98 protein-coding genes (2 of these 98 only partly in view) are annotated in these 114,017 nt (G+C 68.5%); 60 read left to right on the top strand and 38 right to left on the bottom strand.

The genetic code is table 11. The features are described from left to right. Nucleotides 1-448, top strand: the 3' portion of a protein-coding gene (locus ABL844_RS10145; RefSeq protein WP_418131163.1) for an epoxide hydrolase family protein. Its footprint begins 845 nt before the window's first position; 448 of the gene's 1,293 nt are visible here — the last part of the coding sequence; its start codon lies off the left edge, out of view; its stop codon occupies nt 446-448. A 29-nt stretch (nt 449-477) separates the two neighbouring features. Here the strand turns inward: ABL844_RS10145 and ABL844_RS10140 are convergent, their stop codons facing one another. The 4 genes from ABL844_RS10140 to ABL844_RS10125 all read right to left on the bottom strand — a co-directional run bounded on the left by ABL844_RS10140 (nt 478) and on the right by ABL844_RS10125 (nt 8,093). Continuing rightward, a complete protein-coding gene (locus ABL844_RS10140; protein WP_184636026.1) occupies nt 478-1,548 on the bottom strand; it encodes an ATP-binding protein in 1,071 nt (356 codons plus the stop codon). A gap of 158 nt (nt 1,549-1,706) precedes the next feature. Further along, nucleotides 1,707-2,084: a response regulator transcription factor gene (locus ABL844_RS10135; RefSeq protein ID WP_418131162.1), complete on the bottom strand. Its 378-nt coding sequence runs from the start codon at nt 2,082-2,084 to the stop codon at nt 1,707-1,709. A gap of 137 nt (nt 2,085-2,221) precedes the next feature. After that, nucleotides 2,222-2,869: a response regulator transcription factor gene (locus tag ABL844_RS10130; protein ID WP_184636022.1), complete on the bottom strand. Its 648-nt coding sequence runs from the start codon at nt 2,867-2,869 to the stop codon at nt 2,222-2,224. A 40-nt stretch (nt 2,870-2,909) separates the two neighbouring features. After that, nucleotides 2,910-8,093 carry a trifunctional serine/threonine-protein kinase/ATP-binding protein/sensor histidine kinase gene (locus tag ABL844_RS10125; RefSeq protein ID WP_418131161.1) on the bottom strand — a complete coding sequence of 1,728 codons (5,184 nt, stop codon included), beginning with the start codon at nt 8,091-8,093 and terminating at the stop codon, nt 2,910-2,912. Nucleotides 8,094-8,465: 372 nt separating this feature from the next. Between ABL844_RS10125 and ABL844_RS10120 the strand changes: the two genes are divergently transcribed. Then, entirely contained in the window at nt 8,466-9,278 is an 813-nt protein-coding gene (locus ABL844_RS10120; protein ID WP_418131160.1) for an alpha/beta fold hydrolase, read from the top strand. A gap of 31 nt (nt 9,279-9,309) precedes the next feature. Here the strand turns inward: ABL844_RS10120 and ABL844_RS10115 are convergent, their stop codons facing one another. After that, nucleotides 9,310-10,101 carry a transporter substrate-binding domain-containing protein gene (locus ABL844_RS10115; protein ID WP_126024634.1) on the bottom strand — a complete coding sequence of 264 codons (792 nt, stop codon included), beginning with the start codon at nt 10,099-10,101 and terminating at the stop codon, nt 9,310-9,312. Nucleotides 10,102-10,406: 305 nt separating this feature from the next. On the opposite strand from ABL844_RS10115, the gene ABL844_RS10110 reads away from it, so the two are divergent. Beyond that, complete coding sequence (locus tag ABL844_RS10110; protein ID WP_369658884.1) at nt 10,407-10,631, top strand: hypothetical protein; 225 nt, start codon at nt 10,407-10,409, stop codon at nt 10,629-10,631. Nucleotides 10,632-10,676: 45 nt separating this feature from the next. Here ABL844_RS10110 and ABL844_RS10105 read toward each other — a convergent pair whose 3' ends face one another. Further along, on the bottom strand, nt 10,677-11,597 hold the full coding sequence (locus ABL844_RS10105) for a LysR family transcriptional regulator (protein WP_418131159.1): 921 nt from the start codon (nt 11,595-11,597) through the stop codon (nt 10,677-10,679). Nucleotides 11,598-11,754: 157 nt separating this feature from the next. Between ABL844_RS10105 and ABL844_RS10100 the strand changes: the two genes are divergently transcribed. Then, a complete protein-coding gene (locus tag ABL844_RS10100; protein ID WP_418131158.1) occupies nt 11,755-13,104 on the top strand; it encodes a M20 metallopeptidase family protein in 1,350 nt (449 codons plus the stop codon). A gap of 15 nt (nt 13,105-13,119) precedes the next feature. Here the strand turns inward: ABL844_RS10100 and ABL844_RS10095 are convergent, their stop codons facing one another. Beyond that, nucleotides 13,120-14,610 (bottom strand): FAD-dependent monooxygenase, encoded by a 1,491-nt coding sequence (locus ABL844_RS10095; protein WP_369658887.1) that lies wholly within the window; start codon nt 14,608-14,610, stop codon nt 13,120-13,122. 246 nt (nt 14,611-14,856) lie between these two features. Here ABL844_RS10095 and ABL844_RS10090 point away from each other — a divergent pair, with 246 nt between their 5' ends. Next, complete coding sequence (locus ABL844_RS10090; protein WP_418131157.1) at nt 14,857-17,874, top strand: PAS domain-containing protein; 3,018 nt, start codon at nt 14,857-14,859, stop codon at nt 17,872-17,874. A 33-nt stretch (nt 17,875-17,907) separates the two neighbouring features. Here ABL844_RS10090 and ABL844_RS10085 read toward each other — a convergent pair whose 3' ends face one another. After that, entirely contained in the window at nt 17,908-18,159 is a 252-nt protein-coding gene (locus ABL844_RS10085) for a hypothetical protein (RefSeq protein ID WP_418131156.1), read from the bottom strand. 284 nt (nt 18,160-18,443) lie between these two features. Between ABL844_RS10085 and ABL844_RS10080 the strand changes: the two genes are divergently transcribed. Both ABL844_RS10080 and ABL844_RS10075 read left to right on the top strand, forming a co-directional pair. Continuing rightward, complete coding sequence (locus tag ABL844_RS10080) at nt 18,444-19,283, top strand: phosphate/phosphite/phosphonate ABC transporter substrate-binding protein (RefSeq protein WP_184636003.1); 840 nt, start codon at nt 18,444-18,446, stop codon at nt 19,281-19,283. 108 nt (nt 19,284-19,391) lie between these two features. Further along, a complete protein-coding gene (locus ABL844_RS10075) occupies nt 19,392-20,096 on the top strand; it encodes a glutathione S-transferase N-terminal domain-containing protein (protein ID WP_418131155.1) in 705 nt (234 codons plus the stop codon). A gap of 29 nt (nt 20,097-20,125) precedes the next feature. Here the strand turns inward: ABL844_RS10075 and ABL844_RS10070 are convergent, their stop codons facing one another. The 4 genes from ABL844_RS10070 to nthA all read right to left on the bottom strand — a co-directional run bounded on the left by ABL844_RS10070 (nt 20,126) and on the right by nthA (nt 23,224). Then, the gene (locus ABL844_RS10070; RefSeq protein ID WP_418131896.1) at nt 20,126-21,349 is read right to left on the bottom strand and encodes a glutamate carboxypeptidase; all 1,224 of its coding nucleotides are present in this window, start codon (nt 21,347-21,349) and stop codon (nt 20,126-20,128) included. 170 nt (nt 21,350-21,519) lie between these two features. Beyond that, complete coding sequence (locus tag ABL844_RS10065) at nt 21,520-21,888, bottom strand: nitrile hydratase accessory protein (protein ID WP_418131154.1); 369 nt, start codon at nt 21,886-21,888, stop codon at nt 21,520-21,522. Further along, on the bottom strand, nt 21,885-22,550 hold the full coding sequence (nthB, locus tag ABL844_RS10060; RefSeq protein WP_418125191.1) for a nitrile hydratase subunit beta: 666 nt from the start codon (nt 22,548-22,550) through the stop codon (nt 21,885-21,887). Before nthB ends, ABL844_RS10065 begins: the two co-directional genes overlap by 4 nt. Then, complete coding sequence (nthA, locus tag ABL844_RS10055; RefSeq protein WP_418131153.1) at nt 22,547-23,224, bottom strand: nitrile hydratase subunit alpha; 678 nt, start codon at nt 23,222-23,224, stop codon at nt 22,547-22,549. The genes nthB and nthA overlap by 4 nt, the downstream gene beginning before the upstream one ends. A 70-nt stretch (nt 23,225-23,294) precedes the next feature. Between nthA and ABL844_RS10050 the strand changes: the two genes are divergently transcribed. The 25 genes from ABL844_RS10050 to ABL844_RS09930 all read left to right on the top strand — a co-directional run bounded on the left by ABL844_RS10050 (nt 23,295) and on the right by ABL844_RS09930 (nt 52,357). Continuing rightward, nucleotides 23,295-24,137, top strand: a complete 843-nt coding sequence (locus tag ABL844_RS10050) for a thymidylate synthase (RefSeq protein ID WP_126024622.1) — start codon at nt 23,295-23,297, stop codon at nt 24,135-24,137. After that, a complete protein-coding gene (locus ABL844_RS10045) occupies nt 24,134-24,658 on the top strand; it encodes a dihydrofolate reductase (protein WP_126024621.1) in 525 nt (174 codons plus the stop codon). The genes ABL844_RS10050 and ABL844_RS10045 overlap by 4 nt, the downstream gene beginning before the upstream one ends. Before the next feature lie 10 nt (nt 24,659-24,668). Next, a complete protein-coding gene (locus tag ABL844_RS10040; RefSeq protein WP_418131152.1) occupies nt 24,669-25,811 on the top strand; it encodes a phosphatidate phosphatase App1 family protein in 1,143 nt (380 codons plus the stop codon). Nucleotides 25,812-26,005: 194 nt separating this feature from the next. Beyond that, the gene (locus ABL844_RS10035; protein ID WP_126024619.1) at nt 26,006-26,245 is read left to right on the top strand and encodes a hypothetical protein; all 240 of its coding nucleotides are present in this window, start codon (nt 26,006-26,008) and stop codon (nt 26,243-26,245) included. Nucleotides 26,246-26,705: 460 nt separating this feature from the next. After that, nucleotides 26,706-27,287, top strand: coding sequence for a type VI secretion system contractile sheath small subunit (gene tssB / locus ABL844_RS10030; protein ID WP_126024618.1), 582 nt, complete (start codon nt 26,706-26,708; stop codon nt 27,285-27,287). A 61-nt stretch (nt 27,288-27,348) separates the two neighbouring features. After that, nucleotides 27,349-28,851: a type VI secretion system contractile sheath large subunit gene (gene tssC / locus ABL844_RS10025; protein WP_126024617.1), complete on the top strand. Its 1,503-nt coding sequence runs from the start codon at nt 27,349-27,351 to the stop codon at nt 28,849-28,851. 59 nt (nt 28,852-28,910) lie between these two features. Further along, entirely contained in the window at nt 28,911-29,393 is a 483-nt protein-coding gene (locus ABL844_RS10020; RefSeq protein ID WP_126024616.1) for an Hcp family type VI secretion system effector, read from the top strand. Between the two features lie 32 nt (nt 29,394-29,425). Continuing rightward, on the top strand, nt 29,426-29,887 hold the full coding sequence (gene tssE / locus ABL844_RS10015; protein WP_418131151.1) for a type VI secretion system baseplate subunit TssE: 462 nt from the start codon (nt 29,426-29,428) through the stop codon (nt 29,885-29,887). Nucleotides 29,888-29,897: 10 nt separating this feature from the next. Further along, nucleotides 29,898-31,691, top strand: a complete 1,794-nt coding sequence (gene tssF / locus ABL844_RS10010) for a type VI secretion system baseplate subunit TssF (RefSeq protein ID WP_418131895.1) — start codon at nt 29,898-29,900, stop codon at nt 31,689-31,691. After that, nucleotides 31,655-32,695, top strand: coding sequence for a type VI secretion system baseplate subunit TssG (gene tssG / locus ABL844_RS10005; RefSeq protein ID WP_418131150.1), 1,041 nt, complete (start codon nt 31,655-31,657; stop codon nt 32,693-32,695). The genes tssF and tssG overlap by 37 nt, the downstream gene beginning before the upstream one ends. 13 nt (nt 32,696-32,708) lie before the next feature. Continuing rightward, on the top strand, nt 32,709-35,447 hold the full coding sequence (gene tssH / locus ABL844_RS10000) for a type VI secretion system ATPase TssH (protein WP_184635983.1): 2,739 nt from the start codon (nt 32,709-32,711) through the stop codon (nt 35,445-35,447). A 22-nt stretch (nt 35,448-35,469) separates the two neighbouring features. Then, a complete protein-coding gene (locus ABL844_RS09995) occupies nt 35,470-37,416 on the top strand; it encodes a type VI secretion system Vgr family protein (protein WP_418131149.1) in 1,947 nt (648 codons plus the stop codon). Nucleotides 37,417-37,424: 8 nt separating this feature from the next. Next, nucleotides 37,425-38,165 (top strand): toxin-antitoxin system YwqK family antitoxin, encoded by a 741-nt coding sequence (locus tag ABL844_RS09990; RefSeq protein WP_418131148.1) that lies wholly within the window; start codon nt 37,425-37,427, stop codon nt 38,163-38,165. A gap of 3 nt (nt 38,166-38,168) precedes the next feature. Further along, nucleotides 38,169-38,558, top strand: a complete 390-nt coding sequence (locus ABL844_RS09985; RefSeq protein ID WP_126024611.1) for a DUF4280 domain-containing protein — start codon at nt 38,169-38,171, stop codon at nt 38,556-38,558. Nucleotides 38,559-38,618: 60 nt separating this feature from the next. After that, the gene (locus ABL844_RS09980; RefSeq protein ID WP_418131147.1) at nt 38,619-38,822 is read left to right on the top strand and encodes a hypothetical protein; all 204 of its coding nucleotides are present in this window, start codon (nt 38,619-38,621) and stop codon (nt 38,820-38,822) included. Between the two features lie 17 nt (nt 38,823-38,839). Next, entirely contained in the window at nt 38,840-39,880 is a 1,041-nt protein-coding gene (locus ABL844_RS09975) for an ABC transporter substrate-binding protein (RefSeq protein WP_418131146.1), read from the top strand. A gap of 24 nt (nt 39,881-39,904) precedes the next feature. After that, the gene (locus ABL844_RS09970) at nt 39,905-41,179 is read left to right on the top strand and encodes a dicarboxylate/amino acid:cation symporter (RefSeq protein ID WP_126024608.1); all 1,275 of its coding nucleotides are present in this window, start codon (nt 39,905-39,907) and stop codon (nt 41,177-41,179) included. Nucleotides 41,180-41,192: 13 nt separating this feature from the next. Next, nucleotides 41,193-41,927 carry an aspartate/glutamate racemase family protein gene (locus tag ABL844_RS09965; RefSeq protein WP_418131145.1) on the top strand — a complete coding sequence of 245 codons (735 nt, stop codon included), beginning with the start codon at nt 41,193-41,195 and terminating at the stop codon, nt 41,925-41,927. Then, a complete protein-coding gene (locus tag ABL844_RS09960) occupies nt 41,915-43,381 on the top strand; it encodes a dicarboxylate/amino acid:cation symporter (protein ID WP_418131144.1) in 1,467 nt (488 codons plus the stop codon). Before ABL844_RS09965 ends, ABL844_RS09960 begins: the two co-directional genes overlap by 13 nt. Further along, nucleotides 43,378-43,854 (top strand): hypothetical protein, encoded by a 477-nt coding sequence (locus ABL844_RS09955; protein WP_418131143.1) that lies wholly within the window; start codon nt 43,378-43,380, stop codon nt 43,852-43,854. The genes ABL844_RS09960 and ABL844_RS09955 overlap by 4 nt, the downstream gene beginning before the upstream one ends. A 59-nt stretch (nt 43,855-43,913) precedes the next feature. Beyond that, nucleotides 43,914-45,254 (top strand): type VI secretion system baseplate subunit TssK, encoded by a 1,341-nt coding sequence (gene tssK / locus ABL844_RS09950; RefSeq protein ID WP_418119721.1) that lies wholly within the window; start codon nt 43,914-43,916, stop codon nt 45,252-45,254. 7 nt (nt 45,255-45,261) lie between these two features. Beyond that, nucleotides 45,262-46,023: a DotU family type IV/VI secretion system protein gene (locus ABL844_RS09945; RefSeq protein WP_418131142.1), complete on the top strand. Its 762-nt coding sequence runs from the start codon at nt 45,262-45,264 to the stop codon at nt 46,021-46,023. Between the two features lie 40 nt (nt 46,024-46,063). After that, nucleotides 46,064-50,128, top strand: a complete 4,065-nt coding sequence (locus ABL844_RS09940; protein ID WP_418125176.1) for a type VI secretion system protein — start codon at nt 46,064-46,066, stop codon at nt 50,126-50,128. Continuing rightward, the gene (tssA, locus tag ABL844_RS09935; RefSeq protein ID WP_418131141.1) at nt 50,128-51,354 is read left to right on the top strand and encodes a type VI secretion system protein TssA; all 1,227 of its coding nucleotides are present in this window, start codon (nt 50,128-50,130) and stop codon (nt 51,352-51,354) included. The genes ABL844_RS09940 and tssA overlap by 1 nt, the downstream gene beginning before the upstream one ends. Before the next feature lie 133 nt (nt 51,355-51,487). After that, on the top strand, nt 51,488-52,357 hold the full coding sequence (locus ABL844_RS09930) for a hypothetical protein (RefSeq protein WP_418131140.1): 870 nt from the start codon (nt 51,488-51,490) through the stop codon (nt 52,355-52,357). 50 nt (nt 52,358-52,407) lie between these two features. Here ABL844_RS09930 and ABL844_RS09925 read toward each other — a convergent pair whose 3' ends face one another. The 4 genes from ABL844_RS09925 to araD are packed head-to-tail and all read right to left on the bottom strand — an operon-like array spanning nt 52,408 to nt 57,056. Next, nucleotides 52,408-53,514 carry an SMP-30/gluconolactonase/LRE family protein gene (locus ABL844_RS09925; RefSeq protein WP_418131139.1) on the bottom strand — a complete coding sequence of 369 codons (1,107 nt, stop codon included), beginning with the start codon at nt 53,512-53,514 and terminating at the stop codon, nt 52,408-52,410. A 40-nt stretch (nt 53,515-53,554) separates the two neighbouring features. Then, nucleotides 53,555-54,535 (bottom strand): Bug family tripartite tricarboxylate transporter substrate binding protein, encoded by a 981-nt coding sequence (locus ABL844_RS09920; RefSeq protein ID WP_418131138.1) that lies wholly within the window; start codon nt 54,533-54,535, stop codon nt 53,555-53,557. Nucleotides 54,536-54,571: 36 nt separating this feature from the next. Further along, nucleotides 54,572-55,282, bottom strand: a complete 711-nt coding sequence (locus ABL844_RS09915; RefSeq protein WP_369658913.1) for a ribonuclease activity regulator RraA — start codon at nt 55,280-55,282, stop codon at nt 54,572-54,574. Nucleotides 55,283-55,325: 43 nt separating this feature from the next. Next, nucleotides 55,326-57,056, bottom strand: coding sequence for an L-arabinonate dehydratase (gene araD, locus ABL844_RS09910; RefSeq protein ID WP_418131137.1), 1,731 nt, complete (start codon nt 57,054-57,056; stop codon nt 55,326-55,328). 114 nt (nt 57,057-57,170) lie between these two features. Between araD and ABL844_RS09905 the strand changes: the two genes are divergently transcribed. After that, complete coding sequence (locus ABL844_RS09905; RefSeq protein ID WP_418131136.1) at nt 57,171-57,860, top strand: GntR family transcriptional regulator; 690 nt, start codon at nt 57,171-57,173, stop codon at nt 57,858-57,860. Between the two features lie 18 nt (nt 57,861-57,878). Here the strand turns inward: ABL844_RS09905 and ABL844_RS09900 are convergent, their stop codons facing one another. From ABL844_RS09900 to ABL844_RS09885, 4 genes are read right to left on the bottom strand one after another with little or no spacing between them, the layout of a single operon-like run. Further along, nucleotides 57,879-58,316: a CBS domain-containing protein gene (locus ABL844_RS09900; protein WP_184635955.1), complete on the bottom strand. Its 438-nt coding sequence runs from the start codon at nt 58,314-58,316 to the stop codon at nt 57,879-57,881. A 48-nt stretch (nt 58,317-58,364) separates the two neighbouring features. Beyond that, entirely contained in the window at nt 58,365-59,420 is a 1,056-nt protein-coding gene (locus tag ABL844_RS09895) for a 2-oxoacid:ferredoxin oxidoreductase subunit beta (protein ID WP_126024593.1), read from the bottom strand. Then, complete coding sequence (locus tag ABL844_RS09890; RefSeq protein WP_418131135.1) at nt 59,417-61,267, bottom strand: 2-oxoacid:acceptor oxidoreductase subunit alpha; 1,851 nt, start codon at nt 61,265-61,267, stop codon at nt 59,417-59,419. The genes ABL844_RS09895 and ABL844_RS09890 overlap by 4 nt, the downstream gene beginning before the upstream one ends. Next, nucleotides 61,264-63,087 (bottom strand): FAD-dependent oxidoreductase, encoded by a 1,824-nt coding sequence (locus ABL844_RS09885; protein WP_418131134.1) that lies wholly within the window; start codon nt 63,085-63,087, stop codon nt 61,264-61,266. Before ABL844_RS09885 ends, ABL844_RS09890 begins: the two co-directional genes overlap by 4 nt. Before the next feature lie 222 nt (nt 63,088-63,309). Between ABL844_RS09885 and ABL844_RS09880 the strand changes: the two genes are divergently transcribed. Beyond that, entirely contained in the window at nt 63,310-63,531 is a 222-nt protein-coding gene (locus ABL844_RS09880; protein WP_240650786.1) for a hypothetical protein, read from the top strand. Nucleotides 63,532-63,555: 24 nt separating this feature from the next. Here the strand turns inward: ABL844_RS09880 and ABL844_RS09875 are convergent, their stop codons facing one another. Then, nucleotides 63,556-65,796, bottom strand: coding sequence for an ATP-binding protein (locus ABL844_RS09875; protein WP_418131133.1), 2,241 nt, complete (start codon nt 65,794-65,796; stop codon nt 63,556-63,558). Nucleotides 65,797-65,910: 114 nt separating this feature from the next. Further along, the gene (locus tag ABL844_RS09870) at nt 65,911-66,747 is read right to left on the bottom strand and encodes a helix-turn-helix domain-containing protein (RefSeq protein WP_418131132.1); all 837 of its coding nucleotides are present in this window, start codon (nt 66,745-66,747) and stop codon (nt 65,911-65,913) included. Nucleotides 66,748-67,028: 281 nt separating this feature from the next. On the opposite strand from ABL844_RS09870, the gene ABL844_RS09865 reads away from it, so the two are divergent. The 9 genes from ABL844_RS09865 (at nt 67,029) to ABL844_RS09825 (ending at nt 84,117) form a co-directional block, all read left to right on the top strand. Continuing rightward, nucleotides 67,029-75,044 carry an SdrD B-like domain-containing protein gene (locus ABL844_RS09865; protein ID WP_418131131.1) on the top strand — a complete coding sequence of 2,672 codons (8,016 nt, stop codon included), beginning with the start codon at nt 67,029-67,031 and terminating at the stop codon, nt 75,042-75,044. 65 nt (nt 75,045-75,109) lie between these two features. Then, nucleotides 75,110-78,910, top strand: a complete 3,801-nt coding sequence (locus tag ABL844_RS09860; protein WP_418131130.1) for an OmpA family protein — start codon at nt 75,110-75,112, stop codon at nt 78,908-78,910. An 11-nt stretch (nt 78,911-78,921) separates the two neighbouring features. Next, the gene (locus ABL844_RS09855) at nt 78,922-79,224 is read left to right on the top strand and encodes a hypothetical protein (RefSeq protein ID WP_126024586.1); all 303 of its coding nucleotides are present in this window, start codon (nt 78,922-78,924) and stop codon (nt 79,222-79,224) included. A 1-nt stretch (nt 79,225) separates the two neighbouring features. Beyond that, the gene (locus ABL844_RS09850) at nt 79,226-79,474 is read left to right on the top strand and encodes a hypothetical protein (RefSeq protein WP_184635936.1); all 249 of its coding nucleotides are present in this window, start codon (nt 79,226-79,228) and stop codon (nt 79,472-79,474) included. Nucleotides 79,475-79,546: 72 nt separating this feature from the next. Then, entirely contained in the window at nt 79,547-79,900 is a 354-nt protein-coding gene (locus tag ABL844_RS09845; RefSeq protein WP_418131129.1) for an ArsR/SmtB family transcription factor, read from the top strand. After that, nucleotides 79,897-80,331 carry an ArsI/CadI family heavy metal resistance metalloenzyme gene (locus ABL844_RS09840; protein WP_418131128.1) on the top strand — a complete coding sequence of 145 codons (435 nt, stop codon included), beginning with the start codon at nt 79,897-79,899 and terminating at the stop codon, nt 80,329-80,331. Before ABL844_RS09845 ends, ABL844_RS09840 begins: the two co-directional genes overlap by 4 nt. 23 nt (nt 80,332-80,354) lie before the next feature. Beyond that, nucleotides 80,355-80,864, top strand: a complete 510-nt coding sequence (locus ABL844_RS09835; protein ID WP_369658925.1) for an arsenate reductase ArsC — start codon at nt 80,355-80,357, stop codon at nt 80,862-80,864. Between the two features lie 6 nt (nt 80,865-80,870). After that, nucleotides 80,871-81,953: an ACR3 family arsenite efflux transporter gene (arsB, locus tag ABL844_RS09830; RefSeq protein ID WP_418131127.1), complete on the top strand. Its 1,083-nt coding sequence runs from the start codon at nt 80,871-80,873 to the stop codon at nt 81,951-81,953. A gap of 214 nt (nt 81,954-82,167) precedes the next feature. Then, nucleotides 82,168-84,117 (top strand): PAS domain S-box protein, encoded by a 1,950-nt coding sequence (locus ABL844_RS09825; protein WP_418131126.1) that lies wholly within the window; start codon nt 82,168-82,170, stop codon nt 84,115-84,117. A gap of 38 nt (nt 84,118-84,155) precedes the next feature. Here the strand turns inward: ABL844_RS09825 and ABL844_RS09820 are convergent, their stop codons facing one another. The 4 genes from ABL844_RS09820 to ABL844_RS09805 are packed head-to-tail and all read right to left on the bottom strand — an operon-like array spanning nt 84,156 to nt 87,248. Beyond that, entirely contained in the window at nt 84,156-84,890 is a 735-nt protein-coding gene (locus ABL844_RS09820) for a glycosyltransferase (RefSeq protein WP_418131125.1), read from the bottom strand. Further along, nucleotides 84,887-85,492 carry a class I SAM-dependent DNA methyltransferase gene (locus ABL844_RS09815; protein ID WP_418131124.1) on the bottom strand — a complete coding sequence of 202 codons (606 nt, stop codon included), beginning with the start codon at nt 85,490-85,492 and terminating at the stop codon, nt 84,887-84,889. The genes ABL844_RS09820 and ABL844_RS09815 overlap by 4 nt, the downstream gene beginning before the upstream one ends. After that, a complete protein-coding gene (locus ABL844_RS09810) occupies nt 85,489-86,247 on the bottom strand; it encodes a PIG-L deacetylase family protein (RefSeq protein ID WP_184635922.1) in 759 nt (252 codons plus the stop codon). Before ABL844_RS09810 ends, ABL844_RS09815 begins: the two co-directional genes overlap by 4 nt. Next, on the bottom strand, nt 86,235-87,248 hold the full coding sequence (locus tag ABL844_RS09805) for an acyl-CoA dehydrogenase (protein WP_418131123.1): 1,014 nt from the start codon (nt 87,246-87,248) through the stop codon (nt 86,235-86,237). Before ABL844_RS09805 ends, ABL844_RS09810 begins: the two co-directional genes overlap by 13 nt. A gap of 284 nt (nt 87,249-87,532) precedes the next feature. Here ABL844_RS09805 and ABL844_RS09800 point away from each other — a divergent pair, with 284 nt between their 5' ends. The 4 genes from ABL844_RS09800 to ABL844_RS09785 all read left to right on the top strand — a co-directional run bounded on the left by ABL844_RS09800 (nt 87,533) and on the right by ABL844_RS09785 (nt 91,075). Further along, nucleotides 87,533-87,871 carry a PRC-barrel domain-containing protein gene (locus tag ABL844_RS09800; RefSeq protein ID WP_418131122.1) on the top strand — a complete coding sequence of 113 codons (339 nt, stop codon included), beginning with the start codon at nt 87,533-87,535 and terminating at the stop codon, nt 87,869-87,871. A gap of 36 nt (nt 87,872-87,907) precedes the next feature. Continuing rightward, on the top strand, nt 87,908-88,306 hold the full coding sequence (locus ABL844_RS09795; protein ID WP_184635917.1) for a VOC family protein: 399 nt from the start codon (nt 87,908-87,910) through the stop codon (nt 88,304-88,306). Between the two features lie 185 nt (nt 88,307-88,491). Continuing rightward, nucleotides 88,492-89,256 (top strand): SDR family NAD(P)-dependent oxidoreductase, encoded by a 765-nt coding sequence (locus tag ABL844_RS09790; RefSeq protein ID WP_126024574.1) that lies wholly within the window; start codon nt 88,492-88,494, stop codon nt 89,254-89,256. Between the two features lie 13 nt (nt 89,257-89,269). Continuing rightward, nucleotides 89,270-91,075 (top strand): thiamine pyrophosphate-requiring protein, encoded by a 1,806-nt coding sequence (locus ABL844_RS09785; protein WP_418131121.1) that lies wholly within the window; start codon nt 89,270-89,272, stop codon nt 91,073-91,075. 71 nt (nt 91,076-91,146) lie between these two features. On the opposite strand, the gene ABL844_RS09780 is transcribed toward ABL844_RS09785, so the two are convergent. Next, on the bottom strand, nt 91,147-91,677 hold the full coding sequence (locus ABL844_RS09780; protein WP_418131120.1) for a DUF4142 domain-containing protein: 531 nt from the start codon (nt 91,675-91,677) through the stop codon (nt 91,147-91,149). Between the two features lie 237 nt (nt 91,678-91,914). Between ABL844_RS09780 and ABL844_RS09775 the strand changes: the two genes are divergently transcribed. Together ABL844_RS09775 and ABL844_RS09770 are read left to right on the top strand one after the other, a co-directional pair. Next, nucleotides 91,915-92,190: a DUF2934 domain-containing protein gene (locus ABL844_RS09775; protein ID WP_184635911.1), complete on the top strand. Its 276-nt coding sequence runs from the start codon at nt 91,915-91,917 to the stop codon at nt 92,188-92,190. A 118-nt stretch (nt 92,191-92,308) separates the two neighbouring features. Next, on the top strand, nt 92,309-93,208 hold the full coding sequence (locus ABL844_RS09770; protein ID WP_418131119.1) for an OBAP family protein: 900 nt from the start codon (nt 92,309-92,311) through the stop codon (nt 93,206-93,208). Between the two features lie 5 nt (nt 93,209-93,213). Here the strand turns inward: ABL844_RS09770 and ABL844_RS09765 are convergent, their stop codons facing one another. The 4 genes from ABL844_RS09765 to ABL844_RS09750 all read right to left on the bottom strand — a co-directional run bounded on the left by ABL844_RS09765 (nt 93,214) and on the right by ABL844_RS09750 (nt 95,173). Next, nucleotides 93,214-93,702, bottom strand: a complete 489-nt coding sequence (locus ABL844_RS09765) for a ferritin-like domain-containing protein (RefSeq protein ID WP_369658938.1) — start codon at nt 93,700-93,702, stop codon at nt 93,214-93,216. A gap of 214 nt (nt 93,703-93,916) precedes the next feature. Continuing rightward, nucleotides 93,917-94,327 carry an Hsp20/alpha crystallin family protein gene (locus tag ABL844_RS09760; protein ID WP_418131118.1) on the bottom strand — a complete coding sequence of 137 codons (411 nt, stop codon included), beginning with the start codon at nt 94,325-94,327 and terminating at the stop codon, nt 93,917-93,919. Nucleotides 94,328-94,346: 19 nt separating this feature from the next. Next, a complete protein-coding gene (locus ABL844_RS09755) occupies nt 94,347-94,784 on the bottom strand; it encodes an Hsp20/alpha crystallin family protein (RefSeq protein ID WP_418119687.1) in 438 nt (145 codons plus the stop codon). 53 nt (nt 94,785-94,837) lie between these two features. Continuing rightward, nucleotides 94,838-95,173 (bottom strand): hypothetical protein, encoded by a 336-nt coding sequence (locus tag ABL844_RS09750; RefSeq protein WP_126024569.1) that lies wholly within the window; start codon nt 95,171-95,173, stop codon nt 94,838-94,840. A gap of 828 nt (nt 95,174-96,001) precedes the next feature. Here ABL844_RS09750 and ABL844_RS09745 point away from each other — a divergent pair. After that, the gene (locus ABL844_RS09745) at nt 96,002-96,421 is read left to right on the top strand and encodes a low affinity iron permease family protein (protein WP_126024568.1); all 420 of its coding nucleotides are present in this window, start codon (nt 96,002-96,004) and stop codon (nt 96,419-96,421) included. Here ABL844_RS09745 and ABL844_RS09740 read toward each other — a convergent pair. After that, entirely contained in the window at nt 96,418-98,064 is a 1,647-nt protein-coding gene (locus ABL844_RS09740) for a phospholipase D family protein (RefSeq protein WP_418131117.1), read from the bottom strand. The two genes, ABL844_RS09745 and ABL844_RS09740, sit on opposite strands and share 4 nt — an antisense overlap. Nucleotides 98,065-98,120: 56 nt before the next feature. Beyond that, nucleotides 98,121-98,630 carry an NADPH-dependent FMN reductase gene (locus ABL844_RS09735; protein ID WP_418125148.1) on the bottom strand — a complete coding sequence of 170 codons (510 nt, stop codon included), beginning with the start codon at nt 98,628-98,630 and terminating at the stop codon, nt 98,121-98,123. Nucleotides 98,631-98,755: 125 nt separating this feature from the next. On the opposite strand from ABL844_RS09735, the gene ABL844_RS09730 reads away from it, so the two are divergent. The 7 genes from ABL844_RS09730 to ABL844_RS09700 all read left to right on the top strand — a co-directional run bounded on the left by ABL844_RS09730 (nt 98,756) and on the right by ABL844_RS09700 (nt 104,971). Continuing rightward, complete coding sequence (locus tag ABL844_RS09730) at nt 98,756-99,472, top strand: GntR family transcriptional regulator (protein WP_418131116.1); 717 nt, start codon at nt 98,756-98,758, stop codon at nt 99,470-99,472. Between the two features lie 58 nt (nt 99,473-99,530). Beyond that, the gene (locus tag ABL844_RS09725; protein WP_126024564.1) at nt 99,531-100,082 is read left to right on the top strand and encodes a VOC family protein; all 552 of its coding nucleotides are present in this window, start codon (nt 99,531-99,533) and stop codon (nt 100,080-100,082) included. A 53-nt stretch (nt 100,083-100,135) separates the two neighbouring features. After that, nucleotides 100,136-100,999, top strand: a complete 864-nt coding sequence (locus ABL844_RS09720) for a fumarylacetoacetate hydrolase family protein (protein WP_418131115.1) — start codon at nt 100,136-100,138, stop codon at nt 100,997-100,999. Nucleotides 101,000-101,148: 149 nt separating this feature from the next. Continuing rightward, the gene (locus tag ABL844_RS09715) at nt 101,149-102,117 is read left to right on the top strand and encodes a Bug family tripartite tricarboxylate transporter substrate binding protein (RefSeq protein ID WP_418131114.1); all 969 of its coding nucleotides are present in this window, start codon (nt 101,149-101,151) and stop codon (nt 102,115-102,117) included. Nucleotides 102,118-102,124: 7 nt separating this feature from the next. Beyond that, nucleotides 102,125-102,703, top strand: a complete 579-nt coding sequence (locus ABL844_RS09710; protein WP_418125145.1) for an amino acid synthesis family protein — start codon at nt 102,125-102,127, stop codon at nt 102,701-102,703. A 41-nt stretch (nt 102,704-102,744) separates the two neighbouring features. After that, complete coding sequence (locus ABL844_RS09705; protein ID WP_418131113.1) at nt 102,745-103,737, top strand: zinc-dependent alcohol dehydrogenase family protein; 993 nt, start codon at nt 102,745-102,747, stop codon at nt 103,735-103,737. A 175-nt stretch (nt 103,738-103,912) separates the two neighbouring features. After that, nucleotides 103,913-104,971 carry an MBL fold metallo-hydrolase gene (locus ABL844_RS09700; RefSeq protein WP_418131112.1) on the top strand — a complete coding sequence of 353 codons (1,059 nt, stop codon included), beginning with the start codon at nt 103,913-103,915 and terminating at the stop codon, nt 104,969-104,971. A 105-nt stretch (nt 104,972-105,076) separates the two neighbouring features. On the opposite strand, the gene ABL844_RS09695 is transcribed toward ABL844_RS09700, so the two are convergent. Together ABL844_RS09695 and ABL844_RS09690 are read right to left on the bottom strand one after the other, a co-directional pair. Then, on the bottom strand, nt 105,077-106,054 hold the full coding sequence (locus tag ABL844_RS09695) for a Bug family tripartite tricarboxylate transporter substrate binding protein (protein ID WP_418131111.1): 978 nt from the start codon (nt 106,052-106,054) through the stop codon (nt 105,077-105,079). Nucleotides 106,055-106,081: 27 nt separating this feature from the next. Continuing rightward, on the bottom strand, nt 106,082-106,870 hold the full coding sequence (locus tag ABL844_RS09690) for a class II aldolase/adducin family protein (protein ID WP_126024542.1): 789 nt from the start codon (nt 106,868-106,870) through the stop codon (nt 106,082-106,084). Between the two features lie 92 nt (nt 106,871-106,962). Between ABL844_RS09690 and ABL844_RS09685 the strand changes: the two genes are divergently transcribed. Next, nucleotides 106,963-107,856: a LysR family transcriptional regulator gene (locus ABL844_RS09685; protein ID WP_418131110.1), complete on the top strand. Its 894-nt coding sequence runs from the start codon at nt 106,963-106,965 to the stop codon at nt 107,854-107,856. 9 nt (nt 107,857-107,865) lie between these two features. Here ABL844_RS09685 and ABL844_RS09680 read toward each other — a convergent pair whose 3' ends face one another. Both ABL844_RS09680 and ABL844_RS09675 read right to left on the bottom strand, forming a co-directional pair. Continuing rightward, the gene (locus ABL844_RS09680; RefSeq protein ID WP_418125140.1) at nt 107,866-108,963 is read right to left on the bottom strand and encodes an ABC transporter substrate-binding protein; all 1,098 of its coding nucleotides are present in this window, start codon (nt 108,961-108,963) and stop codon (nt 107,866-107,868) included. A gap of 531 nt (nt 108,964-109,494) precedes the next feature. Next, the gene (locus ABL844_RS09675; protein ID WP_418131109.1) at nt 109,495-109,665 is read right to left on the bottom strand and encodes a hypothetical protein; all 171 of its coding nucleotides are present in this window, start codon (nt 109,663-109,665) and stop codon (nt 109,495-109,497) included. Between the two features lie 199 nt (nt 109,666-109,864). Between ABL844_RS09675 and ABL844_RS09670 the strand changes: the two genes are divergently transcribed. Further along, nucleotides 109,865-111,070, top strand: coding sequence for a tyrosine-type recombinase/integrase (locus ABL844_RS09670; protein ID WP_418131108.1), 1,206 nt, complete (start codon nt 109,865-109,867; stop codon nt 111,068-111,070). 143 nt (nt 111,071-111,213) lie between these two features. Here the strand turns inward: ABL844_RS09670 and ABL844_RS09665 are convergent, their stop codons facing one another. After that, nucleotides 111,214-112,305, bottom strand: a complete 1,092-nt coding sequence (locus ABL844_RS09665) for an acyltransferase family protein (RefSeq protein ID WP_418131107.1) — start codon at nt 112,303-112,305, stop codon at nt 111,214-111,216. An 86-nt stretch (nt 112,306-112,391) separates the two neighbouring features. Here ABL844_RS09665 and ABL844_RS09660 point away from each other — a divergent pair, with 86 nt between their 5' ends. Next, nucleotides 112,392-114,017, top strand: the 5' portion of a protein-coding gene (locus ABL844_RS09660) for a CocE/NonD family hydrolase (RefSeq protein WP_418131106.1). 249 nt of this gene lie beyond the right edge of the window; the window shows 1,626 of its 1,875 coding nt (coding positions 1-1,626); the start codon lies at nt 112,392-112,394; its stop codon lies beyond the right edge, outside the window.

The following is a 114,017-nucleotide window of genomic DNA, read 5'->3' as shown; positions in this document are numbered from 1 at the left end:
AAACAGCTCGGGCTACTCCGCGATGATGGTCACGCGCCCGCAGACGCTGGGCTACGCGCTGGCCGACTCGCCCGTGGGCCAGGCCGCGTGGATCTACGACAAGTTCGCCACCTGGACCTACTCGGGCGGCGTGCCCGAACGGGTGCTGCCGCGCGACGAGATGCTCGACGACATCTCGCTGTACTGGCTGACCAACAGCGCGACCTCGGCCGCGCAGATCTACTGGGAAGACCACTCGAACAACTTCAATGCCGTCGACATCTCGCTGCCGGCCGCGGTGACGGTGTTCCCCGGCGAGATCTACCAGGCGCCGCGCAGCTGGGCCGAGCGCGCGTACCACGACCTGATCTACTGGAACGAGGTCGACACGGGCGGTCATTTCGCCGCGTGGGAACAGCCGGCGCTGTTCAGCCAGGAAGTGCGCGCGGCGTTCAGGTCGCTGCGCTGAGCCAGTAGAAGCACACGCCGCCGCCCCTGTCATGCGACCACGAGCGGCAGCGTGAGCCGCGCCTCGAGCCCGCCGCAGCGGCGGTTCTGCAGCTGCAGGTCGCCCTGCATCGACCGGGCCAGCCGCCTGGCGATCGCGAGGCCGAGGCCCGAGCCGGCCTTGGCCTCCGAGCCACCCTGCTGCGCGCGGACCCATGGCGCGAAAACCGCCTCCATCTGCGCAGGCCGGATGCCCGGCCCCGAGTCCACCACGGCCAGCACCAGGCTCGTGGCGTCGACGCGGGCGCTGACCCGCACGTCGCTGCCGTAGCGCAGCGCGTTGTCGATCAGGTTGGCGAGCACGCGGCGCAGCGCGAGCGGGCAGGCCATCACCGGCTGCCCGATGTGGCCGTCGACGGCGATCGCCCGGCCGGACTCGCGGTAGTCGCGCATCAGGCTGCCGAGCAGGCCGTCGGCATCGACGCGCTGCAGCGGCTCGGCCACGCTGCGCTGCAGCCGCGCGCTGGCCACGCTGGCCTCGACCAGTTCGCGCATCTGCGCCAGATCGCGTTCCATGGCTTCGCGCAGCGAGGCGTCTTCCAGCATCTCGCAGCGCAGGCCCATGCGGGTCAGCGGCGTGCGCAGGTCGTGCGCATAGGCGGCCTGCACGTCGAGATGCGCCACGTCGCGCTCGGACTGGCGGCGGCGGACGTTGTTGATCGCGCGTGCCAGCCGCACGATGGCGCTCGGGCCGCTTTCGGCGAGCTCGGGCATGCCGGCGCCGCTGCCTTGCTGCTCCAGCGTGCGAGCCAGGCGTGCCGCGCCCGCGCGGTGGTCCATCGCCTCCAGCCAGAGGAAGACGGCGAGCAGCATGAGGCCGACGAGCACCGACACGCACAGGATCCACCGCAGGCTGTCGTCGAGCGGGCAGGTCAGGGGCGACAGCGTCGCGGCATGGACGTTCTGCCCGAGCGTGGCCACCGCGAGCGCGCGCGCCGCGATCAAGGCCAGGCCGTGGGACCGGCGGCCCGGACGCCCGGAACTCGAAACGGCCCCGGCGGGCGCTGCGGATGCGCGCGGCGGATGGAAGGAACTGATGGATGCGCGGGACTTCTTCGTCATTGGTTTTCTCCTGCTGCCGGCGCACGTGCCGGCATGGGAGTGATGACATCACGCGAGGGGTCGCACAGACCATTGCATCAGCGTTTGCCGCCCCCCTACGAAGGTTTGCCCCCGTCATGCGCCGGGGTGCCGCGAAATCCGTCTCCTTGCGGGGAGTTTCAGGCCCGGCCCAGCGCGCGGCCGATCCAGGTCTCGAGCTCGGCGGCGTCGATCGGCTTCTCGATCAGGCAGAGCGCGGGGCTGGCCTCCACGCGCTCCCGCGTGCGGGCGCTGGCGAAGGCGCTGATGAAGATGACGGGCACGCCCAGGCCTTCGCGCTCCAGGCATTCGACCAGCGCGATGCCGTCCATGGCCGGCATCTGGATGTCGCAGACGAGGCAGCGCGTGCGCGCCGGAACGTCGGAGGCGAGGAAGTCGACGGCCGACTCGAACGCGCGGGCCTCCCATCCGAACGAGCGCACGAGACTGCTCGTCGCGGCACGCACGAAGGGATCGTCGTCGACGATGGAAACGAGTTCGATGGCTGAAGAGGACAAGGAGGAGGACAAGGAGGAAGCCCGTTCTCTACCCCGGGGGTTTCCGGTGAAGGCGCAGGAACATTCCCGCCCCTGCCCAGGATTGCAGGATAGCGGCGCCAGCGCGCGGCGCCATCATCCGTAGGTATGGCTTCGCCTCAGCAGGCGCCCTCCACCACACCCAGCGCCTCCATCTTGCGCACCAGCTCGGCGACCGAGCGCACGTTCATCTTGCGCATCGCCTGGCCGCGGTGGATCTTGGCCGTGATCTCCGCGATGCCCATGCGATCGGCGATCTGCTTGTTCATCAGGCCGCCGGCCACGTGCTGCACCACCTCGCACTCGCGCGGCGTGAGCGAATCCCAGCAGGCGCGCGCCGCCTGCAGCAGCCGCGCGCTCTCCAGGCGCCGCGCATCGCGCTCCAGCGCGGCGATGACCGCGTCGATCATGTCCTGGTCGCGGAAAGGCTTCGCCAGGAAGTCCACCGCCCCGGCCTTCATCGCCTTCACGGTCATGGCGATGTCGCCGTGGCCGGTCATGAACACGATCGGCATGTGGGGCTCGCCGCGCTCCAGCAGGGCCTGCTGGAAGGCCAGGCCGCTCTGGCCGCGCAGGCGCACGTCCAGCACCAGGCAGGAGGGCCCGCCGGAGCGCGGCGCGGCGAGGAACTCCTCGGTCGTGGCGAAGGCGTGCACCGCCAGGTCGATGGAGCGCAGCAGGCTGCACAGCGCATTGCGCACGAGCTCGTCGTCATCGACGATGAACACGCAGCGAGGAGTTGCCGGAGTCGGATCGGAAGGAGGCATGGACAGAGACGTTGTTGAAGGCTTCGGGGCGACAGCCCTTTCAGCGGCGGCCGGTACCCGGAAGCGGCAGGCTGAAGACGGCGCGCATGCCCGTGGGCTCGCGCTGCTGCAGCTCCAGAGTGCCGCCGTGCGCGTCGAGGATCGACTTGCAGATCGCCAGCCCCATGCCCATGCCGTTGGACTTGGTGGTGAACAGCGGCTTGAGCAGATGCTGCGCCGCCTCGGGGCCGACGCCCGGTCCGGCGTCTTCCACCACGATGCTCACATGCCCGCCGTCGTGCACGCAGGCCATCGACAGCGGCCGCGGGCCGGGCGGCAGGCCAGCCATCGACTCGGCGCCGTTCATCAGCAGGTTGACCGCCACCTGCTGCAGTTGCACGCGGTCGCCATGCACGGCCAGCGGTGCCTCCAGGCCCTTCGTCTCCAGCGTGACGCCCATGGTGTCGAGCGCGCCGGCGACCAGCGTGGCCGCCTCGCTCAGGGCTTCGCCGAGATCGAAGGCGGCGAACTGCGGCTCCGCGTTGCGCGCCTTGGCGCGAAGGCCCTGGATGATGGTGCGCGCGCGCAGCGCGCTCCTGCTGATGTGCGTGAGCATCTCGCGGGCCTCGCCGATGTCGGGCGGGCTGCGGTCCAGCCAGCGCAGCGCGGCGCTGGCCGAGGTGTCGACCGCGGCGATCGGCTGGCCCACCTCGTGCACGATGGAAGCCACCAGCTCGCCCATCGCCTTCAGGCGGGTCGCGCGCTCGAGCTCGGTGAGCGTGCTGCGCAGTTGCTCCTCGGCCCGCGCGCGCTGCTGGTTCTGGTCGATCAGTTCCTCGTACAGCCGCGCGTTCTCCAGCGCGAAGGCCGCCTGCGAGGCGATCACCTCCAGCACCTCGGCCTTGGCGGGCGTGAACACGTGGGAGGCCAGGTTGTTCTCCAGATAGAGCACGCCCACGAGCATGGCGTGGCGCATCAGCGGCACGCACAGGATCGAGCGCGGACGCCGGCGTCGGATGTAGTCGTCCTGCGCAAGCGAGGCGCTCTCGCGCGCGTCGTCCACCACGATGTGCTGCTGGGTGCGCGCCACCGCCTGGACGATGGAGACAGGCAGTGCCCCGGCATCGAAGGCAACGCCCTCCTGCGCGAGCACGACGGCGCCGTCGTGCACCCGCGCCTGGGCACGAACCTGCCACACCTCCTGCCGGAATAGCGCCAGCGTGCCGGACTCCGCACCGGCGTTCTCGAGCGCGGTGCGAAGCAGCGTCTCGACCAGCCGCACCGGAACGATCTCGCCGGCCAGCGCCGTGGAGATGCGCAGGACGGCCTGCGCATCGAGCCCCTGCATCCGCCGCGTGTTCGGCGCCGGGTCCTCGATCTCGAAGAGACCCGGGTGCGAAGCCTGCAGCTGGCGCACCTTGGCCGTGGCGCCCCAGCGCTGCCATGCGCCGCGTGCGTGGCGCAGGTTGCCGTGCGCCGACAGGTCGTCGCCGCGTCCGGCATGGAAGGCCGCGGCAAGCTCGGCCGCCAGCGCCTCGACCTGGGTGAAGCCGTGGCGCCGCGCGTGCGACACCGCCCGCGCATAGGCCTGCACGGCGGCGAGCGGATCGCCGTCGATGCGGCACATCTCCGCGCGCACCAGCTGGAAGCGGGCCAGGAAGTTGGCCGGGCAGGCCTGGCTCCAGGCCTGCAGCTGCTTCACGTCACGCTGCAGCGCCGCCTGCTGGGACGCATCGCGCGCGGGAAGCGCGAGCAAGGCCAGCGCACCGTAGAACGGCAGGTCGCCGCTCTCGGCGAAGGTCCGGCCCGACGAGGCGCAGGCCTCGGCCCGATGGCGCGCCTCGATCGCTTCGGCGAGCCTGCCGCCGAGGAACGCCGCCTGCAGCCTGTAGACCCAGCAGGCGAAATCGACGAGCGTGGCGGGTTGGCCTTCCCGCGGCGGGCTCGGCTGCTCGTCGGCATCGCCGGCGGTGCCGTCCTGCAGCTGCGCCAGCAGCACCTTCTGGGCCAGCAGCGCCTCGATCACGAGCTGGAAATTCGCGTCGCGTGCAACGGCCAGCCCGCGCTCGACCGTATCCCGCACGTCGCCGAGGTACTCGCCCGCGAAGAGCATTCCCGTCGCCTGGTTGCGCCCGCAGTAGATCGCGAAGGTGTGGTCGCCGCTCGCAACCGCCACGTCGTAGGCGCGCCGGATGTAGTCGCGCGCCGCGCGCGCCGGCTGCGTCCACGGGACCACCATGGTGCCGAAGGTCATGTAGACCCGGCCCCGGTATTGGGCGAGCCCGCGCTCGTCGACCAGGTGCAGCGCGAGCGCGCCGAACTCCCGCGCGGCGGCGTAGTTGCCGTAGCGCACGCCGAAGACCTGCGTCATGCAGACGTAGCCGTCAGCCGACGCGTCGGAATGGCCCTGCGCGATGTTGAGGCCGATCATGCGCAAGAGGATCAGGTCGACCAGGTCCTGGTCGGTGTAGAGCGCCGGCGAGATGAGGTCCGCGAAGATGTCGGTGATCGCCCGGCGCAGCGGGTCGGCCACGACGGGCAGCCGGCGCAGCGCCCCGATGCCGTGCTGGTCGATCCATGCCTGCAGCACCGCGTGCTCCCGGTCGACGGCCGCGGCGTCGGGCCGCCTCGGCATGTCGATGCCCGACTTGCGCAGGAAGGCCAGCCCCACGTCCAGCGCGCGGTCGAAGTTGCCGAGCGTGGTGTACAGCGCCGCGCGCAGGCGCGCCAGATCGGCGCCGAAGATGCCGTCTCCCGCGATCTCCTCTAGGGCCGCCAGGCGGGCTTCGGCGGCCTCGAGCGCCCCGGTCATGAACTCGGCCTCGCCGCAGAGCGCGCGCGCATGCAGGCCGTCCTCGCTGGTGTCGTCCTCGCCGAGGAAGGCGAGCGCGGCGCGGAAGAAGCCGAGTGCCGAATGGTGGGCGGTCGCGGCCTTCGCCTGGCGGCCGGCCTCCAGGTTGAGCCGCGCGAACTCGCGCCGCTCCTGCGGTGCCTCGACGGCCAGGCGTGCAAGGCTGGCCTGCGCGGCGAGCGAGAACACCCGCGCGGGATCGGGCGCCTGCCGCAACTGGCGCCGCACGATCCGCAGGTGCATGCGCGGCCGCTCCGCCGGCGGGATCGAGCCGTAGGCGGCCTCGCGGATGCGGTCATGCCAGAAGACCCAGTCCTCGCCGTCGCGCTGGATGCTGCCTGCCTCGCGCGCATCGTCGAGCGCCGCCTGCAGGCGCCTGGCCGCTTCGGTGCCGGGCTGCACGCCCATCGCGAGCGCGAGCGCATCGCCCGAGCTCCGGTGGCCGAGGCAGGCCATCACGCGCAGGACGGCCTGCGCCGCCGCGGGCAGTTGCTCGAAACGGCGCGCCATCAGGTCGCCGACGGTGTCGGCACCGGGGTGGGAAGCGAGCTGTTCGAGGCTCCAGCGCCACGAGGCGGTCTCGGCGTCGTAGGCGAGCAGTCCGTCGTCGGCCAGCAGATGGAGAAGGTGCCGGGCGAAGAGCGGATTGCGCTGCGTCTTCCGGCCGATGAGCTCGGCGAGCTCGCCGACGGCGCTCGCGTCCTGCTGCAGCGTGAGCGCGATCATCTCGCGCAAGGCGTTCTCGTCCAGCGGGCCGAGCTCGATGCGCAGGGCCTGCGGCACCTCGGCGAGCCGGCCGGCGCGCAGCGGATGATCGGCATCCACTCCGCTGTCGCGGAAGGTTCCGACGAGCAGCAGCGCGGCATCGTCGTGCTGATGCAGAAGTCGCTCGATCACCTGCAGGGTTTCGACATCGGCCCATTGCAGGTCGTCGAGCAGCATCACGAGCGGACGCGCGGGCACGGCGAAACAGGCGATGAGCCGCGCCATGCCCTGCAGCACGCGCTCGCGCTCGAGCGCGGGGGCCGCCTCCGGAGCGGCGGGCACGGGCTGCCCGGACTGCAGGCCGAGGATGACGCCGAGCGCCGGCAGCAGGCCCGCCAGGGTCCGCTCCACCGGCTTCGCGGCGGCCGCGATGCGGTTGCGCCAGACCGCGAATTCCTCGTTGGCGCAGCCGACCACGTGCTGAAGCAGCGGATCGAGCACCTCCACCAGCAGCGCATACGGCTTGCCGCGGCGCCCTTCCTCGCTCTTGGCCGCGGCCAGCAGCGGTGCGCCCGAGCGCTGCATGCGCGCCACGGCCTCGCGCAGCAGCGTCGACTTGCCGATGCCCGAGGGGCCCGAGACCCAGGCCGCGCGCATGCGGGCGCTGTCCGCGACCTCGCGGTAGAGCGCGAACAGTGCCTGCAGTTCTGCGTCGCGTCCCAGCACGAGGCCCGCGCCGCCGGGCTTGCGCAGGGCCGAATGGGCATCCAGCGCGAACAGGGGAATGCGCCCGTGCTGGCGCAGCAGGGTCTCGCAGCGCCGCAGGTCCGCCAGCACGCCGGCGGCGTCCGTGTACCGGTGTTCGGGCGCCTTCTCCAGCAGCTTCATGACCAGCAGCGAGAGCTGGGGCGGAAGCTGCGGCACCAGCTCTGCGGGCGCGCGGGCGATCCGGCTCGCGTGGGCGTGCACGCGCGCGGCGGCATCGGCGCCCTCGAAGGGAAGCCTGCCGGTCATCAGCTCGTAGAGGATGCAGCCGAGCGCGTAGAGGTCGGCGCGCGCATCCACGCGCAGGTTCATTCGTGCGCCGAGTTCCGGCGCCATGTAGTTGAAGCTGTCCTCATCCCAGGAAAGCTGGTCGTCGCCCGCAGCCTTGCTGTCAGCGTCGCCGATGGCGGCGGCCTGGCCGAAGCCGGTGAGACAGGCCCGCCCGTCGTCGCCGAGCAGCATGCGATCGGGCGTGAGCGCGCGATGCAGCACGCCGGCCTCGTGCATCGCGCCTACGGCGGTGGCGAGGCGCAGCGCGAGCGCGAGGAAGGCGCCCACGTCGGAGCAAGGAGCGCCACCGCGGCGAAGCGGCTCGCCGCCGGGGTCCTTCAGGATCAGCAGGAAGCTCTCGCCATGCGGCACCAGCGCGACCGGCACGGCGGCCCATTCGTCGCGAAGCATGTGGCGCAGCGCGTACTCCCGTTGAAGCAGCGCGGCGGTGGCCGGCGTGGTCTGGCCGCGCCCGGCCACGAGCGAAGAAGCCACGCCGTGCGCGCGTGCGCGCTCCAGGCGCGGCGTGCCCGCGCCGAGTTCGCGAAAGTCCCGGTACCGCACCGACGAGGCCCCGTGCTGCGCGACAACGGGGGCGTCCGGCACGGCTGCGTCCGCCTCTTCGGGTCCGCTGAGTTCCTGGTGTTGCTGCATGGATGTGGGCCTCTTGCGGCCGCTCGGGCCGCGGAATGCGTGGGGCGCGGGCACAGCCCGCCATTGCTCGTTTTTCTCTCCCCGTCTTCGGGCGCATTCGTGCGCGGATGCCATTGGAACCTCGCCGGTCGCGAGATTGGCGCTGCGTGCGTTGGCTGGTGTTAGGCGTTGTTAGGCGCGGGCATGCGCCGCCCCGAACCGGGGTGTACCGGCGCTGTTCCGGCCACCCGGCTTGAAAAGTAATGTCACTGCACGCGCCCCGGACACAGAGGCATACAGACCGGGCCGTACTTGCCCCGCATCGCCCATAGATTCAGCGCCGTCGGCACCGGGCCGATCCTGTTTCACCCAAGTCCAAAAGGAAGAATCGTCATGAAGAAGTTCTCTCGCCGTCTCGCCGCGACCCTGATGGCCCAGGCGCTCGGCCTGGCGGCGCTGGCGCCCCTGCACTCGTTCGCGCAGCCGGCGGATGCGGCGCCCGCCCCCAGGCCCACGATCGTGCTCGTGCACGGCGCCTTCGCCGACTCATCGAGCTGGGACGGCGTGGTGCAGCGCCTGCAGGCACGGCACTACGCCGTGATCTCCGCCGCCAATCCGCTGCGCGGGCCTTCGTTCGACGCGGCCTACGTCGCCAGCGTCGTCGACTCGGTCAAGGGGCCGGTCGTGCTCGTCGGGCATTCGTACGGCGGCTCGGTCATCTCGTCGGCCGCAAACGGCAAGGCGAACGTGAAGGCGCTGGTCTATGTGGCGGCCTTCGCGCCCGAGGCGGGCGAAACGGCGCTCGGCCTCACGGGCAAGTTCCCCGGCAGCACGCTCGGGCCCACGCTGGCACCGGCGGTGCCGCTCGCCGACGGCGGCAAGGACCTCTACATCCAGCAGGACAAGTTTCCCGCGCAGTTCGCGGCCGACGTTCCGCTGGCCAAGGCGCGCCTGATGGCCGTGGGCCAGCGCCCCATCGCCGAGGCGGCGCTGAACGAGGCGGCGCAGGCTCCGGCGTGGAAGTCGGTGCCGTCATGGTTCGTGTACGGCGATCGCGACAAGAACATTCCGCCGGCTGCGCTGGCCTTCATGGCGCAGCGCGCCAACGCGCGCAAGACGGTGGTGGTCAAGGGCGCCTCGCACGTCGTGATGACCTCCCAGCCCGAGGCGGTCACCAGGGTGATCGTCGAGGCGGCCGGGCACTGAGCATCGGCCTGGCGTTTCCGGTCTCGGGGATCTACTGCGGCAGGTCTCCGGCCGGGCGCTCCAGCCACTTCATGGACAGCCGGTCGAGTTCGCCGCTCTTCTTCGCCTCGTCGATGATGGCGTTGACCTTCTGGCGCAACGCGTCCTCTCCCTTGGCCACGCCGATGTAATTGGGGCTCTCCTTCAGCAACAGCTTGTAGGTGGTGCCCAGCGCGGGGTTGCCGACCATGATGGTGTTTGCGACCGATGCCCCCGTGGCGATCAGCTGCACCTGCCCGGAAACGAAGGCCGAGACGGTGCGGGTGTTGTCGTCGAAGCGGCGGATGTCGGTGCCCGAAGGCGCGACCTTGTTGAGCTCCTGGTCCTCGACCGAGCCGCGCGTGACCGCGATCGACTTGCCGGACAGGTCGGCGAAGCTCCTGATGTTCACGGTCTTCGCGCCGAAGATGGCTTGATAGAACGGCGAGTACGCAGCGGTGAAGTCGATCTGCTTCTCGCGGTCCGGGTTCTTGCCCAGGGTGGCGATGACCAGCGCGGCCTTCTTCTTCTGCAGGGTCGGAATGCGGTTGGCGCTGGTCACGGGGATCAGGTCGACCTCCACGCCGAGCTTCGCGCCGATATAGTTGGCCATGTCGATGTCCAGGCCATGCATCTTGAAGTCGCGGTCCATCGAGCCGTAGGGCGGGAAATCGGGAGGAACCGCGATCGCGATCTTCCTGTTCTTGAGGATGGTGTCCAGCGCGCTCTGCGCATGAACCGCCCCGGTTGCCATGAGGCCGCTGAGCGCCAGCCCCAGAACGAATTGCAATCTGCCGAATTTCATGATGCCTGAACGATGACGAGTGGTTGTGGGTTTGATGTCGGGCGCGCGGCCGGGCCCGGCCGCGCCCGCACCAAGCCGCACGAACCGTGCCAGTGGTATACAAGACTCATGCACCCGATCAGAACGACAAAGGTGGTGCGCAACCCGCGAAGCAGCCCCGATTCAGGGATCGGAGCCCCACATTGGGGACGCTCCCGCATCCCATGTTCTGGCGATGAAGACATGCGGCAAACCCGTAGGCTCGGGAAGCCACGGGGCGCGTTGTCTTCAATGAAGCCCCCGGACCCTTTTTCACCAGGCGAACCATGATCGAGACAGAGACGCTGCCCGATGAAGAACTGGGCGCGCAGGCCACCGAGTGGCGTCGGCGGGCGCTGCAAGGCGAGCTGCACGCCCGCGGCATCGCCCATCAGCTGGAGGCCGAACTGCGCCGGCGCGCCGGCGTCCACCACCATGCCGACTACGACACGCTGGACCTGCGGTCGCTCGAGCATCGGCAGGGAAAGCGGCCCTGGTGGAAGCCCTGGTGAGCAGGGTTTGCCCGCACGCAGGCCTGCAAGGCCGCAATGCAGCAATCACTTCACCGTCCGCCCTTTCTGCCGCGAAGCCGGCTTCGCAGGTAGACGATCCCGCTGGCCCGCGGCGGCATCGCGCAGACATTCGACGAAGGCTTGCGCCGCCGGCGTAGGCCCGGAGCCGGCGGGCAGGCACACCGACACCTGCACGCGCGGCAGCGGCGCGGCCAGCGGCAGGCGGACCAGCCCGCGGGCGGCGACGGGGTCGTCCGCCAGCGAAGCGGCGGCCAGGGTCAGCGCGTCGGCATTGCGAACCAGCGAAAGGCCGAACTGGACCGACTGGCACACCACGATGTTGCGCGGCGCCGCCAGCCCGGCCTGGCCCAGCGCCCGCACGCCATAGGAAGGCACGGCCCACAGCGCGTCCTGCAGCCGCTCGATGGTGCGCACGCGCGCCATCGGATGCCCCGCGCGGGCGATGGCGGCCAGCGGGGCTTGCAGCAGCACCTCGCTCGTCAGGCCGTCCTGCACGGCCGTGCCTTCCAGGTCGCTGAGCACCGCGAGGTCGTGGCCTGCCCGAAGGCCGGTGGCCTCGGCGCTGGTGATCTCCACCAGTTCCAGCGAAACGCCGGGGCAGCGCGCACGAAAGGCCAGCAACGCCTGCGGCAGCAGCCGCGCCGCCGCGAGCGAGCTGAAGGCGGCGCGCAGGTGGCCGCCGCCGTCGCGCAATTGCGCGATCTCGCTTGCCGTGCGGCGGATCTCGTCGAAGAGCACGGCGGCGCGCCGCAGCAGGACCTGGCCGATCTCCGTGGGAACGATGCCCCTGGCGCTGCGCACCAGCACGGGCGCGCCGATGGATCGCTCCAGCTCGCGGATCGCATAGGTCATGGCCGGCTGCGTCAGCGCGGCATTGCGGGCCGCGGCGCGGATGCCGCCGGCCTCGGCCACGAGACGGAAGATTTCCAGGTGTCGCAGGTTCATCGTGGAGCTCATCGGGGTACGGAGTACGCGGGAAGGCGATCGAGAAGTTTGATCGCCGGATGGAGATTTTTGTCTTTTCTTCTATCCCCCGGTCCATTAACTTCGCGCCGACCGACGACTGCCCTCCCCTCCTCCTTCGAACCTTTCGAGCACCAGCATGAAGCAACTGCATCTCCTTGCCGCACTCGCCACGGCCTGCCTGTTCAACCTGAATGCCGTGGCCCAGGGCAACGGCCCGGTCGCGCCCTCCGAACTGCAGCAGCGCGGGCTGTCGCTGGCGGACGCCACCGAGGCGCAGGTGATCGCGTGGCGCCGCCATATCCACCAGAACCCCGAGCTCTCGTTCCAGGAGGTGCGCACGGCCGCGTACGTGGCCGAGGCGCTGCGCAAGATGCCGGGCATCCAGGTGCAGACCGGCGTTGCAAAGACAGGCATCAAGGCCGTGCTGCGCGGCGGCAAGCCGGGGCCGGTGGTGGCCCTTCGCGCCGACATGGACGCGCTGCCGGTGGAGGAGCGCAACGACCTTCCCTTCAAGTCGCTCGCCAAGGGCGACTGGCTCGGCAAGGAGGTACCGGTCGCGCACGTCTGCGGCCACGACACGCACGTCGCGATGCTGCTTGGCGCGGCGCAGGCGTTGTCGGAGATGCGTGCCGACCTGCCCGGCACGGTGGTCTTCCTGTTCCAGCCGGCCGAGGAACTGGGCCCGGGGCCGGTGCCGAGCGGTGCGTCGGCGATGGTGCAGGCGGGCGTGCTCGACAACCCGAAGGTCGACGTGGTGATGGGACAGCACATCAACGCCAGCGGCGCGGTGGGCATCGGCTACCGGCGCGGTGCCCTGATGGCCAGCGGCGACATGTTCAAGATCTCGCTGAAGGGCCAGGGCGGCCACGGCTCCTCGCCCTGGACCGCGAAAGACCCGACGCTGGCGGCGGCCGAGATCGTGCTGGCGCTGCAGAACATCGTGAGCCAGCGCATCGATCCGCTCGACGGCCCCACCGTGGTCACCGTGGGCATGCTGCAAAGCGGCAACCGCGCGAACATCCTGCCCGAGACGGCGGAGCTCGCCGGCACGGTGCGCTCGCTGTCGGCCAGGAATCAGAAGGTGGCGCACGAGAACATCCGCCTGAAGGCCCAGAAGATCGCGGAGCAGTACGGCCTGACGGCCAAGGTGGACATCGACACCGGCTACGAGGTGCTGGTGAGCGACCCCGAGGCGACCCAGACGGTGGTGAAGAGCCTCGAAGCCGCGGCGGGCCCCAACGCGCAGGCCCGCGAGATCGGCCCGCGCATGGCCTCGGAAGACTTCGGCGCCTTCGGAAGAAACCTGCCGGTGGTGTTCTGGAACCTCAACGCATCCCCGTTCGGCGACAAGCCCGGCGCGCCCAATCATTCGCCCGAGTTCGTCATCGACGAGAAGGCCCTGCGCATCGGCGTGCGTGCGCTGGTGGGCAGCACGCTCGGCTACATGGCGGCGCGACCGGGCAAGGATGTGACTGCGTCACGCTGAGCGAGGCGGCTGCGCTCAGGCGCCGAACCACCTGTTCATCGCCTGCTGGAGACCATCCGATGCGCCATCGCTCGCCCAAGCCACATAGCCATCGGGCCTGACCAGCACCGCGGCCGGCGCCGCGACCGCTCCGAGCGCGGGCAACTCCCACGGGCCGTCGCATCTGCCATTGACCAGCTTGATGCGGCCAGCCCACGGCGAGACATCGAAGCGGCCTGGCGCGCCCAAATCCAGCAGCAGCGGCCGCGCATCCCGCAGCAGCGCGAACACGCGCACGGGGCCATCGGCGGTGAGCACGTCGAGATCCGGCATGCGGCGACCGAGCAACGGGTGTCCCTCGCCCAGGTCGTAGCGGATGGCGAGCCCCGACATCTCCGCCGCGATCCGCCTGCGGGGCTCTTCCATGCCGAGAAGCTCCGACATGATTTCGCGCAAAGCCTCGGTGCGATCGTCCGTGCGCTGCAGCGCGACCTGCGCCATCGTCGTGCGCAGCACGCGAGCCGCCACCGGATGCCGCTCGGCGTGATAGGTGTCGAGCAGGCCTTCGGGCGAGACGCCCTTGACCACCTGAGCCAGCTTCCAGCCCAGGTTCATCGCGTCCTGCACGCCCGTGTTGAGGCCCTGCCCGCCCACCGGGGAATGCACGTGCGCGGCGTCGCCGGCCAGGAGCACCCGGCCCTTGCGGTAGGCCGCGGCCTGGCGCGACATGTCGGTGAACCTCGAGATCCAGTTCAGGCGCCGGATTCCATAGTCCGTTCCACAGGCCTCGACGAGCAGTTCCTTCAGCTCGTCCAGCGTGGGTTCGCTCGTGGCGCCCGCGGTCTTCTCGGTCACCATCACGCCGACAGGACCTTCCCTGGCGAAGATGATCCTGCCGTCGCGGATCTCGTACTGCTCCCTGCTGAAGGCATGCACGCCCCGCGCGGTGCGGTGCACGCCCAGCGGCGGCTCCTCGGCCATCTCGACCTCGGCAAGGATGCTGCTGGTGGTCGCGTCCCACCCCGGAAACTCGATGCCCGCGGTCTTGCGCACCAGGCTGCGCCCGCCGTCGCAGCCCACCAGGTAGCCCGCGCGCAGCGTCTCGCCGCCGGACAGCTCGATGGTCACGCCCGCATCGTCCTGCACGAAGCCCTTCAGCTCGCGGCCGCGATGGACCGGCACCGCGAGCTCGTCGATCCAGCCCGCGAGGATGCGCTCGATGTGCTTCTGCCTCAGCGCCAGCCCGTAGTTGTGCCGGGTCGGAAAGTCGCTGATGTCCAGGCGCGTGACCGCGAACCCCGTGACCTGCGCCACCTGTCCCTGCGCGAGGAACCGGTCCACGATCCCGCGCTGGTCGAACACCTCCAGCGTGCGTGAACTCAGGCCGCCGGCGCGCGAGCCGGCAAGCTCCTGGTCCGGCCGGCGCTCGACGATGGCGACATCGATGCCCGCCAGAGCCAGTTCACCAGCCAGCACCAGGCCCGTCGGGCCCGCTCCGACAATCACTACCGCATGTTCTTCCGTCATCCGTAGATCCATTTGTCTTCATTCGCAGGAAGGATCGCGACGACACCTGTACCTTCGACCTAACGATGGCCTTCGCACAGGGGCATCCGCGCCCGATTCATTGTCCATCGCGGGCGAAAGGAACCGTTGCGCCTCAGCGCCATGCCTACAGGCGCAAGGGCATTGCTCGTGCGGTCGAGAGAAAAACCCCGTTGCTATCATCGACTCATGCAGTCACGGCCACCCCGTGGTGGCGGAGGAAAGCGAGTGCGGCTCAAGCTGAGAACGAAGACGGCACTGCTGATCACGTCACTGGTGCTCGTGCTGGTCGGCGTGACGGGCGGGTGGCAATACCGCAGCCTGTCCAGCGAGTACATCGAACTGATGCGCGAGCAGCAGCAGGCGCTGACCGACAGCGCCGCGGCCGACCTCGACTACAAGCTCGGCATCCATCTGTCGGCCCTGGCGCGCGCGGCCCGCGAACTCGGCGCGCAGGGCTTCGCGGACCCCGCGGCGCAGCAACGCTTTCTCAGGGACCAGGACCTGCGCACGATGTTCGACAACGCCGCGCTGGCCACGCCCGACGGCGCCATCGTGGCGATCAACCCTCCCGCCGAGCGGCCTTCGAGCATTGCCGACCGCGACTACTTCCGCCGCGTGCGCGACACGGGCCAGCCCACGATCTCGGCGCCCCTTCTCACCAGGAGCGCGCGGCAGCCGGCGGTCATCATGGCCGTGCCCGTGGACGGAACGGACGGCCGCCTCGCCGGCGTGCTGGGCGCGGCGCTGAACCTGCAGCGCGCCAACGTGCTCGGCGATCTCAGCCGCGCCACCGTCGGCCGGGGCGGCCACTACGTGATCGTCACGCGCGGCCCCTCCCCGCAGATCGTCATGCACCCCGATGCGAACCTGCTGCTCAAGCCCGCGAGCGCCCTCGCCTCCGGCGACGGCATCGGCAAGGACGTGGCCACTCATGCACCCATTCCCGCCGCCGGCTGGGAGCTGCGCCTGGTCGTGCCCGCCGCCATCGCCTACGCGCCGCTGGAACAGGTGCGGCGCAACCTGCTGCTGCAGCTGCTCTGGCTCGGCCTGGGCTGCGCGCTCCTGGTCTGGGTGGGCACTACATGGGTGATGCGCCCCCTGGAAGCGTTGAGCGGCGCGATCCGCACCCTGCGCCGCTCGCCCGACAGCCAGGTCGGCCTCGATGTCGTCGCCAACGACGAGCGCGGAGACCTCGCGCGCGAGTTCGACGCGCTGATGGCCGAGCTGCGCGAGCAGCGGCTCGAGATGGCCGCGGTCACCGACGCTTCGCCGGTGGGCCTCTTCCGCTGCGACAGCGAAGGCCGCATGACCTATGTGAACGACGAGTACCTGGCGATCCACGGCCTCGCGCGCAAGGATGCGGCGGCGGGCTGGCTCACGCTGGTGCGCGAGGAGATCCGCGAGACGGTTCGCCAGGAGTGGGCGCGCCTTGCCAACTCGGCCACGCCGGTGGCGGTCACGCGCCGGCTCCATCGCAGGGACGGCACCCGCGTGCTGGTTGCGTTGAGGAGCCGGCCGGTGCTCGCGGCGGACGGCCGCGTGCTCGGCCATGTGGGCACGGTGACCGACATCACCGAGCGCACCCGGGCCGAGCAGGCGCTGCGCACGCTGACCGCCATCTTCGACATGACGACCGACTACATCGTCCAACTGGACGCGAAGGGGCGGCTCATCTACATGAACCCGGCGGCGCGGCTGCGCACGGGCCTGGCGCTCGACGCGCCGATCGAGCAGTTCAGCGTGGCCGACTTCAACCCGCCGGAGACCATGGAAAGGCTCGCCACGGAGATCGTGCCCACCGCCGTGCGCGCGGGCATCTGGGTGGGCGAGTCGATGGTGTGGGACGCCAGGCGCGAGGCGTTCCCGGCGAGCCACATGGTGATCGCGCATCGCGACAAGCACGGCAAGGTGGAGTACTTCTCCGGACTGATGCGCGACATCTCCGCGGCCAAGGCCGCGGAACGGGCGCTGCGCGACAGCGAGCATCGCCTGCGCATGGTGACGGACCACCTGCCGGCGCTGATCTCCTACCTCGATCGCGACCTGCGGTTCCGGTTCGTCAACAAGGCCCACCAGGACTGGTTCGGCATCCCCACCGAGCAATTGCTGGGCATGGGCCTGTGGAAGTTCTACGGCGAGGAGGCATGGGCCGAGATGGAGCCGCACCTGCGCGCGGCTCTGGCCGGCAGGCAGGTCACCTACGAGCGCAGGCTGAAGACGCCCGGCGGACGCCGCGACGTCCAGGCCACGGTGGTGCCGGAGCGCGACGAGCACGGCGAGGTGATCGGCCTCTACACGCTGGACAGCGACATCACCGCGCACCACGAGGCGGAAGAGGCGCTGCAGGAAAGCGAGGCACGCCTGCGCACCGTGGCCGATGCGCTGCCGATGCGTGTGGCCTACATCGACGCGGAGGAGCGCTACCGGTTCAACAACCTGGCCTACGAGCGCGGCTTCGGGCTCTCGCGCGAGCAGATCCAGGGGCACACCGTGCAGGAGCTGCTGGGCGAGCCCGACTACCTGGCCCTGCAGCCGCACATCCGCGCGGCACTGGCCGGCGAAACCGTCACCTTCCAGAGCGAGGTCGCCAGGAGCGACAGCTACTACTGCTACGAGGCCCAGTACATCCCGCAGCCCGCGGTCAACGACGAGACCATCGTCGGCTTCCATGCCGTGATCACCGACATCACGCGGCAGAAACTCGAGGAGAAGCGCCTCGTGACTCTCGCGCAGGTCGATCCCCTGACCGGCCTCGCCAATCGCTCGGGCTTCGAGGCGCGCCTGGACGAAGCGATGGAGCGCGCCCGGGGTGCCGGCGCGCTGATGGCGCTGATGTACCTGGACATCGACGGATTCAAGAAGATCAACGACCAGTTCGGGCATCAGGTGGGAGACGAGCTGCTGCGCGGCTTCGCGGGCAGGCTGTCGCAGGCGCTGCGCTCCGGCGACGTCCGCGCGCGCCTGGGCGGCGACGAGTTCACGGTGATCATGGAAGGACTGCCCGGCGCGGATGCCGCGATCTCGGTGGCCTCCGGGCTGATCGACGCCATGCAGCAGCCGTTCGATCTGGAGGAGCGCACGATCCTCGTGAGGACGAGCATCGGCGTGGCCTTCTACCAGGGCGGCGACGCGACGGCCGCCGCGCTCGTCAGGCAGGCCGACGAGATGCTCTACCAGGCCAAGGGCGCGGGCCGCAACAACTACCAGGTGGCGTCGCATCCGGTCGGGGGGCATCCGGCCTGAGGTCCCTCCCGTACGGGGCTTTTTCCGCCGGCGTCAACGCATTTCCTGTTGCAGGCTCATCGTCGTCACCGGGCTCTTGACGGGCGCCTCGGACATCAGTTGCTGGAGGTCGAACTGGAAGCTGCCCCCGGCGCGCTCGCGTTCCACGGCCAGGTGCAGGAGGGCAATGGTTGCTATCAGCACCGCCATGGCGAACACGAGCCATAGCTCTCCCCGCAAGGGTTGGGGCTGGGGCTGGGGTTGCGGCTGTGGCTGCTGGCGGCCTCGTCGACTGCGGCTTCTCATCTCTTGTTCCTCCGGTTGATGACGGCAGGAGTCTGCGTGGCCCCGGGCTCCGGTCGCGTCGGACAAAGCTGGCGCGCCTTGTATTCCGCCTCCGATAGATGGCGGGCGGGCAGCCTCCCGAGGGGTGCACCCGTTGACCGGCGTCAATGCGCAAGCCGTAGCACGAACCTACTATCTGCCCGCCATCGGCGTGCCATGGAATACGTGGGCTGTTGCACCAGACCGGATCAATGTAATAATTTAGTTACAAAATTCACTACCACCCTCCGAAGAAAGCCCTCGCCATGCAACGCCTGCCCCTTCATCCCTCGCTTCGCCTCGTCGCTCGCCTCGCTGCGGGCGCGCTTGTCGCGGCCGGCGCCTCGGCGCATGCCTTCGTGATCGGCGTCAGCGAGGGCGTGAGCTACGACGTGTCCGACGCGCAGGTCACGGCGCGTTTCGAACCGATCGCCGAGGTGCTCTCCAAGGCGCTGAAGCAGCCGGTGACGGTCAAGGTGCTCAATTCGTACAACGGGGCGCGCGAGGCGCTGAAGCAGCAGCAGGTCGACCTGGCCTTCGTGCATCCCTCGCACGTGGCGCTCGGCGCCATCAAGGGCGGGCAGTACAAGGCCTTCGCCTGGACCACCGGCTACACCGACTACAAGGTGTCGTTCCTGTGCAAGGAGCAGCAGCCGATCTCCGACTGGAAGAGCGTGGCCGGCAAGCAGCTGGTGATGCCCGACGCCGACTCCATCACCTCGGTGATCACGCGCGCCATGCTGCGCGAGCAGGGCCTGCAGGGGCCGGCTGCGGTGAAGGTGACGAACACGCGCTTCCAGGAGGCCGTGCCCTTCTATGTGCAGAACGGCTTCGCGGCCTACGGCGCCACCGCGGCTTCGGGCGTGATCAAGACCTGGAAGGACGGCGGCGGCAAGATCTGCGCGGAATCGCGCGCGGTGCCGATCAAGCAATGGCTGGCTTCCAGCAAGCTCGACGCGGCCACGGTGAACACGGCGCGCGACGCATTGCTGGGCCTGGCGCAGACCGACGCCGGCAAGCGCGCGCTGGCGGCATCGAGCTACGTGGGCTTCGTAAAGCCCTCGGCCGATGTCGAGGCTTCGCTGATGAACTGGCTCGGCATCTGATCCGAGGACACGCAAGGGCCGACGGCAGGACAAGACCGCACGCGCACGCCCGGCCGCAGGCCCGGGCAGAATCCCGCGCTTGCAGTCTTCTCCCCCAAGGACCCTTTCATGACCGATCTCTCGAACTTCCCCATCACGAAGAAGTGGCCCGCGCAGCACCCCGAGCGGCTGCAGCTGTACTCGCTGCCCACGCCCAACGGCGTGAAGGTGTCGATCATGCTGGAGGAAACCGGCCTGCCCTACGAGCCGCACCTGGTGAGCTTCGAGACCGGCGACCAGATGTCGCCGGAGTTCCTGTCGCTCAACCCGAACAACAAGATCCCGGCCATCCTCGACCCCGATGGTCCCGGCGGCAAGCCGCTGGCACTGTTCGAATCGGGCGCGATCCTGATGTACCTGGCCGAGAAGACCGGCAAGTTCATTCCGCAGGACGCCGCCGGCCGCTACGAGACCCTGCAGTGGGTGATGTTCCAGATGGGCGGCATCGGCCCGATGTTCGGCCAGCTCGGCTTCTTCAACAAGTTCGCCGGCAAGGACTATGAAGACAAGCGTCCGCGCGACCGTTACGTGAACGAGTCGAAGCGCCTGCTGGGCGTGCTCGACAAGCGCCTGGCCGGCCGCGCATGGATCATGGGCAGCGACTACACCATCGCCGACATCGCCACCTTCCCGTGGATCCGCAACCTGATCGGCTTCTACGAAGCGGGCGACCTCGTCGGCTTCAAGGACTTCCCGAACGTCGCGCGCGCGCTCGAAGCCTTCGTGGCGCGCCCCGCCGTGGTGGCGGGGCTGGGCATTCCGAAGCGCGGCTGAGCTGGGAGCCCGCCCCCTTTCGATTGCACTCAGTTGCCGGTGGACAGGTCCATCAGCATGCGCGAGAGCAGATAAAGCCGCGGCACCGCGCTCTCGACTTCCGCGTACTCCTCCGGCGTGTGGATGCCCCCGCCCACGATGCCGAAGCCGTCGAGCACCGGCACTCCGACGCCCGCCACCAGGCTCGCATCGGCCGCGCCTCCGCTGCTCTCGATGGTGAGCTTCTTGCCGATCTCGGCGTAGATGCCTTCGGCCATGTTCACCAGCTTGTCGGAAGCGGGCGAGCGCGGCATCGGCGGCAGGCCTCGGATCAGGCGCACGCGCACCTCGGTCTCGGGAATCAGCTTGTTCTGCGAGATGCGCACCAGGTCCTTCTCGACGCGGTCGAGCTCCTCCGGCGTGGCGGCGCGCACGTCACCCTTGGCGCTCGCGGTCGCGGGAATCACGTTGGTCGGGCCGTTGGCGGTGAGCACCGTGAAGTTGACCGTGGTCTTCTTCGCCGCGTCGGCCGCCTTCGACAGCTGCAGCACCTGGTGCGCCACTTCCATCGCCGCGTTGCGGCCGGCCTCGGGCGCCACGCCCGCGTGGGCCGCCAGCCCCTTCACCTCGACGAGCGCGGTGGCCGAGCCCTTGCGCTCGACCACGAGGCCGTCGGCCGGGCGGCCCGGCTCCAGGTTCAGCGCCACGTCGTGCTGCTTCGCCACGCGCTCGATGAGCGCGCTGGTGCCCACGGAGCCGGTCTCCTCGTTGGTGTCGAGCAGGAAGGTGATCTGCCCATAGTCCTTGAAGCCGATCTGCTGCAGGATCTTCAGCGCGTACAGGCCGGCCACCACGCCGCCCTTGTCGTCCATCACGCCCGGGCCGTAGGCGCGGCCGTCCTTGATGTAGAAGGGCTTGGCCGCGGCCGTGCCTTCCTTGAAGACGGTGTCCATGTGCGCGAGGATCAGGATCTTCTTCTTGCCCTGCCCCGTCAGCGTGGCCACCACGTTGGTGCCGGGATGCGGATCGGCCGGAAAGGTCTCGATGCGCGCGCCGAGCTTGCGCAGCTCTTCCACCGCCAGCTCGCGCACCTTGGCCAGGCCCGCCGTGTCGGCCGAACCCGAATCGATGTTGACCATGGTCTCCAGCATCTTGAGCGCGCCATCCTTGCTCTGGGTGGCCGCGTCGAGCACGCCCCGGTGGGCCTTCTGCGCAATGGCGCTGCCGGCGAAGAGCGCGCATGCGAGCGCGGTGCCCTGGGCGATGGCGAGCATGCGGCGGCGCGCGGGTGCCGGGAACTTCATGGCCGAAGAAGCCGAAGAAGCGGAAGAAGCCGATGCGGGATGGCGCGGGTGAGTCGTCATGTTGTCCGTTCTGTTGAAGGAAGTTCGGGAAAGGCAAGGCGGGCTCGCACCCGCCTTGCCGCCCGCACTCTACAGACAGTTCAGCCGGGAAAGTCTTCCCCGCGCAGCTCGATCGGCTGACCATGCGGCGTGCGGCCCGCTGCGTGCTCCCAGGCATGCCGGTAGCGGGCCAGTTCGTCGCCCGAGCTGGCGCCCTTGCTGGCCACGAGCTTCTCTAGCGCGGCGAGCCAGTGCAGGTAGTAGGTCTGGCCGTTGTCGGGGTCGCCCGCGGCCTGGGCTTCGGAGATCTGCGCGGCCAGCACCTCGGCCCATTCGGGCCATGTGAAGAGGCCGCGCTCGTGCAGCGCCAGCGTCATCGCGAAGGCCTGGGCCTCCCAGGGCGCGCTGAACACGGGCCCGTGCGCATCGCGCGGCATGCCGGGCGCGAGGGGCATGCGTTCGCCGCTCATGCAGCGGCCTCCAGATAGCTTTCCCACGCATCGACCGACACCGAGAGGTTCTGGCGCGGCGCATCTTCGCCCCACAGTTCGGCCTCGTCGAACTCCACCGTGTAGAGCCACTGCGGCTGCTCGCCGAGCCCTTGCGCGTTGGTGTCGGCGAACACGTGCGCGCCGTGTACCTGGACGATGGTGCCGCGCCTGCCCTGCACATAGGCCGGCAGCCGCGTGTGATGCTCGACCTTGCCGAGACGCATGCGCACCTCCTGGCCCGCGGCGAAGCGTGCTGGCGCAGGTGCCGGCCGCTGCGCGGGCGAGCCCTTGGCCAGCACCGCCGGCACGTCGGCCGCGCGCAGCACGCGGGCCACGGGCGCGGCCGGATGGCTCATCTCGCCGCTCGCAATCTCGTCGGGAAAGATCTGACCGCGCTGCAGCATCAGCTGCTCCAGCGCGCCAAGCCAGATCCGGTAGTAGCTCAACTCGCCGTAGTCGGGCAGCGTCTCGCGCACGGAGCGGCTCGCATCGATGTTCCAGGAACCTGTCGCGCCCATGGCCAGCACCAGCGCCAGCGCGCGCGGCTCCCAGGCGGCGTGGAAGAGTTCGCCTTCAGCCTCGGGCACCACCTTGCCGAAGCCCGGCTGGCCGCCGAGGTCGGCCTTCGTCGCGTAGCTCATGCGGCACCCCCTGCTTCGGCCGGCGCACCGGCCAGCCGCGTGCCGATCATCGAATCGCGCGACACCAGATCGGCGAGTTGCTCTTCGCTCAGGCCCTCAGTGCCGGCGGGCCGCTGGGGGATGACGAGGTAGCGCACCTCGGCGGTCGAATCCCACACGCGGATGCGCGTGGTCTCGGGCAGGGTCACGCCGAAGTCGGCGAGCACGCCGCGCGGGTCCTTCACCGCGCGGGAGCGGTACGGTGCGCTCTTGTACCAGGTGGGCGGCAGGCCCAGCACGGGCCAGGGGTAGCAGCTGCACAGCGTGCAAACCACCATGTGGTGCGTGTCGTCGGTGTTCTCCACCGCCACCATGTGCTCGCCCTGGCGGCCGGTGTAGCCCAGCGAGGCAATCGCCGCTGTGGCATCGGACAGCAGCCACTGCCGGAAGGCCGGATCGACCCAGGCCCGCGCCACGACCCTCGCGCCGTTGCGCGGGCCGATGCGGGTCTGGTAGGTGTCGATCAGCACGTCGAGCGCGGCCGGGTCGATGTAGCCCTTCTGCGAGAGCACGCTCTCGAGCGCGCGCACGCGCAGGTCCATCTCGCCGAGTTCGCTGTGTTCGTGATCGTGGTCATGGCCGTGGTGGTGGCCGTGGTCGTGACCGCTGTCGTCGTGGGGGTGGTCGGAGCTCATCCGGGCGATGCTACGCCCGGGCACTTAAAATTCGAAGCCTCCCGCCAGATCCCCCGGAAGCCTTTCGTCCATGACCTCCACGCCCGCCCGCCCCGTCCGCTCCCAGTACGAAGATTTCATGCGCCACGTCGACACCCATGGCGTCTTCAAGAGCGACCGCACGGGCACGGGCACCAGGAGCGTGTTCGGCCACCAGATGCGCTTCGACCTGAACGAGGGCTTCCCGCTGGTGACCACCAAGAAGGTGCACCTGAAGTCCATCATCCAGGAGCTGCTGTGGTTCCTCACCGGCTCCAGCAACAACAACTGGCTCAAGGAGCGCGGCGTCACCATCTGGGACGAGTGGGCGCGCGAGGACGGCGACCTCGGTCCCGTTTACGGCGTGCAGTGGCGCAGCTGGCCCACCCCCGATGGCGGCCACATCGACCAGATTTCCGAAGTCGTCAAGACGCTGAAGACCAACCCCGATTCGCGCCGCATCATCGTGAGCGCATGGAACGTGGCAGAGCTCTCGAAGATGGCGCTCATGCCCTGCCATGCCTTCTTCCAGTTCTACGTGGCGCCGCCGCAGGCCGAGGGCGAACGCGGAAAGCTCAGCTGCCAGCTCTACCAGCGCAGCGCCGACATCTTCCTGGGCGTGCCCTTCAACATCGCGAGCTATGCGCTGCTCACGCACATGATCGCGCAGCAGTGCGACCTCGACGTGGGCGACTTCATCTGGACCGGCGGCGACTGCCACATCTACAGCAACCACGCCGAACAGGTGGCGTTGCAGCTCAGCCGCACGCCCTACCCCTACCCCACGCTGAACATCAAGCGCAAGCCGGCGTCGATCTTCGACTACCAGTACGAGGACTTCGAAGTGCTCGACTACCGGCATCACGAGGCGATCAAGGCACCTGTGGCGGTATGAGCAAGCCCCGCATCAACATCATCTTCGCTCGCGCCGCCAACGGCGTGATCGGCTTGAACAACACCATTCCCTGGCACATCCCGGAGGACATGGCGCACTTCAAGCAGCAGACCGCAGGCGCGCCGGTGATCATGGGCCGCAAGACCTGGGACTCGCTGCCGCCGCGCTTCCGACCGCTGCCGGGCCGGCGCAACATCGTTGTCACGCGGCAGGCCGACTGGCAGGCCGAGGGTGCGCAGCGCGCGGGCAGCCTGCAGGAGGCGCTCGCTCTTTGCGAACAGCCCGAGGTCGATACCGCCTGGGTCATCGGCGGCGCGCAGATCTACGCAGAGGCCGCGCCGCTCGCGCAGCGCGCTGTGGTGACGGAGGTTGCCCGCGAGTACGAAGGCGACGCATACGCCCCCGAGCTCGATGCCGCCTCCTGGCGCGAGACGCAGCGCGAATCGCATGTCTCGGCCAAGGACGGCCTGGGCTTCAGCTTCGTGACCTACGAGCGCATCGCTGCCGCGGCGAACAAATAGACGAACAGGCATGAGCGAAGGCGTTGCGCACCGGCCACTTCCGCCCGGCTTGCGACGCCGCTCGGTGATCGCCGGCGCGGTCCTTCTCGCGGGCCTCGCGCCGATGCGAGCTGTGCAGGCGGCCGAGCCACTGGAGCCCGACGAGGAAGCGCTCTTCATGACCGGCACGGCGCGCCCCACCACCGATGGCCGCATCGAGGTCGACATCCATGCATGGATCTTCGAGCGCGAGAACCGCTGGGGCCTCAACGCGGCCTTCGCGCGCTACCTGGGCCTCAGCCTGAAGAAGCTCTCGCCCGCGGCGCGCCTGCGCTTCAACCAGCGCACCGCGCTCTTCCACGCGGAGTCGGAGGAAGGCAAGGTGATCGACGTCGATTTCGAAGGCGGGCGCACGCGCGTGACGATGCCACCATCGGGCAAGGATGGCCGCTGCAACCTGCGCGTCGTGATCGACACGCCGCGCGCACCGCTGCTGCCGACTTCGCCCTCGCCGCAGGAGTGGGTGCAGTTCCACGGCGTGACCGGTCCGGGCGAGTTGCTGCACCGCTTCAGGGGGCACGCGCTCGTGGTGCCCGAGCAGGGTGTGTCGGTCATCTCGGACATCGACGACACCATCAAGCGCACGCAGGTGCGCGAGCGGCGCGAGATGCTGCTCAACACCTTCGCCCGCCGCTTCGAGGCGGCGCCTCGCATGGCGGGCTGGTATCGCGCACTGGCGAAGGTGCCGGGCACGCGCTTCCACTATCTCTCGGCGAGTCCCATACAGCTGTATCCGGCGCTGTCGGACTTCATCCGCAACGCGGACTTCCCGCAGGGCAGCATGCACCTGCGCGAGAGCACGACGTGGCGCACGCTCATTCCGGGCGACGACGATTCGCGCGCGCACAAGCTCGGCGTGATCGGCCGGCTGCTCGCGGAATTTCCGCAGCGACGTTTCGTGCTGGTGGGCGATTCGGGCGAAGCCGATCCCGAGATCTACGCGCAAACGTTTCGCTCGCATCCTCGGCGCATCGACAGCATCGTGATCCGCGACGTGACGGGCGAAGGCCGCACTTCCGAGCGCTATCGCGCGACCTTCGAAGGCATCGATCCGGTGCGCTGGCACATCTTGATGCCGGACACCGCCGAGTGGCCCGTGCAGGCCATCAACTAGGCATCGACCAGCCTGCGCACCGGTCAGGCCTGCGGCAGGTCGCCGGAAACAAACTGGCACCTTCGTCCCCTTCTCTTCGCGAAAGGAACACTTCGGTACACGCGAGGAAAGGCACGCACGGCACAGGGTTTAGACAACGCTAATTGTTTGTGCGCACAATGTCCGAAACGCCCTCAACCAAAAGGAGACGGCTCATGTCCATGGAATTTCTTCGGGTCATCGCCGAGCAGAAATTGCCATATGTCATCCACACGCCGGCCGACATCGACAGGCTGCGCGTGCTGCGTGCGGCAGAGTTGGTGACAGCATTCATCCCGCCTTCGGAGCGTGCGCCCGACGAGCGCGCGATCCGCCAGCTCGCCCAGGTCGAATCGATCACGGCCAAGGGCATGCTGGCACTCAACAAGGCCACCTCGGCATTCATCGAACTGTAGGAAGACGCGGCTGCGTCTTCCCTGCGCGCGAGCCCCGCGGCCGCGCCTCGGCCCCCTCCATCGGCTGTTACAAATAGCCCTCTTTTCCGCGTAACCCGGCCGGTTCGCGGCCATCCTCCGCTTCGCCTTTCTTGCTCATCCGCGTGACCGGAGGCGCTTGCTCGCGCGCGTCTGCATTACCACGCTGGCCTTTTGCGCGTCAATTGCGTGACAAAACGCTCAATTACACGATTTTCTACGGATTGATGGCTTGCTTTCTCGCGCGGTTCTACCCGCTTCATGGGGTACCTACCCAATTCTGGGGATTGTGAGCAGATATCTCGATTTGTATCTTTCGTTCGTCTCAATGCATGCCGGGACTGCAACGGCAACGGGCCGCGCGGGCGCTTCCACAAGGCGCAGCAGCGTCGAAGACACCAACGTGTGTTCTTGTCAATTCAACCTTTTCTGAGAGCGAACAATGTCGAACAGCTTGCAAAAATGGGTGGGACGCAATCGTCCTCCGCGCGTCCAGATCACCTATGACGTCGAGATCGGTGACGCAGTCGAAAAGAAGGAGCTGCCGCTCGTGGTGGGCCTGCTGGCCGACCTGTCGGGCCAGCCCGCGCAGCCGCTGCCCAAGCTCAAGGAGCGCCGCTTCGTCGAGATCGACCGCGACAACTTCGACGGGGTGATGGGCAACATCTCCCCGCGCCTGGACCTCTCGGTGCCCGACACCATGAAGGGCGAAGGCAACCTGAAGATCGAACTGAACTTCAAGGAGTTCGGCGACTTCCATCCCGAAGCCATCGTGAGCCAGGTGCCACGCCTGGCCAAGCTGCTCGAGGCGCGCCAGCAGCTGCGCGACCTGCTGGCCAAGCTCGACGGCAACGACGAACTCGACGGCCTGCTCGAGCGCGTGGTGCAGAACAGCGAAGACCTCAAGACGGTCCAGAGCCAGGCCAAGGCGGAAGCCGACGTGGCACCGGCACAAGCCTCGGCTTCGGCTTCCGCGGAAGCCGCTGCCCAGACCTCCTCCGAAGCCGAAGCACCGGCAGCGTGATCAACCACGCCGGCCGCTGCCCCTCGCGGCGCAGCCCGGCACTTCATGAATGGTGATAGAGATGGCCAACAAATCCAAAGCCGCCGAAGCCGGCAGCGCAGCAGCAACCACCGTCACGACCAGTGATATGAGCCTGCTCGACAAGATCGTCTACGAAGGCAACATGACGACCGAGCCCTCGCAGGGCGCCTACGCGAAGAAGCTGATCGGCCAGCTGGCCTCGCAGATCCTCGACGAAGGCATGAAGACCAGCCCCGACAAGGGCGTGGTCACGCTGATCAACGAGCGCGTCGCCGAGATCGACCGCCTGCTGACCGACCAGCTCAACGCGATCCTGCACGCCCCCGAGTTCCAGGCCCTCGAAGCCTCCTGGCGCGGCCTGCACGACATGGTGTTCGGCACCGAGACCGGCAGCAACCTCAAGCTGCGCCTGCTCAACGTGAGCAAGAAGGACCTGCTGAAGGACCTGGAAGGCGCCGTCGACCACGACACCAGCGTGCTCTTCAAGAAGATCTACGAGGAGGAATACGGCACCTACGGCGGCCACCCCTACTCGCTGCTGATCGGCGACTACTACTTCGGCCGCCATCCGCAGGACATCGCCCTGCTGGAGCGCATCTCCCGCGTGGCCGCCGCCGCGCACGCGCCCTTCATCGCCGCAGCCGCCCCGGCCCTGTTCGACTTCAAGTCTTTCACCGAACTGGGCGTTCCGCGCGACCTGTCCAAGACCTTCGAGAGCGCCGAGCTCGCCTCGTGGCGCGGCTTCCGCGATTCGGAAGATTCGCGCTATGTGTCGCTGGTGCTGCCCAGCTACGCGGCCCGCCTGCCCTACGGCGCCAAGACCATCCCCGTGGAAAACTTCAACTACGAGGAAGACGTGGACGGCACCGACCACGGCAAGTACCTGTGGGCCAACGCGGCCTACCAGCTCGGCCTTCGCATCACGCAGGCGCACTCGCTGTACGGCTGGACCACGGCCATCCGCGGCGTGGAAGGCGGCGGCAAGGTCGACGGCATGGTGGCCCACGCCTACAAGACGGACGAAGGCGACATCGCCCTGAAGCCGCCGACGGAAGTGACCATCACCGACCGCCGCGAGAAGGAACTGAGCGACCTGGGCTTCATCGCCATCGTCAACTCCAAGGGCTCGAACACCGCCGCCTTCTTCGGCGGCCAGACCGTCAACAGGCCCAAGGTGTACGACAAGGACGCGGCCAATGCCAACGCGGCAGTGTCGGCACGCCTGCCCTACATCCTGGCCGCATCGCGCTTCGCCCACTACCTGAAGGTGATCGTGCGCGACAAGATCGGCAGCTTCCAGACGCAGGCCGACATGCAGAAGCACCTGAACAACTGGGTCGCGAACTACGTGCTGGTGAGCCCCTCGGCGCCGCAGGCCATGAAGGCCAAGTACCCGCTGAGCCAGGCCCGCGTGGACGTGACCGAGGTGCCGGGCAAGCCGGGCTCGTACCGCGCCATCGCCTTCCTGAAGCCGCACTTCCAGCTCGAGGAACTCTCGGCCTCGATCCGCCTGGTGGCCGACCTGCCGGCAGCCGCCGCCTGATCGCATCGCACCGTCTCAATCAACGTCGACATACCGACTGAAAGAAAGAATTCTCGAAAATGCCTATCTACCTCAAGATGCCGGGCGTCACCGGCCAGACCCAGATCGAAGGCCACAAGGACGAAATGGAAGTGCAGAGCTTCCAGTTCGGCGCCGGCCTGGCCGTGACCTCGGGCACCTCCAACCAGGAACGCACCGCGGGCAAGCCCAGCTTCTCCGAGATCACCGTGACGCGCATCAGCGATTCGGCCACGCCCCAGCTGCTGCAGAAGCTCGCCGGCGGCGAGGTGTTCGCGGGCGACACCGTCATCACCTTCCCGCGCGAGGACAAGAGCGGCCTGCTGCCCCTGATGGTGGTGACGCTGACCGACGTGATCCTCAGCGGCTTCTCGGTCTCCAGCGGCGGCGACCTGCCTTCCGAAAGCATCTCCCTGAACTACGCGGCCATCAAGGTCGACTACACGAAGCAGAAGGAAGAAGGCGGCCAGGAAGGCGTCGCACCGTTCGGCTGGGACATCTCGAAGAACGTCGCGGTGGCCTGATGAGGCGCCGCTGACCCCGGGCGCCAACCACCGTGTCCGAACTCGTCAAAGGGGGCGTCACCCCCCTGTTCGACCGGTTGGCGTCCGCGCAGTCCGAGCACGTGCGGGGGGCCGCGCATCTCGAGACGATGGAGTCCGTGCAGGACTCCATCGGCCGTGAGCTGCGCCGGCTCTTCAACACGCGCTCGCCGCTTTCGGCGAAGGACTACGCGCAAGGCGGCGGCACCGTCCTGGAGTACGGCATTCCCGACTTTTCCGTGTTCAGCTCGCAGAACGCGGCCGACCTGCTGAGGTTGGCCGCGCTTCTGCGCACGGCCGTTTCGCGCTACGAGCCGCGCCTGTCGGAAGTAAGCGTGCAGGTCAGCCCCGCGCCCAACCGGCACGAGGTGGCGCTGGTGCGCATCGGCGCGCAGGCGCGCGCCGGGCTCGCGCTGCGCCGCGTGGACTTCGAGATGCTCCTGGGCACGCCGGACAGCCTGATGAAAGTCGCCTGACGTGTCCGACATCCAGCACAGCGACCTGCTGCAGTACTACAAGCGCGAGCTGTCCTACCTGCGAGGACAGGGGGCGGACTTCGCCCAGCGCTATCCCAAGGTCGCATCGCGCCTCTCGCTGCACGGCGGCGAATCGCTCGACCCGCACACCGAACGGCTGATCGAGTCGGTGGCCTTCCTGTCGGCGCGCGTTCACCGCGACCTCGACCAGGAATTTCCCGACGTCGCCTACGCCCTGCTCGACAACCTCTGCCCTTCGCTCGTGCAACCGCTGCCGTCGATGTCGGTGGCGCAGTTCGGACTCGATCCGGCGCAGGGCAAGGTCACGGCGGGCTTTCGCGTGCCTCGCCACACGATGCTGCATGCGCGCACGTCGCCGCACGCGCCGGGGGCTCCGGGGGCTTCCTCCCAGGACTGCCGCTTCCGCACCGCCTGGGACACCCTGCTGTGGCCGCTGCGAATCACGCGTGCCGCCATCGACACCGACGCCGTGCTGCGGCTCGCGCTCGAATGCGAGGAGCAGACCGACTTCTCCGAGCTGGAGATCGACAGCCTGCGCATCCACCTGCAGGGCGACTGGATGACCACCATGCCGCTGTACGACGCGCTGGTGTCCGGAGTGAAGTCGGTGGCCGTCATTCCCGAAGGCGGCATGGCGCAGATGCTGCCGGCCGACGCCTGGCGCGAGGTCGGCTTCGCCGAGGGAGAAGAAGTTCTACCGCAGCCCGCCAACGCGCAGCCTGCCTATGGCCTCTTGCAGGAGTACTTCGCGTTCCCGCGCAAGTTCCATTTCTTCGACCTGCATCACCTGCGATCGCGTCTGGGCGGCGGGCGCCGCTGCGAGATCGCCTTCCAGCTCGACCGCTCCACGCGCGCGCTGCGCTACATCGACGCCGACAACTTCCAGCTCGGCTGCACGCCCATCGTCAACCTGTTCCCGCGCGTGAGCGAGCCGCTGGCGATGGACCAGCGCCACTACGAATACATGCTGGTGCCCGACCGCCAGCGCGACGCGACCACCGAGGTGCATTCCATCGTCTCCGTGGTCGCGTCCGACCCGGACGCCGACAAGCCGGTGAACGTACCCGGCTTCGCCGCGCTGGGCCATGTGGACGGCGCGCCGGGCGCGAAGGATGGCACGGTCTTCTGGTCCGCGCGGCGCGAGCCCTGCCTGCGCCAGAACATTCCGGGCACCGACGTCTTCCTGTCCTTCGTCGACCAGGGCAAGGCCCACACCCGCCCCGCGCAGCCCGTGGTCTACGCGCATCTGCTGTGCACCAACCGGCGCCTGGCCGAGCAGGTGCCCGTGGGCGCGCGCCTGCTGGCCGAGGGCCCGCCGCAGCCCACGCACGTGCGCTGCCTCTACGAGCCCACCGCCCAACGCGATCCGCCGCTGGGCAGCGAAACGCTCTGGCGGCTGGTGTCGCTGCTCACGCTCAACCACCAGTCGCTGGTCGACGGCTCCACCGGCCGCGAGCAGCTGCGCGAGATGCTGCTGCTGTTCGCCTCCGACAGTCGCCGCGACCATGCGCAGATCCGCGGCATCGCCGGGCTCTCCGCGCGCGGCGTCACGGCGCACGTGGGCACCGAGGCCTGGCGCGGGTACTGCCGGGGCACGCAGGTCACGCTCGAATTCGAGGACGACGCCTTCGTCGGCGGCTCGCCGCTGATGATGTCGGCGGTGCTCGCGCGCTTCTTCGCGATGTACACCTCGGTCAACTCCTTCGTGCGCCTCGCGGTGCGCAGCGGCGAGGAGATCCGCAAGCAATGGCCCCCGATGACGGGCCGGCAGGTGGTGCTGTGATCGTCGAAGAGCTCGCCGCCCGCCCGCAGGACTTCAACCTGTTCCAGGCCATCAGCCTGCTGGAGCGCGCCGCGCCCGAGGCTGTGCCCGTGGGCCGCTCGCAGGGCCCGCGCGAACGCGAGGCCGTGCGGCTGCACGCCTTCGTCTCGCTCGCCTTCGAGGCCAGCGACGTGCGAGAAGTCGGCACCGAGGCCATCACCGGCGAGCCCTACTCGCTCACCACGCCCGCGCTCTCGCTGGCCGGCAGCGGCGGCCCGCTGCCGATGCCCTTCACCGAGATGCTGCTGGAGCGCCGCCAGCAGCGCGACCACGCCACGGGCGACTTCCTCGACATCTTCAACCACCGCTTCCTGGCCTTTCTCTACCGCAGCCGGCGCAAGCACCACGTGGCGCTCAACCCGCAGTCGCCCGCGCGCTCCACGCTGGCTTCCACGCTCGACGCCGCCAGTGCGCTGGGCCTGCGCGCCGGCGTGCGCGCGCCCGACGGATCCGCCCTGTGGCTGCGCCATGCCGGCCTGCTCGGTGGTGCGCCGCGCGGCATGACCGCCCTGCTCGCGCTGCTGCGCGACCGCCTGGGCGTGCAGGTGGACGGCACCCAGTTCCGCGGCCGCTGGCTGGCGCTGGAGCCCGATGCCTCGGCGCGGCTGGACATGCGCACGCCGCTGGGCGGCGGCGCGGTGCTCGGCAAGCGCGTGTGGGACCAGGGCGCGGGCATCCGCCTCGTCTTCGGCAACCTGAGCCAGCAGCGGCTGCGCGAGCTGCTGCCCAAGGGCGCCGACCACGCACTCGCCAAGTGGCTGGTGCGCCGCTTCATCCCGCAGGACCTGAAGGTCGAGATGGAGCTGCGGCTGGCCCCTTCCGAATCGCGCAGCAGCGTGCTCGGCGCATCCAACCCGATGCGCCTGGGCTGGACCTCGTGGGTCGCCGGACCGGCCTACCGCGGCGCGCTGCCGCCCGTTCAACACACCCTGACCAGCGACGGCGGCGACGCACCCCACGCCTGATCCGAACACTCCTATGGACATCGACATCCGCACCCTGCTCGGCCGGCTCAACCCGGAATGCAAGCGCGCCATGGAACAGGCCGCCGAGCTGTGCGTGCAGCAGACGCACTACAACGTCGACATCGAGCACCTGCTGATGAAGCTGGTGGACAACGAGGCGCCCGACCTGCGCCTCGTGTTCGGCCGCTTCGGCATCCGGCCCGACACGGTGCAGGCGCAGCTGCAGAAGTCGCTCGACACCTTCAAGCGCGGCAACGGCCGCACGCCCAGCCTCGCGCCCGACTTCGCACCGCTCTTCCAGGAAGCCTGGCTCATGAGCTCGATGCTGCTGGGCCAGCAGCACGTGCGCTCGGGCACGCTGATGCTGGCACTGCTCGAGGTCGACCGCCTGCGCGGCCGGCTGGTCGATGCCGCGCCCGCGTTGCTGCAGATTCCGCGCGGCTCGCTGCGCGACGAGCTCGCGGGCCTGCTGCAGTCTTCTCCCGAAGATGCGGCGGGTGCTGCGCTGGCCGCCGCGCCGATCGCATCGGCACCCTCCGCACCCGCCGCGAACCAGCCTGCCGCGCCACGGCCGGCGAGCGAAGCCGGCGCGATGCAGATGCCCACCGCGCGCCGCGGCAGCTCGGCCACGCCCTCGCTCGACCAGTACACGGTCGACATGACGCAGCTCGCGCGCGACGGCGCCATCGACCCGATCCGCGGCCGCGACGGCGAGATCCGCCAGATCATCGACGTGCTGCTGCGCCGCCGCCAGAACAACCCCATCCTCACCGGCGAGGCCGGCGTGGGCAAGACGGCCGTGGTCGAAGGCTTCGCTCAGCGCGTGGTGCAGGGCGACGTGCCGCCCGCGCTGCGCCAGGTGTCGGTGCGCTCGCTCGACCTCGCGCTGCTGCAGGCCGGGGCCGGCGTGAAGGGCGAGTTCGAGAACCGGCTCAAGTCGGTCATCGCCGAGGTCAAGGCATCGCCGACGCCGGTGATCCTCTTCATCGACGAGGCGCACCAGCTCATCGGCGCGGGCGGCGCCGAGGGCCAGGGCGACGCGGCCAACCTGCTCAAGCCGGCGCTGGCACGCGGCGAGCTGCGCACCATCGCCGCCACCACCTGGGCCGAGTACAAGAAATACGTGGAGCGCGACCCGGCGCTGGCGCGGCGCTTCCAGGTCGTGAAGGTGGAAGAGCCCAGCGAGGAAGTCGCCATCGACATGCTGCGCGGCATGGTCGAGACGCTGGAGAAGCACCACGGCGTGGAGATCGTCGACGACGCGGTGCGCGAAGCCGTCAAGCTCTCGCACCGCTACATCACCGGCCGGCAGCTGCCCGACAAGGCCATCAGCGTGCTCGACACCGCCTGCGCGCGCGTGGCCATCGGCCAGAACGGGCTGCCGGCCGAGCTCGAATCGGCCGCGCGCGACATCGCCACCGGCGAGAGCGAGCTGCGCGTGCTGCGCCATGAAGCGGCCACGGGCAGCGACCGCCAGGAAGCCATCGCCACCCTCTCGGCGCGGCTCGACGCGCTGCGCCAGAAACACAAGCGCCTCTCGGACAAGGTCGACGAGGAGAAGCACGCGGTGATGGAGATCGTCGCGCTGCGCCGCAAGATCGCCGAGAGCCTGCGCAGCGACGCACCGCCGGCCGACGAGGAGAACGACCCCGCCCTGCTCACCGCCGCGCTGCGCCGCCTGGAGAAGGGCCTGGAGGCGCTGCAGAACGACGAACCCATGGTGCCCGTCTGCGTGGACGGCACGATGGTGGCGGAGGTCATCTCGGGCTGGACCGGCATCCCAGTCGGCAAGATGATGACCGACGAGCTGCACACGGTGCTCAACCTGAAGGAAAAGCTGGCCGAGCGCGTGGTCGGCCAGGACGACGCGCTCGACGCCATCTCGCGGCGCATCCGCACCTTCCACGCCGACCTGGACGACCCCGGCAAGCCGGTGGGCGTGTTCATGCTGGTGGGCCCGAGCGGCGTGGGCAAGACCGAGACGGCCTTCGCGCTGGCCGACCTGCTGTACGGCGGCGAGCGCAACGTCATCACGGTGAACATGTCGGAGTTCCAGGAAGCGCACACCGTCTCCAGCCTCAAGGGCGCGCCGCCCGGCTACGTGGGCTACGGGCGCGGCGGCGTGCTCACCGAGGCGGTGCGCCGCCGGCCCTACAGCGTGGTGCTGCTCGACGAGATGGAGAAGGCGCACCCCGACGTGCTGGAGCTCTTCTTCCAGGTGTTCGACAAGGGCACGATGGAAGACGGCGAAGGCGTGCCGATCGACTTCAAGAACACGCTGATCCTGCTGACCTCCAACGCCGCGCAGGACGTCATCACGCAGGCTTCGCAGGGCGGGCGCCGGCCCGACCCCGAGGAGCTGGTGGAGCGCCTGCGCCCCGAGCTGCTCAAGCAGTTCAGCCCCGCTTTCCTGGGCCGGCTGGCGCTGGTGCCTTACCACCACCTGGGCGACGGGCAGATCCGCGCCATCGTCGCCCTCAAGCTGGGCAAGCTGGCACGGCGCTTCTCGCTGAACCACCACGCCGGCTTCACCTGGGACGAGCAGGTGGAAGACGCCATCACCGCGCGCTGCACCGAGGTGGACAGCGGCGCGCGCAACATCGACCACATCCTCGCGCACGCGGTGCTGCCCGAGCTGTCGCGCCAGGTGCTGGAGCGCATCTCGATGGCCGCGGCCTTCACCGGCGTGCACATGAGCGTGGGCGCGGACGGTGCCTTCGCCTTCGGCTTCGAGCCGTCGACGCTGAGCTGAGCCGGATCGGGACGAACAAGCGATGAACATGCGCGAAGGCTTCACCCAGCACGCCGCTTTCCTGACGGTGAAGACCGCGCTCGGGCCGGACGAGTTGCTGCTCGACGCCTTCCAGGCCACCGAGGGCCTGTCGCAGCTGTTCGCGTGCTCGCTCACCATGCGCTCGCCAAACAGCACGCTGCAGGCCGCGGACCTGATAGGCACCTCGGCCACGGTGGTGCTGCAGCGACCCGAGAAGGAAAGCCGCTTCTTCAACGGCATCGTCTCGCGCTTCACCTACCTGGGCAGCAACCGCGACTTCGCGACCTACACGCTCGAACTGGTGCCGCGCATGTGGCTGCTCACGCTGGGCCGCGACCGCGTGATCTACCAGAACCTGAGCACGCCCGACATCGTGCAGAAGGTGCTCGGCGACTTCGGCGTGGACTTCAGGCTCTCGCTGACCGGCACCTACGCACCGCGCGAATACTGCGTGCGCTACGACGAGACGGCCTTCGACTTCGTCTCGCGGCTGATGGAAGAGGAAGGCATCTTCTACTTCTTCACCTTCGCGGACGGCGCGCACACGCTGGTGCTGGCCGACAGCAATTCCGCATGCACCACCTGCCCGAATGCGGAGAAGCTGGTCGTGCGCAGCGCCGAGGAAGGCTTCGCGCATGCCCACGCCGTCACGCGCTTCGAATCCGACGCCCGGCTGGTGACCAAGGGCCAGGAGGTCGACGACTACGACTTCCTCACGCCCGACACCAGCCTGCTGAAGAAGCAGGAGGCCGAGACCGGGCGCGGCACCGACTACGAATACCCCTCGCGCGTGGCGATCTCGGCGGGCGAGCCGCGCGCACGCATCCGCCTGGACGAATACCGCAGCCGCAGCCAGTCGGGCCGCGGCGACAGCCACTGCCACTACCTCACGCCGGGCACCACCTTCACGCTGGAGGAGCATCCGCGCGCGGACCTCAACGCGCAGCACATGGTGCACAGCGTGCGGCACCACGCCGACCTGGAGCACTACGGCAACAGCTTCGAGACCCTGCCCCCGGCCATGCCCTTCCGCCCGCCTCGCATCACGCCTCGGCCGGTGGTGGCAGGCAGCCACACGGCGCGGGTGGTGGGCCCCGCGGGCGAGGAGATATGGACCGACCAGCACGGCCGCATCAAGGTGCAGTTTCCGTGGGACCGCCTTGGCAGGAAGGACGAGAAGAGCTCCTGCTGGATCCGCGTCTCGCAGATGTGGGCCGGCGAAGGCTGGGGCGCGCTCTTCCTGCCGCGCATCGGGCAGGAGGTGGTCGTGAGCTATGTCGACGGCGACCCCGACCGGCCGCTGGTCTCGGGCAGCGTCTACAACGGCACGCACGCCACGCCGGTCGCCCTGCCGGGCAGTTCGTCGCAAAGCACCATCCGCTCGCGCTCGACCAAGGCCGGCGAAGCCGGCAACGAGATGCGCTTCGAGGACAAGAAGGGCTCCGAGGAGCTCTACATGCACGCGCAGAAGGACATGCGCGTGGAAATCGAGAACGACCTCACTACCACGGTGATGGCCGGCAACGAGCTGCACACCGTCACCAAGGGCAATCGCACCGTCAAGGTCGACGCCGGCAACGAGACCCACTCGGTGAAGGGCACGCGCGCGCTCGACGTCACCGGCAACGAGACACACGACAACAAGGCCAATTTCACGCAGACGGTGACGGGCAACTACGAGCTCAAGGTCACGGGCAACCTGGTGATCGACGTGACGGGCACGCTGCTCATCAAGTCGGCGCAGACGCTGGACCTGAAGGCCGGCACCAACCTGGGCGCCAACGCCGGCATGAACTTCGCGGCCGAAGCCGGCGTGGCGCTGTCGGCCAAGGGCGGCGCCACGCTCTCGAACGAGGCGCCTTCCATCAGCAGCAAGGCCTCGGGCATGAACGCCGTCGAAGGCGGCGGCATGGTCACGCTCAAGGGCGGGCTGGTGAAGATCAATTGAGCGGCGCCATGGCACTTCCTTCCTCCCTCCCCGCCAAGGACATCGCCGCGCTGCCGGCCGCGCTTCCCGCCGCCGTGGTGCGCGAGACGCTCGACGATGCCGGCCAGACGGTGGTGCGCGCCTCCTTCGTGGGCGATCTGCCGCACGGGCCGATGCAGGTCTTCTCGGCCCCGGGCAAGCCCGCGTTCGACGCCTCCTACCAGGCCGGCCTGCCGCACGGCGCCATGCGGCTCTTCGACGAGCGCGGCCAGTTGCTGCAGGAAACGCAGCGCCTTGGCGGCGTGGCCGAGGGCATCACGCGCACCTACTACCCCACCGGCAAGCTGATGCAGACGCAGCAGCACGTGCGCGGCGTTCTGCACGGCGAGGCGGTGGCGTATGCCGAATCAGGCGATGTCACCGCGCGCCTGCCCTACGCGGCCGGCCGCCTCGAAGGCGAGGCCAGCTACTTCCACGAAGGCCGCATGCTGCGGCGCGAACGCTACCGCGCCGGGCTGCTCGATGGCGAGGTTGTCGACTACGCGCCGGGCGGCGGCGTGGCGCAGTCGTCCACCTACGTGGCCAACGTGCTGCACGGCCCGCTGCGCCGCTTCTGGCCCAACGGTCAGCTCATGGAAGAGATCGCCTACCGCCAGGGCAAGCCTTACGGCAATGCGCGCCGCTTCGACCAGGCCGGCCGCGAGATCGTGGAAACCGCCGCGTCACCGGGCTTCATGAAGAGCCTGGAAAAACTCGTGAGGGGAAGCTGAGCCATGGGCATGCACGTCTGCATGGGAGCCACGCTGCAGTGCAGCTTCGGCGCCGCGCCTTCCAGCCTCGTGGTGCTGCCCGCGAGCTGCGTGGTCACCGGCGGCGTGCCGGCGGCCAACATCATGGACAACAAGCCGATCGTCAACATCCTTCCCTTCGGCACCTGCAACAGCATGTCGAACCCGATGGTGGCCGCGGCCACCGCCGCCGCGCTCGGCGCCTTCACGCCCATGCCCTGCATCCCCGTGACGGCCGCCCCATGGGCGCCGGGCTCGCCCACGGTGCTGGTCGGCAACATGCCCGCGCTGCAGGACAGCTCCAAGCTCGCCTGCAACTGGGGCGGCGTGATCCAGGTGGCAGCGCCGGGGCAATTCACCTCCATGGTTCCCTGACACGAACGACGACCAACGAACGGCACGCCCGACCACCCCATGTCCCAATACGTTTTCACGATGAGTTCACGCATGGTCGCCATCACGGCGGCCTGCCTGGTGCTGCTGTGCGTCCTGCTGTTCCTGATGGGCATCGAGATCGGCAAGCTGCTGGCGCCCGCGCCGCTGCCGGCGCCCGCCGCGGTTGCACCGGCGCAGCAGCAACCCCCTTCCGCCGCGCCGGCACCCGCACAGGCACCCGCTCCCGCGGCCTCCACCCAATGACCAAACCGACTCCAAGCATGTCGAACAACGCACGACACCTCACGGGCATGCACAACGCGCTTCGCCGCCTTGCCCTTCCCACACTGCTGGCGCTCACCGGCCTTTGCACCGGCATCGGCGCGCTCGCGGCGGGCGAAAGGCCCGTGGTGCAGGGCACGCTCAGCGCGCCCGCGACCGCGGTGCCCGCCGCGGCAGCGACGCCCGTCGTCGCTGCGCCTGCGGCTCCTGCGGCACCGGCGGCCACCTTCGCCGTCGAACCGACCGCCTCCGCCACGCCGCCCGTGCTCGTCAACGGTCTCGTGCGCGTTCCCGACGGCCGGCTGCTCGCGCCCGACATCGCCCGCATCGTGACGCGCGGCGAACTGGTGGTGGCCATGCTCAAGGTCGACACGCCGCCGTTCTTCTTCTTCGACGACAGCGGCCAGTGGACCGGGCTCGAGGTGGGCCTGGCCCAGTCGCTGGCCAAGGAACTGGGCGTGAAGCTGCGCTTCAACCGCGAAGCCGGTACCTTCAACGCGGTGGTGGACCTGCTGGCCAACGGCCAGGCCGACCTGGCCATCAGCAAGCTGTCGCGCACGCTGGCGCGCTCTCAGACCATCGCCTTCAGCGACTCCTACCTCACGCTGAACCACTCGCTCATCCTCAACCGCGTGAAGTTCGCCCAGCTCTCGCGCGGACGGCCGCTGCCGGAGGTCATCCGCAACTTCGACGGCAGCATCGGCGTGATCGCCAAGTCGTCCTTCGCGGACTACGCGCGCACCAACTTCCCGCACGCCAAGGTGCAGGAGTACGCCACCTGGAACGACGTGCTGGTGGCCGTGAACAAGGGAGAGATCGTGAGCGCCTACCGCGACGAGTTCGAGGTCAAGCGCGTGCTCAAGGCCGACCCCACCGTCTCGCTCGTGCTGCGCACCGTGACGCTGAAGGACCTGGAGGACACGCTGGGCATCGGCGTGGCGGTTACCGACACCACGCTGCTGGCCTACGTCAACCAGTTCCTCGCGCAGCGCGCCGAGAAGCTGGACATCCAGAAGGTGCTGCAGGCACTCGACCGCTGAGCCGCACAGGACGCCCGAACCATCATGAATACCTCCAAGATCTACGCCTTCGTCCTCAACCCCTGGGTGGTCATCATCAGCCTGGGCGCCGGTGTCGCCTTCGGCATGCTCGCGCCGCTGCTGGCCACGCCGCTGGCCTTCGTGGGCGACATCTACGTCGACCTGCTGAAGATGATCACGCTGCCCTTCATGGTCTCGGCCGTGATCTTCAGCCTGCAGCGCCTGTTTCGCGACGGTGGCACGGCCAGCCTGCTGGGCCGCGTGGCGCTGGTGTTCCTCGCGTTCTCGGCCTTCGTGGCCATCGCGGGCGCGGCGACGCTGCTCATTCTTCGCCCCGGCGAGAACCTGCCGAGCAGCACCATGCATACCTTCGGCCAGATCGTGGGCGGCGACCTCAGCGCCAGCGACACGGCCATGAACCTGCGCGGCGTGGACGAGGTCAAGAAGACCGCGAGCTTCGCCGACATGCTGGTGAGCCTGGTGCCCGCCAACATCTTCTCGGCGCTTGCCAACGGCGACACGCTGAAGACGCTGGTGTTCGCGCTACTCTTCGGCCTGGCGGTGGGACACGTGCCCACGCGCATTTCCGACGGCCTCACGCAGGCGCTGGAGACCGTCTACCACGCCTGCCAGACGCTGATGCGCTGGCTGAGCTTTCCGCTGCCTGCGGTGCTGTTCTGCATGAGCGCGGCGCAGCTGGGCAAGACCGGCATCGAGCCGCTGAAGGCGATGGGCGCCTTCGTGGTCGCCTTTCTCGTCGTGTCGGCGCTGCTGCTGGCCGTGGCGGCGGTGATCATCTGGAAGCGCTCCAACGGCACGCTGGGCCAGACGCTCAACGCCCTGCGCGGCCCTTTCGCGCTGGCGCTGGCCACGCGCAGCAGCGCGACCTGCATGCCGATCATGATCGAGAGCCTGGTCACGCGGCTGGGCTTCGCGCGCTCGCGCGTGGAACTGCTGGTGCCGCTCACGGTGTCGCTGCTGCGCATCGGGCCGGTCGTGTACTACGTGTGCGCCACGCTCTTCATCGCGCAGATCTACGGGCGCTCGCTCTCGCCGGTGGAGATCGGCATCGTGCTCACCTCCTCGGTGCTCGCCGGCTTCGCCTCCGCCGGCATGACGGGGCTGGTGACGGTGTCGCTGATCGGCATGACCTGCACCTACCTGGGCCTGCCCTTCGAGGCGGCCTTCATCCTGTTCCTGGCGGTGGACCCGGTTTGCGACATGCTGCGCACGCTGGTGCTGGTCATCGGCAACACGGCCGCCGTGGCCGTCGTGTGCCCGCGGCCATTGAAGATCTAGGGAGCGCGCCTTCATGTCACGCATCGGCGTTCTCGGCGGCATGGGCCCATCGGCGACGGTGGACTTCATGGACAAGATCATCCAGCTCACTCCCGCCACGCGCGACCAGGAACACCTGCCGGTGATCGTGGCGAACCTGCCCCATGTGCCCGACCGCTCCAGCGCCATCCTGGGCACGGGCCCCGATCCGCTGGACGCGCTGCTCGCGGGCATCGACGTGCTCAACGACGCCGGCGTGGGCGTGATCGCGATCCCCTGCAACTCGTCGCACCACTGGTACGCGCAGATCGCGGCGCACAGCCGCGCGCCGGTGATCCACATTGCGCAGTCGTGCGTGGCCGCGATCGCGACGGCGTCGCAAGACCGGCCGTTACGGGTGGCGGTGCTCGCCACGCGCGGCGCGCTGGCCTCCGGCTTCTACCAGCATGCACTGCGTGAACGCGGCATCGACTTCCTCGTGCCCGATGCCTCCACCGGCCAGGACCACGTCGACGCCTGCATCCGCGCCGTGAAGGGCGGCGACGTGCAGGCCGGCGCGGCCGCATTCGGGCGCGCCCTGGAGGCGCTGGCCGCCACGGGCGCGACGGCGGTGATCATGGGCTGCACCGAGCTGCCCATCGCAGCGCAGGCCGCTCATGCCGCGCAGCACACGCCCCTCGCCCTGGTCGACAGCTCGCTGGAACTGGCCCGCGCCACGGTCGCCTTCGCTCTCGACAAGGGATGGAACAAGCCGACATGGGTTTCCTGACGCGCATGTCCCACAGCCTGTTCGCCCTGCTCCTGTGCATGGCGGCGGGCGGCCTCGCGGGCGTGTACCTGCCGGTGACGGGCGACGTGGCGTATGCGGTGGCGCAGGTCTACCTGTCGATCGTGAGCATGGCTGCCATTCCGCTGCTGGTGGTGGCCACCTTCTTCGGCCTGAGGCAGACCATGGGGCTGCCCTTTCCGGGTCGGCGCATCCTGATGATCGCGGGGCTGGCGCTGCTGCTGGTGACCAGCTGCGCGGCGATCGGACTGGCGCTGGGCTGGGTGAACGCGCCGGGCACGCAGCTCGACGCCGCTTCGCGCGAGCACCTGGGCGAGCTCGTGCAACGCGCCGGCGACGGCGGCGACATCGAGATGCGGCTGCACGAGAGCGGCACGCAGGCCACCCCCATCGAGCGCCCCAGGGCAACGCTCTTGCCCGACAACTTCTTCCGCGTGCTGGCGGAAGGCCGCTCGCTGGGCATCCTCTCGTGCGCGCTGCTCTTCGGGCTCGCCTTCGCGGCGCTGGCGCGCACTCAGCACACGGCGCTCAACCACATGTTCGAGGGCATCTACCGCACACTCGAACTCATCATCGCGCGCGCCAACATCCTGCTGCCGGTGGTGGCCTTCGGCATGTCGGCGCACGTGCTGTCGCAGACCGACGCGGTGACGATCCGCGCCATGAGCGGCTTCCTGCTGCACTTCGTGGTGCTGGTGGCGCTGCTGGGCACTGCGGCCATCGCGGTGATCCACCGGCGCGGCAACCAGCCATTGGCCGAGGTGCTGCAGCACCTGAAGACGCCGATGCTGGTGAGCCTCATGTCGTCGAGCACCACGGCGAGCATTCCGCACACCATCGAGGCGATGAGCGCTCGCCTGGGCTTCAGCCGCGGCATCGTCGAACTGGTGGTGCCCACGGCCTCGGTGTTCCTGCGCGCGGGCTCGGCGCTCTACTACGTGCTGGCGGCGCTGTTCGTCGCCAACCTCTACGACCGCACGCTGGTCCCGGCCGACTTCGCCACCATCGGCATCGGCGCGACCATCGCGGCCTTCGCCTCGGCCGGCAACAACAGCATGACCAACGTGGGCTACGCGGGCATCGTGCTGTCGATGCTGCAGCTGCCCATCGAGGCCGCGCTCGCGCTCTTCCTGGCCATCGACCTGATCTGCGAGGGCCCGCGCAACGTGCTGACGCTGCTGGCCACCTGCGCGCTGATTTCCGTGGTGTCGGCCGGCCTGCCTTCGGAGCGCGTGGCGGCGCCGGCCGTCGAGGTCAAGCCCGCCCAGCCGCTGCGCTTCGTGTTCGCGCGCGGGCACGTCGCGCTGCTCGCGGGCTGCAGCGTGCTGGCCTCGGTGCTGATCATGCTGATGGGCATCGCCGTGGGCGTGCGGCAGGCGCAGCCGGCGGCCGTGCACGCCTCACCCGCCACGGCGAACACAGGAATTTCGCGATGAACCGGACCAAGAACCTTCTCAGGCGGATGGCGGCGCTGCTGCTCGTCGCGCAGCTGGCCGCATGCGGCAGCCTTTTTCCCAAGGGCACGCGCGTGAGCTGGAACGAACTCACGCTCTCGGCCGCGCCCGGCGCCAACCAGAACAGCCCGGTCGCGGTCGACGTGGTGATGGTGCTCGACGACGCGATGCTCGCGCGCGTCACCGAACTCACGGCCGCCAAGTGGTTCGGCGCACGCGCCGACCTGCAGAAGACCTTTCCGCAGAGCCTGTCGTACCTCTCGTGGGAGCTGGTGCCGGGCCAGACGATTCGCGTGCCCGCCAGCGCCATCGGCTCGCCGCGCGTGGCAGCGGTGCTCGTCTTCGCGAACTACACCACGCCCGGTGCCAACCGCATCCGGGTGGAAGACCTCAAGGGCTCGATCGTTGCCCGCTTCGATGCACAGAGCTTCGACGTGTCGGCCGCGGCACGCTGAACAACCCGGATCCCTTCAAGTGAACAAACAACTTCGATACAGCCGCGCGGGAGAACGCCATGTCTGACCTGCACCGCGCCGCCCCCATCACCGACCGCGTCGAGTGGCATGAAGGCATGCTGCTGTCGCCGCAGCACTTCCAGCAGTTCTCCGCGCGCATGGACACTCTCGTCGCCTGGCAGATGCTGGCCGCCGCGCCTTTCGCCTGGGGCGTGCGCCGCCTGGTGTTCGACCAGGGCCTGCTGCCCGCCGGCCTGCTGCGCGTGCTGGTGCTCGAAGCCATCCTGCCGGACGGCACCGCGGTGCAGTTCTCCGCCGCCGAGGCCGCGCACGGCGCGCTCGAACTCTCGCTCGCGCCCTACGCCGAGCGGCTGGCCAACGAGCCGCTGGACATCTACCTCACCCTGCCCGTCACCACGCCCAACCGGCACCGCGCCGCGACCGTGCGCTTCCGCTCGGTGGCCGGCGCGCCGGTGGAAGATGCGGTGTCGGACGCCGAGCCCGCGAACATCCCGCGCATGCTGCCGCGCCTGGCACTCAGCGCCGGCGCTGTGCCGCCCGGCACGCACGTGCACCTGCGCCTGGGCCAGGTCTTCAAGGACAACGAGGTGGTGAAGCTTGGCGACGCGCAGCCGCCGCTGCTGGAAGTGGCGCGCGACAACCCGCTGTGGACGGCCGCGTCCGCCCTGCTCGGCCAGCTGCGCGGCAAGGCGGCCTTCGTGGCCAAGCAGACGGCCGTGCCCTCCTCGCGCATCGACGACCGCCTCGCGCACCTGGAGCTGAAGGACCGGCTGCGCAGCCTGCTGTCGGGCCTGCCGCATGCGGAGGCAGTGATGCGCACGCCGCACCTGCATCCGCTGCCGATGTACTGGTCGCTCTGTGCGCTGCTGGCCTCGCTGAGCCTGCTGCGCCCGGGGGGCGTGCCGCCGGTGCCGATGGACTACGACCACGCCGACCCCTCGCGCGTGTTCCAGCCGCTGCTGCTGGCGCTGCGCGACGCGGTGTCGGAGGTGAGCCAGGAGTACCGCGAGCACAAGTTCGACTTCCGCCAGGGCGCCTTCGAGACCACGCTGCAGCCGCAGTGGGTGTCGGGCGCGCGCATCGTGGTGGGCCTGCGCGGGCAGTCCGACAAGGACCTGATGGCCTGGATGGACAGCGCCATCGTCGGTTCGCAGTCGGCGTACCCCTCGCTGCGCGAACGCCGCGTGCTGGGCGCGGTGCGCCGCTGCATCGAATCGGCCGACGAACTGGGCCTGCGCCCGGGCTCGGGCTACCTGCTCTACGCGATCCAGACCAGCCCGGGGCTGACCGTGCCCGGCGAACTCCTGGTGATCGCCAATGCCAACGAAGGCGCCACCGCGCAGCCTCCGCAGGAAATCGTGCTGTTCATCAAGGATTGACCGGACCATGGCACGCAACCTCCCCGACCTCGCGGTCGACGACCACATCACGAGGCAGTTCCGCGCCTTCTACGACGAGATCGTGAAGGCACGCGACCGCACCGCCGAATCGCGCGAGAGCGACATCGACACGGTGGCGCAGACGCTGGCGCGCCACCTGGAGAACCTTCTGGAGCTGCAGTCGCTCGAGTCGCGCCGCGAGAGCTCGCGCTTCGAACTCGAGAACGTGGCCGACGCGCGCTACCTGAAGGCCGCGCTGGCCGACGAGATCCTGCTGCACACGCCGTGGATCGGCCGCGAGCGCTGGACGGGCCACCTGCTGGAGTCGTCGCTCTTTCGCACCAACATCGCGGGCGACCTGGTGTTCAGCCGCATCGAGGAACTGCTGTCGGGCCGCGAACCCTCCAAGCGAGACATCGCGCGGCTGTACCTCTTCGCGCTGGCACTGGGCTTCCAGGGCAAGTACCGGGGCGCGGGCGAGGAAGCCCGCCTGCTCGGCTACCGCGAGGAGTTGTTCCAGTTCGTCTACCAGCGGCCCGCCGACTTCTCGGGCCGCGACCGCGTGGTGTCGGAGCGGGCCTACGCGAGCACGCTCTCGCACATCGCGCCGCGCAAGCTGCCCACGCTGAGCCGCTGGACGGTGCTGTTCCTGCTGGGCGTGGCCACGCTGCTGGCGGTGTCGGAGCTGCTGTGGCTGTGGCAGTCGTGGCCGGTGCGGCAGGTGCTGCAACCGGGCGCCGTCGACGCATCGGGGGCCTACCTGCGATGAACGACTTGCGTCTCCACAGCATTCACCGGAGGGCGTCGCGATGCTGACCGACCAGCTCTTCCTCATTTCCATCGCGGTGCTCACGCTGGTGGTGCTGCTCGTGCTCTGCATGGTGCTGTACTTCGCGGCGCGGCGCTCGCACGCCAAGCCGTCGAGCGACCCGAAGGTCGCGCGCATCCGCTTCGACTCGCTGCGCAGCTCGTTCCGCCAGGCGGTCGAGCTGATCGAGGGCAACATCGCCTCGCGCGCCGACCGCTACGGCATTCCGTGGATCATGCTGCTCAACGAGGGCGACGACCACCGGCAACTTCCCATCGAGCAGTCGGGCGTCGCCAGCGCGCTGAGCACCGAGTCGGCTTCGGCCGCGGCCACGCAGGGCATCTCGTGGCACTTCTTCGACCGCGGCGTGGTCATCGACATCCAGGGCGCCTACCTGGGCTCGCCCGATGACGACGACGCCTCCGAGAAGCCGTGGGACGAGTTCCTCGGCATGTGCCGCGCCTACCGGCCGCAGCGTCCGTTCGACTCGGTGGTCATCACCATCCCGGCCGCGCTGCTGCTGGACGACAGCACCGACGGGCGGCTCGAACTCTCCAAGCGCGCCAAGCTCGCGCACCGGCGCCTGTGGCTCGCGCAGAACCGCTTCGCGATGCGCTTCGCGGTGTACGTGCTGGTGACCGGCGCGGAGCAGCTCGAAGGCTTCAGCGCCTTCGCGAGCGCGCTGCCCGAGCCGCTGCGCGCGAGCATGCTGGGCTGGTCTTCGCCCTACGACCTGTCGACCACCTACCAGCCGGCGTGGGTCGACGAGGCGGTGGGCACGGTGGTGCGCTCGGTGTCTGACGTGTCGGCCGAGCTCTTCGCCACCGGTACCGAGCCGCAAGGCGCCGGCGCGCAGCTGCTGCTGCCCTCGCGCGTCGAGGCGCTGCGCGGCCAGCTGCAGCTGTACGTCGACGAGCTCATGCGCCCCAGCGCTTACCACGAGCCCTTCTTCTTCCGCGGCATCTACCTCACGGGCGACAGCGGCGAATCGGCGCAGACGGTCGCGGCCATCGATGCGCAGCACGACGCCTACGGCCACAAGGACCTGGAGCCCATCGGCGGCGACCTGATCGCGCAGCTGATGCGCCAGCCGGCCTTCCTGCGCGACCTGTTCGAGAAGAAGATCTTCCTGGAGTACGGCCTTACGAGGCCTTCGCGCACGCAGACGCTCACGCGCCCGGTGCTGCACCGTGCGCTGCGCTGGGCGGCGGTGATCTTCCTCGGCGGCTGGGGCATCGGCCTGATGGTCGCGACCTGGCAGCTGCACCGGCACAACGCCACGCTGGTGCCGGCGCTGGCCCAGCTGCAGCACGACGCGCAGTACCGCATGCGCGCGCTGCAGCGCGGCGAGACCATTCCGACCGCGTGGTACCGCAACAAGGCGCTGTCGCTGCTGGCCATGAACGAACGGCTGCGCACCGACGGCACGTACTCCTTCTTCATGCCGGGTTCGTGGCAGCCCTTCGACGACCTGAACGAGCGCGTGATCGAGCGCATCGAACGCGAGTTCGGCGACATCGCGGTGAGCACGCTGCGGCGCGAGCTGATGGCGCGCGTGAGCCAGATCAGTGGCGTGGAGCAGGACGAGGCGACCGGCGAATTCATCGTGGGCGCCAGTTGCGGCCTGCCGCCGAGCTTCAGGACCATCGGCGACGCGCCGCGCAAGAACGGCCTGCTGGTGGAAGATCAGCCCGAGTTCGGCGCGCTGCAGCGCTACCTGGGCTCGGTCGAGCAGCTCGATGCCGCCCTGCAGGCGGTGGAACGGCTGCGCCAGCCCGCCACCGGAAATGCCGACGACCTGCGCGTGGCCGTGCGCTACGCGCTGGGCGCCGAGCTGCCGGCCGACCTGAGCCGCAACCTGCGCTATTTCCGCCAGGCGGCCGAGGGCAATGCGCTGGCCATTCCGCTGGCGCCCGTGCAGTCGGCGCTGCGCTGCGCGCTCGACAAGGGCACCGCGCAGCTCGATGCGCGGCTCTTCGTCAACAACGAGCTGCTGGTGTCGGAGCAGTCGCTGGCGCGGCTGCTGCCCTCGCTCGCGAGCACCGGCACCTTCGCGCGCACCACCGCGAGCTACCGCGAGGTGATCGCCGCCATCAAGGACCAGGAAGACCTGGTCGCATCGGGCAAGGGCGGCTGGATGCGCCAGCCGGTGCTGGTGCTGGGCTCTTCGTATGACCGGACCATCGCGCGCATCGAGCAGAACCGGCTGCTGGGGCTGGAATCGGCCGACGCGGTCAAAAACCGCGCGCAGGACGCCTTCCAGAAATTCCGCGTCGAGTTCAGCCTGCGCTTCGGCGGCGCGCAGCCAGGCCTGGTGTGGCAGGACAAGGACGGCCGCTTCGCGCTGGCGCCCGAACGCATCGCGCTGCGCGACGCGCTGACCGCACTGCTGGCGCAGCCCTTCATGGCGCCCGCGCGCGATCGCGAGCTGCCCGGCGCGGGGATGCGCACCATGGCCGTGTGGGACCTGCCCCGGCTCGACCAGGCGCTGGCCGTCGGCGACATCCGCAAGCGCTACATGAGCGAGGGCATGCAGGCCTTCCCGGCCACGCTGCGCCCCGGCATCGAGAGCGCGCTGAACGCGCACTTCGCGCAGCTGGTGGTCGACCAGGTGGCCGAGGCCGCGAACGGCATGGGCGACGGCGGCCGCTCCATCGACACACAGGCGACCGCCTACGAGGCCTCGCGCCAGCGCCTCGTGAAGATCCAGGCGCTGCTGTACGAGCTGGGAGCCGGCTCCCGCGCCGAAGACCTTCGCGCGATGATCTCGCGCGACGCGCTGCAGCGCCTGGAGGCCGTGGACGAGGCCTTCAACCAGTCGGAGCTCTACGCCATGCGCGGACGCGACTTCCAGGCCTGGCGCGGCGAGCGCGGGCCGATGCTGGTGGCCTTCGGCGTCTCGGACGTGGGCTCGCTCGCCGCCTACCTGGGCCAGCAGTTCAACCGCACCGAAACGCTGGGCAAGCAGGCCGACAGCTACATCGCGGCACTCGACGGCGTGGGCGCCGGCTCGGTGCTCGCGCAGCGCTGGCAGGCGATCAACCGCGACCTGGAGCGCTACCGCCTGAAGAACCCGAACAGCAGCCTGCTGCTGCTCGAACAGTTCCTGGGCACCACCGGCGCGGAGATCGATCGCGAGACCTGCGGCGCGAAGCTGGCCGGCAAGGCGCCGGCGACGCGCATCGGCGACTACTTCGCCGACCGCCACCAGCAGATCTACAGCGCCCTGCTCGCGCGCTGCCAGGAACTGCAGTTCGGCGACCAGCAGGAGCTGTGGACGCAGTTCTCCACCCGCTTCAACCGTTCGCTGGCGGGCCGCCATCCGTTCGGCCCGGCGACGGGACGGGCTTTCGAGCTGGCCGACCCGGCCGACGTGAACGACCTGACGCGCGCCTTCGACCCGCTGGCACGCGCGCTGAAGGAGAACCGCGGCGCGGACGCCGGTGTGCGCAATGCAGGCATGCCCGGAGCGGGCGCGCGCCGTTTCACGGAGCAGTTCGCCCGTGCACGCGACTTCCTGCAGCCGCTGTTCCCGAGCGAGGAAGGTGCCGCACCGGGCTATGACCTGAGCGTGGATTTCCGCGCCAACACCACGGCCGAGATCGAGGGCAACAAGATCATCGACTGGTCCTTCGAGGTCGGCGACCAGGTGCTCAGGCTGCGCGACGCGCCGCGCACGCTGCGCTGGGAATACGGCACGCCGGTGGCGCTGGTGCTGCGCATCGCGAAGGACTCCCCGCTGATGGCGCGCGCCGATCCGCAGCAGCACGCGCTGATCACCGACGGCCAGACCGTGAGCTTCCGTTTTGCCGACCCGTGGGCGCTGTTCACGCTGGCGCAGCGGCAGCGCGAAGGCGACCCCGCCCAGCGCCCCGACGGCCGCTCGCAGCTGCTGAAGTTCGAGTTTCCGCTGGTGGCCCAGTCGGCCGGCGACGCCGCGCAGGCACCCGACGGAGGACGCGCACGCGTGTTCCTGCGCATCGCGGCCAGCCCCGCCGGCAAGAAGAACGCCCTGATCTGGCCCGCCGCGTTCCCCGCGCGCGCTCCTGAATGGAACATGCCCTGATGGCCGCCCTGCTGCCCCCCCTGAACGCCGATGCAGACGAAACCACCGGCGGTTTCGCGCCCGACCTCGCGAGCTTTCTCCTGCCGCTGCAAGGCCCCGAAGGCCCCGCCGGCCCTCCGCTGCGCTACGACCCGGTGTGCGCCCGCATCCGCGAGGCGCGCACCGAGGAAGACGCCAGCCTGCCGATGGGCGAATGGACCCGCCCGCTGAAGAAGGCCGACTGGCGTACCGCCGAGATGCTCTGCACCGAGGTCCTGCAGCGCCGCAGCAAGGACCTGCAGATGGCCGCCTGGCTCACAGAGGCCTGGGTGCACCGCCATTCGATCGACGGACTGGCCGCCGGTGCGCGCCTGCTCGAAGGGCTGGCGCGCGAATTCTGGGAAGACGCGCATCCGCGCATCGGCGACGACGGCGACGCCGACATGCGCACCGCCACCTTCGTGTGGGTCAACGACACCATCGCGCACGTGCTGCTGATGCGCGTGCCGCTGCTCGAGTGGGCGGATTTCTCGCCGCCCTTCATCACGCTGGGGGACTGGCAGCGCGCGCTGACCAGCGAGTACGGCACGGCAGCTGCCGGCGCTGCGGGCAACGCCAAGGCGAAAGCGAAGGAAGTGGCCGAGGAGCCGAGCGCCCAGACGGTGTCGCGCCAGGACATCCTCGACCGTGCAGCGCGCGACCTGCATGCGCTCGCCGCGCTCGACGACCGCGTCGCCGCGGCCACCGATGCGTGGCAAAGCCTGCAAGCCCTGCTCGACGGGCGGCTGGGCATCGATACGCCGAGCCTGTCGAAGGTGACGGAGATGCTCGCCCGCATGCGGCAGGCGCTGCGCAGCCTGCTGCAGGGGCGCGATCCGCGCGACAAGGAAGAAGAACCGCTTGCACCGGCCGAAGCTCCCGCCAGCTGGATGGCGGACGAATCAACCCCTCCCGCGATCCCGATGGACGACAACGACATGAGCGACACCCCCCTCTCCCCTGCTCCCGGGTCGCTGCCGCAGGCCGTGGCGAGCGGCCGCATCGGCAACCGCGCCGAGGCCTACCAGTTGCTGGAACTCGCGGCCGCCTACCTGATACGCGAGGAGCCGCACAGCCCGACGCCCTACCTCGTGAACCGTGCCGTGGCCTGGGGACGCATGCCGCTACCGCAGTTGATGCAGGAGGTGTTGCGCGAGGACGGCGACCTGAACCGCTACTTCTCGATTCTGGGCATCAGGCCGGAGTGAGCCGGCCGGGTTGCCCGCCCGACGCCCCAACCGGCAATGGCCCTGCGCGAGCCGCTCCTGTTTCGGGCAAATGCCACCCTGAGCGGAATGGCTTCGCTTCATTCATCGACGTTTTATTTTTTGAGGAAAAGACATGGCGTTCAATCCAGATCCATTCAAGCAGGCCGAGCTGGAGGTGGCGAACAAGAGCATGGGCTCGCAGATCGCGCACTCCCGCATCTTCCACTCGACGCGCAGTGCATTCTCGAGCGGCGGATCCCGCGCCAGCAAAGGCATCGGAGCCCTCGTGGGGGTGGGGAAACTGTTCCTTACCCTCATACCGGTGCCTGTCGTGGGGTCCGTCGTGGGCGCGGTTGTCGATGCGGTCAACGGAAAGGTCCGGGGCGCGCTTCATGAAGGGCATCTTGGTGCCACCGCCTCGAACGCGGAGGTGGCCAAGTTCGGCATCAAGGAGCTGACCGTCGAGAACCTGGACAGGTACCGCTGGAAGGTGGCCCATGCATTCGAAGAGCTCAACCAGGGAATCGAGGCCTACAACAACAGCGGCCAGACATGCGACGACATGTACCAGTTTGCTCTTCTGTACGAGCAGGTTCAGCGGCGCAAGAAGAGGCTCAACCAGGAATTGGGAAAGTTCAAGAGGGTGATGGACGCGGTGGACGGCTGGATCGCGGACCTGGAGCGCAACCAGGAGACGCTGCTCACGCAGGCCACCAACAAGATCATGGAGAAGACACGCAAAGAGATTGCCGAGATGGGTCTCCTGATTCCCGGCAATCCCGCTCATGACACCAAGATCCTGGAGCACAAGACGAAGCACGTGGGCTGCAAGCTGTGGTGCTATTGCAAGAAGGAAGCGAAATACGACCCCAGTACGAACTGGGAAGCCCTGAAGACCTACGCGGGCACGGTGACCACATTCCTGCAGCCGATTGCCATTTCGTCCATAGCGGTCACGAAGTCCGCCTACACCAGCGACTCCGACAATTCGAAGTTCAACTGAGCCACTCCTGCCCGGGCGCGGGCTCGGCACCCCCGCCCGGCAGCGGCCCCTCAAACCGCCCCGTGCGCCTCCACATAGAGCGCATACAGCGAATGGCTGCTCGCCATGTAGAGCCGGTTGCGCTTGGGCCCGCCGAACTCCAGGTTCGCGCAGCGCTCGGGCAGGCGGATGAAGCCGATGGGCTTGCCCTGCGGGTTGAAGACCTTCACGCCATCCATTTCCTCCGACTTGCCGGTGGGCAGGTAGGCCTTCATGCCGCCTCCGACGTCGGTGGGCTCCGAAGCGATGGCGCCGGAGTGGCCCCAGCCGCACCAGAGATTGCCGTCGCGGTCGACGCGGAAGCCGTCGAGCGAGCCGGGGCCGTCGGCGTCGATGAGCTTGGTCTTGTTCGAGACGCTCGTGCCGTCCGGTGACACGTCGTAGCTCCAGATGCTGCGGTTGGGCGTTCCCTTCCACTCGACGACGTAGAGCTTCTTCTCGTCGGGCGAGAAGGCGATGCCGTTGGGGTTGACGAGATCGGTGATGACCGCCGTGAGCTTGCCGTCGGTCGCGATGCGGTAGACGTTGGTGGTCGCCTGCTCGGACGGGGCCTTGCTTCCCTCCCATTCGCCGTTGATGCCGAAGGTGGGGTCTGTGAACCAGATGGTGTCGTCCGACTTCACGACGACGTCGTTGGGCGCGTTGAGGCGCTTGCCCTGGTAGCTGTCGGCGAGCACCGTGATGCGGCCGTCCTTCTCGGTGCGCACCACGCGCCGGGTGACGGAGTGCTCGCAGGTGACGAGGCGCCCCTGGCGGTCGCGGGTGTTGCCGTTGGCATAGTTGACGCCGGTCTTGTGCACGCTGAACTTGCCGGTCTTCTCGTCGTACTTCATGAGCCGGTTGTTGGGGATGTCGCTCAGCAGCAGGTAGCCGTGCTCTGGAAAGTACACCGGCCCTTCGGCCCAGCGCATGCCGGAGCCCAGTTGCTCGAGCGTGCTGCTGTAGAGCCGGTACCTGGTGAAGCTCGGGTCGAGGATCAGCACCGCCGGGTCGGGATATCGCTGGCTGGGCTTGAAGTCGAAGGCCTGCGCGCCCGCGAGCGTGCCGAAGGCTGCGGCGCCGGCGCCCGCGGCTGTCTTGAGGAATCGGCGGCGGTCGTTGTTCGTCTTGTTCTGCATCGGTTGTCTCCTGGTGTTCTTGTCGGTTGTTCCGGGGCGTTCAGTCGGCGACGGCGCCGGACTTCTTCACCAGCTCGGCCCAGCGCGGAATCTCCCGGGCCATGTGGTCGCGCAGCTCTTCTGGAGTGCTGCCCACGAGTTCCATCGCGAGCTGGCCCGAAAGCTTGGCCTGCACGTCGGGCTGGTGCAGCGCCTTCACGATCTCTGCGTTGAGGCGCTGCACGATGGGCTTGGGCGTGCCCTTGGGCGCATACACGGCCTGCCATGACGACATCTCGAAACCGGGAATGCCCGACTCGATCATGGTCGGCAGGTCGGGTACGAGCGCGATGCGCTTGGCGGTGGTCACGGCCAGCAGCTTGAGCTTGCCGCTCTTGACCAGCGGCAGCGCGGCCGTCACCTGGTCGAACATGAAGGGCACCTGCCCAGTTGCCACGTCGGTCAGCGCGGGTGGCGTGCCCTTGTACGGCACGTGGGTGAGCTTCACGCCGATGAGGTCGGCGAACATCTCGCCGGCAAGGTGCGTCGAGGTGCCGGCACCCGATGAGGCGAAGGTGCGCTTGCTCTCGTCCTTCTTCAGCAGCGCCACGAGGTCGGCCACCGAGTTCACGCCGAGCTGGCTGTTGACGATGAGCACGTTGGGCAGGCGCGCGACCAGCGAGACGGGCTCGAAGTCCGTCATCGGGTCGTACGACAGCTTCTTGTAGAGGCTGGCATTGATGGCGTGCGTGCTGATGGTTCCGCCGAAGAGCGTGTAGCCATCTGGCGGCGCCTTCGCCACGTAGGCGGCGCCGATGCCTCCGGCCTGTCCGGGCTTGTTGTCGACCACGACCGACTGCTTGAGGCTCTCGCCCAGCTTCTGGGCCAGCGTACGGCCCACGATGTCGGTGGAGCCGCCGGGCGTGAATGGCACGACGTAGACGATGGGCTTGGCGGCAGGCCAGTCGGGTGTCTGGGCCGTGGCGGCCAGGGGAAAGAGCGCAGCCGAAAGCAGCGCCGCAGTGAAGCGGATGAAACGCATGTCTTGTCTCCTTGGATTTCTGTGATCGATGCGGGCTCAGCGGCCGTTGGCCTGGCGCCAGGCGGCGAAGTCGGTGCGGCTGTGTTCGTCGGTGGGCGGATAGAGGCCGAGGATGGAGCGGCCTTCGAGCACCTTTTCCTGCACGAAGTCTTCGAAGGCGGTCATCTCGGTCGCCTCGGCGGCGATCTCGTCGGCCATGTGGGCCGGGATGACGATCACGCCTTCGGCATCGCCCACGATCACGTCGCCGGGGAAGACGGGCGCGTCGCCGCAGCCGATGGGCACGTTGATGTCGATGGCCTGGTGCAGCGTGAGGTTCGTGGGCGCGCTGGGGCGGTGGTGGTAGGCGGGAAAGCCCAGCTTCGCGATGTCGGGGCTGTCGCGGAAGCCACCGTCGGTGACCACGCCGGCCACGCCGCGCTTCATGAGCCGCGTGACGAGGATGCCGCCGGCCGATGCGGCGCGCGCGTCCTTGCGGCTGTCGATGACGAGCACCGCGCCCTCGGGGCACTGCTCCACGGCCTTGCGCTGCGGATGGTCGCGGTCGAGGAAGACGCCGATCTGGTTCAGGTCTTCGCGCGCGGGCATGTAGCGCAGCGTGAAGGCTTCGCCGACCATGTTGGGCAGGCCGGCGTTGAGTGGCCGCACGTCCTGGATGAACTGGTGGCGCAGGCCGCGCTTGAACAGGGCCGTGCACAGGGTGGCGGTGCTCACCTTCATGAGCTGCTCGCGGGTGGCGGGATTCACGTGGGGTCTCCGTTGTCTGGAAGTGGGTGGAATCGGGTTGGAATCAGAAGATGTCGGGCTCGGGCACCGGCTTGCCGAAGCTGGTTTCGAGGAAGTCGAAGTCGCAGCCCTCGTCGGCCTGGCGGATGTGGCGGCCGAACATCCAGCCGTAGCCGCGCTCGTAGCGCGGCGGCGGCGGCGTCCACGCGGCCTTGCGGCGGGCGAGTTCGGCATCGTCGATTTCGAGGTGGACGCTGCGCGCGGGCACGTCGACGGTGATGCGGTCGTCTGTCTGCACGAGTGCGAGCGGGCCGCCGATGGCGGCCTCGGGCGAGCAGTGCAACAGGCAGCCGCCGTAGCTGGTGCCGCTCATGCGTGCGTCGGACAGGCGCAGCATGTCCTTCACGCCCTGCTTCAGCAGCTTGGTGGGGATAGGCAGCATGCCCCACTCCGGCATGCCCGCACCGCGCGGGCCGGCGTTGCGCAGCACGAGGATGTCGTCGCCGGTCACGTCGAGCTCCGGATCCTCCACAGCCTTCTTGAGCGATGGGTAGTCGTCGAACACCAGCGCGCGGCCGGTGTGCTTCAAGAGGTGCGGCGCGCAGGCGCTGGGCTTGATGACCACGCCGTCGGGCGCGAGGTTGCCGCGCAGCACGGCCAGCGCGCCTTCGGCGTAGATGGGGTTGGCAAGCGGCCGGATCACGTCGTCGTCGTAGACCTCGGCGCCTTCGATGTTCTGGCCGATGGTGCGGCCGTTGACGGTGAGCGCCTCGGTGCGCAGGTGGCCGCGGATGCGCTCCAGCATCGCGGGCAGGCCGCCTGCGTAGAAGAAGTCTTCCATCAGGTAGGCATCGCCGCTGGGCCGGATGTTGGCGATGACGGGCACGCGGCGGCTGAAGGCGTCGAAGTCGTCGAGGCTCACGGCGTGGCCGGCGCGGCGCGACATCGCGATCAGGTGGATGACGGCGTTGGTGCTGCAGCCCATGGCCATCGCGCAGGCGATGCCGTTTTCGAAGTTGGCGCGCGTGAGCATCTTCGCGGGCGTCAGGTCTTCCCACACCATCTCGACGATGCGGCGGCCGCAGTCGGCGCTCATGCGGATGTGGTTGGCGTCCGCCGCGGGAATGCTGGACGCACCCGGCAGCGTCAGCCCCACGGCTTCGGCGATGCCCATCATGGTGGCGGCCGTGCCCATGGTCATGCAGGTGCCGTGGCTGCGGGCGATGCCGGCCTCCATCTCGGCCCAGGCCTGTTCGCCCAGGCGGCCGGCGCGGCGCTCGTCCCAGTACTTGAAGGCGTCGGAGCCGGAGCCCAGCACCTTGCCCTTCCAGTTGCCGCGCAGCATGGGGCCGGCCGGCAGGTAGATGAAGGGAATGCCCATGCTGAGCGCGCCCATGGTGAGGCCGGGCGTGGTCTTGTCGCAGCCGCCCATCAGCACGGCACCGTCGATGGGGTGGCTGCGCAGCAACTCTTCGGTTTCCATCGCAAGGAAGTTGCGATAGAGCATGGTGGTTGGCTTGACCATGCTCTCGGAAAGCGAGATGGCCGGCAGCTCGAGCGGAAAGCCGCCCGCCTGCAGCACGCCGCGCTTCACGTCTTCCACGCGCTGCCTGAAGTGCGAGTGGCACTGGTTGGCGTCGCTCCAGGTGTTGACGATGGCGATGACGGGCTTGCCCATCCAGTCGGCGTAGCTGTAGCCCATCTGCAGCACGCGCGAGCGATGGCCGAAGGAGCGGAAGTCGTCGGGCGCAAACCAGCGGGCGCTGCGAAGGGATTCGTAGGGGCGTTTCGTCAAGGGGTTGTCTCCATGGGCGCTGCACTGCAGGTGCGGCCTTGCCGGCCCGCGCCGGCGTCTTTCCGAGAATTAAAACACTAGTATATTAGTGCGTCAATGACACAATCGCCGGCGATGAGCGCCTCCCCGAAGATCCGACTTGACCGCACCCGCCTTGCCGCGCCCCAGGTGCTGGAGAAACTGCGCGAAGCCATCCTTGCGCTCGAACTCGTCCCCGGCACCGTGCTGCAGCGGCAGGAGCTGGCCGATCGTTTCGGCGTGAGCCAGACACCCGTGCGCGAGGCGCTGCTCAGGCTCGACGAGGAAGGGCTGGTGAACGTGTATCCCCAGCACGCGACGCTGGTGAGCCGCATCGACATCTCCGCCGCGCGCGAAGCGCACTTCCTTCGCCGCTCCATCGAGCTGGAGCTGGTGCACCAGCTGGCAATCGAAGAATCGCCGGGGCTGGTCGATCAGCTGAAGGGCGTCATCGCCCAGCAGGCATCGCTCGCCAACTCGCAGCGCTACAGCGACTTCGTCAGCGCCGACCGCGCATTCCATCGCCTGATGTACGAAGCCGGCGGCGTGCTGGGTCTGTGGGACCTGGTGGGTCGCGTCTCCGGCCACGTCGACCGGCTGCGCCGCCTGCACCTGCCGACCGCCGGCAAGACCGAGGCGATCCTGCGCGACCACCGCGCCATCGTGCGGGCCATCGAGGCGAAGAACCCGGACGCGGCACAGGCCGCGCTGCGCAAGCACCTGTCGGGCACGCTCAGCGCGGTGAACGAAATCTGCAAGCAGTATCCCGACTACGTGACCCCTTGAACGGGGCCTCGCCGCGCTTCAGCCCAGCGCGTCGTTCACCTGCTCCCTGAACTCGCTCAGGCTCACCGCCGCGCCGATCTCCCTCGGCAGCGCGTCGCGCACCGAGAAAACGCCCAGCACCTTCGCGCCCGCCACCAGCGGCAGATGTCGAAAGCCCCGCTCCAGCATCAGCACCACGGCGTCGGACACCAGCGTCTCGGGCGGCACGCAGATCGGGTTGGGTGTCATCACCTCGCGCACCGAGGTGCCGTCGGGGTCCAGCCCCTTGGCGAGCACGCGGGTCATGAGGTCGCGCTCGGTCAATATGCCCAGCAGCGTGTCGGGAAGTTCCATGACGAGCACGCTGCCGCAGTTGGCGCGCGTCATCACGCATGCGGCGTCGCGCACGGTGGCCTGCGGGGCCACGCTGAGCACGTGCTTGCGCGAAATCGATTGGAAAACGGTGCGCTCGGACATGATGCGCCCTCCGTGAGTCGAACCCTGAATGGTGCCGCCGGCCGTTGCTCAGCGCAAGGAGGCGTTGAGCCGTTCCAGCGCCTGGGCGCCGGGGCACAGCTGTTGCGGCCCCAACGCATTGAGCGGCCGGTCGCAGGTGTTGAGTGCGGTGTGCAGGTCGGTGGCCAGCGGGTCGACGTAGAGCAGCCCCGTCACCACCTCGCCCATCTCGTGATGCCGCTGCATGTAGGCCATGGCGGCGAAGCGGTCGCCCGGGTCGTAGTCCGGGTGCAGGCTGCGCAGGCGCAGCAGCGTGCCGTCGTGCTGGCGCACGTCCATCACTTCGCCGGGCTCCATGTCCACGGCGATCTCCTCCCGCCCGCTGATGAAGTCGATGCGGCTCACCGCCTCGTTGTGCTCGCGGATGTAGTCGTAGCTCTTGGTGCTGCCCGGATGGTTGTTGAAAGCCACGCAGGGGCTGATCACGTCGATGAAGGCCGAGCCTCCATGGCTGATCGCGCCCTTGATGAGCGGCACCAGCTGCGCCTTGTTGCCCGAGAACCCCCGGCCCACGTAGCTCGCGCCGAGCTGCAGCGCCATGGCCACCAGGTCGACCGGGCTGTCGGTGTTGACCACGCCCTTCTTGCTCTTGGAGCCCTGGTCGGCGGTCGCCGAGAACTGGCCCTTGGTGAGGCCGTACACGCCGTTGTTCTCCACGATGTAGGCCATGCGCACGCCGCGCCGCATGGCATGGGCGAACTGGCCCAGGCCGATGGAAGCCGAGTCGCCGTCGCCCGAAACGCCGAGGTACAGCAGGTCACGATTGGCCAGGTTAGCGCCGGTCAGCACGCTGGGCATGCGCCCGTGCACGGTGTTGAAGCCGTGCGATGCGCCGAGGAAGTAGTCCGGCGTCTTCGAACTGCAGCCGATGCCCGAGAGCTTGGCCACGCGATGCGGCTCGATGTCCAGCTCCCAGCAGGCCTCGATGATGGATGCCGAGATCGAGTCATGCCCGCAGCCCGCGCACAGCGTGGAAATCTTGCCCTCGTAGTCGCGCCGCGTGTAGCCCACCTTGTTGGTGGCCAGCGTCGGATGCCGCAGCTTCGGCTTGGCGAGGTAAGTCATGCGGCCTCCTTCGCATTGGTGGTAGTGGTGCCTTGCGCGCTCGTCTTGCCGGCGTGCGCCTCGATCGCCTGCACGATGAAGCGCGCGGTGATGGGCGTTCCGTCGAAGTGCAGCACACGCACCAGCTTCGCCGGATCGGCGTCCAGCTCGTTGACCAGCAGGCTGCGCATCTGCGCGTCGCGGTTCTGCTCGACCACGAACACGCGCGAGTGCTGCGCAAGAAACTCCACCACGCTCTCGGGAAACGGAAAGGCCCTCAGCCGCATCGCGTCGAGATGGATTCCGCGCTCTTCCAGCGCCTGCAGCGCCTCGTGCATCGATGGGCTGGTGGAGCCAAAGTAGATGACGCCCAGCTCGGTCTTCTGCGCGGCAGTCCGCAGCACCGGCTGCGGCACCAGCGTGGCTGCGGTCGCGAACTTCTTCAGCAGCCGCTCCATGTTGTAGATGTAGTCCGGCCCGCGCTCCGAGTAGCGCGCATAGGCATCGCGCGTCGTGCCGCGCGTGAAGTAGCTGCCCTTGGTCGGGTGCGTGCCCGGCAGCGTGCGCCAGGGGATGCCGTCGCCGTCCACGTCCTTGTAGCGGCCGAAGTCGCGGCCCGCCTCCAGCTCCTCGGCGGTCATGACCTTGCCGCGGTCGTAGGCCTTGCTGTCGTCCCACTCGAAGGGCTTGCACAGGCGCTGGTTCATGCCGATGTCGAGGTCGGTCATCACGAACACCGGCGTCTGCAGCCGGTCGGCCAGGTCCAGCGCCGCGGCGGCATGCTCGAAGCACTCGTGCGGGTCTTCGGGAAACAGCAGCACATGTTTGGTATCGCCGTGCGACGCATAGGCGCAGCAAAGAATGTCGGCCTGCTGCGTGCGCGTGGGCATGCCGGTCGAGGGGCCGCCGCGCTGCACGTTGATGAGAGTGACCGGAATCTCCGCGAAGTAGGCCAGCCCGATGAACTCCGTCATCAGCGAGATGCCCGGCCCCGAGGTCGCGGTGAAGGCCCGCGCGCCGTTCCATCCGGCACCGACCACCACGCCGATCGATGCGAGCTCGTCCTCGGCCTGCACGATGGCGAAGCGGTGCTGGCCGGTGGACTGATCGACGCGGAACTTGGTGCAGTACTTCTGGAAGGCCTCGGCCACCGATGACGACGGCGTGATCGGATACCACGCGGCCACCGTCGCGCCGCCGTACACGCAGCCCAGTGCCGCCGCGCTGTTGCCGTCCACGAAGATCCTGTCGCCCACCCGGTCGGCGCGCCGCACCTTCAGCCCCACGGGCTCGCGCAGGTTCTCGCGCGCGAAGTCGCAGCCCAGGTGAAGGGCCTGCACGTTGGAGGCGAGCAGTTTCTCCTTGCCCTTGTACTGCTCGCCGAAGAGCTTCTCGACCACCTCGGGCTCGATGCCCAGCAGGATGGCCAGCGCGCCCACGTAGACGATGTTCTTGAACAGCTGCCGCTGGCGCGGGTCCTGGTAGACGGCGTTGCAGATCTCGGTGAGCGGCATGCCGATCACGCGGATGTCCTCGCGGAACTTCGAAGGCGGCAGCGGCCGTGTGCTGTCGTAGAAGAGATAGCCGCCGGGCGCCAGCTCGGCGATGTCGGCGTCCCAGGTCTGCGGGTTCATCGCGACCATCATGTCGGTGCCGCCGCGCCGGCCCAAGTGTCCCTGCTCGGTCACGCGCACCTCGTACCAGGTCGGCAGGCCCTGGATGTTGCTGGGGAAGATGTTGCGCGGGCTCACCGGCACGCCCATGCGCAGGATGGCCTTGGCGAACAGTTCGTTGGCCGATGCCGAACCCGAGCCGTTGACGTTGGCGAACTTGATGACGAAGTCGTTGACCGCCTCGATCTGCTTCATGCGGTCTCCTTCCGGCTTTGCTCCGAGGTCTTTTCCTGCCCGGCGAGCGTCATCTTCAGCAGGAACTTCTGCATGTCCCACGCGCCGGTCGGGCAGCGTTCGGCGCACAGGCCGCAGTGCAGGCAGACGTCCTCGTCCTTCACCATCACGCGGCCCGTCTTCAGCCCGCCGGATACGTACAGGTCCTGCGCCAGATTGAGCGCGGGCGCCTTCAGGCGCGAGCGCAGCTCCTCTTCATCGGAGTTCTCGACGAAGTTGATGCAGTCCATGGGGCAGATGTCCACGCACGCGTCGCATTCGATGCAGGCGGGCTCGTTGAACACCGTCTGCACGTCGCAGTTCAGGCAGCGTGCGGCTTCCTTGAAGGCGGTGGCGGCGTCGAAGCCCAGTTCCACCTCCACCCGGATGCTGGCCAGCGCCGCCTCGGCCTTGGCCCACGGCACCTTGTAGCGAAGGTCGTTGGAGGTGTCGTTGTCGTAGCTCCACTCATGGATGCCCATCTTCTGCGACACCAGGTTGGTCATCGGCGGCGGGCGGGCCTCAATGGGCTCCGCGCGCAGCAGCTTGTCGATGGACACCGCGGCCTCGTGGCCGTGCGCCACGGCGGTGATGATGTTCTTCGGCCCGAAGGCCGCGTCGCCGCCGAAGAACACGTTGGGCACTGTCGACTGGAAAGTGTTCGCGTCAAGCACCGGCAGGCCCCACTTGTCGAAGTCGATGCCGCAGTCGCGCTCGATCCAGGGGAACGAATTCTCCTGGCCCACTGCCACCAGCACCTCGTCGCATTCGAAGTACGCCTCGGGCTCGCCCGTGGGCTCCAGCGTGCGGCGGCCCTTGTCGTCGTACACGGCCTTGACGATTTCGAAGCGCATGCCCACGAGCTTGCCGTTGTCGTGCACGAAGGCCTTGGGCACATGGAAATTGATGATCGGAATGCCCTCGTGCGCGGCGTCTTCCTTCTCCCACGGAGAAGCCTTCATCTCGTCGAAGCCGCTGCGCACGATGACCTTCACGTCGCTGCCGCCCAGGCGCCGGGCCGAGCGGCAGCAGTCCATCGCCGTGTTGCCGCCGCCCAGCACGATCACGCGCCGGCCGATGCTGGTCACATGGCCGAAAGAGACGGAGCTCAGCCAGTCGATGCCGATGTGGATGCTGGCTGCGGCTTCCTTGCGGCCCGGAATGTCCAGGTCGCGCCCGCGCGGCGCACCGCAGCCGACGAAGATCGCGTCCCAGCCCTGCCCCATCAGCGTCTTCATCGAATCGATGCGCTCGCCGCCGCGGAACTCCGCGCCCAGGTCGAGCACGTAGCCCGTCTCCTCGTCGATGATCGACTCGGGCAGGCGGAAGCGCGGTATCTGCGTGCGGATGAAGCCGCCGGGCTTGGCTTCGCCGTCGAACACCGTCACCTCATAGCCCAATGGCGCCAGGTCGCGCGCGACGGTGAGTGAGGCCGGCCCCGCGCCGATGCAGGCCACGCGCTTGCCGTTCTTCGGCACGGGCCTGGGCATGCGCGCGCGCACGTCCTCCTTCATGTCGGCAGCCACGCGCTTGAGTCTGCAGATGGCGACCGGCTCCGGGGCCTCTGTATTGCTTTCTTCCACACGCCCGCGCCTGCAGGCCGGCTCGCAGGGCCTGTCGCAGGTGCGCCCCAGGATGCCGGGGAAGACGTTGGAGACCCAGTTGACCATGTACGCATCGCCGTATCGGCGCTGCGCGATCATGCGTATGTACTCGGGGACGGGAGTGTGCGCCGGGCAGGCGTACTGGCAATCGACGACCTTGTGAAAGTAGGCCGGGTTGGCAATGTTCGTTCGCTGCAACACGTGTCTCCTGGCTGTCGCCCGGAACCCCGCAGGGGCCGACGAGTGGCTGGTGGTGTTTTTTGCGCAGTATGCGCCCCGCCTACGGAAGCGCAAGCTTGGTGGAATCCCGCACCGGGGCCGCTGGCGCTGCGGCCAAAGCATCTGCGCCGGGAGGGCGATTCCCCCATTGCGGTCTTCATGCGCTCACAATGTCCGCCGGTTACTCCACGGGACGACACCATGAGCGTTTTGCACATGTTTCTACCGGTATGCGAGCCGGCGCGCAGCGAGGCGCTGGCTCAGTTGCGGAAGACGCACCACCTGCCCCGCCACCTCGTCAAGGGCATTGCGATAAGGCACCACGCCGGGAGCGAACAGGCCGGCGCGCCCGACGCGCAGCAGGCCCAGCTGCAGGCACAGACACCGCCGCAGGAAGCACAGGCACAGGCCTCGCCGCAATAGCTCCGGCCCCAGCCGGGCCGAAGATCACTGGCTGGCGTTCGGCGTCGCGCGCGCCAGCAGCCGGATGTGCTCGAAATCGAGCAGGTCCAGTGCGTGCCGCACGGCCTCGACCAGCGCCGAATGGCGCGCGTCGGCCGCGAGGCGGTCGGCCCATTCGTGAAGGTCGCTCCAGCGGCCGTCCCGCGCGAGCGTTTCCAGTTCGTCGCGCACCGCCGCGGGCAACGGCTCGATGGCGGGCACCGGCATGCGCCTGGGCTTGTGGACCAGCGCCGGGTTCGGCAGCGGCCTTGCGAGCACGGGCACCAGTTCCTTCGGCGCCTCCTTCACGATCACCGAGAAGCGCACGCGCGTGCCCAGGTTGCGGCGGCTCTCCAGCTGCAGCCGCCCGCCCATGTGCTGCACGATGCGCCGGGCGATGGCCAGCCCGAGCCCATGGCCGTTGGAACTGGGCGCACCCTGCTCGAAGGCGCGCATGATGCGCGCCTGCTCTTCCTTCTCGATGCCCACGCCGCTGTCCCACACGTCGAACTCGAGCCGCCATGAATCCTCGCGCGGCCGGGCCTGCACGCGCAGGCCCATCTTGCCGTCGCGCGTGAACTTCGCGGAGTTCGACAGGAGGTTCAGCAGCAGCTGCTGGAAGCGCTTGCTGTCCAGGTACACGGCGGTCGGCAGGGCGCCGAGCACGTCGAGCTCGAAGCGGTTGTGCTGGCGCTGCGCGAGCGTGTCGGCGTACTGCGCGATGTCGTCGATCAGCGCACGCAGGTGCACCGGCTTCGCTTCGAAGGAAAAGGGCAGCAGCTCGCTCCTGGCGTAGTCGAGCAGGTCGTCCACGAGCGCGAGCTGGTAGGCCGCGCTGCGCTCGATGGCCTGCAGCCTCTCGGGCGGCACAGCGTCGTCGTCGTTGAGCCGGCGCACGTTGCCGATGATGGTCGACAGCGGCGCGCGCAAGTCGTGGCTGATGTAGGCCAGCAGCTGCGTCTGCTCGCGCGCTTGCTGGTCGGCCTGCTCCAGCGCCGCGTTCAGCGCGTGCGTCTTGCGCTCCACTTCCTCGCGCAGCCGCTGCTGCTCCTCCGCCTGCCAGTGCGCCAGCGTGCGCTGCGCCGAATGCCGCTGCCGCGACAGGTGCTGCGCCCACGCCGCCAGCGCCACCAGACCGACCAGCATGCCCGGGAAGCCCAGCGCATAGGCGTCGAAGCCGCGGATCATGTGCGCCGGCATCGCCAGCTCGACCAGCCGCAGGCACACGCCGACGGCGACGATGCTCATCACCGGAAACGCCAGCCTCCCGCCCGGCCCCGCGCGGCGCATGTAGATGAAGGTGCTGACGGTCAGCGAAACCACCACCAGCGGCGCGCTCAGCGTGCCCGCCATCGCGAAGGGCGCATAGGGGCCGACGAGCGTGCCCAGCACCACCACGCACTGCGCGAGCGCGAGCACGAAAAGCCATCGCAGCCCGGGCACGCGCACCGGCCCGCGCCGCGACACGGTGTACAGGTACCACATCAGCGAGAGCACGCAGCAGCCCGCGGTGACGCCGGCCGCGCGGTAGCTCCACTCGATGCTGTCGGGCCACAGCGCGAGCCGCGCGTGGCCGCGGTACGTGCTCTCGTAGAGCGCCACCAGCGCGAAGCCCATGCTCTGCAGCGCCATCGCGAGGTTGCGCGAGATGACCCACAGCGACAGCGAATACACCGACAGCACCAGCAGCCCGCCGATGAGCAGGCCGTCGATCAGCGCGTGGCTGCTTTCCGACATGCGCCAAGCCTCCGCCGAATACAGCTTCGGCACGAGCTTGACGCTGCTGTCGGTGCGCACGCGCACCAGCACGCGCGCCTGCTCGCCGGGGCGCAGGTCGAGGTCGAGCGTAGGCACGCGGTCACGGTCGCGGCCCGCGCTGGAGCGCGCCGACACGCCCGCCTGCTCGTGCGTCCAGCTGGCCCAGCCGGCGAGTTCGCGGCGGGCGTGGAAGTCGACGAACTGCAGCCAGGTGGCATCGAGCACCAGCCGCAGCGGCTGGATGGTGGCGCTGCCGTTCACCACGGTCAGGCGCAGCCAGAAGGCGGATCTGGAGAAGCCCGGACGCATGCGCGCGGAGTTACCGGGCTGGAAGCCGTCGGGCGAGTCGTCCGGCAGCGCATCGACCTCGTCGAGCGTGAGCTGCGCGCCGGTGTCCTCGAACATTTCGACGCGCGTGTCGAGCAGCACCGGCCAGCGGGTCTCGTCGTCGATGCGCAGCACGTCCGCCCAGGCGGCGGGAAGCGCCATCAGCCAGAGGACGGCGCACAGCAGGAGCGCGCGAGCGCAGTGAATGCCGCGAATGCCGTGAATGCCGCGAATGCCGCAAGGGCCCGGGGTGGTCACCGCCTTTGCGCTGCCGCGTCAGGCCGAAGGCACCGACGGCGGCGCGGCTGCCGCGGCGCGCGCCTGGCGGAATGCGGTGGGCGTGCGGCCGAAACGTTCGCGGAATGCGGTCGAGAAATTGGCGGCACCCGAAAAACCCACTGCCAGAGCCACTTCTTCCACGCTGAGCGCCGAGCCCGCGAGCAGCCGCTGCGCCTCGGCAAGCCGGGCCTCGCGCGCGAACTCGAACACCGTGCGGCCGGTCTGCTCCCTGAACACGCGCGACAGGCGCTTCTCGTGCGTGCCCACGCTCGCGGCCAGCGCGGGCAGCGCCGGCACGTTGGCGAGGTCGGCGCGCACCAGCCGCTCGACGGCCTGGGCGAGCACACGGTCGGCATGGTCCGCAGCGGGCTCGCCACGGGCGTGCTCCAACGCGCTCTCGGCCTCGTCGATGCAGGCCTGCGCCTGCTCGCGGCAGCTCGCGAGCGCGAGGTGCACCGCCACGCGCGCCAGCACTTCCGCCGGCTCGAAGGGCTTGAGGATGTAGTCGACGGCGCCTTCGCGCAGGCCGGTGAGGCGCTCTTCCACCGAGCTCGACGAGGTCACGAAGATCACCGGGATGCGCGCGGTCGCGCGATCTGCCTTCAGCAGCCGGCAGGTGGCGTAGCCGTCGGTGGCGCCCATGCGCACGTCCAGCAGCACCAGGTCGGGCTGCAGCGCGGTCGCACGCCGGTAGCCCTCGAGCGCATCGAATGCGAGGCTGATGCGGTGCCCCGCCTCTCGCAGCGTTGCCAGCAACAGCTGCAGCTCTTCGATGTTGTCGTCGATGACGAGGATGTGCGCGCGCCGGGGCGGCGTGGTCGACCAGTAGGACATGGGCGTCGAGCGTAGGAGTGCGTCGCCTAAACGCAGCGTGAATTAGTTCACATTCAGTTCACATTATGTTGCATTAGTAAACAAATGTCATCATTGGCAAAGCTTTTGTCCTGAATCGCAAAAGTGGCCCCTGGGGGGCCGCCGAAGAATCCCGCCCTTTCCGGAGCACCCCGCCGCCTTCGCGGCGCCAGAACGAAAGGTGCCCGGCCACCAGAGCCATCACGAGGGACGGGATGTTCAGGACCCCATCGAATCTGTCGCACGCGCAGGAGCGCCGCGACTTGTCTTCCAACGCCGCGCGACTGCGGCACTGCCTGAGGCGCATCGCCGCGCCTCTCGCGGGGCTGCTCTTCGCCACCGCCGCGCACGCGGTGCCGCAGGTGTCGAGCCTGGTGCATTCGCCGGACATCCTTCCCGCCGGCGGCACGGTGACGAGCACCGTCACCATCGCCGAGACCGACAGCCTGCCGATCGGCGCACCGGGTGCGTCGTTCACATACACGATTCCCGGCAATTCGATCTACATGGGCACCGGCACGGTCCCCGTGGGCAGCTGCTCGGCGACCATTTCCGTGGGCACGGCCGGCCCCGGCACGCTGACCTGCTCGGGCATCACGCTCGCGGCGAACCAGCTTCGCGACTTCCAGGTGCTGCTGCGCACGGTCTCGCAGGGCACGCTGACCGTGACCGCCACACCCAGCGGCGGCGGCTCCAGCGAGACGAAGATCATCACCGTGAACCAGGGCGCCGACGTGGCGGTGGCCATCAGCGCCCCGGCCACCGCGCCGAGCGGCTCGACGGTGCCGATCGTCTTCACGCTCACCAACAACGGCCCCGACACCAGCACCGGCTCGACGCTGACCTACCCGATTCCCACGGGCCTGTCGGTGTCGGGCAGCGGCCTGCCTTCGGGCTGTTCGATCACGGGCAGCGAACTGCGCTGCAACGTGCCGGCCACGCCGGCCACCGCCGGCAGCAACAGCCGCACCTACAGCATCAACGCCGTGGTCACCGCGGGCGCGGGCTCCACCATCACGCACCAGCCGGCCGTGGCGGCCGCGGGTTCGGTGGAGGACGGCGTTTCCACCAACAACGGCGCCACCGCCAACACCACCGTGACGGCGGGCTACGTGCTCGCGCTCGCGAAGAGCCACGACGGCGGCCAGCTGCTGGTGGGCCAGCGCTTCAACTTCAGGCTGAGCCCGAGCTTCAGCGGCACCGCGCCCACGGGCGTGACGCTGACCGACACCATTCCCGCCAACTTCGCGATCCAGACGCTGCCCAGCCAGCCGGCCGGCTGGAGCTGCTCCGCCAGCGGCCAGACGGTGAGCTGCACGCGCAGCAACATCGGCGGCAGCGGCGGCGCGAACGTGGCGCTCGGCGACATCGTGGTGCCGGTCATCGCGATGACCGCCGGCACCGGCATCGTCAACGAAGCCACCGTGAGCGCGACCGGCCCCATCGCCAACTCGGCCACCGGCAGCGTGCCGGCCGACGTGGCGGTCTCGGCCACCGACTTCCGCGCCGACAAGCGCCGCGGCTGGCCGCAGAACAACGTGCCGCTGGGCCAGGCCTTCGACTACCAGGTCGGCAGCACCAACCTCGGCGGCACCCGCCTGCTCGCGGGCAGCACCATCCAGCTGGTGGACGACCTGCCCGCCGGCGTGCAGATCAACAGCGTCACCCAGCGCGACGGCTACACCTGCACGGTGACCAAGGGCGGCGCCACCGTCGTGCCGACGCCCGCGACGCCTGTGCCCGGCCCCGCCACCGTGACCTGCACGCGCACGCTCGCGGCCGACATCGGCGTGGACACCTCCAACGGCAGCAGCGCGCGCAACGGCGGCTACATCATCGTGAACGCCACCATCCCGTCGCTGCCGGCGGGCGGCCAGATCGTCAACAGCATGTGCGTGAACGTGGCGCTGCCCGCGGCAGCGCCCACGCTCGGCGCCGACCCCGACGCCAACACCGGCAACGACTGCGTGAGCCTGGGCACCGGCGCGAACGACGGCGCCACCGCGGCCGACGTGAAGGTGCTCAAGCGCGTGGTGGGCATCGGCGACGGCGCGGGCAACCGGCAGGTCGCGGGCCAGGACGTCACCTGGCAGATCGAGGTGGTCAACGCCGGCCCCTCCGAGGCGCAGAACGTGGTCGTCACCGACGCCTTCGCCCAGGTGATCGGCGCGGGCGCCGTCACCCAGACGCCCAACGGCGGCACCTTCGCGGGCACCTGCGCGCTGCCGGCCAACGGCAGCGGCTTCGGGCAGGCGTCGCTGTCGAACTGCACGCTGTCGACCCTGCCGGTCTGCCGCGCGAGCACCGACCCCGCCAGCGCCCTGCCGCTGTGCCCCGTCATCCAGGTGGTCGCGAAGCACTACGGCGACGGCGCATCGGCAACCGATCACGGCTTCCAGATCAACAACACCGCCAACGCGCTGGCAACCACGCCGGCCGATCCGAACCTGGCCAACAACGACGGCAGCGCCACCGCCTACCTGCTGGCGCGCGCCGATGTCACGGTCACCAAGTCGGCAAGCCCCGCCACGGTGCCGGTCGGCCAGCTGCTCACCTACACGCTCACGGCACGCAACCAGAGCCTCGCGCAGGGCAACATGAGCCGCGCCTACGACGTGCACGTGGTCGACACGCTGCCGGCCAACCTGATGTTCATCTCCGCCACCGCCTCTGGCGGCGGCAGCTGCAGCACGCAGCCGAGCAAGACCCAGCCCACGGGCACCGGCACCACCAACAACCAGCTGGAGTGCGCCTGGAGTTCGCTGGACCGCAACGTGCAGCAGACCGTCTCGGTGCAGGTGCGGCCGCTGTACGTGCTCAACGGCTCCACGGTGACCAACAGCGTGCACGTCTCCACGGCCACGCCGGAGATCAGCACCACCAACAACGACGCCACCGTGCCGGCCACCATCGGTGCGCCGGTGTACGACCTGGTCGTCACCAAGCGCGACGACGTCGACCCGGTGAACGTGGGCGACGACGTGGGCTACACCATCACGGTGTCGAACAACAGCGCCTCGACGGCGGAAGACGTGCGCATGGTCGACACGCTGCCGCTGCCAGGGCCGAGCGGCGAGGCGCCGCCCACGCTGGTGTCGGTGACCGCGCCGGGCGGCACCACCTTCGCGCTGGCCAACGGCGCCGCGATCGGCTCGGCCGGCGGGCAGATTGTCTTCACCATCCCGACGCTGGGCGGCAAGCAAGGTTCGTCGGGGGCAACCGGAGAGCCCGACACGCTGCAGTTCCGCGTGGTGCTGCGCGGCGTTTCGCGCGGCACCTTCCAGAACAACGCCAGGGTCGACTTCTTCGAAGCCGCGCGCAACGCCTTCGACACCGTGCAGGGCAACAACGCGGTGGCCGAGAACACCACCTTCCGCTTCAAGGCCGACGTGCAGGTGGTCTCCAAGGCCGCCGTCGTGGCCGGCACCAACACGCCGCTGGGCACCGTCTCCTCGGCGGTGCCCTTCGACTGGATCGTGCAGCTGCGCAACAACGGCCCCGACAGCGCCGAAACCACCGCCTTCACCGATAACCTGCCCGCACCGCTGGTGCTGGCCGGCACGCCGGTGTTCACCGTGACCGGGGGCAGCTTCACGCCCGCCGCGCCCACCTGCATAGGCACGGCCGGCAGCAGCGCCGTGAGCTGCGCCATCGCTTCGATGCCGGCCAACGGCACGGCCACCGTGCGCATTCCGGTGCGCTTCAGCGGCGCGGCGCCGGCCAACGGCACCGTGCTCACCAATCGCGCCCACATCGTCACCACCGGTTCGGGCGACACCAACGGCGGCACTGATCCGGACGGCGGCAACAACTTCAACGACGGTTCCGTGACCGTGCAGAACAGCGCGCTCTCGGGCCGCGTGTATGAAGACCTCAACGGCAACGGCCTGATCGACGGCGGCGAGCCCGCCATCGCCGGCGTGACCATCCGCCTGACCGGCACCGACAGCTCGGGCAATGCGGTCTCGATGACCACCACCACCGACGCGGGCGGCAACTGGGCCTTCACCGTGCCCGCAGGCACCTACAGCGTGACGGAGGACCAGCCCGCCGCATACCTGCCCGGCATCACGCGTGCCGGCACCGTCAGCGGTGCGGGCAGCACGCCCGGCACCGTGCCGCCGGGCACCGGCAACGGCCCGAACGGCTCCAACGCCAACCGCATCGACAACATCGTGCTCGGCACGGGCGGCGCCTCCAGCGCCAACAACTTCGGCGAGGTGCGCGCCTCGAGCCTGGCCGGCCGCGTCTACCAGGACGCCGACTACAACAACACGGCCAGCCCGGGCGATCCCGGCATCGCCGGCGTGACCGTCACGCTCACCGGCACCGACATGTTCGGCAACCCGGTATCGCTGACCACCACCACGGCGGCCAGTACCGGCAACTACGCCTTCAACAACCTCACGCCCGGCACCTACGTGCTGACCGAGACGCAGCCCGCGGGCTTCGCCGACGGCAGCGACACGGCCGGCAGCGCCGGCGGCACTGCGGGCAACGACGTGGTGAACGCCATCGCACTGGCTTCCAACGTGAACGGCACCGGCTACAACTTCGGCGAGCTGCTCACCCGCATCACCACGCGCGTGTTCGTCGACGGCAACAACGACGGCGTCCCGCAGGCGGGCGACACCGGCATCCCGAACGTCGAACTGCGCCTGACGGGCACGGACGCCGCGGGCAACGCGGTGAACCTGCTCGCAGTGGCCACCGGCACGCCGGGCGGCTACGAGTTCCGCAACGTGCCTCCCTCGGGCGCGGGCGGCTACACCATCACCGAGACGCAGCCGGCCAACTACGCGCCCGGCAAGGCCAACAACAACGGCCAGCCCGGCACGCCGCAAGGCGGCGGCAACGTCATCGGCGGCGTGACCGTCCCGGGCACCAACGTGCCGCTGACGCAGGGCGAATACTGGTTCGGCGAACTGCTGCCCAGCGGCATCTCCGGCCGCGTCTACTACGACCGCGACGGCAACGGCGCGCAAGGCGCGCCGGCCACCGAGCCGGGGCTGGCGGGCGTGACCATCACGCTCACCGGCACCGACGTCAACGGCCAGGCGGTGTCGCGCACCGCCACCACCGACGCCAGCGGCGACTACAGCTTCCCGAACCTCGCACCGGGCAGCTACGCCGTGACCGAGGCGCGCCCCGCGGGCTACCTGCCCGGCATCACGCGCGCCGGCAACGTCAGCGGCGCAGGGAGCACGCCCGGCTCGGTGCCCACCAGCGGCAGCGGCGTGAGCAACGGTCCCAACGGCTCGACCGCGAACGTCATCCAGAACATCGTGCTGGGCGCGGCGGGCGCGGGCTCCACCGGCAACAACTTCTCGGCCGTGAAGCCGGCAAGCCTCTCGGGCTACGTGTACGCCGACGTGGCCCCCTCCAACGGCACGCGCGACACCGGCGAGCCCGGCATCGCCGGCACCACCATCCGCGTGACCGGCACCGACTTCCAGGGCAACCCGGTCGACCGCACGGTGCAGACCGCGGCCGACGGCCACTACCTGGTGGACGCGCTCACGCCCGGCACCTACCAGATCGACGAGACCCAACCCGCCGGCGTGGCCGACGGCCCCGAGTCGCTGGGCACCGTGGGCGGCGCGCCGCGCGGCACCGCCAACCCCGGCGGCACCAACGACCGCTTCGGCGGCCTGGCGCTGGTGTCGGAAGACGCGGGCATCGACTACAACTTCGGCGAGCGCGGCGGCCAGATCGCGGGCTGGGTGTACGTCGACACCAACAACGACGGCGTGCGCCAGCCCACAGAGGCCGGCATTCCGGGCGTGACGCTCACGCTCACCGGCCGCTCGGCCAGCGGGCTCGCGGTGAATGCCACGGTGGTCACCGACGCGAACGGCCGCTATGTCTTCACCGGCCTGCTGCCGGCCGACGCGGCGGGCTACACCATCCGCGAGACGCAGCCCGTGACCTACGCCGACGGCCTGGACGCCGTGGGCACGGTCGAGGGCGCGGCCACCGGCACGCTGGGCAACGACGTCATCGGCGCCATCGCCTACCGCGGCGGCAACGGCGACAACTACAACTTCGGCGAACGCGGCGCATCGCTGGCGGGCACCGTCTACAACGACGCCAACCGCAACGGCAAGCGCGAGCCGCAGGACCTGCCGATCGCGGGCGTGACCATCACGCTCACCGGCACCGACGCGGCCGGCCAGCCGGTGACGCGCACCGCCGTCACCGACGCCAACGGCCGCTACGAGCTGCCCGGCCTGCCCCTGCCCGGCAGCGGCGGCTACACCATCACCGAGACGCAGCCCAGCGGCTACGACGAAGGCATCGCCATCCCCGGCACGCTGGGCGGCACCGCGCAGGGCACGAACCAGATCCGCGTGAACTTCACCGGCCTGGAAGCCAACGGCACCGGCTACGACTTCACCGAGCACAGCAACCAGCCCGCGTCGCTCACCGGCACCGTGTGGTTCGACCTGAACCACAACCGCACCCGCGAATCGGGCGAAGGCCAGGGCGAAGGCTGGACGGTCGAGCTGATGCGCTGCGCCGACGGCGGCAACGCCTGCGCGGAGAACGCGGCCACCGTGCTCTACACCGTGACCACTGGCGCCGACGGCAGCTACCGCTTCGGCGACCTCGTGCCCGGCGAATACCGCGTGCGCTTCCGCTCGCCCGACGGCCGCGTCGTGGGCGGCGTGTGGCCGACCGACGCCGCGCAGAACGGCGCCAACGGCCCCTACCCGACGCCTGCCGCGAGCGACCCGCGCTTCAGCATCAAGGTGCGCGTGAGCGCGGGCGCCAACATCCAGAAGCAGGACCTGCCCTACGACCCGGGCGGCGTGGTGTATGACAGCGTGAGCGGCACGCCCGTGCCCGGCGCGCTGGTGAAGCTGGTCGGCCCGGCGGGCTTCGACCCCTCGCAGCACCTGCTCGACGGACGCGACAGCTACACCACCGGCACCAGCGGCTACTACGACTTCTTCGTGCTGCCGGGCGCGCCGGCCGGCGAGTACCGCCTCGTCATCACGCCGCCGGGGGCCTACCTGCCCTCCTCGATGTACCCGCCCGCGGCCGGCGCGCTCGGCACGCAGTCGTGCGCCGCGCCCGCCAACGGCCCGGCACCCGCGCAGACAAAGCCCTGCGTGGTGAGCCCCGGCGCGGCACTGGTGCCGGGCGCGGGCTACTACATGCTGTTCAACATGCCGGGCGGCGGCGGCCAGCACGTGGTGGCCAACAACATCCCGCTCGATCCGTCGAACGCCACGCTCATCGAGCTGCGCAAGACCACCTCGAAGCTCACCGTGAAGAAGGGCGAACTGCTGCCCTACCGCATCACGGCGCGCAACACGCGCGGCACCACGGTGCCGGGCGTGGCCGTGGTCGACACGCTGCCGCCGGGCTTCCGGTACATCCAGGGTTCGCTCAGCGTGCGCACGCTGCCCGGCGGCGTGGCGCTGCCGGTGGTGCCGCAGGTCAGCGGCCGCCAGGTGATCGTGCCCGGCCAGAACTTCGCGCCCAACGAGACCAAGGAATACCTGATGGTCGCGGGCGTCGGCGTGGGCGTGGGCGAAGGCGAGTTCGTCAACCAGGTCGTCGCCACGCAGGGCGTGGGGGGCAGGACGCTGTCGAACCTGGCCACCGCCAGCGTGCGCGTGGTGCCCGACGCCCTCTTCGACTGCACCGACGTGATCGGCAAGGTCTACGACGACAGGAACGCCAACGGCTACCAGGACGACGGCGAACCGGGCCTGGCCAACGTGCGCATCGCCACCGTCAACGGCGTGCTGGCCACCACCGACGCCGAGGGCCGCTACCACATCGCCTGCGCCGCCATTCCGAAGGAAGGCACCGGCAGCAACCTGGTGCTCAAGCTCGACGAGCGCACCCTGCCTTCGGGCTATCGCACCACCAGCGAGAACCCGGCGGCCGAGCGCGCCACGCGCGGCAAGGTGCTGAAGATCAACTTCGGCGCCACCGTGCACCGCGTGGTGCGCCTCGCGCTGCAGGGCGCGGCCTTCGACGACGGAGCCGCCACGCTGCGCGCCGCCTTCGCGGGCGAACTCGACCGCACGGTCGCCGTGCTGGCCGAGAAGACATCGGTACTGCGGCTGGCCTACAAGGCCGCGCCGGGCGAGCCCGGCTCGCTGGGCCGCGACCGCACCGACGCGGTGAAAGCCGCTGTGCTCTCGCGCTGGAAGCAGCTCGGCGAGCAGCGCGCCTCGCGCAACGAGCCGCCGCTCTTCAACCTGGACGTCGAGATCGAACTGGTGCCTGCCGCCGCCTCTTCCGACGAGGCCAAGCCATGACGCGAGGAAAAGACACCGCCGCCATGTCCCGACAACTGACACCGAACCCGATCGAGCGAGCCGACATGAGAAGAAAGAAGAAGGCGCTTCCGAAGCGCATGGCCCTTGCGAGCGCCGTGGCCACCGCCTGCCTCGGCATGGGACTGGCCGCCGCGCAGGAGACCGCTGTGCGCGGCCGCATGCTCGACCACGCCGCGGCCGACCCGCGCGCGGTGGAGATCGACGGCGCACGCCGCCTGCCGCGCAGCAGCGAACGCGAGCTGCCCGCCACCGCGCCGGCGGTCGCCGCGCCCGCCGACCCCGGCGTGTGCCGCACCTTCACCGCCTTCGGCACCGACGACGCGCCGCTGCGCCTGAGCGTGGACGGCCAGCTGCTGTCGCCCGACGGCAAGCAGCCCGCGGCCGACGGCACCACCAGCGCCGACCGCCAGCGCTGCGTCGACGTGCAACTCAAGCGCAACCAGCTGCGCCTGCAGTACGACAACCTCTCGCAGCCGCGCCGCCTGAGCGCCAGCGCCTGGCCCACCACCGTGGTGGCCGGCGACACGGTGCGCTTCGCGGGCTACAGCAACTACCTGCTCTTCACCTCGAAGGCCGAGCTGCGCGTGTTCACCGCCAACGAGGCGATGCAGCGCCGCCTGCTGGCTACCGTGCCGCTGGACGCCGGCCTGCGCGGCGAGTGGCAGGTGCCCGAGGGCCTGCTCGACCGCCTGCCCGAAAGCGCGAGCGGCAAGCTCTACTACCGCGTACGGGTCTACGACCGCCAGGGCCGTTTCGACGAGACCGACGACCTCTCGCTCGCGCTCGTGAAGCGCCACAGGCCAGAGACCGGCACGCCGCCCGACCCCGCACGCGAGCTGCTGCGCGGCTACGGCCAGAACAACATCGCCATCGCCAACATTCCGCTGAGCGCGGGCACCGTCACCGCCAGCGGCGCGGCCATCCGCCCAGGCGAGAGCGTGCGCGCGCTGGGCTTCGCGGTGCCGGTGGACGAGAACGGGCGCTTCGTGTTCCAGCAGCTGGTGCCGCGCCGCGTGCAGACCGGCGAGATCGCCGTCACCGACGCGCAGGGCGCCACGCGCGTCTACCGCCGCGACTTCGACCTGCCCACCAGCGACTGGTTCTTCGTGGGCCAGGCCGACCTCACCGTGGGCAGCAACAGCGTGAGCGGCCCGGCCGCGATCATGACCAACGACAAGAACCGCTACGGCGGCGGCGGCTGGAGCGAAGGCCGCATCGCCGGCTACGCCAAGGGCCAGCTCAACGACCGCTGGACGCTCACCGCCAGCGTCGACACGGAAGAGCGTCCGCTGAAGGAGTTGTTCCGCAACCTCGACCGCAAGGACCCGACCTCCCTCTTCCGCCGCTTCGACCCCGAGGACTCGTGGAGCACCTTCGGCGACGACTCCACCACCGTAGAGGACGCACCCACGCAGGGCCGCTTCTACCTGCGCGTGGACGACGGCCGCTCGCAGGCGATGTGGGGCAACTTCAAGCTCAACTTCGGCGACACCGAACTCACCCGCGTGAGCCGCGGCCTCTACGGCTTCCACGGCCGCTACCTCGGCGAGGAGTCGACCTCCTTCGGCGAGGCGCGCCTGAAGGTCGACGCCTTCGCGGCCGAGCCCGGCACGCTGGCCGCGCGAGAAGAGTTCCGCGGCACCGGCGGCTCGCTCTATTACCTGCGCAACCAGGACATCACGCGCGGCGCCGAGCGCGTGACGCTGGAGATCCGCGACCGCGACTCCGGCCTGGTGCTCAAGCGCACGCAGCTCGTGCCCACCACCGACTACGAGATCGACTACCTGCAGGGCCGCGTGCTGCTGTCCGCGCCGCTGCCCAGCCTGTCGGACGACGGCTCGCTGGTGCGCGCCGGCGGCTTCACCGGCATGCCGACCTACCTGGTGGTGGATTACGAATACACGCCGCTGGCCACATCGCTCGACACGCTGGCCGTGGGCGGCCGCGTCTCGTGGTGGGCCAACGACAACGTGGGCGTGGGCGTCACCGCCTCGCGGCAGGACCAGATCGGCGGCGACCAGCGCCTGGCCGGCGTCGACCTCACGCTGCGCAAGACCGAGAACACCTACCTCAAGGGCGAGTTCGCGCGCAGCCGCGGGCCGGGCACCACGCAGCTCGACTCGATGGACGGCGGCTTCAGCTTCACCGGTCGCAACGGCGCCATCGGCAATACCGTGGGCAACACGCTGGGCAACGGCCCCACCGGCAGCGCCAACGCATGGCGCCTCGAAGGCCAGGCCGACCTTGGCGACTTCGACATCCGCGGCGGCGGCCGCGTGAGCGCCTATGCGCAGTCGCGCGACGCCGGCTTCTCGGCGCCGGGACAGTACGCGAGCAACGCGACGCGCCAGGTCGGCGTGCAGGCCACCGTGCCCTTCGGCGAAAAGGCGGAGAACGGCGAGCTGCGCCTGAAGGCCGACCGCCGCGACGAACAGAACGGCTACAACAGCAGCGTGCTCGACGCGCAGTACTCGCTGGCGCTGTCGCCCGAGTGGAAGCTCGGCCTCGGCCTGCGCTACGACGACAAGACGGGCGACTCGCTCATCACGAGCCCTTCGCTGCCGACCACGCAGGCGGTGTCGGGCGAGCGCGCCGACGCGGCCGTGCAGCTCGAATACACCGGCGCCGACCGCTGGAGCGCCTACGGCTTCGCGCAGAAGACGCTGCGGCGCACCGGCACGCGGCTGGAGAACGACCGCATCGGGCTGGGCGGGCGCTACCGCGTCAACGACAAGCTGGCGCTGCGCGGCGAGCTCTCCACAGGCGACGGCGGCTTCGCGGGCAAGGCCGGCGTGGACTACCAGTACGACGACCGCTCCAGCGTCTACATGACCTACGTGTCGGACACCGGCCGCACCGACGAGAACCTCATCGGCCGCGGCGGCAGCCTGGTGACGGGCGTGCGCTCGCGCGTGGGCGACGGCCTCACGCTCTTCACCGAGCACCGCCAGGCCACCGGCGCGCAGCCGGGCCTCACGCATGCCTACGGCGTGCAGTACGCACCCGACACGCACTGGACCTTCGGCGTCAATTTCGAGAACGGCTGGGTCGGGGCCGAGACGCTCGGCGCCACGCGCCGCCAGGCCGTGGCCTTCACCAGCGGCTATTCGAGCGAGCGCCTGAAGTACAGCGGCGGCCTCGAATACCGCAAGGACCGCACCACCGCCGAGACGCGCACCAGCTGGCTGGTGAAGAACTCCTTCAGCTGGAAGGTGGACGACGACTCGCGCTGGATCGGCAAGTTCAACTGGGCCGACAGCGACAGCACCACCGGCACGCTGGCCGCCGCCAAGTACACCGAAGCCATGCTCGGCTACGCGCTGCGCCCGGCGCTGAACGACCGGCTCAACCTGCTGTTCAAGTACACGTACCTGTACGACCTCTCCTCGCCGGGCCAGGTGGTGTCGGGCGGCGTCGATTCGACGCTGGGCACCGTCTCGACCACCGGCATCGATTACCAGCAGCGCAGCCACGTCTTCGCCATCGACGCCACCTGGGACCTGAACGAGCGCTGGACGCTGGGCGGCAAGTACGCCTGGCGGTTGGGCGAGCTGCGCGCGAGCCGCGACAGCTCCGCGCCGTGGTTCAAGAGCTCGGCCGAGCTCGCGGTGCTGCGCGTCGACTGGAAGCTGGTGCGCAACTGGGACTGGATGCTCGAATGGCGTACCCTGCGCGCGAAGGAACTCAAGGACCGCAAGAGCGGCTGGGTCACCGCCGCGTACTACCACGTCAACGAGAACCTGAAGGTCGGCGTCGGCTACAACTTCACCGACTACTCCGACAACCTCACGGACATGAGCTACCGCAGCAAGGGCTGGTTCCTGAACGTGCTGGGCAAGTTCTGAAGAGGCCGGCCATGAGCGAACCCAAGGAGATGCCCTTCAACGTGCCGCTGATCGACATCGCGCAGACGCTGGCGCGCGCGGGCTTCCTCGACGCCCGAGGAGAGCGCTACAGGCTCTGCGAGGAATGGGCCCGCGACTTCCAGGCCGACTTCGAGGCCCGCGCCGCCGCGGGCCGCGAGCCGGGCAGCACCTACCTGCGCGACGTGACCGCCTTCGCGCTGCGCCGGGCCGCCGCTTACGGTTTCGCGGCGCGCAGCGAGGACTACGGCCCTCGGCTGTGCAGCGAGATGCGGCTTGCCGCCGGCGTGCGCTGAAATGAAGAAGACGGATGTTCTCGTGACGTTGATCGGCATGGCGCGCGCCGGCCTGGGCTTCACGCCCACGGACGCGCTCGCCTGCATCAGCGAGCTGATCGAGCGGGAAGACAAGCAGAATCCACTGCACGACGCCAACGTGGAGAGGCTGCTGAGGCTCGGCGCGTGCGTATGGAGCCTGAAACACGGCATGCTGGCGCCGCCCTCCTCCAAGGGCCTGCTGCCGCAAGAGCTGAAGCAGCCGGAATAAACAGGCAGGAGCAATGCAGGCGCCCACGACATGGCGCTTGCATTAATTCAATAATTCAAATATTCTCGAATCATGGAAGAATCAAAAGTCATTCAAAAAGTCATTCAGTCTCTTGCCGCGCTTGCCCAGCCGCTGCGCCTTCGCGTCTTTCGCGCCCTCGTCGTGGCCGGCCCCGAGGGCCTGACGCCCGGGGCGCTGGTCGAAGCGATGGAAGTGCCGGCCACCAGCCTGTCGTTCCACCTGAAGGAGCTGACCAACTCCGGGCTCATCACGCAGGAGCGCAGCGGCCGCAACCTGGTCTACCGCGCCGCCTTCGAGCAGATGGATGCGCTGCTGGGCTTCCTCACCGAGAACTGCTGCGCGGGCGCTCCCTGCGCGGTGGAAGACAGAACCAGGTCCTGCCACAGCCAGGGAGCCACCCCATGAAGCGATTCCACGTTCACCTGCACGTCGACGACCTGCACAAGAGCATTGCCTTCTATTCCAGCCTGTTCGCCGCCGAGCCCGCGCGCGTCGAGGCCGACTATGCCAAGTGGATGCTCGAAGACCCGCGCGTCAACTTCGCCATCTCGACCTTCGGCAGCGGCAAGGGCATCGACCACCTGGGCATCCAGGCAGAGGACGAAGGCGAGCTGCGGGAGCTGCGCTCGCGCGCCGAACTGGCTGACCGGTCGCTGCTCGACGAAGGCGAAACCAGCTGCTGCTACGCCCGCAGCGACAAGCACTGGGTGACCGACCCGCAGGGCATCGCCTGGGAGCACTACCGCACGCTCGACACGGTGCCCGTGCGCGGCATTGCGCGCGAGCGGTCATCCGCCTGCTGCGTCACCCCTGGCAAGGCCAGCGCCTGCTGCTGAGCCACCAAGCCCCTCCTCGTTTCATGACCGACACCAACACCGCCCCGCTCAACGTGCTCTTTCTGTGCACGCACAACTCCGCGCGCAGCATCCTTGCCGAAGCGCTGCTCAACGACATCGGCGCCGGCCGCTTCAGGGCCTATTCGGCCGGCAGCAGCCCGCGCGCGAACCAGCAGCCCAATCCGATGGCCATCGAAGTGCTGCACAAGGCCGGCATCGACACATCGGGCCTGCGCAGCAAGAGCTGGGACGAGTTCGGGAAGCCGGATGCGCCCCGCATGGACCTCGTCGTCACCGTGTGCGACAACGCCGCGGGCGAGGCCTGTCCCTACTGGCCCGGCCAGCCGGCGACCGCGCACTGGGGCTACGCCGATCCCTCGGCGGTCGAAGGCGACGACGACCGCAAGCGCGAAGCCTTCCGCCAGACGCTGCACGCCATCCGCCGTCGCCTCGAGCTGCTGGTGAACCTGCCGGCGGCCAGCCTCGACAGGATGGCGCTGCAGGCCACCGCCCGCGAACTGGCCGGGTCCTGACGCGCGATGTCGTCCTCCATTGCACCGCCTGGTGCGAACCAGGCCGCCACGCAGCCTTCCATCGGCGGCTTCGAACGCTACCTCACCATGTGGGTGGCGCTGTGCATCGTCGCCGGGGTGGCCCTGGGCCAATGGTTCCCCACCGCGTTCCAGGCGGTGGCGCGCCTAGAACTCGCCAAGGTCAACCTTCCGGTGGGCCTGCTCATCTGGGTGATGATCGTGCCGATGCTCCTGAAGATCGACTTCGCAGCGCTCGGGCAGGTCAGGGCGCACTGGCGCGGCATCGGCGTGACGCTGGTGGTCAACTGGATCGTCAAGCCCTTCTCGATGGCGCTGCTGGGCTGGCTCTTCGTGCGCCATGCGTTCGCGACGCTGCTGCCGGCGGACCAGCTCGACAGCTACGTGGCCGGCCTGATCCTGCTCGCGGCGGCGCCCTGCACCGCGATGGTCTTCGTGTGGAGCCAGCTCTGCCGGGGCGACCCGTACTTCACGCTGTCGCAGGTCGCGCTCAACGACGCGCTGATGGTGGTGGGCTTCGCACCGCTGGTGGCGCTGCTGCTGGGGCTGTCGTCGATCACGGTGCCGTGGGCCACGCTGCTGATCTCGGTGGGCCTGTACATCGTGGTGCCGGTCGCCATCGCGCAGCTGCTGCGCGGGCATCTCCTGAAGAAGGGCCCGTCGCGCCTGCAGGCCGTGGGCACGCGGCTGGGCCGCTGGTCCATCGGCGCGCTGCTGCTCACGCTGGTGCTGCTCTTCGCGTTCCAGGGCGAGGCGATCATCGCGCAGCCGATGGTGATCGCGCTGCTGGCCGTTCCGATCCTCTGCCAGGTGGTGCTGAACTCGGGGCTGGCCTACCTGCTGAACCGCAAGCTCGGCGTGGCGCATTGCGTCGCGGGACCTTCGGCGCTGATCGGCGCGAGCAACTTCTTCGAGCTCGCGGTGGCGACTGCCATCAGCCTCTTCGGCTTCCAGTCGGGAGCGGCACTGGCCACGGTCGTCGGGGTGCTCATCGAGGTGCCGCTCATGCTGGCCGTCGTGTCGGTCGTGACGCGGTCACGGCGCTGGTACGAGCAGGGGCTGCCGCGCTGAAGCGTACGGGCGGGGCCGGCGGCGGCGAAGGCTTCGCACACCGCGACTTGCGGCGAGTCAACCCGACCGTTGCCGATTCGCCTCTTCTTGCATGTGCCACAGCAGCGCGGGAAAAACGCCGACAAGCGCGCCACGCCCGCTTTGCTACATTTTTCCGTCATGCCCCACAAGACTCCCGTGACACCCGGCAGAACCGCCGCAGAGGCCAGACCCCATGGCCGCTGATCCGCCACCTCGCTCGCCCGCGGCGCTCTCGCCCCTGACGCTGGCCGACGCGGATTTCCGCCTGATGGTGGAGGCGCTGCGGGACTACGCAGTCTTCCTGCTCGATCCGGACGGGCTGATCGTCGACTGCAATCCGGCGGCCCAGGTGCTGTGCGGCTGCGAACGCGATGGCGCCGTGGGGCAGCACTTCTCGCGCTTCCATCCGCCCGAGGCGCTCGAGACGGGCTTGCCCGCCAGGGATCTGCAGCAGGCGCGCGAGAACGGCCGGGCGCACGGCGAAGGCTGGCTCGTGCGCCATGACGCCAGCCGCTTCTGGGCGGAAACCACCCTCACGCGGCTCGACGACCCGGACGGCGCGCTGCGCGGCTTCGCACAGATCACGCGCGACTTCACCGAGCGGCGCCAGCAGGAAGAGCTTCTGCGCGCGAGCGAGGAACGCTTCCGCCTCATGGTCGAGGGCGTGAAGGACTACGCGATCTTCATGCTCGACCCCGACGGCCACGTGGCGAGCTGGAACCTCGGCGCGCAACAGACGAAAGGCTACGCCGCCGAGGAGATCATCGGCCAGCATTTCTCGAAGTTCTACCCGCCGGAAGTCGCGGCGCGCGGCTGGCCGGCGGAGGAACTTCGCAACGCGCTGCGCGACGGGCGCTTCGAGGACGAAGGCTGGCGCGTGCGCAAGGACGGCAGCCGCTTCTGGGCCAGCGTGGTCATCACCGCGGTCTACGACCGGGCGGGCCGCCACAAGGGATTCGCCAAGGTCACGCGCGACCTCACCGAGCGGCGCCGCATCACGGCGCTGGAGGACGAGGGCCGGCGCATGACCACGTTCCTGGCCATGCTCGGGCACGAGCTGCGCAACCCGCTCGCACCGATCTCCAACGCGGTGGAGCTGCTCAAGCGCGAACAGAGCGAGTCGCGGGTGCTGCGCAGCACCCGCGACATCATCGATCGCCAGCTCAAGCAGATGACGCGGCTGATCGACGACCTGCTCGACGTCGGCCGCATCACCAGCGGAAAGATCCAGCTCGAGGCCAAGCCCGTGCGGCTGCGCGAAGCGGTGCAGGACGCGGCCGACGCGGTGCGGGTGCTGGCCGCGCAGAAGGACCAGCAGTTCGACGTGCGGGTCGACGCAGCGGACCCCTGGATCACCGGAGACCGGGCGCGCATCGTGCAGGTGGTGAGCAACCTCCTGCACAACGCCTGCAAGTTCACGCCCGTGGGCGGACAGGTGAGCGTCGCGGTGGGCCTCGGCGCGGTCGATGCCGTCACCGGCCTGCCCGAGGCGGAGATCGCCGTTCGCGACAGCGGCGTGGGCGTGCATCCGCAGGACCTGCAGAGGATCTTCGATCTCTTCGTACAGGGAGAGCAGGACGCCTCGCACAGCAGCGGCGGGCTCGGCCTTGGCCTGAGCCTGGTGCAGCAGCTGGTGTCGCTGCATGGCGGCCGCGTGAGCGTGTTCTCCAGCGGACGGCCTGGCGAAGGCAGCGAGTTCCTGGTGCAGCTGCCCGCATCGCCGCCGCCCGAGCCGGGCAGCGGTACGCCCCGGTCGGCGGAAGACAGGCTGGTGCTGGTGGTGGACGACAACAAGGACGCGGCCGAAACGCTCTCCCTGCTGGTGGAGGCCCTCGGCTACGCGACCAAGGTGGTCCACGGCGGGCTCGCCGCCGTCGAGGCGGCGAAGGAACTGCGGCCCGACGTGATGCTCATCGACATCGGCATGCCCGACCTCGACGGCCACGCCGTGGTTCGGCGGCTGCGCGCCGAGCTGGTCGATCCGCCCACGGCGATCGCCGTGACGGGCTATGGACAGGCCAGCGACCGCGAGACCAGCTACGAGGCCGGCTTCCACAGCCACCTGACCAAGCCGGTGGACGTCGATCGGCTGGCCGACATCCTCATGCACCTGCTGCGGCCGGCGGCGCACCTGAGCTTCTGAAACTTGCGCACGCGCCAGCCGGGCGCGGATCACCGGCGTCAAGCCTGACCCGGGGCCTCCTGCATCGCGGGAGGAGTTTGAGAACCCTCCCGCGCATTCACCGCGCCGGCGAGATTCCCGACCATCGCAAGCAACGCATCGCCGAAGCCGCCGCGTGCCCGCGCATCGGTCCTGGCGCTGGTCGTCACCCGCGGCTGCGCGCTCCAGACGATGCGGGCACCGCTGGCCTGCAGGGCCCGCACCAGCATCACGTCCTCGTCGCAAGCCAGTGGCTCGAAGCCGCCCGCACGGCGATAGGCATCGGCCGAAACGCCGAGGTTGGCGCCGTGCACGTGCCTGTGTCCGTCGGCATCGACGTAAGCGCGCGAGAAGTGCTCCCGCAGCAGGTGGCCGTCTGCGCCGTGCGCGCTCCAGTCGTCGACGCCGACCGAGCCGCAGACCGCGTCGGCGTTCTCAGCCAGCTGCCTGACCAGCCAGTCCGGCGAGACCTCGGTATCGGCGTCGGTGAACGCGAGCCAGCGGGCTCCGGCATCGACGAAGAGCCCGGCGCCGGTAGCGCGGGCGAGGCCCACGTTGCGGGCCTCGATGGCAATGCGCGCAACGCCGTGACGCTCGGCCACGGCTGCGGTCGCGTCGCTGCAGCTGTCGAGCACGACGAGAACCTCCACCGGCTCGCCAGCCAACCCAGGATGGGCCGCCGCACGCAGGACCGATGCCAGCGACGCGCCGATGCGTTCGCCTTCGTTGTGCGCGGGAATGACGACGCCGATCACCGGATGCCCTCCCGTTCGGCCACCGAGCGGCCATCGCGTGCCCACACCTGCAGCACGAAGTCGTCTTCCTCATGGAACACGAGGCGCGGCAGGCCGAGCGCAGAAAGCGCCGCATGCACTTCGTGCGTGGACAGACTGCGCTGCGCGAAATCCGCGCGCCAATCGCAGGCGACCAGCGTGCCGTCCGCGTCGAGCGATTCGCCGCAGCATCCGGCCACGCGCCGCATCTCGTCGCGCTCGAGGAAGTAGCCCAGCTCGCTCAGGACGATCAGGTCGAAGCCGCCTGCATCGCGCGGCCACTCCGCGGGCACGGCGTGCCGCTCCAGGCGTACGTTGGCGAGCGAACCGGTGCGCCTGCGGGCAATCTCCAGCGCATGCGGCGAGAAGTCACTCGCCAGCACGTGGTCGCAGCGCTGCGACAGCGCCTGCGTGAGTTCACCGGTGCCGCAGCCGGGCTCGTAGGCACGCCCATACCGGGGCCGGGGCAACGCGGCCAGCAGCACCGCGCGCTTGCGGATCTCGTACCAGCGATGGCGCACTGCGTAAGGGTCCTCGCTGCCTGCATAGAGCGCGTCGAAGTAAGACCTGCGCCCGCCGCTCACAGGAACACCACCTCGTAGGGACGCCCCGCCCGCGCGACGGTGGTGGCGCGCAGCACGGGGCCGGCGCCGGTGGATGCATCGCGCCGCAGCTGGCTCGTGAATGCCTGCACCGCGGCGCGCTTGCGCCTCATGGCTTCTTCGTCCAGGTCGATGCGGACCGCGTGCCGCCAGGGCATGCGCGTGTCGCCGGGGTGCGACCAGTGCCAGCCCCAGACGGGCACTTCCGCCAGCCTCGCACCGGCAGCAGCGCAGGCGAGCGCGCAGGCCTGGCCCGTGGCTTCGTGATCGGGATGGCCGTCGCGGCGCCAGGTCGTGAACACCACGTCGCGCGGCCGCAGCAGCGATACGAGCCGTGCAGCCAGCGTGCCGCGTACAGCCGCCAGGCCGCCATCGGGCAGGCCCAGCCGCACGGGTTCGACAGGCAGCCCAAGGCGCTCGAGCGCGAGCCGGGATTCGAGCGGGCGCTCCTTCGCCAGCCGCTCGGCAGGCCACTCCGTCGAGCCGTCGTGGCTTGCCGTGCCGTCGGTCACCGCGATGACTTCGATCCGCGCACCGGCATCCGCCAGTTGTGCAAGCAGCCCGCCCACCGAAAGCACTTCGTCGTCGGGATGCGGAGCCACCACCACCGCGCGCGCGTTTCGCGGAACCAGCGTGCGCGCATCGATGCGGGGCAACGCGGCCAGAACCGGCCAGCCGTTCCATTCGGCCTCGGCCGTGCCTTCTCCGCGGATGGCGGGACGGGCTACAGCATCCATGAAGAAGGCTCCTTTCCGACGTCTTGCGTGGCGAGCATGCCCAGGGCGGCGAGATCGCGTTCGGCGTGGCTCTGGCGAAGAAACACCGGCAGGTCGGCCATCGCCCGGGCGAAGGCCCGGTCGCGGCACAGCGGGCCCGCGCCCAGCGCCCTGCCCGCATGGCGCATGACCTCGTTGGCGGCCTGCTCCACGGCAAGGCGGGCGCGCAGGGCGACCTGCCTGGCGTCGTCGCGCGGATGCCGGTCGATCCACGCGGCCGCCTCGCGCAGCAGCGCGGCCGCGGGCGTCAATGCCGCGTCGATGGCGCCTAGATGCGCGAGCCGGTGCGGGTCCGGCGCCTTGCCCATGAGCGCGTGAGCCGCCCGGGCGATGCCCAGGGCGCCGCCGAACCAGCATGCGGCGATGCCCGCGCCACCCTGCCAGAAGCCGGGGCGCCGCGTGTAGTCGCCGGGGCGGCCGATCGCAGTGGCCGCGGCGTGGTCGAAGCGGACGTCCACGCTGGCGCTGTCCGCCATGCCGACCGCGTGCCATCCCTCGTCCGTGACGCGAACCCCGGGCTGGTCCATGGCGACGGCGGCAAGCCAGGGCTCGCCGTCGCGGTTCCAGCAGCTCACGACCGCGTGCGTGACGCTGGCGGCGCCGGAGCACCAGGCCTTGGTGCCGCTCAACCGGATGGCCGTGCCTCTTTCCTCCTCGGCGATCACCCGGGCATCCGGCGGCTCGGCACACCAGGTCGCCCATCGCGCTCCTTCGGATGCGGACAGCCCGCCACCGAGTTCGGCCTGGATCGCGAGCGCATCCGTATGGCCTTCGAAGAGCTTGACCAGCGAGAGATCGTGGGCCGCCACTTCCGCAAGCACGCGCCAACGCGCGAGTGTCTGGCCGGCGCCCGGCATGGGCAGCACGTCGAGCCCTGCCTCGACAAGGTGCCTGAGCGCCAGGCGGCTGCCGTGCCGAAGCTGCAGGTGCCGCAAGTCGTCGTCGGAGGGCTGGTCGTACATGGAAATATGAAATGAAGCGAAGGAAGGGAAAGATCAGAAAGGACTTCGTTGGAGCGAAATTAGGCAGGCCGCGCCTCGCGGTTCGTCGGTGGGCTGCGCTCGCACCTGTAGGAGGAACCGCGAGGGCCGGGCTGCCGGAGCATCGCGGGCCATCGTGGGCAAGTAGTCCTACACCCCGACCCGAGCATTCCCGATGAGACGCGCCGCCGATCGGAGGGAGACCAGTGGCCTGGGCTTTGAAGCGAGCGTCGGCGTCTCCCAGATGCGTCGGCAAGGAGAAAGTCATGGCCATGGTCACAAACGTCATCTCGTCCGACCGGGTGGAAGGAACCACCGTCTACAACGCCGGGGGCGAAAAGCTCGGCAGCATCGACGACCTCATGATCGACAAGCTCTCCGGGCAGGTGCGTTACGCCGTGCTCGAGTTCGGCGGTTTCCTCGGCATGGGCAAGGATCGCTATCCCATCCCCTGGAGCATGCTGAAGTACGACACCGCACAGGAAGGCTACGTGGTTCCCCTTCAGAAGGAGACGCTCGAAGGCGCGCCCCGCTACGCGGACAACAGCATTCCCGACTACGACGAAAACTACACCGCGAGCATCAACAAGTACTACGGCCTCTGAGTCCGGTGCTCCCCTTCGGCAGGTTGTTGAAAGCCCATGTACGCGCACATCCAGCTCGGCGCCCGGAACCTGCCCCTCATGTGCGCCTTCTATGACCAGGTGCTTGCGCACCTCGGGCTCGAGCGGGTGGTGGCACTGGAGAACATCGGACCCGCCGGCCTCTACTGGCGACGGCCGCGACGGCGCTGGCCGCAGTTCGTGATCAATCGCCCGTTCGACGGCATGGAAGCCGGCGTCGGAAACGGCACGCAGGTCAGCTTCCTGGCCGATCGACGCGGCACGGTGGACGCGATGTGGGCAGCAGCCCTCGCCCACGGCGGGCGCGATGAAGGCGCTCCCGGCCTGCGGGCGCGCTACGCGCCGGACTTCTACGCAGCCTACTGCCGCGACCCAGAGGGAAACAAGCTCTGCTTCGTGCATACGGACGGCTCCTAGCTGCGCGCGCATCCACACGCACAGGGGTGCTGCGCCCCGTTGCCACGGAAGACCGGGACTGCCAATCACGCACGTCGATCTCCTACGCGGCGCGCACAGCGTGATCGTCAACGTTCCCGAAGGATTCGGAGATTCAGGAAGCGCGTTTCCTTCACCCACCCGACCCTGATGATCGAGAGGACGATATGCAACGTTTCAAGGATCGCGTCGTCATCGTGACCGGCGCAGGCAGCGGCATCGGCGAAGCCACGGCGCGCCGCTTTTCGCAGGAAGGCGCGAGCGTGGTGCTCGCGGGCGACACGCTCGCCAAGCTGCAGCGCGTGGCGCGCGATCTGCCGGAAGAACGCACGCTGGTGAAGGTGGCCGACGTTTCCAGCTTCGGCCAGGTGCAGGCGCTGGTGGACGCAACCGTCGAACGCTTCGGCGCGCTGCACGTGCTTTTCAACAATGCCGGCATCGCGGTCGAAGGCACGGTCACGCAGCCGCCGCTGGAAGACTGGAACAGGATCATGGCCGTCAACGCCGGCGGCGTGTTCCACGGCTGCCGCGCGGCCATGCCGCACCTGGTGCGCAGCAAGGGCTGCATCGTCAACACGGCCTCGGTTTCTGGCCTGGGCGGCGACTGGGCGATGGGCTTCTACAACGCGTCTAAGGGCGCCATCGTCAATTTCACCAAGGCCCTTGCGCTCGACCACGGCAAGGACGGCGTGCGCGTGAACGCGGTGTGCCCCAGCCTCACCTTCACGCCCATGACGCAGGACATGAAGGACGACAGCGCGCTGATGGCGAAGTTCGCCGAACGCATTCCGTTGGGCCGCGGCGCCGATCCTTCGGAGATCGCGGCCGTGGTCGCCTTCCTGGCGAGCGACGACGCGAGCTTCGTCTCGGGCATCGCGATGCCGGTGGACGGCGGGCTGATGGCCTCCAACGGCCAGCCCGACATGGGCTGAGGAGCGGCGCGCCATGGCAGCAAAGACAGTCGGCGACTTCGTCGTCGAGCGCATGCACGAATGGGGCGTGCGCCGCATCTACGGCTATCCGGGCGATGGCATCAACGGCATCGTGGGCGCGCTCGACCGCGCGGGCGACGCCATCGAGTTCGTGCAGGCCCGCCACGAGGAGCTGGCCGCATTCATGGCCTGCGCGCACGCCAAGTTCTCGGACGAGGTGGGCGTGTGCCTCGCGACCTCGGGGCCCGGCGCGATCCATCTGCTGAACGGCCTCTACGACGCGAAGCTCGACCACCAGCCGGTAGTGGCGCTGGTCGGCCAGCAGAAGCGCAGCGCGCTGGGCGGCGACTACCAGCAGGAGGTGGACCTCGTCTCGCTCTTCAAGGACGTGGCCCACGAGTTCGTGCAGGTGGCCGCCAGCGCCGAGCAGGTGCGCCACCTGATCGACCGCGCGATGCGCATCGCGCGCGACCGCCGCACCGTGACCTGCGTGATCTTCCCGAACGACGTGCAGGAGCTTCCCGCCGTGCCAGTGCCGCCGCGCGAGCACGGCACGGTGCACAGCGGCATCGGCACCACGGCGCAGTCGGTGGTGCCGCCGCCCGATGCGCTGCAGTACGCGGCAGACATCCTGAACGCCGGGCGCAAGGTGGCGATCCTCGCCGGCGCGGGTGCGCTGCATGCGGGCGACGAACTCATCGCGGTGGCCGAACGGCTGGGCGCGGGCATTGCCAAGGCACTGCTCGGCAAGGCCGCGGTGCCCGACGACCTTTCCTTCGTGACGGGCGCCATCGGCGTGCTCGGCACGCGGCCCAGCTCGTGGATGATGGAAGAGTGCGACACGCTGCTGATCGTGGGCTCTTCCTTTCCGTATGCAGAGTTCCTGCCTGAAGAGGGACAGGCGCTCTGCGTGCAGATCGACACCGACGCACGCGCGCTAGGCCTGCGCTATCCAGTCGAGCTGGGCCTGGCGGGCGACAGTCGCGCTACGCTGTCGGCCCTGCTGCCGCTGCTTGCTCCGAAGGAGGACACCTCGTGGCGCGAAGCCCTCGAGAGTCAGGTCGCGCAATGGTGGCGTGTGCTCGAGGCGCGCGCCCATGTGCCGGCTTCTCCGGTCAATCCGCAGCGGGTGTTCCGGGAACTCTCGCCACGCCTGCCCGACTTCGCGGTGATCACCTGCGACAGCGGCTCGGCCGCCAACTGGTATGCGCGCGACGTGAAGCTGCGCCGCGGCATGAAGGCCAGCCTCTCCGGCGGGCTGGCGACCATGGGGCCGGCCATTCCGTACGCGATCGCGTCGAAGCACGTTCACCCCGAAAGGCCGGTGGTCGCCCTGCTGGGCGACGGCGCAATGCAGATGAACGGGATCAACGGCCTCGTCACCATCGCGCGGCTGTGGCGCGACTGGATCGATCCGCGGCTCGTGGTGATGGTGCTGAACAACCGCGACCTGAACCTCGTGAGCTGGGAGCAGCGCGTGCTGGGCGGCGATCCGAAGTTCGAGGCATCGCAGGAGCTGCCCGACTTTCCCTATTCGCGCTTCGCACAGATGCTGGGACTGGAAGGCATCCGCGTGGACACGCCCGAAGCCATCGGCGACGCATGGGACGCGGCCTTCGCGGCCGACAGGCCCGTGCTGCTCGAGATGGTGACCGATGCGGCGGTTCCGCCGTTGCCGCCGGATGTTTCGCTGGCGCAGACCCGGGCGTACTTCTCCGCGCTGTGGCAGGGCGACCCAGAGGGCATGCGCACGCTGAAGGCGGTGATACGGGAATACTGGGCGAGCTTCAAGGCTGGCCGGCTGGAAACGACTTCCTGATCCGACATCTCAGGCCGGGCAGCCTGGGATGCCGCATCGCGGATGCCCGCCGGCCAGAGCGGCGTTGCGCGCTATTTCCTGGCCATGCCCGCTTCGAGAGTGCGCGCGCGCTGAAGGTGCGTCTGCACCACAGGCAGCATCTTGCCGGCCAGGGCCTTGAGGTCCGCGTCCTTCGCTTCTGACTGGGTCTTCTTCAGCAGCTTCTCGGTGGCTTCGTGGTCGCCGACGCCCGCCTGCTTCACGTAGCGGCTGTCGAACATGCCGCCCGAGAGCGCCTTGAATTCGAGCGCCACGGCCTTGTGCTTCGCGTCCGGGCCATCGGGCAGTTCGGTGCCCTTCGCGGCCGCAAGCGTCTTCACGTCGGACAGGCCCTTGGAATGGTCGTCGACCATCATCTTCGCGAACTTCTTGATCTCTGCGTCCGAGCTCTTGTCGAGCGCGATCTTGCCGCTCTCGACTTCGGCGATATTGGCTTGGGCGATGTCCTTGAGCATCGCTGCATCGGCCGCCGCGAGCCGGTCCGCGGCCCAGCCGGCAGGCGCCGCGAGCAGCGAGGAAACGACGGCGAGGCTTGCCGCGAATTGGCGTTGAGATGGTGTCATGGTGAACTCCTGGGTTGATCGAACGCCGAACGCTCCCATTCCCGCACCGCGCGCGGTGTAGGAGAAGGAACAGATCGATGTGCCCGAACAGTCCTTCGTCTGTCCTCGCCCTTCTCGCCCTTCTCTTTCTTCCCGCCAATCCGCGCGAGTTCGAGCCTCCGTCCGACACCGCCGCTGCGGCGGCGACCTAGCTTGGCCAGTCTCTTCAACGATCAATTGCTTTTTCCGGAGGTGACCATGCCAAGAACGACCATCAACAAGAACGGCGGCGTAACAGCCGCTCCCGCCGCCCCGGCCACGCAGGCCCCGCCGGCAGAAGAAGTGCCCACGCCACTACCGCAGTCGCAGCCGTCGATGCAGGACGGGCGCCAGGACACGGGCCTGGACGTCGCTCGCGAGGAACGCATACGCCGCGCCGCCTACGAGGCCTATGTGCTCCGCGGCGAGGGCCCCGGCGACGCCGTGCAGGACTGGCTGCAGGCCGAGGCGGAAGTCGACGCCCGCAAAGGCTGACGCCCGGCCCCAGGTATCGCATGAATCGAACACGAAACCGACGCTGCGCGCCGGCGTTGCTCTGGCTCGCTCTTGCGCTCGGGGCTGCGGCGACGAGCCCGGTCCATCGAACGTGGAGGTGCCCGGCGCGCAGAAGCGCCCGGATACCGCGGTGCTCGAAGCCGGCGCGGTCCTGCTGCAGAGCAAGCCCCCTGTCGAGGCGCTCAACGCCTATCTCGACGGCTTCCACTTCTACAGCGGCCGGATGGACGCTCAGATGGAGGCACACCACTACTGCGCGATCCTCAACGAGGAAGTGATCCAGTGCGTCATCTTCGATGGCAACACGACGCAGGCCAAGCTCATGGGTGTCGAATACATCGTGAGCGAAAGCCTCTTCAACACGCTGCCGGAGGCGGAGAAAGCGCTCTGGCACAGCCATGCGCACGAGGTGAAATCGGGCCAGCTGATCGCACCGGACATTCCTGCTGTCGCGGAACACGCACTGATGAAGAAGCTGGTCGGAACCTACGGCAAGACTTTTCACACCTGGCACACCGACCAGCACAAGGAACTGCCTGTGGGTGTGCCGCAGCTCATGATGGGCTTCACCGCCGACGGCCGGGCCAATGCCGCCATGGTCGAAGAGCGGGACTGGCGCTTCGGCGTGCGCAGCGCGGAGAAGCGCAAGGAAAGGGAGGACATCGCCGCGCCGGCCGTAGCGGCGGGCGCGGACGCCTGGCAAACCGGCCGCGCGATGCAGTTGCCGGATCCCACCGGGATGCCGCACGCGCCTGCGCCTGCCTCGGGCGCGCCGCTCAGGCGTCCGAGGGCGGGAGCTTCTCTCCCGCGTCCTCCTTCTGCGCTGCGTTGGTGCCGATGTCGCGCGAGCCGGGGTAGCCGTGCTTCTTGCCGGCTTCGCGCCCCATGCGGCTGCCCTCCGCGGGACTGTCCTGCCCCACCGCGCGGTTCTGGTCGATGTTCCCCGGCGACAGCTGCGGCGGTCGCCGGGGCGCCTTTTCAGATGCGTCGGGCATAGCGACCTCACGCTTTCGCGCGCATCTGGTCGCGCAAGGCCTTGATCTGGTCGTGGTTGCGCTGGGCCCCTTGGGCCTGACGTTCCACCACGGAGCGCACATCCGCCGGGATCGGCGCCTTCAGGGCCTTGCGGTAGCGGGCCACCGCGGCGTCCTCGCCGCGCTCGCACTCCTCCAGCATCGACAGTGCGCTGTCGGCGCCGAGGGACCCCTTCACGTGCACCCAGCCTCGGTGCATTGCGCCGCTCACAGTCCCGCCGTCGTCAACCTTTCCGCCCAGCCGGCGGATCAGCTGCGCCAGTTCCGAGGCAGCTGCGGCGCACTGCGAAGCCCGGTCCTGGAAGACCTGCTTGAGCTGAGTGGAGTTGACTTCGTCGGCACAGGCCTTGAAGCCGTATTCGCCGTCGCGCGCGTTCTCGAGAAGGTCGTCGAGTACATCGACCACCTCATCGGATCCAGTGGTGCCGGGGTTGCTGGCAGTTGTGTAGTCAGGCATGGAAAGCTCCTTCAAGTTGAGGCAAAGGCCGAAACAGGCGGCTTGCGCCTGCATTCGACCGACGGACCGGAATGGCCCGCTGCAGTCCATGGTGCGCACGCGCCGCGGGGACGGTGTCGTCCACCCCGCAGGAGCACTGTCAGTCATTTCCCGCCGCATGCAAGCCGGCGCAGGACAGCCGCCGGGGCAGCCGTCCCGCGTGCCGGCTCGCCGCTCAGCTCACTTCGACGTCGATGCGCCTCGGCTTCGCGTGCTCGGCCTTGGGTATGCGCAGCTTCAGCACGCCCTGCGCGAGCTCGGCGGAAACCTTCTCGGTGTCCAGCTCCTTGCTGAGCGTGAAGACGCGCTGGAAGCGCCCGAGCCCGACCTCCGTGTGGCTGGTCTTCAGACCATCGGGCACGCTCAGGCTCGACTGCGCCTCGATGGTCAGGGTCTCCGCTTCCACATGCAGGTTCAGGTTCTCGCGCGAGACCCCCGGAAGGTCGGCGTAGAGGGTGATACCGGCCGCGTCCTCGATCACGTCGACCGGGGGCGTGAGCGCCGCGCTGCCGTAGCGCGCCGCCTTCTGCCTGGAATCGGTGCTGTCCGAAGCACCGGAAGAACGGGTCTGGATGTCGTTGCTCATGGTGTTCATCTCCTTGGGTTCATTGGACGGCGATGCGGCGCGGCTGGGCCGACGCGCGGCGGCGAACCGTGATGCGCAGCACGCCGTCGCGCAGCTTGGCGTCGACCGCTTCGGGATCCGCATCGTCGGGCAGCGTGAGCATGCGACGGAACGCTCCCTCGAAGCGCTCGTTGATGTGCACCGCAGCCTTAGCGCCCGCCTCAGGCAGCACGCTCTTGCGCTCCCCGGCGATCGTCAGCAGGCCGCGCTCGAGGTGGACCTCCAGCGTGGCCGGGTCGACGCCGGGCGCAAAGGCATAGATTTCCACCGCCTGCGCGGTCGTGCCGACGTTCAGCGCCGGAAAACCGTTGCTGCCGAAGCCCCGGATGGTGGGGGCCAGATCGAACGCCTGCTGCATGTCCCGCTGCAGGCGATCCATTTCCGCGAGCATGTCGCGGGGAAAGAAAGACCGGTACATGGCTGAACCTCCAAAAAACTGGAACGGACAAAACCTGGAATGGGCCGCAGCCCTTACTGGGGCAGGTGATGCGCACGGGTCGGCTGCGAGGAGCCGTTCGCATAGGGGCGAAGCCGTGCGGTGATGCGCGGCAAACGGTTTCGCCAGCGCGGAGGTCGTGATTCCGGATAGTTGAATTTCGCCAGTTCCTCGCGCCCCTTCTGGGTAACGGCCAGCACTTGCGCGGCCAGGGCGGAACCGGAAAGGGACAGCGGGTCCGAAGGCGATGGCACCAGGGCGACGACGAGCCCGGCGGCGCGCAACACCCTGACCTGATCGATGTCCTCCGTGCGGTAGAACGTGACAGGCAGGCGAGAGCCGGCGATTTGCTTGAGCAAGTTCATGGTCATTTCGATACCTCCTTTTCGGTCGACCAATTTCCGACGGAGGTGAAGATAGGCGACGTGCCGCGAATTTCAAGAGGGAAATCTTCGGCACCCCGAACCCGCGCGGCGTGCACGTGGAAGGCATCGCAGGGCCTTCACAAAGCCGAAGAAAAAAAGCCCGGCCGCAGGGCCGGGCTGAGGTTTACAGCAAGCCTGCGAGGGAGACCGCAGGAAGCCGGAATTTACGACACGACTGCGACTCGCCGCTGTCGGACAGCTCCGGCACCAAGCGCGTGCCCGCACGCGTGCAAGGACTGTCAAGGCTGCGCCGGGTGTTCTTCACTGGTCTCGGCTCGCGTCGCGATCATTCCGCCGATATAGCTCTGCGCGCGCAACTGGAAGAGATCCAGCGCGGCTTCCCGTGTGGGGCACTGCGTCAGGACGAGCACGCACCGAGTACGGCGCCCCTGGGGCAATTCGGCCTTCCCGGAAACGGGCCGTCGGGTGCCTACTGCAGCTCCAGCAAGCGTGTCCATCCTTCCGGCAGATCGATAGCTTTCAGCTCGGTGCTTGGCGCAAAAAGAATAGGTTCCGCCACAACGACGCTCAAGTTCAGCCCACGACGCCACTGGGTGAATGGCGACGCTCTACCTCCCCATGACAGAGAAGCTCTCCGCACACCGGAGAGCGCATGAGCGAGCGTCGCGTGCAGCGGCGAGATCGACATCGACTCGTCCGGCCGGCGCTGACGCATTTCCGGATCTTTCCTGCAGGCTTCTTGCGGCAATGGCCGACGTTCGGGCACCGCGGCACCGGCCAATCTCGCTCTCCGCCGCAGGAGAGTTTCACCCCATGGACCACATCTTCGCCCGCTTCGCCAACCGGATCGCCCATATCGCTGGCAGCCCCCTCACCTTCCTGGCCTGTGTGGCTGTGGTGATTGCATGGGCCATCGCCGGACCGTTCTTCGGGTACTCGGAAACGTGGCAACTCCTCATCAATACCGGCACGACCATCGTGACCTTCCTCATGGTGTTCCTGATCCAGAACACCCAGAACCGCGACGGCGTGGCGCTGCAGACCAAGCTCGACGAACTCATTCGCTCGTCCGACGCGCAGAACGAATTCATGGGGATCGAGAAGCTCACCGACCAGGAACTGACGGCTCTGCATGAAAGATGCGAAGCAGCGGCCAGGAAAGGTCATGCCGCGCTCGAGCAGACGCGGGCCGAACGCCGCAGGCGCGGGCACGAGCCCCCCGCAGGAGACTAGAGCAGACCTTCGTTGACGAATGGAAAGAAAAACAGCAGCTGCAGACGCGTTCCCAGTCCCACTTCAGGCTCATGGTCGTGGATTTCTTCGGTGCCGTTCCCGGTGCTGATCCACTGCAGCCGATCGCCTGGTTCCAGCAGGCGCAGGTGATAGGTACCCGATGCGCGCGCCCCGTCGATCAGCCCGAATATGTCCTTGGCAAGTGCTGGCGAATCGATGATCAGGCCGAGCTCGGTGTTCAGGCGCGAGGAGCGCAGATCCATGTTCATGGACCCGACAAAGCTCCTGCGACGGTCGATCACCAGCAGCTTGGCATGCGAACGTCCCACCGCATTCTTCAGCGACGAGGCCGTGATTCCGGATGCCGCCCTGGCGTCGCCCGCGCCGGCCTCATCGTCAGGCACGCCTGTGGTGCGCATCGCAAGCTGCTTGAGCTGGCTCGCGTCGACTTCGTCAATCTCCACCCCCAGCTTGAGCATCGGGACACGGTATCTGGCGTAGGCTGCGCTCGCGAACGGTTCGTCGTTCGATGAGAGCGAATTGGTCAGCAGCGAAATGCGCCGTCCTGCCTGGCGCAGTTCTCCAAACAGCGCGAGACCCCGCTGCCCAGGAATGAAATAGGGAGTGGACAGCGCGATGTCCGACCGGGCTGCACGCATCGCCTCGATCACCCGCGACGTGACGGTACTCGCGTCGTCGCCCTGCTCGGCACGGCCGCCCACCTTCTCGGGGTTGTCGGCAAACACGTCGACATGCCCATACAGCATCTTGAGCGGCACGGGCCTCGAGAGGTCGCCCGACAGTGGCCTGTAGCCGAGCAGGTCTGGCGAATCCGGCGGCGGCGTTGGGTAAGCCGCTTCGCCGTCGGCCACCAGCTTGTCGAAGGAATCCCGCAGGGCTTGCGGCGTCTCCCGGCTAACTTCGATCTCATGGAGCGGATAGACGTGCGGGCTGTTCCAGTAGGTGTCGAAGATGGCCTGCATCTTCGGCACCGCGGCTCCCGCGAGCAGCAGATCGAAGTCGAGGAAATTTCCTTCCTTGTCGTGAAAGAAATACTCGTTCGCGATGTTGCGCCCGCCAGCGACTGCGAAGGCACCGTCGGCGATGAACATCTTGTTGTGCATCCGATGGTTCACGCGCGAAAAGTCGAGCAATGAGAATGCCCAGCGCGTCGACGCGAAGGCCCTACCTGCCGGGAACGGGTTGAACAGGCGAACCTGCACATTGGGGTACGCCGCGAGCGCGAGCAACATGCCGTCGCTGTCGGCCGTGTACATGTCGTCCACCAGCACGCGCACCCTCACGCCGCGAAGCGCCGCATCTTTCACGGCTTGCAGCAGCACGTGCCCCGTCACGTCGTTCTGCAGGAGGTAATACTGCAGATCCAGCGAGCTTTGGGCGTGGCGTGCCAAGGCCAGCCGTGCATCCATCGAGTAGGCGCTCAAGGGCAGCGGTCGAAAGGCCGACGACTCTCCTGCAGGAACGCTCTGCGCTGCGATGCGGCCAAGCGCGGTGCCGGTACTGGCCGCGATGGATGTATCGGCCTGCCGACTCTGCGAAGGTGGCGGCAACGACGCGCAGCCCTGGAGGAGCAGCATCAGCAGCGCGGCGATCAACAGTGGCGTCCAGCAGGTCTTCTTCATGACGATGAACGATCGAGTGAGGGCAGTTCCAGGCGAGCTTTGCCGCGAGGGGCTCGTCACGCCGCTTCCGTCGCGGCGCGTATCAACCGCACTTCCTGAAGAAGATCGGCCACGGCGCCGTCGAGCATTTCCAGGGCGGTGGCATCCACGAGTTCGCCGTCGCGAAAGCGCGAGCCGATGACGGGAATGGCCACGTGCGGGCGCGACAGCGGCCGAGCCAGGGTGGCGGCCAGCGCATCCCTGACTTGCGCCTGCGCCCGCACGCCGCCGAGTGCGCCGGGCGAGGACGTGACGACCAGCGAGGGCTTGCCCTTCAACGGCGAAGCAAATGCCGGACGCGAAGCCCAGTCGATGGCGTTCTTGAGCACGCCCGGGATGCCGTAGTTGTATTCGGGCGAGCACAGCACCAGGCCGTCGGCCTCTGCGATGGCGGCCTTCAGTGCGGCCACGCCTGCCGGTGGGTTTGCGCCGTCCAGATCGGCGTCGTACAGAGGCACTTCCTCAAGGGTGACCACCTGCAGCGTCACTTCGGCGGGCAGCCGCGCCGCGAGGTGGCGCAACAGCATGGTGCTGTACGAGCCCCGGCGCAGGCTGCCGGAAATGCCGAGAAGGCGAACAGCGGAAGGAACGACATCCAAACGGGAAGCAGTCATCATCAGGATCCCAACAAAATATTGACAAAGTCGATTTTATGCACAAAATGCAATCCATGCAGAAAATGCAGACAGCCCAGCGAGAACCCACCTTGGTCGATCAGGCCCTGGCGCGGCTGCGGCACGACGTGCTCAGCGGCACCTTTGCGGCCGGCGCCAAGCTCAAGGTCGACGATCTGCAGAACGCCTATGGGTTCTCCAGCAGCCCGTTGCGCGAGGCCCTCAGCCGGCTTTCGCAGGAAGGGCTGGTCACTGCGGACGAGCGGCGCGGGTTCCGCGTGGCGCTCCTGTCGGCGGCCGACATGGCCGACATCACGCACATGCGGTTGATGCTCGACGTGCAGGCGCTGCGCGATTCGATCCAGCGCGGCGACGACGCATGGGAAGGCAATGTGGTCGCGGCCTTTCACCGGCTGGAACTGGTGGAGTCGCGCCTGTCCGACGGTCCCGTGATCCTGGACGACACCTGGGCCGATCTGCACCGCGGCTTTCACCTTTCTTTGCTGGCGGCCTGCGCATCGCAACGGCAGCTTCGCTGGAGCGAGAGCCTGTTCGACCAGGCCGAAAGGTACCGCCGCTTCAGTGGACGCTTTCGCAAGACGCTCAAGCGCAAGACCAACGAGCACCGCCGCATCCTCGATGCAGCGCTCAAGCGCGATGCCGATACCGCGTGCGCATTGCTGGAGGAGCACATGCTCGGCACGCTGCGCAACGTCGAGGCCATCCTCAAGGACGGGGTGCCACCGGTCCCTTGACCCGACCGGATCGCCCCGTTTTCCATAACAACACCGCTTTCGTCGGAGACAAGACAGCATGCTCAAGGTCCTCAGACCCACGCCTTCCCATTTCGGCATCTTCGTGACCGACCTGGAGAAGATGGTCGCCTTCTACACAGAGACCTTCGAGCTGACCGTCACCGACCGTGGCGTGGGAAGGACTTTCAAGAACCAGCTGGTCTTCACCAGCGCGAGCCCCGATCAACACCATCAGCTGGTGCTCGCCTCGGGCCGACCGGCGGATGCGACCTTCAGCACGGTGATGCAGATCTCCTTCGTGGTGCCCAGCATCCAGCACCTGCGCGACGTCTCGCAGCGGGCCCTGGAACGCGGGGCTACGGATCTGCGCGGCCTCAACCACGGCAACGCGCTATCGATCTACCTGAAGGACCCCGAAGGCAACACGGTCGAGATCTACGTGGACATGCCGTTCTACGTGTCGCAGCCGCACGGTGATCCGCTGGACCTGAGCAAGGACGACGAGACCTTGATGCGCGAGACCGAGGCCATCTGCCGCAGCGACCCGACCTTCATGCCGCTGGAGCAGTGGCAGGCCCAGTTCCAGGCCCGTTCACCTGCCGCGCCATGAGCGCCGGCGCCGTTCAGTAACCGCATCCACCCTTCCCATTCCACGGAGATTCCATGAAGCTGCTTTCTTTCCTGCACCAAGGTCGCGAAACCTGGGGCGCCGTCGTCGGCGACGGCGTCGTCGAACTCGCCCAGTCCCGCCCGCAGCAGCCCACGCTGCTCGACTACATCGCGTCCGGCGACTACCTGCACGCCGCGCAACATGTGGAAGGCCTGCCGGTGGTCGCCAAGCTGGCGGACATCACCTACCTGCCGGTGATCACGCGTCCCGAGAAGATCGTCTGCGCGGTGCGCAACTACATGGATCACCACCAGGAGGTCCTGGCCGCGGGCATGCAGCGCGAGCTGTCGGCAGAGCCGCCCATCTTCCTGCGCGTGTGGCGCTCCCAGACGGCCCACAACCAGCCCATCGTGCGGCCGAACGTGTCCGACTCGCTCGACTGGGAAGGCGAACTCGCCGTCATCATCGGCAAGGGCGGCCGCAACATCGCGGAAGCCGATGCATACGACCACATCGCCGGCTACTCCTGCTACAACGACGGCAGCGTGCGCGAATGGCAGTTCCACGCCAAGCAGATCGCCTCGGGCAAGAACTTCGAGTCGACCGGCGGCTTCGGTCCCTGGATGGTGACGGCCGACGAGATCGCGCCGGGCCGCGAGCTCAAGCTCGAGACGCGGCTGAACGGCCAGGTGGTGCAGTCCAGCCACACGGGGCACATGATCTTCAGCGTGCCCAGGCTCATCAACTATGCCTCCACCATCTTCACGCTCAGCCCGGGCGACGTGATCATCACCGGCACGCCCGCCGGCGTGGGCTGGAGCAAGAAGCCGCCGCAGTACATGAAGCCGGGCGACGTGTGCGAAGTCGAGATCGAGGGCATCGGCGTGCTGCGCAACCCGATCGTCCAGCAGGCCTGAGTACTCCTGCTGCGCGCCGACACCGTCGGCGCCTTTGCTGCCGCCTGCGGAGCTGATCCCGCCGGCGTTGGCGGCGGCACGCCTCCAGGGCCGCCGCCTGCCCTCCGCCTTGCAGGCGGATCCTCATTCAAAACGACGGAGACAACAACATGCAGCGCAGAGACTTTCTCGCCGCAGGCCTGAGCCTGGCCTGCGCCATCCCTTCGATCTCCCGGGCCCAGGGCTATCCCGACCGGCCCGTACGCATCCTGCAGGGCTTCGCCGCAGGCGGCAACGCGGACACCATCGCTCGTGTGGTGGGCAACGAAATGACGAAGACCCTGGGCCAGCCCATGGTGGTGGAGGCGCAGACGGGCGCCGGCGGCACGATCGCCTCGGCTGCGGTGGCCCGCGCCAAGCCCGACGGCTACACCCTGCTGCTGGCCACCGGCGGCCATGCGGTGGCCGGCGCGCTCTACGGCAAGCTGAGCTACCAGACCGTCTCGGACTTCGAGATGATCTCCACGATCACCTTCTTTCCTTTCCTGATCGTGGTGCGTGCCGACTCGCCCTATGCCTCGCTGCAGGATCTGCTGAAAGCGGCGCGCGCGCCCGGCGGCAACATCTCCTACGGCACGGCAGGCATCGGCAGCACGCACCACCTGGCGGGCGAGCTGCTGGTCAAGACCGCGGGGGTGCCCATGCTCCACGTGCCGTATCGCGGCGATGCGGCGTCGATCACCGCGATCCTCTCGGGCGAGGTACCCTTCATCATTTCGCCGCCGACGGCCGTCATGGGCAACCTCAAGGCGGGCAAGCTGCGCGCACTGGCCACCACCGGCCCGCGCCGCTGGTCCCAGATGCCGCAACTGCCCACGGTGCAGGAGCAAGGCGTCGCCGGCTATGAAGTCACGTCCTGGGCGGGCCTGATGGCGCCTGCCGGGACGCCCCGCCCCATCGTCGAACAACTCAACGCCGCCGTGCAGAAGTCGCTGGAATCCGCTCAAGTGCGCGCTCGCCTCGAAGACATCGGCGGCGAAGCGCGCGGCAGCACTCCCGAGGACATGCGGCAGCTGGTCCAGAACGAGCTGCGCAAATGGACGACGGTGGTGAACGAAGCCCATATTCCCAAACAGTGAGGTCCCCATGTCCCTGATCCAGATCCGCAAGCGCAGCCTGACCGTCGAGACCGTCTTCCATGAAGGCGGCCCGGCGGTCGACACGCCACTCAGACTCGCGGCCAGCTGCGCCGTCATCCAGAACCCCTACGCCGGTCGATACGAGCCCGACCTGATGCCCTTCATGGCCGAGTTGCGCTCGCTCGGCACCCTGTTGGCGACGGAACTGGTGGACACGCTGGGCAGGGACAAGGTCGAGGTCTACAGCAAGGCCGCCATCGTCGGCGTGAATGGCGAGATGGAGCATGGTGCGGTCTGGCACGAGGCTGGTGGCTGGGCTATGCGCGCCGTGCTCAACGAGCCCAAGGCGATCGTGCCGGCCGCCAAGGCCGTGGCCGCGACGGGCTACCGCCTGATGGTGCCGCTGCACTACATCCATGCCTGCTACGTGCGCAGCCACTTCAACAGCATGGAGATCGGCATCCAGGACGCACCGCGGCCCAACGAGATCCTGTTCGCGCTGGTCATGGGCACCGGCGGGCGCGTGCATTCGCGCCTCGGCGGACTGACGACCGAGCAGGTTTCCGTCCATGACGGGCAACGCTGAACCCTCAGGCGGACAGGAGCGAACGAGCAATGGCTGAAACGATGAGAGCGATCCAGGTCCGCACGCCCGGCGGCCCCGATGCGCTGGAGGCGGTGGAACTCGCGATTCCGGCCTGCGGGCCGGGGCAGGTGCGCGTCAAGGCGTCGGCGATCGGCGCGGGCGGCCCCGATGTCCTCATTCGCAAGGGCATCTACAAGTGGATGCCTCCACTTCCCGCCATCCCGGGCAACGAGATGGTCGGCGTGATCGAGGCCGTGGGGGAAGGCGTGGCATCGAGCCTGCTCGGCCGCCGCGTGCTCGTGAGCTCGCGCGAGCTGCCCGAACGCGGAGGTTGCTACGCGGAATACATCAGCGTTCCCGCCGAAGCGCCGTTCCTGCTGCCCGACGAGATCCCGGACGCCGACGCCTGCAGCCTGGGCAACGTGCAGTTGGCACAGGCCCTGTTGCTCGGCGTGCCGGCCGTTCAGCCCCTGCGCTCCATTCTCGTGCCCGGCGCTGCCGGCGGCGTGGCCACGGCACTCACCCAGCTCGCGACCTTCCACGGAATCACCGTCATCGGCACGGCCTCGACCCCCGCCAAGCAGGCGCATGCGCTCAAGCATGGCGTCAGCATCCTGGTCGACCCCGATCCCGAAGGCCTTGCGCAGCGCGTGATGGAGGCGACCGATGGACGAGGCGTCGACCTCGCCTTCGACCACGTGGGCGACCGCCTGCTGGTGGCCTGCATCCGCTCGCTCGCGCCGATGGGCACCGCGGTCTCCTACAACATCGCCGGGGGTCCTCCCTCCAGCGATGTGTTCCAGGAATTGCGGGCCCTGCTGACCAGGAGCCTGGCCGTTCGGACCTTCTCGATCCACACCTTCGATGCGGATCGAGAGCAGCGCCGCGGCCTCATGGTCAAGGCCATCGAGCTGATGCGCCAGGGTGCGGTGAAGGCGCCGCCCACGAGCATCTATCGCCTCGGCGAGGCCCGCAAGGTCCATGAGCTGCTGGACGTGGGCGCTACGTTGGGCAAGATCGTTCTGAAGCCCTGAGAGCGCCACCGACGGCCATGCCGGCAGTCCATGAATCAGCTCCCTCCCTCCTCGCCCGCATTTGCAGCCCCGTGCTTCAGGCGCTTGCCTTGACCGCATCGAAATGCGGGATGCCATCGTCCGAGTTCCACGCCACCGTCAAGACTGCATACGTTCAACCCTGAGGAGATCGACCATGGCTTCTTCGCTGTTCGCGTTCCTGCGCACCCCATCGGGGGCCTCCCCCACGCCCGAGGGCGTGGCGCTCAATCGCCGGCGCCTGCTGGCCGCAGGCTGCCTGTGCTGCGCGTTCCCGCTGGCCGGTGCGCAGACCACCGGACCTCTTCCGGCCAAGGCCCAGGCCCACCTGGACGCGGCCCGGCGAGCCGCCGGCGACGATCTGCTCGCGTACATGCGCCTGGGCGACGGCATCTCGCCCACGCCCAGCGCGCCACCGGTGTCGCCGGAAGCGCTGATGGCACTGCCCGCGCCGGCCCCGGGCTGGGCCTTCGACAACCTGTGCTTCGTCGGCAACAAATGGGTGAGCGCGTGGGGCCTGCCCACCTCGGAAGGCCTGGTCGTGATCGACGCGATGGACAACGACGACGAAGCCCGCACCCTGGTGGCCGCCGGCCTGCGCACACTGGGACAGGACCCGGCCACCATCCGCACGGTGCTGATCACGCACGGCCATGGCGACCACTACGGCGGCTTCGGTCATCTCAAGTCGATTTCCGGTGCCCGCGCCGCCATGAGCGAGGCGGACTGGACGATGACGGAAACGAAGCTGGAATTCGACCGCCCCGACTGGGGCCGTCCGCCCAGGCGCGACCTGGTGCTCAAGGAAGGCGAGACGCTGCGCTCGGGCGATACGCGCATCGACGTGCTGCTCACTCCCGGCCACACGATGGGCACGGTCTCGCTGCTCTTCGACGTGCGCGAAGGCGCGAAACGCCACCGTGCGCTGCTGTGGGGAGGCACCGCATTCAACTTCCAGCGCAGCCCCGACCGCATGCAGAGGCTACAGGCCTACATCGACCAGACGGAGCGTGTGCGCCGCCTGGTCGAGGCGCAGGGCGTGGACGTGTTCATCTCCAATCACGACCTCTTCGACGAGGCGGTGAAGAAGCTGCAGGCCCGCCAACAGGGCGGCAGCAGCCGCAACCCCTTCGTCATGGGTACGGCCAACGTCGTGCGGGCACTGACGGTCATGAACGAATGCGCGCGGGCCACACAGGTGGTGTGGAGCGCATAGGCGCTCGGTGCGGCGCGTGATGCGCCTCGCGCGCCAATGAAGTTGCCTCCGGCAGTCGAACAGGCAGGTGGCACATCGCCCGGCGGAACGTGGGCAAGGCGCTGCTCAATCGATGGAGGCGCCAGAGTCGCGCACGATCGCCTTCCACTTCTCGTGCTCGCGCTGAGCGAACTGCCCGAACTGCTCCGGAGTGCCTCCCACCGGATCGGCACCTTCCCGCACCATCTGCTCCTGCAGCGATGGCAGCACATCGTTCACGGTCTTGTTCACCAGATGGATGACGGACGCCGGCGTGCCCTTGGGCGCGAAGAAACCGAACCATGAACCGGCGGAAAAGCCCGGGAAGCCTTTCTCGGCGACCGTCGGAACGCCGGGCAAGGAGCGCGAGGGCCCCTCGCTGGAGACGGCCAGCGCCCGCAGCTTGCCCGCGCGGATGTGCTGGATCACCGACGGTACCGTGGCGAACATGAACTGAAGCCGCCCCGCCAGCAGGTCGTTGAGCACGTTGGCGCCCTTGTAGGGCACATGCACCGTGTCCATGCCGCTGCGCTGGCCCAGCATGTAGCTCGACAGGTGCGACGACGTGCCGACGCCGGTGGAGCCGTAGGACAGCTTGCCGGGATGAGCCTTCGCGTACTCGATGAATTGCTCCAGCGTCTTCGCCGGGACGCTGGGGTGCACCACCAGCACGTTGGGCACGTCGGCGATCTGCACGATCGGCACCAGGTCCTTCAGCGGGTCGTAGGGCAAGTTCTTGTAGAGCGTCTGGTTCACGGCCATGGGACCCACCGAGTTGACGATGAGCGTGTAGCCGTCGGGCGCGGCACGCACGGCCATCTCGGTACCGATGTTGCCGCCGGCGCCGGGCTTGTTGTCGATGATGAAGGACTGGCCGAGCTTCTCCGAGAGCTTCTGCGTCGCGGCGCGCGCCAGGATGTCGGTGGTGCCGCCGGCAGTGAACGCCACGATGACCCGCACGGGTTTGGACGGGTAGGTCTGGGCCGTAGCCGCCGTGCAGAAGCTGAACGCCGCGGCGCCCGCCAGCAGCAGTGCGCGCCTTCTCGAGGGATTGGGGATGTTCATCGATGTCTCCATATGTTCTGGTCGTGGTCAGAGCGCGTAGCTGGGGTCCAGCCGGTCGAGCTTGCGCAGCAGGGCCGGCCACTCCATCACGCCGTAAGGTCGGCGCGTGCCGGGCTGGTACTGGTTCCAGGTGTCCTGCAGCACCTGCGCGGGCACCGGCCGCAAGGGCACGTTGCAGGCCATCGCGCCGAGCTGCGCCCGGCAGGCCAGTTCCAGGCGGTGCATCCAGTTGAACGCCTCGCCGACGGTGCGCCCTACTGTCAGCACACCGTGGTTGCGCAGGATCAGGGCCTCACCCTGGCCGAGGTCCTCGATGAGCGAGGCCTGCTCCTTCGTATCGAGCACGACGCCCTGGTAGTCGTGATAGCCGATCTTCAGGAAGCGCATGGCGGTCTGGGTGATGGGCAACAGGCCGCAATCGAGCGCGGACACCGCCATCGAAGCCCAGCTGTGCGTGTGGATCACGCAGGCCACCTCGGGCCGTGCTTCGTGCACGGCGCTGTGGATCACGTAGCCGGCCTTGTTGACGCCATAGCCCAGCGCGCCGAAATCGGGGCTGTCAAGGATGGTGCCGGCGTGGTCCACCTTGATCAGGCACGAGGCGGTGATCTCCTCGTACATCATGCCGTACGGGTTGATGAGGAACGCCTCCTCGCCCGGCACGCGCATGGAGATGTGGTTGGCCATCATGTCGGCCATGCCGTAGAAGTCGATCAAGCGATAGCAGGCTGCCAGGTCCACCCTCGCCTGCCATTCCGCTTCCGAACAGCGGTCGCGCATCGAGGCGATCCGAACCCTTCCGTCTTGCACAAGCATGAAATGCCATCCTTCCTGAAAATGGCGATATCGTCCGGCGTCGCCCTGGCGAGGTCCAATCGCTAATGGTGCGGACGCCATATCCTTTTTTCATGGACTACAACCTCCGCGACCTCAAATTCTTCGAGACGGTGGCGACCCTGGGCCACGTCAGCCGCGCCGCCGAACTCCTCGGGCGCAGCCAGCCTGCCATCACCAAGTGCATCCGCCGCCTCGAAGCCGCGGTAGGCGAGCGGCTCATCGAGCGCGACGGCCAGGGCGTGACGCTGACACCCTCCGGCTTGCTGCTGCTCGAACGCGCACGGCCGCTGCTGCAGCATGCGAGCCAGGTGCAGCAGGAACTGCGCGACTTCTCGACCGGTGCGATCGGCGACGTGCGCATCGGCAGCGGCCTCAGCACGGCGGCGCACGTGCTGCCGCAGATTTGCGCGCGACTGCTGCAGCAAAGCGGCGTCCGGCTCCAGGTGCTGCTCGGCACCAACGTGGGCATGCGCCGCGAACTGCGGGAGGGCCGCATCGACCTGCTGCTCGGCCTGCTGCCGCCGGACCCCGATCTGCGCACGGTGCCGCTGGCGGACGACATGGTCGGCCCGGCGGTACGTGCAGGCCATCCGCTCGCAGCTCGCGGATACGTGACCGCCGTTGAATTGATGGCGTGGCCCTGGGCCATGCCGACGCGCGAGATCCCGAGCCGCCAGTGGTGGGACCGCCGCCTGCAGGACTTGCAGCTGGCCGCGCCAGCCATCCAGATGCAGTCCAACTCGCCGGCATTGCTGCTGGGCATCGCCAGGCTCCACGACGTGATCGTGTTCACCTCGCACAGCATGCTGCCCGAAGGACTGGTCGCGCTGCAGGTGCCCGAGCTCGCCATGCCCCGCGAGTTCGGTGTCGCGCTGCGAAGGGAAGGCTACCTTTCACCCGCCGTACGCAGGACGCTGGAGCTGCTGGAGAGCGACGGCCAGGCGCTCTTCCAGTACCAGCCCTGACGCTTTGCGTCAGTCCTTCAGCGGCGAGATGCCCTGCACCGGCCCGATCAGGCGTTCGAACAGGCTCTTGAGGCGCTCCACGCGTGCGCGGTCCTTCATGAAGGCGTGAAATTCCTCGGGGCTGGTGTTGTACTGATCGATGCCCTTGAAGCCCGGCAGGGGCTGCACGTCCTTGCGGATAGGGAACTGCCGAGGGTTGGAAGCCACGGGCAGCGACAGCGTCCAGCTCATGTAGAGCTTCGCCGCCGCAGGATGTTTGGCGTCCTTGAAGATCGCGCCGGTCTGGGCCCAGGTCAGGAAAGGATCGGTCCTGGGCAGCACGAAGCGCAGCGACGACGATTCCACCGGAACGAAGCTGCCGGAGGTTCCCGTGGAGACGGCGTACTTGCCGGCCTCGACTGCGTCGCGCGGCGTCTGCGTGCCGCGCACCCACTGCACGCCGTTGGCCTTCAGCTGATCGATGAAGCCGATGCCGTACTTCTGGATGATCTTGTCGAACACATACAGCACCGCGTCGTCGTCGTTGGGGTACGTGATGATGATGCGGTTCTTGAACTCCGGCTTGAGGAAATCCGCGTAGTCGCGAGGCGCGTTCTCGGCCGAGACGTAGTTCTTGTTGTAGCTGTTGGCGAAGGTCAGCATGAACAGGCCAGTGAAGCGGCCCTGGGGGTCCTTGTAGGCCGGGGGAATCTGCTCCCAGCCGATGGGCTTGTACGCAAGCAGCAGCCCGCGGGCCGCCCAATCGTCGAAGTCATGCAGCGTCTGCAGATGGGCGAGGTCCACCTGCAGGTCCTTGCGCAGCAATTGTTCCTCGATGCGCGCGTCGTGGTACTTGCTCAGGTCGACGACCAGATCCAGCTTCATGCCCGGGAACTGCCGCTCGAAGGCGGACTTGATGCCGAACCCCTGCGTCACCTCGTCGCCGCCGGCGTAGACGGTCAGCGTTCCGCCTTCCTTCAGGGCCGCCTGGTAGAGATCGTTCAGGCTCAGGCCGCCACCGTCGCGCTCTGCTGCGGTGGCCGTCGGGGGAGCCACCGCCGGTGCTTGCTGGGCATGAGCCGAGAGGTTGACAGTTCCGGCTGCCAGCACGGCCGCCAGGACAGTCATGGGAAAGGAGCGGAACAGCTTCATGATCGCGTCGGGAAGAATGGAAAGCACCCAGCGTAGGCCCTCCCTTCGACCGAGGATGTGCGCCAACGCACACTTCACGACAGATACCTTCTCCGCGGTACCCGCCAGTTGCAAGGTGGTCGACTTGCTTTCGACTGTCAGGGATCATGCGGCCGTGAGTCGCTGCTGGCATGCGAATGGATCTGCCCGACGCCGCTGTCTCCTCCGCTGCCTAGCACGAGCCCGTCGAACCCCGTATCCGGAAGGCGCCCCGCCTCACAGGGAGGCCGGAGCAGGCCGCATCCCGTAGAAATTGATACTGGCCAAAGGCTTCCTGGCGGCATCCTCGAAGACCATCCACAGGGACATCGAGCGCTTGCAAACATCCGCGGCGGTGGCCTGGGTGACGTGAACGTGGGCCGAGCCGGCCCTGTAGTCGAGCATCCTGCCGGTGCGGTATCGGATGCCGTCATCGGCATTTTGTTTGCGGAACGACGCGGAGCCGTCAGCCCGGAAGCCAGGACGCGCTCACGACAACAACGCCGATGCCGTCCGGTGCTTTTTGCTACCAGCTTTGCCCAGGGCTTTTGCTAAGCTGGCTGGGTCGGTGTACCCGCGGCCCAGGGGCAGCAGTTCAAAAAACGGGTATGCCAAAGGGTACGAACCGCCAAACGCACTCAATAACTTAGCGAATTTCATGAAAATAGCCACCTGTAATGTGCACTGAGTGACTCCTGGCTTTCTTTGAACTTCTTCGGACAAAGCCAAATGGCAAAAAATACTTTACAAAACAATAACTTATCCATATTTTGCAGCTCAGTGCATCTGGGTGCACTTCCTTGGTAGCCAGCTTTTTTTTGGGTATGCTGGCGGGTACGAGACCAGCCCCGGGTACCCATTGGCCACACCACCAACGCCCCTCTACAGAAGCCTTCGCCAGCTCACCGAAACACAGGTAAAAAACGCAAAGGCGGCCCTAGCCCCCTACAAGCTCACAGAGCCCGGTGGCCTGTTTTTGCTTGTCCAGCCAAGCAGTACAAAGCTCTGGCGATACCGCTTCACACTGAACGGGACCGAGGGCATGCTGGCTTTAGGTCGCTATCCGGACATAACGTTGAAGCGGGCGCGCGAACTACACCAAGATGCTCGCAAGCTCGTCGCGGGTGGCATCAACCCCGTTCACCATCGGCAGCAGGAAAAGCTCCAAGTCAATCTCTCGACGTTTGGCGTCCTAACCACATCCTGGCGCTCAGTTACCGACGGTCGACTAAGACCGGCGACGTTGAAGCAACGCGAGCGTGAATTGAAAAACGACTTGCTTCCGAAATTTCAGAATCGGCCAGTTGCAAGCATCACGCGCGTAGAACTAGCAACTCACCTAACCACTGTGGAGAAGCGCGCCCCCGAAACGGCGAGAAATCTGCGTACCCACCTGAACGCAATCTTTGAGCACGCCATCGACGTGGGCTTGCTTACCGCGAACCCCACTCCACCTCGGCGAGTGCTGGCATCAAGACAGCCAAAGCACCATCTATCACTCCCTTCTGATCGCATGGGAAACTTCTTGCGTGCTCTCGATGCCTCCCGCACCAATCCAGAAACCCGGGCCGCAATGTTGCTGGTTCTGCTGACCGCCTGCAGAAAGAATGAAGTCATCTCAGCCGAGTGGAAAGAGTTTGACTTGGCAGGAAAGTCATGGACCATTCCTGCAACGCGCATGAAGGCAAAACAGGAGCATTGGGTTCCACTCTCTGACCAAGCGATCAATTTGCTCAAGGAGCTGCGCCAAGAGGCCAGCGATGATCGCGTGCATCTATTCCCCAACCGCCGGGACCCGAGCAGGCCGATGGCAAATCGATCGCTTAACGCTGTTCTGGAGCGCCTTGGGTATGGCGGAGAGAGCACACCCCATGGCATGCGAGCTGCGTTCAGCACACACTTCAACAAACTGGGGGCCAATATCGATGTGATCGAACACTGCCTTGCTCATGTCCCGCTAAATCGAGTACGAGCGGCCTATAACCGACACGCCTACCACAACGAGCGCCGCGAGATGCTGCAAGCTTGGGCCAACCATCTGGATGGCGAGAGAGCAAGGCAATAGGTCCCCTCTTTTCACACGGGGCAAAGTCTTCCGAGCTGTCATTTGCAGTGGCTTCATGAAGACCAGTTGCAGATGTTGCTATCGCAAAAACATGCCATGAGCGCAGTCATGCCTGCCGGCGCCAATGGCAGATTTCCAAGCGCCTAGGAGATTCGCAACGACCTGACCCGTCGCTCCCGCCATCTCCGAAGCGGTACGTCCACGGCATGGAGGCAGATCGCCGCCAGGGCGATTGACAATGGCAAGGTCACGCCCAGCTTGAACCATGGAGACAGCGACTTGGCGAACAGGGAGACGATCGGAAAGTGCCAGAGGTAGATGCCGTACGACAGTCTTCCGATATAGACCAGCGGTGGCCAGGAGAAGAATCCGCCCCCCGCGTTCGCCGCCGCGTGGCAGACCAGCACGAAGGCGGCGAGTTCGGCCACGGTGATGCGAAGCGTCACCGCTTCCAGCTGATCCATGGTCGGCAGTGACGGCAATGCAGCATCGAAGGCCAGGGCAACAAGAGCCACCGCCAATGTCCATCTCGACACCCTGAACTGCGTCAGCGCCGCGATCGCGCCCAGCACGATGCCGCTCGTGCGCGTGTCGAAGCTGAAATAGGCCTGCTTCCATCCCCATGTCCATGCAACGCCATAGCGCCACGCCGTGATCACCGCGAATGCAGCCAGCAGCCAGATGACGGGACGTCGTGTCCGCAGGAGCAGCGGCAGCAGAAGTGGCCAGAGCAGGTAGAACTTCTCCTCGACCCCGAGCGACCACGTATGCCCCACGGTGTTCGTCGGATTCCAGAAGGCCAGCGCGTAGTCGTAGATGTAGAACGCGGCGAGCGTGGCGGCGAGCCACTGGGTATCCGAAGGCCAGAGGAAGGGAGCCAGCGCCAGGTAGGCGGCCAGCAGGATCAGCAGGGTCGGATAGAGCCTGATGGCGCGGCGCACATAGAAGCGGGCAACTTCGATGGCACCGCTTCGGTACTCCGCCGCCAGCAAGGAGGTGATGAGGAACCCGGACAGCACGAAGAACACGTCCAGCCCCACGAACCCACCCCGGGCGCCCGGTATCCCGCAATGGAACAGGACGACGGCGAGCACTGAAATGGCGCGGACACCGTCGAGCGCAGGGTTGTATTGCATGAAGGGATGGAGGGCGCCCGCAGCCGCAGATCGAAAGCGCGGAATTATCACGCGCACGCGCCAGCCCTTCTCGTACTCGGGATCTCCGCGACGGTCCATGCCCTCCTGGCGGAAAGCGATACGCTTCGGGCGCGCCTGGATAGAGAAGCGCCACCCGAGAAAACGACATCCCGACAAGACAGGACATGAAGAGAGTCATCACAGCCGCACTGGCGCTGGCGGCCGCCATGGTCGCGCCGCTGACACACGGCCAGGAGCCCCAGCTGGATCCCGACACAGGCTTGCCCGCATCACGCCCCTTCGCCTTCCCCGACCTGGGGGGCGTTTCGCCGTTCTGGTCCGCCCGCCACACCGGTTACATCACGACCTCGGACGGCACACGGCTGCGCTACAGCGTTCTCCTGCCGAAGGGAAGCGGCAGGTTTCCGGTGATCCTGACCCTCAATGGCTACGACGCCGGCTCCATCGGCGGCGCGCCCTACCTCAGGCACAAGACATCCATGTCCGTAGAGCTCGACAAGCGGCTCGTGGAGGCCGGCTACGCAGTGATGGGGGTCAACGCGGCGGGCACGGGCTGCTCGAACGGCAGACTCGAATACATCCGCCCGCAGTTGGGCCTGCACGGCGCGCAAGCCGTCGAGTTCGCCGCGGCGCAGCCATGGTCCGACGGCCGCGTGGGCATGGTCGGTTCGTCGTACAGCGGCTCGTCCCAGGTCGCGACTGCGCAGAACCGGCCGCCGCATCTGCGAGCCATCGTCCCCGGCATGGTGCTGACGGACTACCGCGACGCCATCGCGCCGGGCGGCGTGCCGGCGCCGGGCTTCCTGACGCCCTTTCGAGTGCTCTTCCGTGCCTTCTGGAGCGAACTCGTCGCCGAGGTCGCCAAGGAAGAAGGCGACGCCGATTGCCTCAAGCAGGTCGAGCAGAACCTCGAGGCCGAAGAAACGAACTCGGGCATGCATCTCTCCGTGGCACACCCCCTGCGCGACGAATACATGAAAACCCTCGACCTGGCGCGCCATGCGGATCGCATAGACGTCCCCGTCCTTTCACTGGAAGCCTTCCAGGACCAGGCCATCACGCCGCGCAGCAGCCACTACCAGAGCAAGCTGAACCCTGAAAAGCTGTGGCTCTTCCAGACGAACGGCCCGCACGACATGTACCTTGCCAAGGCTTTCCAGGAGACGGCCATCCGCTTTCTGGACCGCTTCGTCAAAGGACAGGACAACGGCTTCGAGCGCGAAACGCCCCGCACCACGGTGTGGATGGAGGCATCCCGCACCGGTGACAGCGTGCTGGAGCGACGCTCTTCACCCAAGCCGCGCTGGCTCGTACGCAAGGGGCCAATCAGGCCGGCCGACCTCTCTGTCAAGGAATTCCACCTGGGCGCCGGCAATGTTCTTTCCGAAACGCTTACCTCCGGCGCCGCCGACGTGTTCGACTACCCTGGCACCGGCGTCGTCGTCAACGACGTCGCCGGCACCACGTTCTGGGGCCCGCTGCCGGGCGACTGGAAGAAGGCCAGCGTGGCCTACACCTCGCCGGCCCTCGAGCAGGACATGATGGTCTACGGCCCCGGCAGCGCCGACCTCTGGATCATGGCCAACGCCGGGGACGCAGACATCCAGGTGACGGTCACCGAACTGCGACCCGACGGCCAGGAAACCTACGTCCAGCGCGGCTGGCTGCGGCTGTCCAACCGTGCACTCGATACCGCGCGGTCGACGCCGCTGCTGCCGATCCATCTCGAGGATCCGGGGCAACTGATGCCACTGCTGCCCGGTCGCCCGGTCTTCGCGCGCGTCGAGATC

The organism is Variovorax sp. 278MFTsu5.1, assembly GCF_048305045.1.
Lineage (GTDB): Bacteria > Pseudomonadota > Gammaproteobacteria > Burkholderiales > Burkholderiaceae_C > Variovorax > Variovorax guangxiensis.
Note: the sequence above shows the minus strand (reverse complement) of the source record. Positions and strands in the feature narration are given on the sequence as shown.

Excerpts from the sequence above, each read along its gene's own strand:
- ABL844_RS09715 (WP_418131114.1), top strand. The coding sequence starts at position 101,149 with ATGCAGCGCAGAGACTTTCTCGCCGCAGGCCTGAGCCTGGCCTGCGCC.
- ABL844_RS09680 (WP_418125140.1), bottom strand. The coding sequence starts at position 108,963 with ATGACTGTCCTGGCGGCCGTGCTGGCAGCCGGAACTGTCAACCTCTCG.
- ABL844_RS09810 (WP_184635922.1), bottom strand. The coding sequence starts at position 86,247 with ATGGATGCTGTAGCCCGTCCCGCCATCCGCGGAGAAGGCACGGCCGAG.
- ABL844_RS10040 (WP_418131152.1), top strand. The coding sequence starts at position 24,669 with ATGAGCGAAGGCGTTGCGCACCGGCCACTTCCGCCCGGCTTGCGACGC.
- ABL844_RS09755 (WP_418119687.1), bottom strand. The coding sequence starts at position 94,784 with ATGTACCGGTCTTTCTTTCCCCGCGACATGCTCGCGGAAATGGATCGC.
- ABL844_RS10035 (WP_126024619.1), top strand. The coding sequence starts at position 26,006 with ATGTCCATGGAATTTCTTCGGGTCATCGCCGAGCAGAAATTGCCATAT.
- ABL844_RS09720 (WP_418131115.1), top strand. The coding sequence starts at position 100,136 with ATGAAGCTGCTTTCTTTCCTGCACCAAGGTCGCGAAACCTGGGGCGCC.
- ABL844_RS10070 (WP_418131896.1), bottom strand. The coding sequence starts at position 21,349 with ATGCTCGCCATCGCCCAGGGCACCGCGCTCGCATGCGCGCTCTTCGCC.
- ABL844_RS09905 (WP_418131136.1), top strand. The coding sequence starts at position 57,171 with ATGAGCGCCTCCCCGAAGATCCGACTTGACCGCACCCGCCTTGCCGCG.
- ABL844_RS10125 (WP_418131161.1), bottom strand. The coding sequence starts at position 8,093 with ATGCAGCAACACCAGGAACTCAGCGGACCCGAAGAGGCGGACGCAGCC.
- ABL844_RS10100 (WP_418131158.1), top strand. The coding sequence starts at position 11,755 with ATGAAGCAACTGCATCTCCTTGCCGCACTCGCCACGGCCTGCCTGTTC.
- ABL844_RS09970 (WP_126024608.1), top strand. The coding sequence starts at position 39,905 with ATGAATACCTCCAAGATCTACGCCTTCGTCCTCAACCCCTGGGTGGTC.
- ABL844_RS09990 (WP_418131148.1), top strand. The coding sequence starts at position 37,425 with ATGGCACTTCCTTCCTCCCTCCCCGCCAAGGACATCGCCGCGCTGCCG.
- ABL844_RS09700 (WP_418131112.1), top strand. The coding sequence starts at position 103,913 with ATGGCTTCTTCGCTGTTCGCGTTCCTGCGCACCCCATCGGGGGCCTCC.
- ABL844_RS09745 (WP_126024568.1), top strand. The coding sequence starts at position 96,002 with ATGGACCACATCTTCGCCCGCTTCGCCAACCGGATCGCCCATATCGCT.
- ABL844_RS09795 (WP_184635917.1), top strand. The coding sequence starts at position 87,908 with ATGTACGCGCACATCCAGCTCGGCGCCCGGAACCTGCCCCTCATGTGC.
- ABL844_RS09780 (WP_418131120.1), bottom strand. The coding sequence starts at position 91,677 with ATGACACCATCTCAACGCCAATTCGCGGCAAGCCTCGCCGTCGTTTCC.
- ABL844_RS09695 (WP_418131111.1), bottom strand. The coding sequence starts at position 106,054 with ATGAACATCCCCAATCCCTCGAGAAGGCGCGCACTGCTGCTGGCGGGC.
- ABL844_RS09875 (WP_418131133.1), bottom strand. The coding sequence starts at position 65,796 with ATGGCGCTTCCCGCCGCCTGGGCGGACGTGCTGCGCATCGACGACGAG.
- ABL844_RS09760 (WP_418131118.1), bottom strand. The coding sequence starts at position 94,327 with ATGAGCAACGACATCCAGACCCGTTCTTCCGGTGCTTCGGACAGCACC.
- ABL844_RS09960 (WP_418131144.1), top strand. The coding sequence starts at position 41,915 with ATGGGTTTCCTGACGCGCATGTCCCACAGCCTGTTCGCCCTGCTCCTG.
- ABL844_RS09710 (WP_418125145.1), top strand. The coding sequence starts at position 102,125 with ATGTCCCTGATCCAGATCCGCAAGCGCAGCCTGACCGTCGAGACCGTC.
- ABL844_RS09845 (WP_418131129.1), top strand. The coding sequence starts at position 79,547 with ATGGAAGAATCAAAAGTCATTCAAAAAGTCATTCAGTCTCTTGCCGCG.
- ABL844_RS09925 (WP_418131139.1), bottom strand. The coding sequence starts at position 53,514 with ATGCAGAACAAGACGAACAACGACCGCCGCCGATTCCTCAAGACAGCC.
- tssH (WP_184635983.1), top strand. The coding sequence starts at position 32,709 with ATGGACATCGACATCCGCACCCTGCTCGGCCGGCTCAACCCGGAATGC.
- ABL844_RS10130 (WP_184636022.1), bottom strand. The coding sequence starts at position 2,869 with ATGCCTCCTTCCGATCCGACTCCGGCAACTCCTCGCTGCGTGTTCATC.
- ABL844_RS10075 (WP_418131155.1), top strand. The coding sequence starts at position 19,392 with ATGACCGATCTCTCGAACTTCCCCATCACGAAGAAGTGGCCCGCGCAG.
- ABL844_RS10050 (WP_126024622.1), top strand. The coding sequence starts at position 23,295 with ATGACCTCCACGCCCGCCCGCCCCGTCCGCTCCCAGTACGAAGATTTC.
- ABL844_RS09665 (WP_418131107.1), bottom strand. The coding sequence starts at position 112,305 with ATGGACCGTCGCGGAGATCCCGAGTACGAGAAGGGCTGGCGCGTGCGC.
- ABL844_RS09775 (WP_184635911.1), top strand. The coding sequence starts at position 91,915 with ATGCCAAGAACGACCATCAACAAGAACGGCGGCGTAACAGCCGCTCCC.
- ABL844_RS09895 (WP_126024593.1), bottom strand. The coding sequence starts at position 59,420 with ATGACTTACCTCGCCAAGCCGAAGCTGCGGCATCCGACGCTGGCCACC.
- tssA (WP_418131141.1), top strand. The coding sequence starts at position 50,128 with ATGGCCGCCCTGCTGCCCCCCCTGAACGCCGATGCAGACGAAACCACC.
- ABL844_RS09920 (WP_418131138.1), bottom strand. The coding sequence starts at position 54,535 with ATGCGTTTCATCCGCTTCACTGCGGCGCTGCTTTCGGCTGCGCTCTTT.
- ABL844_RS09855 (WP_126024586.1), top strand. The coding sequence starts at position 78,922 with ATGAGCGAACCCAAGGAGATGCCCTTCAACGTGCCGCTGATCGACATC.
- ABL844_RS09955 (WP_418131143.1), top strand. The coding sequence starts at position 43,378 with ATGAACCGGACCAAGAACCTTCTCAGGCGGATGGCGGCGCTGCTGCTC.
- ABL844_RS10095 (WP_369658887.1), bottom strand. The coding sequence starts at position 14,610 with ATGACGGAAGAACATGCGGTAGTGATTGTCGGAGCGGGCCCGACGGGC.
- ABL844_RS09995 (WP_418131149.1), top strand. The coding sequence starts at position 35,470 with ATGAACATGCGCGAAGGCTTCACCCAGCACGCCGCTTTCCTGACGGTG.
- ABL844_RS09880 (WP_240650786.1), top strand. The coding sequence starts at position 63,310 with ATGAGCGTTTTGCACATGTTTCTACCGGTATGCGAGCCGGCGCGCAGC.
- ABL844_RS09840 (WP_418131128.1), top strand. The coding sequence starts at position 79,897 with ATGAAGCGATTCCACGTTCACCTGCACGTCGACGACCTGCACAAGAGC.
- ABL844_RS10045 (WP_126024621.1), top strand. The coding sequence starts at position 24,134 with ATGAGCAAGCCCCGCATCAACATCATCTTCGCTCGCGCCGCCAACGGC.
- ABL844_RS09835 (WP_369658925.1), top strand. The coding sequence starts at position 80,355 with ATGACCGACACCAACACCGCCCCGCTCAACGTGCTCTTTCTGTGCACG.
- ABL844_RS10110 (WP_369658884.1), top strand. The coding sequence starts at position 10,407 with ATGATCGAGACAGAGACGCTGCCCGATGAAGAACTGGGCGCGCAGGCC.
- ABL844_RS09750 (WP_126024569.1), bottom strand. The coding sequence starts at position 95,173 with ATGACCATGAACTTGCTCAAGCAAATCGCCGGCTCTCGCCTGCCTGTC.
- ABL844_RS09870 (WP_418131132.1), bottom strand. The coding sequence starts at position 66,747 with ATGTCCTACTGGTCGACCACGCCGCCCCGGCGCGCGCACATCCTCGTC.
- ABL844_RS10065 (WP_418131154.1), bottom strand. The coding sequence starts at position 21,888 with ATGAGCGGCGAACGCATGCCCCTCGCGCCCGGCATGCCGCGCGATGCG.
- ABL844_RS09930 (WP_418131140.1), top strand. The coding sequence starts at position 51,488 with ATGGCGTTCAATCCAGATCCATTCAAGCAGGCCGAGCTGGAGGTGGCG.
- ABL844_RS09805 (WP_418131123.1), bottom strand. The coding sequence starts at position 87,248 with ATGTACGACCAGCCCTCCGACGACGACTTGCGGCACCTGCAGCTTCGG.
- ABL844_RS09785 (WP_418131121.1), top strand. The coding sequence starts at position 89,270 with ATGGCAGCAAAGACAGTCGGCGACTTCGTCGTCGAGCGCATGCACGAA.
- ABL844_RS09850 (WP_184635936.1), top strand. The coding sequence starts at position 79,226 with ATGAAGAAGACGGATGTTCTCGTGACGTTGATCGGCATGGCGCGCGCC.
- ABL844_RS09800 (WP_418131122.1), top strand. The coding sequence starts at position 87,533 with ATGGCCATGGTCACAAACGTCATCTCGTCCGACCGGGTGGAAGGAACC.
- tssG (WP_418131150.1), top strand. The coding sequence starts at position 31,655 with ATGGCCCCCGATGACGGGCCGGCAGGTGGTGCTGTGATCGTCGAAGAG.
- ABL844_RS09675 (WP_418131109.1), bottom strand. The coding sequence starts at position 109,665 with ATGAAATTCGCTAAGTTATTGAGTGCGTTTGGCGGTTCGTACCCTTTG.
- ABL844_RS09825 (WP_418131126.1), top strand. The coding sequence starts at position 82,168 with ATGGCCGCTGATCCGCCACCTCGCTCGCCCGCGGCGCTCTCGCCCCTG.
- ABL844_RS10085 (WP_418131156.1), bottom strand. The coding sequence starts at position 18,159 with ATGAGAAGCCGCAGTCGACGAGGCCGCCAGCAGCCACAGCCGCAACCC.
- nthB (WP_418125191.1), bottom strand. The coding sequence starts at position 22,550 with ATGAGCTACGCGACGAAGGCCGACCTCGGCGGCCAGCCGGGCTTCGGC.
- nthA (WP_418131153.1), bottom strand. The coding sequence starts at position 23,224 with ATGAGCTCCGACCACCCCCACGACGACAGCGGTCACGACCACGGCCAC.
- ABL844_RS09725 (WP_126024564.1), top strand. The coding sequence starts at position 99,531 with ATGCTCAAGGTCCTCAGACCCACGCCTTCCCATTTCGGCATCTTCGTG.
- ABL844_RS10140 (WP_184636026.1), bottom strand. The coding sequence starts at position 1,548 with ATGACGAAGAAGTCCCGCGCATCCATCAGTTCCTTCCATCCGCCGCGC.
- ABL844_RS09965 (WP_418131145.1), top strand. The coding sequence starts at position 41,193 with ATGTCACGCATCGGCGTTCTCGGCGGCATGGGCCCATCGGCGACGGTG.
- ABL844_RS10080 (WP_184636003.1), top strand. The coding sequence starts at position 18,444 with ATGCAACGCCTGCCCCTTCATCCCTCGCTTCGCCTCGTCGCTCGCCTC.
- ABL844_RS09705 (WP_418131113.1), top strand. The coding sequence starts at position 102,745 with ATGAGAGCGATCCAGGTCCGCACGCCCGGCGGCCCCGATGCGCTGGAG.
- ABL844_RS09975 (WP_418131146.1), top strand. The coding sequence starts at position 38,840 with ATGTCGAACAACGCACGACACCTCACGGGCATGCACAACGCGCTTCGC.
- ABL844_RS09765 (WP_369658938.1), bottom strand. The coding sequence starts at position 93,702 with ATGCCTGACTACACAACTGCCAGCAACCCCGGCACCACTGGATCCGAT.
- tssC (WP_126024617.1), top strand. The coding sequence starts at position 27,349 with ATGGCCAACAAATCCAAAGCCGCCGAAGCCGGCAGCGCAGCAGCAACC.
- ABL844_RS10105 (WP_418131159.1), bottom strand. The coding sequence starts at position 11,597 with ATGAACCTGCGACACCTGGAAATCTTCCGTCTCGTGGCCGAGGCCGGC.
- ABL844_RS09945 (WP_418131142.1), top strand. The coding sequence starts at position 45,262 with ATGGCACGCAACCTCCCCGACCTCGCGGTCGACGACCACATCACGAGG.
- ABL844_RS09890 (WP_418131135.1), bottom strand. The coding sequence starts at position 61,267 with ATGAAGCAGATCGAGGCGGTCAACGACTTCGTCATCAAGTTCGCCAAC.
- ABL844_RS09690 (WP_126024542.1), bottom strand. The coding sequence starts at position 106,870 with ATGCTTGTGCAAGACGGAAGGGTTCGGATCGCCTCGATGCGCGACCGC.
- ABL844_RS10020 (WP_126024616.1), top strand. The coding sequence starts at position 28,911 with ATGCCTATCTACCTCAAGATGCCGGGCGTCACCGGCCAGACCCAGATC.
- ABL844_RS09790 (WP_126024574.1), top strand. The coding sequence starts at position 88,492 with ATGCAACGTTTCAAGGATCGCGTCGTCATCGTGACCGGCGCAGGCAGC.
- ABL844_RS10115 (WP_126024634.1), bottom strand. The coding sequence starts at position 10,101 with ATGAAATTCGGCAGATTGCAATTCGTTCTGGGGCTGGCGCTCAGCGGC.
- ABL844_RS09685 (WP_418131110.1), top strand. The coding sequence starts at position 106,963 with ATGGACTACAACCTCCGCGACCTCAAATTCTTCGAGACGGTGGCGACC.
- ABL844_RS09940 (WP_418125176.1), top strand. The coding sequence starts at position 46,064 with ATGCTGACCGACCAGCTCTTCCTCATTTCCATCGCGGTGCTCACGCTG.
- tssB (WP_126024618.1), top strand. The coding sequence starts at position 26,706 with ATGTCGAACAGCTTGCAAAAATGGGTGGGACGCAATCGTCCTCCGCGC.
- ABL844_RS09980 (WP_418131147.1), top strand. The coding sequence starts at position 38,619 with ATGAGTTCACGCATGGTCGCCATCACGGCGGCCTGCCTGGTGCTGCTG.
- ABL844_RS09860 (WP_418131130.1), top strand. The coding sequence starts at position 75,110 with ATGAGAAGAAAGAAGAAGGCGCTTCCGAAGCGCATGGCCCTTGCGAGC.
- ABL844_RS10120 (WP_418131160.1), top strand. The coding sequence starts at position 8,466 with ATGAAGAAGTTCTCTCGCCGTCTCGCCGCGACCCTGATGGCCCAGGCG.
- ABL844_RS09985 (WP_126024611.1), top strand. The coding sequence starts at position 38,169 with ATGGGCATGCACGTCTGCATGGGAGCCACGCTGCAGTGCAGCTTCGGC.
- ABL844_RS09735 (WP_418125148.1), bottom strand. The coding sequence starts at position 98,630 with ATGCTGTTGCGCCACCTCGCGGCGCGGCTGCCCGCCGAAGTGACGCTG.
- arsB (WP_418131127.1), top strand. The coding sequence starts at position 80,871 with ATGTCGTCCTCCATTGCACCGCCTGGTGCGAACCAGGCCGCCACGCAG.
- ABL844_RS09740 (WP_418131117.1), bottom strand. The coding sequence starts at position 98,064 with ATGAAGAAGACCTGCTGGACGCCACTGTTGATCGCCGCGCTGCTGATG.
- tssK (WP_418119721.1), top strand. The coding sequence starts at position 43,914 with ATGTCTGACCTGCACCGCGCCGCCCCCATCACCGACCGCGTCGAGTGG.
- ABL844_RS09900 (WP_184635955.1), bottom strand. The coding sequence starts at position 58,316 with ATGTCCGAGCGCACCGTTTTCCAATCGATTTCGCGCAAGCACGTGCTC.
- ABL844_RS09730 (WP_418131116.1), top strand. The coding sequence starts at position 98,756 with ATGCACAAAATGCAATCCATGCAGAAAATGCAGACAGCCCAGCGAGAA.